Here is a 111,723-nt window from a genome sequence, read left to right on the forward strand (position 1 = left end):
CGCGATCACCTCACTGGGCAGGTTGTACCGGGCATTACCGATACCCGCCTTGTCCGCGATGCTCTGGATCTCGGACAGATCGTGCTCCGCGCACCAGGCTCCGACGGCCTCCTGCAGCACGTCCCGGTTGGCCACGCGGCCGCTGTTGTTCGCGAACCTGGAGTCGTCGGCGAGATCATCACGGCCGATGATCTCCCGCGCCAGACGCTGCCACTCGCTGTCGTTGGTCGTACCCAGGACCACCGTCTGCCCGTCGGCGGTGGCGTACGAACCGTACGGCGAGACCGCGGGCGAACTCATGCCCAGCGGCTGCTGGTCGACCCCGGAATGACGGGTGTAGTTCAGCTGGTAACCCATGACCTCGGCTGCGGTGTCGAAAAGACTCACCTTGACCTCGGCAGAACCCTTGCCCTCCGCAACGCGCCGGTCCCGCGAGTACAGCAGCGCGATGATCGACAGAGCGGCATAGAGACCGGTCGAGACATCCGCCACCGGCGGACCGGGTTTCGCCGGTTGACCGGGGAATCCGGTCACGGCGCAGACGCCGGCCTCGGCCTGGACCAGCAGATCGTAGGCCCGCTTGTGCGACAACGGACCACCACTGCCGTATCCGTCGATCTCGACCGCAACCAGATTCGGATGGCGCCGTGCCAGCTCGTCCCCCGACAAGCCGAGCCGTGCAGTCGCCCCTGGCGCGAGATTCGACACCAGCGCGTCGGCCCGGTCGAGCAACCGGTGCAGCAGATCGATCCCGGCCGCCGACTTCAGATCCAGGGTGACCGATTCCTTGCCACGGTTGGCCCAGACGAAGTGGGCGGCTTGGCCTTTCACCACATCGTCGTAGTGGCGGGCGAAGTCACCGCCCTTCGGATTCTCGACCTTGATCACCCGGGCCCCGAAATCTGCCAGGGTCCGGGTGCACATCGGGGCCGAGATGGCCTGCTCGAGCGTCACCACGGTGACACCGGCGAGCGGGCCCGCCGACTCACCGGCGTCCGGCCGGTCAGCGGCATCCGAAAGGTCAGCGGAGCTCATCACATCACCATGCCGCCATCGACCGGCAAGACCTGACCGGTGACAAACGACGAGGCATCAGAGGCGAGAAACAGGAACGCGCCGGCGATCTCTTCCGGTTCGGCCCAGCGCCGCAACGGAATCCGGTTGAGCATGTTCTCGGCGAACTTCTCGTTGGTGCGGATCGTCTTGGTCATCGGCGTCGCGGCCAGTGGGGCCAGCGCGTTGACGAGGATCTGCTTGCGCGCCAGCTCACGCGCCAGCGACTTCGTCAGACCGATGATGCCGGCCTTCGCCGCCGAGTAGTTGACCTGCCCCAGTGTCCCGGTGATACCGGCAGACGACGTCACGTTGATGATCCGGCCGGTGCCGTCGGTGGGGAGGTACCGCAACGCCGCCTGGGAGCAGTTGAAGGCGCCTTTGAGGTGGATGTCGAGCATCCGCTGGAACGACTCCCCGGTCGTGTCCTTGAACATCGCGGGCGCGGTGACCCCGGCATTGTTGACGACGATGTGCAGAACTCCGTCGGCGAGTGCGGCCGCCGCCGACGCAGCCGCGTCGGCACCTTCACGATCACTGACGTCGAGCTCGAATCCCTCTGCCTTGCCGCCGGCCTCGACGATGCGCTTGGCAACCAACGTGGCCGCCTCACCGTTGATATCGGTGACCAGAACGGCGGCACCGGCGGCGGCAAACGCTTCTGCCACAGCCGAACCGATGCCACCGGCTGCGCCGGTGACCAGGGCCGACCGTCCGGTCAGATCGAACATTCCAGTTTTGACGCTCATCAGTAGCTCCTCGGCATTCCCAAAGTATGTGAACCCAGATAGTTCAGGATCATCTCCTGGCTGATCGGGGCGATCTTCATCAGCCGGGCCTCGCGGAAGTACCGCGCGACGTGGTACTCCTCCGAGTAGCCCATACCGCCGTGCGTCTGCAGGGCCCGGTCGGCCGCATTGAAACCGGCTTCAGCACAAAGATACTTTGCGGTGTTTGCCTCACGGCCACAGGGCTTTCCATTGTCGTAGAGCCAGGTTGCCTTGCGCAGCACCAGTTCTGCGGCATCCAGATGGGCCAGCGCGTCGGCCAGCGGGAACTGGATTCCCTGATTCATGCCGATCGGCCGATTGAAGACGATACGTTCGCCGCCGTACTTGACGGCCTTGTCGAGGGCGACACGTCCGATACCGAGGGCTTCCGAGGCGATCAGCATGCGCTCCGGGTTGAGTCCGTCGAGCAGGTACTTGAAGCCCTGGCCCTCTTCTCCGACGCGATCCTCGATCGGGATCCGGAGATCATCGATGAACAACTCGTTGGAGGTCACCGCGTTTCGGCCCATCTTCGGGATCGGCCGGATCGTCACCTTGCTGCGGTCGAGATCGGTGAGGAACAGCGTCATGCCGTCGGTCTTCTTCTCGACATCTTCGTACTTCGTCGTCCGGGTCAGCAGCAGGATCTTCTCCGACTCCATCGCCTTGGAGATCCACACCTTGCGGCCGTTGACGACATAGCTGTCACCTTCGCGCTTGGCGAAGGTGGTGATCCGCGAAGTGTCCAGGCCGGCACCGGGTTCGGTGACGCCGAAGCAGACATGTAGGTCACCGTTGACGATGCGTGGCAGGGTACGGGCCTTCAGTTCATCGGATCCGTGCACAACGACCGGATGCATACCGAAGATCGACAGGTGGATCGAACTCGCGGCATTCATCGCGCCACCGGAACGGGACACCGCCTCGAGCAGCAGCGTCGCCTCGGTGATGCCCAGACCGTGACCGCCGTATTCCTCCGGCATGGTCATTCCCAGCCAACCACCGTCGGCGATAGCTTTGTAGAATTCTTTCGGAAACTCGTGCGCGAGATCCTTTTCCATCCAATACTGGTCATCAAAACGACTTGCCAGCTCGGATACCGACTTGCGGATCAGTTCCTGATCCTCGGTCAAATCAAAGTTCATTCCGGTGGACACAACGCATTCCTTCCGATCTTTTCCGTCTCGTGCCGATTTCCGCATCGAGTCACGCCTGCCGCTGCATGCAGGAGAATTCGCCGTTGCGGGAGGCCGGATTCCGACCCCCCGCGACGACGACATTCTGGCGCTCAGTTACCCGATCAGTCAGAAGCGGGCAGCGGCTTGGGGCTCTTGATACTCAGTTCGGCGCCATCGACGCTCAACGACCCGGTGCCCGCGGACGTGCAGAGCAACTCGATCGTGTCACCCGCGTCGACATAACGCTTTCCGAGAAGTGTTACCGGAGAGCTGCCGTCACCGGCGATCTTCGCCGCGGTGGCAGCGGGCACCATCGGTGCGCCGCCGCAGGCGACCACCACGTCCGAGGCCGGCGCCTTCACCACCACGACGCGGGTCGCGCAGCTGGTACTTGCCAGCTGATCACCGGGGCGCAACGGCGTGCTTTGCTGAGTCATCGTGTACATCCTTTTCGACGAGAACCTTATCGTTGGGAGAGAGCTGTTCGGAGAGGTTGCTGAAGTCGAACGCCTGCCGGGCCAGCCAGAACCGCAGGAACTCCGTGAGGGAGTAGCGCAAGAACACCGCCGACCCGACAACAGCCAGCGAGATACCGATCAGTGCGATGACGATCGCATCGCGCTGCTCGAGCGGACTCGCGGTGCCATGCGACATGAAGTAGGCGATGATCGCCAGCACCGGGCCGATCACCATCAGCGCGAGGCCGATGCGCAGCCAGAGCTGCGACCGGCCGGTGGCCGGATCGGCGATCTTCAGCTCGGACAACTCACGGGTGAAGCGATCGGCGCGGGATTCGGATGAGGTCATGAGGAACTTCCTAGGTAGAGGGCTGCCAGTTCTTTTCGGAATTCGTCGTCGGGACGACCCTGGTGTTCGACCCGTCCGCGGACTAGCACCGCGGCATGGTCTGCATAGTCGAGAACGGCCGCCGCGAACTGCTCGACAACCAGTACGGCGACACCCTGCCGGGCGATCTCCGCCACCTGCTCATAGAGCTCGGCGACGATCAGGGGCGCCAGCCCCATCGACAACTCGTCGAGCAACAGCACCGCGGGATCGGTTGCCAGACCCCGGGACAGGGCCAGCATCTGCTGCTCACCGCCGGACATCGTGCCGGCGGTCTGCGTTGCCCGCTTGCCCAGAATCGGGAAGCGACTGAACGCGATCTCTTCGATCTCCGCGCGCGAACGCCCGGTGAAGGTCATCATCTGCAGGTTCTCCCGGACCGTCAGGTTCGGGAACACGCCGCGACCCTCGGGGATCAGGCAGACACCGGCGCGGGCCACATCACCCAACGCCATTCCGGTGGCGTCTCGTCCGCCGAGAATCAGCTGACCCGATTTGACCGGGTGGTTGCCGGCCGCCACGTTCAGCGTCGTGGTCTTGCCGGCACCGTTCGGTCCGAGCAGGGCGACCACCTGTCCGGCGGAGACGCTCAGATTGATGCCGTGGAGGACCGAGATGGCGTCATAAGCCGCCCGGACGTCCCTCAGTTCCAACATTGGAGTCATGCTTCCGTCCCCAGGTATGCAGCCAGAACCTTTTCGTCTTTACGGATCACATCGGGCGGACCCGATGCGATGATCTTGCCGAGGTCGAGCACGAACACCTGGTCACAGACTTCCATCACCAGCTCCATGTCGTGTTCGACCAGCAGGATCGCCGCACCGCGGTCGGCGATCGTACGGAGTAGGAGCGCGAAGCGTTCCGTCTCCTCGGGATCCTGCCCGGCCGCGGGTTCGTCCAGCAGCAACAGACTCGGTTTGACGGCGAGGGCTCGCGCCACCTCCACCAAACGTCCCATACCCGTTGGCAACTCGTCCGAACTCACGTCGGCGATGTCCTGCAGACCGAGCCGTTCGACGATCTCGTCGACGACCTCCGTGGCGTTGCGACGATGGGGACCGAGCTCCGCAGCAACCAGCAGGTTGTCGCGAACGCTCAAGCGCCCGAACAGTTCCAGTCGCTGGAACGTCCTTGCCAGACCACGACGGGCCCTCTTCGAGGGACCTTCGCGCGTCACATCATGGCCATCCATCACCACCGTGCCGGTCACCGGCTTACGCAGCCCGGTGACCACGTCGAACAGTGTGCTCTTGCCGGCACCGTTCGGCCCGATCAAGCCGGTGATCTTGCCGGCCTCCGCCGACAGCGCAACGTCTTCCAGCGCCCGGTGGCCACCAAAGGCCACCGTCACGCCACTAACCTCGAGTTGCAATGGCATGGTCCAACACCTCCTCGTCCTCGGCGCGCCACGGGCGCTTGAGCCCCCACCACTCGACCGGGATGTCTTCATCCACAATCGACCCATCTGAGCCCAAAGTGTCCGAATTCGGGAATTCCGGATCGTCCGGATCGATGATCGGGGCGGGCTTGAGCGCCGCCCAGACCTGCAGGGCAATCACTCCGGCGACGATCCCGAAGAAGAAGATCCAGCCATCGAACACGTCGCCGAGTCGCAGTGCCCAGAGCAGCACGAACCAGCTCAGGAATGCCGACACCGCAATGCGATCGGCGAAGATCGGATCCCACTGCTTGCGCATCTGCGGGATCGCACCCGAACTCAGGATTCCGCCGGCGAAGGCGATACCCGCCAGACCCGGGATCACCTGGACGAGATCGGCGGAATCCGGCCAGATCATCACCACTGCGACAAACGGACCGGCCAGCATGAATCCGGTGAAGAACCCGGCGCCCACCGAGCCCAGACCCGCGATGGTCGCGATCAGGAACAGCGGCAGTCCGGCAACAAAGTTGAACTGATCTGCGGTGACCGACTGCAGTTGCATCCCGTACAGGGCGCCGCCGAGACCGGCGATGCCGGCACCGAGTGCGAAGACCGCAACCTTTGCGGTCAGCAGATTGCCGCCGAGCGTGGCGTAGGCCGCCTCGCTGTCACGTTGCGCGATGAGCCTGCGGCCGTAACGGCTCCGGCGAACCAGTGCCACGACGAGTGTCGCCAGGGCGAGGAAGATCGCCGAGAGGATCGTGATGCGGGCCGTGGTGTCGAAATGGAATCCGAACAGGTTGGGCCCCACCAACTCCACCGAACCCTGGTCGAAGATCGTGATCTCCGCACCGAAGACGTTGAACGCCGGGAGGGTGAAGATCCAGCGATCCATGATCACCGCGAACGCCGCTGTTCCCAGGGCCAGATACACCCCCGAGAGCCGGAGCGCCGGGATCGCGACGATCGCACCCGCGATCGCCGACACCAGCACCGTGGCGATGAGCGCCCACCACTGCCCGCTGCCACCGAAGTAGGCGCAGGCAGCCGCACCAATACCGGCCATCGTCAACTGGCACAACGAGATCTGGCCGGCAAAGCCTGCGAGCGGGACGAACGAGAGAGCGATGATACTCATCGGGAAGATCAAGCCGAAGCTGATCAGATCACCCTCACTGAGGACTGTCGTCAGGACCACCGCGAACACGACGATCGCCACACCGAAGATCACGGTGCCACGCACGGTCGGCAACGGGACCTTGGTCAGGCGCCGGTCGCGGCCACGGAGCCGGCCGTGCGGGAACAACAGCAGTGCCAACAGCAACAGGAGCGCAGGCGCTGCCAGACGCAGACCCGGGAGGTACTCGTTCTGTGGCAGGTAGCCGGCGAGATAGGCCTCCATGCAGCCGACCACGATCGCGCCGACGAAGGTCATCGGCAAGCTCTTGAGCCGCCCGAAAATCGCTGCGGCGTAGGCACTGATGATGAGCAACGAGAGCTGCATCGCATCGAGGGCCACCATCGAGGCGATCAGGATGCCACCGATCGCCGCCAGCTCGGTGCCCAGGATCCACGCCACCCGGTTGGCCCGCACCGGATTCGCTCCGGTGAGGCCGACCAGTCCCCTGTCGTCCACGGTTGCCCGCATCTCGGTGCCGATACGGGTGTTGAACATCAACACCCGCAGGCCGATCGCCACTGCAATCGCCACCAACATGGTCACCATCTGATGCCACGTGATGGTGGCCGAACCGATGTGTATCGGAGACTGGTCGGCGAAGAACCGGGGAATCGACTTGGCGTCGTTCGGATCCCACACCCACCGGGCCAGGGCGATCAGACCGCTCAACAGAGCGATCGTCATCACCATTTTCTCTGCCTCACCCAATCGTTGGACCGGGCGCATCGCCAGTTCGACAAGGATCGCAAACCCCGGTGCCAGGACACCGAGAATGATGATCAGCGAGAGCCATACCGGCACACCCCATCCGATGGAGAGTTGCCAGTACGTGAACGCGGCGAACATGCCTGCCGCGCCATGCGCGAAGTTGAAGACGCCGGTGGTCGTGTACGTGAGTACCAGACCGCTGCCGATCACTGCGTAGATCGCAGCGGTCGTCAGTCCAACGATCCCGAAGGTGAGGAATTGGTCCATTACTTCACATCACTCATGCTCTTACCAACATCGGCCAGGGTCATCGGGGCTCCGTAATCCTTGGTGTATTTGTAGGGCTCTTCGCAGCGGTAGAACTCGCCGTCGGCAGCACCGATGTCCACAGACTCCCAACCATCGGCAGTTGTCTTCTGTACGTTGAAGCAGCCGTTCGGCGGAGTGGGTGACGAGATGTTCACCGGAGCGTGCAATCCACCTCCGGTCCAGGCGGTTTCACTCTTGGCTGTATCCACCAGGCAGGTCCGGGTGAGATCTTCACCGCAGGCTGCAGCGGACTTGGCGAAGAGCAACCACGAGGAGATCGCGCGGATCGCCGGCAGGGTTATCTGGGTGTCCGAAGAGTACTTCGCCCACAGTTCGTTGAGCTTCTCCATCGCGGGAACATCGCTCTCGATCGGCGCATTGCCGGTGAGGTCGAGGTAGTTGTTCTGCTCGGTGGCAGAAGTGCCGGCGAGCTCGATGAACTGGTCGCCGTAGGCGTTGTTGTTGGTATCGATCCAGTCGAGCTTGTAGTCGATACTGGTGAGCACACTCTCGAGCTTGGCCAGCTGCTTGTAGTCACCGTAGAAGATGAGGCCCTTGACGCCCTTGCTCTTCATGGACTGCGCGTACGGAGTCCAGTCCGAAACACCCATTGCCGGGTACAGGTCGTTGTAGACCAGTGTGCCGCCTGCCGCGGTGGTGGCTTCTACGGCCTGTTCGCCGAGAACCTTCGTCACGGGCGAGTCGCCGTTGATGATGCCGACCGCACCCTTGGAATCGGGGTGGGCCTCGTTGATCAGCCAGCTCCGGAACGCGTAGTACGGGTCGTAGCCCGGTGTCAGGGCCGGATCGGCCGAGATCTCGAGTTCTGCACCCACCGACTGAGTCTGCGACGTCTGGGCCGGGAAGCTCGGAAGCGTGCAGTTCAGGCGTTCTTTGACGCCGAGCCCGTCGAGTGCGCTGCCGCCACCGACGAGGGCGAAGTCCTCACGGCATGCAGCGATCATCTGCTGGCGCACCTCCATGAGCTTGCTGTCCCGGGTGTTGGCGACGATCTTGCGGCCGTTGATACCGCCGAGGTCGTTGCACCACGAGGTGAACACCTTGGCCGCGTCGACGAACTCCGAGTTCTTGGTGAAGCCCACATCGGAGAACACCCCGACCTTGATCTCTGAGTCGGTGACCCCCTGCGCCGTGGAGCCCTTCGGCGACCCCGACGTGCAGACGTCGGACAGGTCACCGAATTCGCCCGATGCGGCGGCGGCCGCAGTCGTGCCACCGCCCCCACCTTCTTCGGCCCCGGTTTCACTGCTGTCTCGGCCACTACAGCCGGCAATGAGCACCGTGACCGCCATCAAGGCGATCAGCATGCGTTGTGGTTTCACATTGTTCCTCTCGACTACGTCCGTTCCGTCTTCGGATTAGGGAGATCCGAGACGGGTTGTGGACCCTGCCCACAGCGGATGGATTTGCACGCCGTGGGCTGTGACGCTTCCGCTAGTAGGAAACTAGCTTCTCCCATTTGAAGAATCAAGATTTTGTAGGATGCAGGTCACACCTTACTGAAACTGTGACCATCGGCAAACCGGACAAGATATGCACCCGGCGGACCGCCCTCCGCCCATTTATCCTGGTGAGCGGCCCAGGCGACCAGACGCTCACGGAAGTGGCCAAGTCAAGGACCCCGCAGACGGACCAAACCACCCATCACAGCCCCCAGGACCACCCGAGTCAGGGAATTCTTCGGCAGGATTGACTAACCGAGCGGTTCATGGAAATCTAGGTATTCGAAAGTGAGAACGTGATTCTCCGACTGAATGAGAGGAGGTGGTGGATGCGTCTGCCCCCGCTACCCGCGGACCAATGGGACGAGACCGTCGACACTGCCCTGAAAGGCATGTTGCCCAAGTGGCGCAGGAATCCGGAGAACGCCGGGACGATCCTCGCCACCCTGGTACGGCATCCAGCCCTGACACAGGCGTACCTCGGCTTCAATGTCTACATCTTGTTCAACTCGACCCTGCCGGCACGCCTCCGCGAACTGATGATCCTGCGGATCGCAACCGTCGCGAACTGCGACTACGAGGCGCACCACCACATCGAGCTCGGCAAGCAGGCGGGTTTGACCCCGGAAGAGATCTCCGCAGCAGCCCGCGGCGAGGGACTCAACGACTTCGACAGCGTGGCCCTGCGCTCAGTCGATGAACTGAATCAGCACTCTCGAATCTCTGACGAGACCTGGGCGGAACTGTCCGACCACCTCGACGAAAAGCAGCGGATGGATCTCGTCTTCACGGTCGGGTCCTATCGAATGCTCGCAATGGCTATCAACACTTTTGACGTACAGCTCGAACAGGAAAGGTAAATCATGGCCCACTTTGAAAAACCAGCTGCAGGCAGCTGGACCGAGCACTGGCCGGAACTCGGCACCGCACCGGTTGATTACTCGGATTCGACCGACCCCGAGTTCTACCAGGGCGAGATTGACGCCATCTTCAAGAAGAAGTGGGTCAACATCGGACGCGTGGAGCGCATCCCCCGCAAGGGCAACTACTTCACCCGCGAAATCGCGGCTCTGGGAACCTCGCTCATCATCGTGCGTGATTCCGAGGGCAAGGTCCGTGCCTTCCACAACGTCTGCCGTCACCGCGGCAACAAGCTGGTCTGGAACGACTTCCCGAACGAAGAGACCTCGGGTACCTGCCGCCAGTTCACCTGCAAGTACCACGCGTGGCGCTACAGCCTCGAAGGCGACCTGACCTTCGTCCAGCAGGAGGGCGAGTTCTTCGACCTGGACAAGAACGACTACGGCCTGGTCTCGGTCAACTGTGATGTCTGGGAAGGCTTCATCTGGGTCAACATGGACAACGACGCCAAGCCGTTGGATGAGTACCTCGGCCGGCTCGCCAAGGGCGTCGAGGGCTACCCGTTCCATGAGATGACCGAGGTCTACAGCTACAAGTCGACGATCAACAGCAACTGGAAGCTGTTCATCGACGCCTTCGCCGAGTTCTACCACGCTCCTGTGCTGCACCAGAAGCAGGCGACCAAGGAAGAAGCCGAGAAGTTGCTGCACCACGGCTTCGAGGCGCTGCACTACGACATCGACACTCCGCACTCGATGATCTCCACCTGGGGAGGCATGTCGCCGCCCAAGGACCTGAACATGGTCAAGCCGATCGAGCGCGCCCTGCGAAGCGGCCTGTTCGGACCGTGGGATCGTCCCGACATCGAGGGCCTCGATCCGCTCCCCGAGGGCATCAACCCCGGCAAGGCAAAGCCATGGGGCATCGACGAGTTCGAGTTCTTCCCGAACATGTCGCTGCTGTTCTGGGCGCCGGGCTGGTACCTGACGTACCACTACTGGCCCACCGCGGTGAACCAGCACGTCTTCGAGGCCAATCTCTACTTCGTGCCCGCCAAAACCCCGCGTGAGCGCCTGGCACAGGAACTCGCCGCGGTCACCTTCAAGGAGTATGCGTTCCAGGACGCCAACACCCTCGAAGCAACGCAGACGATGCTCGCCACCAAGACGGTCAGCGACTTCCCGCTCTGCGACCAGGAAATCCTCCTCCGCCACCTCCACAAAGTGGTCAAAGACGAAGTAAGGGAGCACAAAAATGCCACAGCTACCAAGTGATTTCGCTGATCTAGAGAAGTTCTCTGACTGGATCCTGGCCACCGAGCAGGAGCGTTACGCAAAGCGTCTCGACTCTTCGATGGACGAGATGCAGGAGTTCTACGACGCCGGCATGGAGCGCATCGAAGCCGCGCTCGACTACTGCGACAAGTTCGATCTGTACGAACTGCCGGACGACGTCCGCGCACTCATGTACCTGTTGCAGTCGCTCATCATGGTGTCGTTCCCGATCGAGGTCTGGAAGCAGCCCCGCGTGCTCGACAGCGGTGCGGCGTGGGTCGAGACCGTGAAGCAGCCGGTGTTCTGACATGCAAACACTCGTAGCGGCGGGCCTACTCGACATCGATTCCGGCGAAATCGTCCGACCCGGAGTAATCCGGATCGACGGAGAACGGATAGTTGGAATAGGAGGTACTCCAGAAGGCGAAATCACCGATCTCGGTGACCTGATCCTGGTCCCTGGCTTCATGGACATGGAAGTCAACCTGCTCATGGGAGGACGTGGCGAAAAGCCCGTCGCATCCATGGTCCAGGATGATCCGCCGCTACGAATGTTGCGTGCCGTGGGTAACTCCCGCCGCACGCTGCGGGCCGGTTTCACCACCGTCCGCAACCTCGGTCTCTTCGTCAAGACCGGTGGGTATCTCCTCGACGTCGCCCTCGGCAAGGCCATTGACGCCGGCTGGGTCGACGGTCCCCGGATCATTCCCGCCGGACACGCGATCACCCCCACCGGCGGGCACCTCGACCCGACGATGTTCGCGGCCTTCATGCCCGGCGTCCTCGAGTTGACCATCGAAGAGGGCATCGCCAACGGTGTCGACGAAGTCGTCAAGGCCGTTCGGTACCAGATCAAGCACGGCGCCCAGCTCATCAAGGTTTGTGTCTCCGGTGGCGTCATGTCGCACACCGGAACTGCAGGCGCCCAGCACTATTCATTCGATGAACTCTGCGCGATCGTCGACGAGGCACATCGCCGTGGACTGCGGGTTGCCTCGCACACCCACGGGGCCGAAGCCGTCAAGAACGCCATCAAGGCCGGAATCGACTGCATCGAGCACGGATTCCTCGTCGACGACGAAGCGATTCAGATGATGGTCGACAACGGGACGTTCCTTGTCCCCACGACCCGGTTGATCGACGGCATGGACATCTCCCATGCCCCCGATGAACTCAAAGACAAAGCGGCCATCATGTTCCCGCAGGCCCGCATCTCCGTGAAGAAGGCCTACGACGCCGGTGTGAAGATCGCCGTCGGAACCGATGCTCCCGCAATCCCTCACGGCAAGAACGCAGACGAGCTCGTCGCCCTGGTCGACCGGGGCATGAGCCCGCTGGCCGTCTTGCGCGCCGCCACCACCGTGGCCGCCGATCTGATCAACGTCACCGACCGCGGCCGGCTGGCCGAGGGCCTGCTGGCCGACATCGTCGGTCTGCCCGGAAACCCCTTGGACGACATCACCGTTACCCAGAATGTGAAGTTCGTGATGAAAGGCGGCAAGATCTATGTCAACAAATGATGACCTGCTCGAGCTTCAGCAACTGCTGGCCCGGTATGCGGTGCGGATGACACAGAACGACGTCGAAGGTGTCGTGAGCGTCTTCACCCCTGACGGCACCTACAGTGCGTTTGGTGACGCCTTTCCACTCGATCAGTTCCCCGATCTGGTCGCCGCCGCGCCCAAGGGCCTGTTCATGACCGGCATGCCGTTGATCGAGATCGACGGCGACACCGGAACCGGTACGCAGCCACTGTGTTTCGTCCACGACGCAACGCACGACATGCGGATCGGCTACTACAACGACACCTACGTCCGCACAGAAGCCGGCTGGCGGATCAAGACCCGCAAAATGACCTTCATCCGCCGCAGCGGCGAGCATGATTCGGGCATTCCGCACGCATTCGAACGTCCGGGTGCATGAACGGCGATCACGTGAACGGCGATCAATTGACCAATGCCGAGTTCCGCTCGGCTGTTCGAGAATGGCTCGACGCCAATGATCTGACTGGAGGCCCCGACCATTCTCTGGATGGTCAGGTCGAGCAGTTGAATCGGGTGCGTCGGGCCCTTTTCGATGCGGGGTGGATGCGCTACGGCTGGCCCGCCGAGGTCGGTGGTCTCGGAGGTCCCGCAGAATTGCGTGCGGTCCTCGGCGAAGAGGTCGCGATCCGCGATCTCGCCGAGCCGGGCCTGTATTCCATGATCGAGGTCCTCGTGCCGACGATGATGTCCTACGCGACACCGGAACTGGCCGCGGAGATGGTCCCGTTGATGCTCAGCGGCGCCGAGCAGTGGTGCCAGGGATTCTCCGAACCGGGTTCGGGCAGCGACCTCGCATCTTTGACGACCAAAGCGGTACAAGAGGGCGACAACTGGGTGATCTCCGGGCAGAAGGTCTGGACCAGCCTGGCCCAGTACGCCTCCCGTTGCGTCCTGCTGACGCGAACAGGTCCGGGCCACAACGGGATCACCGCATTCTTCGTCGACATGGACACTCCCGGTATCACCGTTCGGCCGTTGCGTACGATGCACGGGGTCGACGAGTTCGCAGAAGTCTACTTCGACAATGTGGTCGTCCCGGCCGACCGGATGCTCGGCAAGCCCGGTGACGGCTGGGGGGTCGCGATGGACCTTCTCCCCCACGAACGCTCGACCTGCTTCTGGCATCGCATCGCATATCTGTTCACCCGACTGGACCGCTTGCTCACCCAGTCCGCTCCGATCGCGACCGCGGCGGACGACGCCGAACTCGGCTCCGCCTATCTGGCACTGCACACCATTCGCTGCCGGTCCCGGATGACCCAGCAGCGTCTGGCCGACGGCGCCCAACTGGGACCCGAAACCTCTGTCGACAAGGTGCTGCTGGCCACTGCCGAACAGCAACTGTTCAACACCGCGCGTGACCTGCTCCCCGGCGCCATCGAGCTCTCGGAGTCGGAATGGCGGATCGAATACCTCTATTCGCGTGCCGCGACGATTTATGGCGGCACCGCGGAGATTCAGCGCAACATCATCGCGCGACGACTACTCGATCTCGGGAAGGAGTGAAATGGACAAGGACGAACTCCTTTTGCTCACAGAGACTTTCCGCAAGGCAATGACCGGCGCATCGGGCCCTGAGCTCGATGCCGCACTGGTCGCACTCGGCTGGAACGAGATGCTCGCCGAGATCCCGGACATCGCTGTGCCGATGGTGTTCCGGCTCCTCGGCGAGACCGGTGCGCACGCATCGGTCATCAACGATGTGATCGGCGAATACATCCCACTGCCGTTTGCCGGCGGTTCCTGGGTTGTTTGGCATCGCAAGAGCAGTGCCACCTCGAGCACCGTCGATCCGGAGTTGCCGCTGGAGGTGGTCGGATCGTGCAGCGGGACCCCGCTGCCCGTCGCCACGCTGGCCGCCGCCCAACGCGCGATCGGATGGTGGCTGGTCGGCACGAGCCGGACGATGCTGTCCCTGGCCCGCGAACACGCCCTCAGTCGCACCCAGTTCGGCAAGCCGGTTGCCGGGTTTCAGTCGATTCGCCACAAGCTCGCCGAAACCTATGTGGCAATCGAAGGCGCCGAGGCAACACTGCAGGCGGCAACGGGCGCGGCCGCGGCTGCGGGTCCGGAGACGCAGCGGGCCGACGAGCTGGGGTCGATCCTGGCGAAAGCCGCAGCGGGACAGGCTGCTCTCACCGCGAGCAAGCACTGCCAGCAGATCCTGGGCGGCATCGGATTCACCGAAGAACACGACCTGCAGCGCCACATCAAACGCGTGCTGGTCCTCGACGGTCTGTTCGGCAGTGCACGGGAACTCACCCGTGAGGCCGGCGCCATCATTCGCAAGCAGGGTCACGCACCCCGCCTCGTCGACCTGTAGAGGCAACACGCCGAACAAGAAGGGCCGGTATCTCGTAAGAGATACCGGCCCTTCTTGTTTCAGCTATCCGGTCTAGCAGCCCGGGATTGCTTCTCCGGAGCCCTGCACGGCCAGGACGGTGCAGAAGGTGACGCCTGCAACGACCCAGTTGCCGTCGACCAGCACGGCCTCGCCACTCTGGCCCGGCAGCACGGGGTTGCCGTCCATGGTCAGATCCCAGGTGACAAGCGCCTTGTCCTCACCATCGAGGGTGACTTCCTGGACGACAGCTCCGGTGTTGGCGGCCTGGGGGTTTGCGACCATGCCCTGCAGCACCGGCCCGAAGACCGCGGCATTCTCGACGTACTTGGTGCGCTCTTCGATCGGCGCCTGGCCGTCGAAGAAGGTCTCGTAAGCGACGGTGATCGCCTCGGTGGTCGCCGGGTCGGCGGCGGCTGCGGCACTCGAGGTGGCAGCGGCAGAGGACGTGGTTGCGCTGGACGTCGACGAGCTGTCGTCGCTGTCATCGCTACAGCCGGCAACGAGGCCGACCAGAACAGCAGCGCAAGCGCCCGCCGTGAGAGCCCTACGGACGATCGAGTTACGCATGGCGTGAGTCCTTTCTCGTGGACAGAGGTTCCGGCCACTGAAATCAAAGCTGAAGTCTCCGGCCGATCAATGGGCACTTGCGATTTCGCATGTGCGACCACTCACCCGCTACGACGACTGAGACTGATAATTGCATTCTCGGAAGGATCGTACGACATTCTCGCAGGGCCCTGAAGGGATTCGAGGAAATCCGCAGAACAGTATTCCCAAGATCCTTTGACCACCACACCTGTCGTGACCGTAACGCTCTTAAGTGATCTTCGCCTTCATTTCGTCGAGGCGCGCCAGGACCGGATATCCGTTGACACTCAGCGCATTTCCGTGACCGGTCTGATGAATGTCGAACACGGACTGGATCGCCGCGTAGAAGCCCTGGACGTCCAGGGTCTGGTTGACCGCCCGCTTGGCCTGACGCAGCCCGAACGGCGGCATCGACGCGATGTGCCGAGCCAGTTTCGTCGTCTCGTCGTCGAGATCGGCGCGCGGCACCACCTTGTTGACCATGCCGACCTGCTCGGCCTCCACCGCGGTGACCGGGCGGCCGGTGAACAGGATCTCCTTGGCCTTACGCGGACCGAGTTCCCATGTGTGACCGTGATATTCGACCCCACCGATACCCATCAACACCACCGGGTCAGAGAACTGCGCATCATCGGCCGCGACGATCAGATCGCAGGGCCAGCACAGCAGCAGGCCACCGGAGATGCAACGTCCCTGAACCGCCGCGATCGACGGCTTGGGGATGTTGCGCCACCGCAGCGAGTACTCGAGGTAGCGACGGCTCTCGTTCTGATAGATCAACTCCAGCGTGATCTTGTCCGGGACCGGGCCGCCGCCTTTGAGATCGTGGCCGGCCGAGAAATGCTTGCCCTCGGCACGCAATACGATGACAACGACCTCGGGGTCGTCGGCCGCGCGCATCCACGCCGCATCCAGTTCGTCGAGCAATGCGGCGTTCTGTGCGTTGGCTGCTTCCGGACGATTGAGCGTGATCGTTGCGATCTTGTCGGCAACCTCGTAGTCGATGTACGTCATGGTCTCATCCCCTCGGTAGTCCGAGCACACGCTCGGCAATGATGTTGCGTTGCACCTCAGATGTACCGCCGGCGATGGTCCCGGCAAAGCTCCGCGCGTACCGGTCGAACCAGCTTCCGCTGAAATCATCGTTGTTCAAGGGCATGTGGGGTGAGCTGACGGCCGGATGGATCAGGCCGTCGACCCCGGCGGCATTCAGCGCGACCTCGGAGGCCGACTGAACCGCCTCGGAACCAAGCACTTTCAGCACCGACAATGCGGCCACATCCTCTTCACCACGAGCCGTGCGGGCCAACGCTGCCGAACCGAGCAGACTCAGGGCCTTGGCGTCCATCAGAAGGGTGGCGTATCGGTCACGATCCAGGGCCGTGGCGGGCCGGAAGTCGCCGATGAGATCCTGTAGGCGATCGGCGAACCCCATCCAGAGCAGATTGCGCTCGTGGCCAAGCGATCCGGACGCCACACCCCAACCACCGTTGAGTGGCCCGATCAGGTTTTCCGCCGGCACCCGGACGTCATCGAAGAACACCTCGTTGAAGTCGGTGTCATCCGCCCGGCAGACCGACGCGAACGGACGTCGGGTGACCCCGGGCAGGTCGGTCGGTATCAGCAGAACACTGATCCCCTTGTGTTTCGGTACGTCCGGATCGGTCCGGACAAATGTCAGCAGCACGTCGGCATGGTGAGCGCCGGAGGTCCAGATCTTCTGTCCGTTGACGACGAAGTGGTCACCGTCGCGGACGGCGCGGGTGCGCAGCGACGCCAGGTCGGATCCCGCGCCCGGTTCGCTCATCCCGAGTGCGGCGGTGATCTCGGCGCGCAGAATCCTGGCGGCCCAGTGGTTTTTCTGTTCCTCGGTACCGAACGACAGGATCGATGCCGCGATGATCCCCAGACCCTGCGGATTGAAACTGTGGTAGATCCGGCGGCGCGACAACTCCCGCAGGTGAACGTACTGCTGCAGGATCGTTGCGTTCCGGCCACCGAATTCCGGCGGGTTTCCGGGCAGCAACCATCCGTGATCGAACTGCACCCGCTGCCAGCGTCTGGCCCATTGCGGCATGTCCGCACTCGAATGTGAACGCTCGGTGGTCTCGGCCTCCGCCGGCACATGCTCATCGAGGAAGGCGATGAACTCCTGCCGGAACGCCTCCAACTCTGGATCAAATGTCAACTGCATGTCGCTCCTCGAAGATGCGGGCACGGTGCTGCGCAGCGCCACCGAGCAACAGTTCGCCGGACTTCGCCCGTTTGAGCGCGAACTGTAGGTCGTTCTCCCATGTGAATCCCATCGCGCCGAACAACTGCAGGCCATGCCGGAAGACCAGGGACTGGCACTCACCGGCCGAGGCCTTCGCCATGGATGCCGCGACCACACAGGCCTTGTCGTCGCCGGCCGCGATGGTCTGTGCGGCGAAATAGGCAAGGGCGCGTGCTCGTTCGATGGCCACGTGCATGTCGGCGGCCTTGTGCTTGACCGCCTGGAACGAACCGATCGGGACACCGAACTGCTGTCGGGATGCGACGTGCTCGAGCACCATGTCCAGCACCCGCTGGCAGGCACCGACAGTCGTCAGCGCCAGGCCGGTCAACGCCACCGGCATCGCCAGGGACACATCGACATCGGCGCGATCCGCACCATCGGCCCGGACCCCGACGAACGAGACCTCGGCGATGTGCAGGACGGGGTCGAAGACCTCACTACGGGTGGCGAGAACCTGATCGCCCCGCACGACAAACGTTCCGGCCGGGGTGAGGACGGCGATCCGGTCGGCACGATCGCCGTCGAGGATGTGCTTGGCGGTGCCGTCGAGCACCCATCCGGCGCCCTCACGGCGAGCGTTGACCCCACCGAAGACGGCCGCACCCGACCCGCCGTCGAGTTTGTATCCCGGTGCCAGTGGAGCGAACTGCGTCATCGTGGCCAGGTACGGGGTCGGGTCGGTGGCCCGGCCTAGTTCCTCGAGCACGATCGCCAGTTCGACGGCGTCGGCGCGGTCGGACAATTCCGTCCACCCGAGTTTGTTGTAGAGCTTCCACAGCGGTGCGGGATCGACCCCGCCATCGACGACACTCCGGATGAACGCGGGGGAACACTCTTTCGCGACCACGCCGCGGATGGTGTCGCGCCATAGACGTTGGTCCGAGTCGAACTCCAACAGCATGCCGGCAGGCCTCCTTCTCCGTCGTGTTTCCACGACATGATGAGAATATCATTCTCACATAGGGTTAGTATCGATCTCGAAAGTGTTGGTGACTTGCATCCCGAACGGACTTTTCCGGGCTCAGGTCCGGTAGAGTGCCAGCCATGTTCTCCACACTTCGCCGCGGACCAGCGTCCGACAAAGGCCCAGGAGCGATCAGGTCGTGACCAGTCCCAGCGAAGAGCCGGCATGGAAGCAGCGCGCGGTCGAGCGTTCGATCAAGACCGCCAAGCTGCGCGCCGAGCAACGCGTCCAGAAGTTCCTCGATGCCGCGCAGGCGATCATCACCGAAAAAGGCACAACCGAGTTCACCGTCCAGGAAGTCGTCGACCGGTCGCGCCAGTCGCTGCGGAGTTTCTATCTCCAGTTCGACGGCAAACATGAACTCTTGCTCGCCCTGTTCGAAGATGCTCTGGGCCGGTCCGCCGATCAGATCCGGGCCGCCGCCGCCGGGCAGACCGATCCCCTGGCCCGCTTACAAGTCGCTGTTCAGCTGCTCTTTGAGCTCTGCAGGCCCGATCCCAACGCCAAGCGGCCGCTGTTCAACGACTTCGCGCCGCAACTGCTGCTGACGCACCCCGCCGAGGTCAAGATCGCCCACGCACCCCTGCTCGCCCTGTTCACCGAGTTGATGGAACTCGCTCACGAGGCCGGCGAGCTGCGTCCCGACGCCCATCCCAAGCGGACGGCCGCGATGACGATGCAAACCGTCATGTTCATCGCGCAGTCGAGCGGCGCCACCGACGACACCACGGTCCAGCCGATCACCTCTGACGAGGTCTGGCAGTTCTGCGCCAAGGGATTTTCCGCTTCCGAAAAGTGAGAATGCTGTTCTCCTGCTGAAGAATTCTGCTTACAATCGGTAAATGGCCGATATGTGGAGTGACCTTCTCAGCTGTCTCGAAGTACGGCAGTTGACCCCTGACAACAGTTCCGATACCCCGCAACCGGGCCCCGGGACGACTGCCGCGGTATTCGAGGGGCAGAACCAGAATCTCGAATATCACCGCCTTTTCGGCGGTCAGCTCCTCGGCCAGTTCATCGCGGCCGCACTGGCGACGTCGCCGGGCAAGACGATCAAATCGATCCACTCCGTCTTCAGCAAAGAGGGCCAGGCGGACGAGCCCGTCACCTACGACGTGGTGCGCCAGCAAGAGGGACGCACGTTCGCCAGCCTCCTGATCACCGCACATCAGTCGCGCGGCGTGATTGCGTCGGCCGCCGTGTCGATGCACGTGTCAGAAGACGGCCCGGAGCTCCAGGAGATCGGAGCACCCTCACCCCTGCTGTCCGCGGACCACGACGTCGACTTCAACCTCATCCCGTGGGAGACCCGGACCGCAGGTGACCTGAACTCCACCGGCGTCTCGGCGCCCGAGTTCGAGTTCTGGATGCGTACCCCCGCCGTGGACCCGGCGCTCGCACCCGCACTGGCCGCGTACGCCACCGACCTGACACTGATCGGCACCGCGCTGCTCCCCCTGGAGGGCTACAGCCAGATCGGCAACGGCACCGCGTTCCATTCCGCGGTCACCTCGCACACCATCTGGTTCCACCGGCCGTTCCGCACCGACGAGTGGCTGTTGCTGCGTCAGCACAGCCCGCTGGTCGCACATTCCCGTACGTTCGGTCGCGGTGACATCCTCACCGAAAGCGGAGCGCTCGTTGCCTCGTTTGCGCAAGAAGCCATGGTCCGCATCAAGTCCTGACCACTTCCGGTGGAAACACCTGGATTCACAACAGATCTGAGGGCACACATGGCGATCAATGCTGCACCGAACCGCGTTGTCCAGTGGGCAACCGGCAATATCGGCACCAAAGCACTACGAGGGATCATCGAACACCCGGCACTGTCCTTGGCCGGTGTCCATGTTCACAGCGACGACAAGGTCGGCCGGGACGCAGGCGAACTCGCAGGTCTGGACCCGACCGGGGTCACCGCGACCAATGACATCACCGACGTGATCGCGCTTGCACCGGACTGCGTGCTGTACATGCCGGCCGCACTCGACGCCGACGAGGTGTGCAAGCTACTTGCCGCAGGTATCAACATCGTCACCACCCGTGGCGAGTTCCACCATCCCGCGACCATGGATCCGCAACTGCGGGCAGCGGTGGAGGACGCCTGCCGCGCAGGCAACGCCTCCATCCACAGCACGGGTAGCAGTCCCGGATTCAGCACCGAGGCCATACCCCTGGCGGTGACGTCCATCCAGCGGCGTCTCGACAAACTCACCATCGACGAATACGCCGATCTGACGTCACGCAATTCGCCGGAGATGCTCTTCGGGATCATGGGCTTTGGACAAGAACCCGCTGAGTTCAACGACGCTCGACTCGAACACGCACGGACCAGCTTCGGGCCCTCGATGCGACAGACCGCCGAGGCGCTGGGTCTGACCCTCGACTCGATCGAGGCGGGCGGCGAAATCGGCTTGGCCACCAAGGACATCGAGATCGCTGCCGGCACGATCAAAAAGGGAACCGTGGCGGCTCAACGGATCAGCGCGGTCGGCCTGCGCGATGGTGAGCCCCTCATCGTGTTCCGGGCCAACTGGTACTGCTCGGTCGACTTCGACCAGGACTGGGATCTGTTGGCCACCGGCTGGCGGATAACCGTCGAGGGCGACGCACCGCTCGTGATGGACATCAAGTTCACCGTCGGGTCCGAAGACATGGCCGCAACCACTCCGGGATACACCGCCAACCGGGCGGTCAATGCGGTCCCCTACGTCTGCGCGGCCCCCGCCGGTATCCGTACCACCGCCGATCTACCCCAGATCATTGCGAGATTGGGCTGACCCCTGCGGGCGCGGCGATCAATTGTTCGGCCGCGCCGTAGGGGTCGGTTCGGCCCGCGGCCACCGCTTCGGCCAGCGGTCCCAGATCCGGATGCATCTGCAGCAGCGTTTGGGCCAGTGACAGGATCTGCACCCGGGCCCGTGCGGACTTCCGGTCGGCGTTGTCATCACGGTGATGTGCGTCGATGACGTCCACCAGCTCATCGATCCCCTCGCCACGCACGGCGATGAGTTTGAGGATCGGGACACCGGATTCGGCCCGCAGGTCACGGACGGTCTGGTCGGCACCGTCGCGGTCCGCCTTGTTCACCACCAGCACGTCGGCGACTTCCAGCAGACCTGCCTTGGCAGCCTGAATGGCATCTCCGGCACCGGGATTGAGAACCACGACGGTCGGGTCGGCGATGGCTGCCACCTCGACCTCGGACTGTCCGACCCCAACCGTCTCGAGGACGATCAGGTCGTAGGAGATCGCACCCAGGAGCCTGATCGCCGCCGGGACGGCAGCCGACAATCCGCCCAGATGGCCACGGGTGGCCATGGAACGGATCAGGACTCCGGTGTCGTTGATGTGCGCGGCCATCCGGATGCGATCACCGAGCAGCGCACCGCCGGAGTACGGCGACGACGGGTCGACCGCGAGCACCGCAACCTTCAGACCACGCTGCCGATAGGCGGTCACCAGGGCTGCCACGGTGGTCGACTTCCCGGCGCCGGGCGGGCCCGTCAGACCGACAACACGCGGCTTTGCCGACCCGATCACCGCCAGTACCTCATCGCGGCGCGGACCCTCGACCAGAGTGAGCAACTTGCCGGTCGCCCGCTCCGATCCGGCCCGCGCCGCGATGATCAGTTCATCAATTGTCATGCGTGACAGTGACTGTGAGCCCTCGAGCTCACGCGTGGACCTCGACCACGACAGCAGATCCCATACCGCCACCGGCACACATGGCCGCCACACCGATTCCGCCACCGCGGCGACGCAGGTCGTGGATGAGGGTGGTCAGCATGCGGGCACCACTGGCGGCCACGGGGTGACCCAACGAGCAACCACTGCCGCTGGTGTTGACCAGGTCGGGGTTGAGGTCGAGCAACTTGATGGTCGCGACACACATCGCCGCAAACGCCTCGTTGATCTCGAACAGATCGACGTCTCCGACCTTCAGTCCCGCTCGCGCAAGCGCTTTCGGGATCGCCTGGACGGGGGCCAGACCGGTGAACGCCGGATCGATACCCACCGAGGCCCAGGAACGGACCGTCGCCAGCGCCGGCAATCCGAGGTCACTGCTGGCGACCGTCAGGAGCGCAGCTGCGTCGTTGGCACCACTGGAGTTGCCCGCCGTGATCGAAAATCCCTCGATCTCGGGGTGCAGAACTTTCAGGGAGGCCAGCTTTTCCAGGCTGGTGGCGCGGCGCGGGTGCTCATCGACCGAGAAGAGTCCGTGGACCGTCTTGATCGGCACGACCTCGTCATCGAAACGGCCCTCGTCGATCGCGGCGATGGCATTCATGTGTGAACGGTATGCCCAGGCATCCATCTCTTCGCGGGTGACGCCGGCCTTCTGCGCAGCGTTCCAGCCGACGGTGATCGACATATCGCGGTTCGGGGCGTCGGGACGGTCGGGGTGGGTCGGCGACATCCACGGTTCGATCCAGTCCTCCCCCACCCGGAACTTCGATTTCGGTGAGGTCGAGGCGGAGTTCACGCCACCGGCCAGGATCAGCTGGTCCATACCGGACTTGATGCTTCCGGCTGCGGTGGTCACGGCCGACAGGCTGGCCGCGCAGTGCCGGTTGACCGCCAGGCCGGGAACCTCGGTCAGGCCGGCGGTGATCGCTGCGTGGCGGGCGATGACGCCACCGCCGTAGAGCCCCTCGGCCAGGACCACATCGTCGATCAGTTCCGGGTCCAGGGTGCTGACCGCAGCGTTGACCACGTGGTCGGCGAGATCGTAGGCGTCGGTATCGCGCAGACTTCCCTTGACAGCGGTGCCGATCGGGGTGCGCAACGCCGATACGATGACGGCTTCAGGCATTGTTGTTCTCCAGTTCTGCCACAAGGTTGCGGCGCAATAACTTTCCGGTCTCGGTACGTGGGAGCTCACTCTGGAACACGATCACGTCCGGGGTCTTGGACGAGCGGAGACGATCCCGGACGAACTGCCTGATCTCGTCGGCGTCACCGGTGCCGACGACAACGGCAACGAGGCGCTGCCCCCATTCGGGATCGGGCACACCGATGACTGCGGCCTCGCTGATGCCGGGGTGATCGTGCAGGACGTCCTCGATCTCGGCGGGGGCGATGTTCTCACCGCCCCGGATGATCGTGTCGTCCGAGCGTCCCTCGATGAACAGGTAGCCACCCGAATCGAGATGGCCGAGGTCGCGGGTGGCGAACCAGCCCTCGTCGTCGAGCACACTCTTGCCGCCGTACTCACCCGAGATCTGTTCACCGCGAACGAACACCAACCCGGTCTGACCGTCAGGTGTCGGGTTCCCCTCTTCGTCGCGGATCGCGATCTCGATTCCCGGCAATGGCTGCCCGACGGAGCCCAGACGATCCCGTACCTCGGGATCTGTTGAGGCGAAAGCGATTCGGTGGTCGTCCGGTCCGAGGACCGCGATCGACGAGGCGGTCTCGGTCAAGCCGTAGGCGTTGACGAAGTTGGTGTCCGGGAACAGCGCGAGCGCACGCTCGATCACCGGACGGGGCGTACGCGCACCCCCGTAGGCCAGGCTCTTCAGGAACGGTTGGCCCGCATCCGCCTCGGTGGTCGCATCGACGATGCGGGCCAGCATGGTGGGCACGACCATTGCGTGGGTGACCTTTTCGCGCCGCACCGTCTCGATCCACGCCCGCGGCTCGAAGGCGTCGATGTACACGATCCGCCGACCGCTGTAGAGATTCGACAGCAGATTGGTCAGACCCGCGATGTGGTACGGCGGCACCGCGACCACAGTCGCATCTTCCGGCGAGGCAGAAGAGAATTCGATCGTGTTGAGCACGTAGGCCAACAGGTGCCGGTGGCGCAGGATCGCCGCCTTCGGCGCGGCGGTGGTTCCACTGGTGTAGATGATCACCGCGACGGCATCTCCGTCGTAGTGCGCAGCAGGCCGGTCGGCATCGTCCATGGGCACGCTGCTCTCGAGGGAGTCGATCCAGGAATCGAGGTCGTCCTGGTCGAGCACCAGCGCACCCGGGTGTCGCTCGTGGAGAGCGGTCAACTGCGCCTGTCCGAGCCGGTAGTTGAGCGGCACGAACGGAACACCGGCCATCGCGGCGCCGAACAGGGCAACCGGATACGCCAAGTGGTTGATCCCGGAGTACAGAACCGCCGGGTACTCGGTGAATCTCGTCGCCGCCCGGCGTGCGAGGTCCAACATCTGTCCGGCGGTGCTGGTTCGGCCACCGGCTGTCACGACGGCTCGATCGTCCGCCGACGCTGCCATTTCCAAGATCATCGTGATATTCATGAGAACATGATTCTCTCAGACTGAGATCGTCAATTGCAAGAAGGGAAACCCCATGGAAATCAGTGGCAGTTCCGCCATCGTCGTCGGAGGCACCGGTGGACTCGGTGAGGCAACCGTGCGTCGTCTGCACGCCGCAGGCGCAAAGGTTGTGGTGGCCGACGTGGCCGACGAAAAAGGCAAAGCGCTCGAGAACGAGCTGGGTATCCGCTACGTCCACACGGACGCCAGCGATGAGGCCTCGGTCAATGCGGCGATCGCCGAAGCCGAAGCCCTGGGCCCGCTGCGCGTCTCCGTGGACTGCCACGGTGGTCCCGCCGGCGGCGGCCGACTGGTCGGCAAAGACGGCAGCCCGATGGAACTCGAGGCCTTCACCAAGACGATCAGCTCGTACCTGACCTGGACTTTCAACGTGACCCGCCTCGCCGCGGCCGCGATCGCCCGGCAGGAGCCGCTCGACGAGGGCACCCGTGGCGTCATCATCAACACCGCCTCGATCGCCGGTTACGAGGGTCAGATCGGCCAGCTCCCCTACGCAGCCGCCAAGGGTGGCGTGATCGGCATGACGCTGGTCGCCGCGCGCGACCTCTCGCCCCTCGGCATCCGCGTGATGGCCATCGCCCCCGGCACCATCAACACCCCCGCGTACGGCAAGGCCGCCGACCAGCTGGAGGCCTACTGGGGCCCGCAGGTTCCCCACCCCAAGCGCATGGGCCGTTCCACCGAGTACGCCGCACTCGTCGCCGCGATCGTCGAGAACGACTATCTCAACGGTGACGTCATCCGCCTCGACGGCGCACTGCGGTTCCCGCCGAAGTGACCGACGGAAGGCCGCTCGACGGAAAGGTCGCATTCGTCGCCGGCGCCAGCCGGGGCATCGGTGCGGCCATCGCGGTGGCGCTCGCGGATGCGGGCGCCTCCGTGGCCGTCGCGGCGCGATCCGAGGCAGAGGGTCGGGTCCCGGGCACCATCCACTCCGTCGCCGAGCGGATCACCGCCGGGGGTGGCTGGGCGATCCCGGTGCCCTGTGATGTCACCTCCGAGGCATCGATCGGAACAGCGGTCGAGAAGACCGTCGCCGAGTTCGGTGGCATCGACATCCTGGTCGCCAACGCGGGCGTACTCTGGCTCGGCCCGATAGAGAAGACACCGCTCAAACGGTGGCAGTTGTGTCTCGACGTCAACCTGACGGGTGTCTTCCTGATGACCCAGGCCGTCATCCCGCACCTGCGGGCGCGGGGCGGCGGATCACTGATCGCCGTCACGACGACCGGTGTCGACATGATCGATCGCGGCTCGAACGCGTATTGGGTGTCGAAGGCCGCGGTGGAACGGCTCTACCTCGGGCTCGCGTCCGACCTGAAGACCGACAACATCGCGGTCAACTGCCTGAGCCCGTCGCGGGTGGTGCTCACCGAAGGGTGGGCCGCCGCCGGTGGCGGACAGAAGATCCCACCGGAGGCGATCGAGCCCCCGGAGACCATGGGTCAGGCGGCACTGCTGCTCGCGCAGCAGGATTCGACCGGGATCACCGGGACGATCCAGCGCTCGGAAACGCTGATCCCCCGGTCCTGACACACAGAAATTCGCGCCACTTGCCGCGATTCGCGCCTGTTGCAACGGGCGCGAATAGCGGTAAGTGGCGCGAATTTTGCTTGCTACTCGGGGATGTCGGACGGGATCCAGCTCGGGGCGCGCTTCTCCATGAAGGCGCGCATACCTTCTCGGGGTTCCGGTGACGTTTCCAGCGCCCCGAACATCGTCTGGTAGTCGATGAGGCCGTAACGCTCGTTGAGCATGCGCTTGACCTGAGCCCGCGCCTCGGGAGCGGTCTGCAGGATCTCCCGCGCCGCGGTCAACGCCGCCGCCCGGAGGTCTTCGTGTGGCACGACCCGCGAGATCACGCCGAGGCGCAGGGCTTCCGCCGCGTCGAACTTGCGGGCGGAGAGGATGAGATCGCGCGCTGCCGCCAGGCCCACATGCGCGGGAAGTGCTGCGGCGTAAGTGGCATCGGGGATGCCGCGCAACAGCTCGGGCACCCGGAACGTCGCCCGCTCGCTGGCCACGGCGATGTCGGACATCATGGCCACCAGCAGTCCGCCGGCCTGGCAGATGCCGTTGACCGCGGAGATGACCGGCGCGCGGCTGTCCCGAATCGTCAAGAACGGCAGCACATCATGGCCGATGCCGTCGGGAAGGTTGTCGCCCGGTTCGGCCCGGCCGCCGAGATCACCACCGGGCGCGAACACATCACCGGTACCGGTGATGATGAGTGCAGCCAGGTCGGGATCCGAATTGACCAGACGTACAGCTCGTTTCAATCCGTAGTACATCGCAGGGGTGAATGCGTTGCGCGCCGCCGGACGGTCGATCGTGCACCACCCGATCGGTCCCTCGCGTTTGAATTTCAGGCCACCGGCTCCCAGATCATCAGTCATGGGTGCAGACTATCCGATTTAACACAATTGAGAATTCGATTGTGCGACATTGGGAATCATCCTCGCATAGCCTGTCAGCATGAAATTCTGGTGCGGCACTGCATTCATGAACACAATCGAAATGCCGTCGGTGGCAAAGATGATGGACGAGGCCGGATATCACGGCATGCTCGTCTCCGACCATCTGGTCTATCCACGGAATCCCAAGACCCCATATCCGGCCACGCCGGACGGCAAACCGTTCTGGCACCCGGAAACAGAATGGCCCGACCCCTGGGTCCTCACCGGCGCGATGGCTGCGGTGACCACCAATCTCCACTTCGGCAACAACGTCTACATCGCACCCGCGCGTCCCATCATCGATGTGGCCAAAGTTGTCGGGACCGCTGCCGCGATCGCCGGCGGACGCGTCTCGATCGGTCTTTCCGCCGGCTGGAATCGTGAGGAGTTCGAGCTCCTCGGACAGGATTTCGACAATCGCGGGCCGCGCCTGAACGAGATGATCGAAGCATTGCGCGTGCTGTGGAAGGGCGGTTGGGTCTCCTGGAAAGGTGAGTACTACGACATCCCGGAGATGATGATCGAGCCCCATCCCCCGGAGCCCGTCCCCATCCTGTGCGGTGGTGAGTCCGGCCCGGCCCTGCGTCGCGCCGCGCGGCACTGTGACGGGTGGGTGGGCACCGCGTACACACTCGAGGACGCCAAGCCGTGGATCGAACGCATCAACGGTTTGCGTCGTGAGTACGGTCGCGAGAACGAACCCTTCGAGATCATCATCGGGTTGCGCGAGGAGCCATCACTCGACATCTACAAACAGGCCGAAGATCTGGGGATCGGCGCAATCATGGTGAACCCCTGGGCCAATTGGGAGCGTACGCATTCCGGTGACCACGACGATCTGCGCGCACCTGCCGAGCAGTACCGCGCCCCGTTGGAAGCGTTCGCCGAGAAGTACGTCTCCAAACTCGCCTGATAACGCCGTCCCCAAACGAGCCACCTATACGAAGACGAGCCACAAATTTGTGGCTCGTCTTCGTATTTCCGGCTCGTTTGGGGTTGGGGCTAGCTCTTCTTGGCGGTCAGTCGGGCGATGTTCGCCTGGAAATCGTCGGTGGTGAACGACTGATGCTCGGCGCTCATCGCGAAGTCGAGGGTCGCCAGCACTGCCCGCTCGAGGTGCAGGTTGAGTAGCCGCTTGGTGGCTTCCACGGCCTGCTGCGGTTGCTCGGAGATCCGCTTCGCGCAGGCCAGGGCCTCGGTGAGCGGGTCGGCGACAACATGATTCGCCAATCCCATCTCACGGGCCCGTTCCGCGGTGATGCGGGCACCGGTGATCGCGTATTCCTTGGCCAGCAGAAGACTGGTGTGGAGCGGCCAGGTGACCGGTCCACCGTCGGCGGCAACCAGCCCGACCTGCACGTGCGGGTCCGCCAGGTATGCGTTCTCGCCGATGTAGACCATGTCGCTGAGCGAGACGAGGCTACAGCCCAGTCCGACCGCGGGACCGTTGACCGCCGAGACCACCGGCACCCGGCAGCGAGCCATGCCGAGCACGATCTCCCGTCCGTCGGCGATGGTCTGTGCACGCAGTTCGTCGTCCTTGGCCAGCTCGGCGAGATATGCGAAATCGCCGCCGGCGGAGAAAGCCTTGCCGGCTCCGGTCAGGACCGCGGCGCGGGCTCCGCGGTCGGCGCTCAGCTGCGGCCACAACCGCGCAAGGCCCACGTGCAGATCATGATTCACGGCATTGAGCGCGTCCGGCCGGTTCAGCGTGATGATGCGCAGGGACCCGTCGGCCTGGACGTCGATCTCGTCGGGCATGTCATACATGGTCAAACTCCCAATCCTAGGATTCGCGATGCGATGATGTTCTTCTGAATCTGTGACGTTCCACCCATGACGCTCTGCGCCCGGCTGTAGAGGTAGGCACCGAGCAGTTCCGGGTCCGAGGTCCCGACCACGTCGAGGGCGGCGTGGCCCACGGCCTGTTCGACCCACGTCATCAGCAACTTGTCGAGCGAGCCTTCAGAGCTGTGCTGGACGCCGTCGAGCTGTTCCGAGAGCCGGCGCCGCACGTGTAGGCGAAGCATCTCAGTTTCGATTGCCGCCCAGACGAGGTCGGCCGACGGCTTGCCTTCGGACTTCTTCGCGATCTGGTTGACCGTCTTGCTGTATCGGGCGGCGAAGCCCAGCGTCGACGGCTCCCGCTCGTGCCCGACCACGGTCATCGCCAGCTTCCAGCCGTCTCCGGGTGCGCCGACCATGTTCTCCGCCGGAACGCGGGCACCGTCGAAGAGGACCTGCCCGAATTCGGTGGTGACACCGCTGATCATCTTCAGCGGTCGCTGTTCGATGCCCGGCTGGTTCATCGGCACGATGAAACCCGAGATGCCCTTGTGCCGTGGCACATTCTTGTCGGTCCGGGCCAGGAGCAGGCACCAGTCAGCGTTGTCGGAGTAGCTGGTCCAGATCTTGTGACCGTGGATGACGTACTCGTCGCCGTCGAGGGTGGCCGTGGTGGTGAGCGACGCGAGGTCCGATCCGGCACCGGGCTCCGAGAAGCCCTGGCACCAGCGCTGCGTGCCGTTGATCATGCCGGGTACAAAGCGCTTTCGGATCTCTTCGCTGCCGTGGTGGCCCAGGCCGAAGACCAGGTAGCCCAGGCTCGGCCGGGCGGGGAACGCGGCGCGCGCCAGTTCTTCGTCGAGGATGACGTCGTAGACAGCGGGCAACCCCTGTCCGCCATACTCTTCCGGCCAGCTCAGCCCGAAGAACCCGGCCTCGTACAGAGCCCGGTGCCATTCGCCCATGCGCGAGAAGTACTCGTCACCGGAGGTCGCGAACGTACCCTTGCGCTCCTCCAGCCAGGCCCGCAGCCGCTGCCGGAACGCGGCTTCTTCTGTGGTGTCACGAAAGTCCAATTTGGATCTCCTCCAGGCTCACTGGGAACAATTCGGTGGATGTCAGGGCCCGGCGCAGATAGAGGTGCACCACGCACTCCCAGGTATTGCCGATGCCACCATGTACCTGTATCGAGGTCTCACAGACCGTCCGCGCCGTGCGCGCACAGTAGAGCTTCGCGATGCGCGCAGCCTGCAGCGCTTCGTCGGTCGGCAGTTCATCGACGGCCCAGGCCGCATGCCGCAGCACACTGATCGAGCCCTCGATCAATGCCAGACCTTCGGCCAGCAGGTGCGCAACCGCCTGGTACGAACCGATTGTCGCGCCATACTGCTCGCGCAGTTTGGCGTAGTCGACAGCGGTGGCGTGTGCTCCACGTGCCGTACCGACCAGGTCCGCGGTCGTGGCGACCAGGGCCAGCGCCAGGTTGCGCTCGGCCTGCTCCGATGTCAGGTCGCCGACCGCAGCCGGTTCACCTGCGACGTCAGCGCGGAGCCTGGTCAGGTCCACTGCCTCATGCGACGGTCCCAGATCGATTGTGCTGACCTGGTTCCCGCGCAGGACCGTCCCGCGGTCGAAGCCACGTGCATCGATCGCCTCATCACCGACAACAGCGGTGAACCGATGAGGTCCCTCCACCAGGTGACGCAGCACGTCGTCGGCGAGGACGGGACCCAGGAACGGGACGTCGACCAGACCGCGACCGAACTCCTCGGCGACGATTGCAACCTCTACCGCCGAGGCGCCGTCGGAGCGCAGATCACGCCACCCGGTACTGTCGACCACTTTCTCCAGCCGCGCGATGCGGCTCGCGTCATCGAGATCGGAGACCGCGGACGGTCCCAGATCATCGGCCAATTTCGAAGCGGCATCGCGCAATTGCCGCTGCTCACTCGTCAGACGAACGTCCATAGCGCTCCTTCAGCACTCTGCGCAGCACCTTGCCGGATGGCAGGCGCGGGATATCAGATACGGATACGACCTCGCGGGGTCGCTTGTAGGTCGCCAGCCGCTGACCGATCAGATCGATGAGTTCGCCGGCCAACTCGGAGAGTTCATCGGTGCCGACGGATTCATTGACGGCCACCGCCGCGACGATCGCCTCGCCGGTGACCGCATCGGGGACTCCGAAAACGGCACAATCCGCGACCGCCGGATGACCGTGCAGCACCGCCTCGACCTCGGCGGGAGCCACCTGGAAACCCTTGACCTTGATCATTTCTCTCGATCGATCGGTCAACCGCGTCCAGCCGTCGGCGTCGATGGTGCCGATGTCGCCGGTTCGATACCAGCCGTCGCAGAACGCCTCGGCGTTGGCATCGTCCGGAAGATATCCGGCCATCACCGATTCGGATCGAGCCTGGATCTCCCCGACCTCACCGGGACCGAGGATCTTTCCCGTCTCGATCGACATCACCCGGAGCGTGACACCGGCCGGCGCCCGGCCGACGCTGTCCAGGCGCGCACCGTCGATCGGATTGCAGGTGATGACCGGAAGTTCACTGGCCCCGTAGGCCGGGACCCACGGCACACCGGTTCGGTCCGTGACCTCCTGCGCGACGCTGGGGGTCACCGGGGTCGCGCCCCACATGATGTAGCGGAGCGACGACAGATCGTACTTCTCGAGATCCGGATTCGAGGCGAGCGCCAAGGCGATCGGCGCGACCGCCATCTCGATGGTGATCCGATCGCTCTCGATGTGACGCAGCATCAGACCCAGGTCGAAGCGGCGATGCAAGCGCACCCAGGCGCCGGTGTCGAGGGCGGTGAGGACGTTCAGGATGCCCAGGATGTGCGAGGGCGGGGTGAGTATCTGTAGGCGGTCCGTCGCGGTCAGCTCCAGCGAATCCCGCCAGTGCCGGACAGCGGCGCCGAAGGACGCGTGCGTGTGGCGGACGGCTTTGGGCATCCCGGTGGTCCCCGAACTGAACACCAGCACGGCGTCGGTGTCGGGATCCACCTCCGGCCGGACGCCCTCGCCGAAACCGGCTTCGGCGGGCTCGATCGGCTCATCGAGGTCCAGCATCGACATCAGGCCTGCCAGAACCGGGTTGTCACCGACCGCATGCGAGGCCCCGGTGATCGCCAGCGCATGCTCGACCTCGGCACGCTTGTAGGCCGGGCTGATCAGCACGACAGCGGCTCCGACCTGCCAGATCGCCCGCACCGCGCCCACGAACTCGGGTCGGTTCGACGACATGAGTGCAACACGCTGTCCGCGCTCCACACCGCGGTCGACGAGGGTGGCGGCCAGCCCAGCCGTCATCGCATCGAGCTGCGGCAGCGTGTAGCTGCGCCCCTCGAATGCAAGGGCGACGGCCCCGTCCATGTCCACGTCCTAACCGAGGATCGACCGGCAGGCATACGCCGGTCGACCTTCTTCGAATCAACTTGAGAGGATCCTAGCTCACTGGTGAGAATACTATTCTCATCTAGTAGAATCTACGTATCAATCTGGGTACGCTCGACACAACACGAAGGAGGTGGCTCATGGCGAGGCCCCCGTTATTCCAGCGCGCAACCGTGACGAGGATCGTCAAGGAGACCGCTGACGCCCGCACATACGTACTCGCACCACACGAGGCGCCGATCACGTACCGGGCCGGTCAGTTCATCACCTTCAAGATGCACCTCGATGGTGAAGAGGTGTTCCGTTCGTATTCGATGTCCAGCGCACCCGAGACCGATTCCGAGCTGATGACCACGATCAAGCGGGTCCCCGGTGGCAGGGTCTCGAATTGGATGCACGACAACATCAGCGAAGGCGACGAGGTCGAGATCACCAGGGCCGCCGGCCTGTTCTGCCTGAGTGACACAACCGCTCCCCTGCTCGGATTCGCCGGCGGTAGCGGCATCACGCCGATCCTGTCGCTGACCAAGAGCGCCCTGGCGACCACCAACCGCCGCGTTCGACTCCTCTGCGCCGACCGGGATCCCGAATCGGCGATCTTCCACGCCGCCATCGACGAACTGGTTGCCCAGTACCCCGACCGCCTGTCCGTGGTGCGCAGTTTCGATGTCGAACACGGATTTCTTGACGCTGCAAAGGTTCTCGAGTTCGTCGGCGAGGACACCGACGCGGACAGCTACCTGTGCGGCCCCGACCCCTTCATGGCGGTCGTCAAATCCGCACTGCCCGGGCCCGGCCGGATCATCGCCGAAGAATTCGGCGCGGCGGCCCAGACCGTCCCCGAAGCCGAGCCCGAAGTCGAAATGGCGACCGCCCCCGTCGAGCTCGGCACCGCGTTCATCCAGCTCGGCCGCAAGAAGGTCGAGATCGCCCGCAAGGCCGGCGAGACCATCCTCGAAAGCGCCCGCCGCGCCGGCCTTTCCCCGCCGTTCTCATGCGAGTCCGGGAACTGCGCCACCTGTATCGGCGAGGTCCTCGAAGGCAGCGCGACCATGCGCGCCAACAATGCACTCGACGACGACGAGGTCGCCGACGGATTTGTACTGACATGCCAGGCCGTGCCGGACACCCCCACGATCAAAGTGCGGTACGAGGACTAGGCCCTCCCACTCCCGATGCCGGTAGGGCTGACGCATCTGCGTCAGCCCTACCGGCATTGCTGTTGTCGCCGCTATTCGCGCTGGAATTGGTTGGTACAAGCAAGTTTTCGCCGCAACATTGCGTTCCGACCCACTCCGTGACAACACGGCCGACCCGGGCTTCGGCGCCCGGGCGGACTCGTCACCACCTCCACTGATCGTCAAGTGCATTTCAGCACAGCAAATGTACGGCCATACCTTGCCCTCACTGTCCGACTTCCACTAGGGTTTGGATCACAGTCGCTGGTTGATGCGGCACACCTCACAGCGCGAGCTGACGGCGAATACGTATCGCCGGCCGCGGGCACAGCCCGTTCCGCGGCAGTCGCGAAACCCGACCATGGCATCTCGACTCGGCCTCCGCCCTGTGCTGGACGAAAGTTGACACTCATGATCCAAACGATCGCCACGCGTCTTGCACGCAGCATCGCGGTGGTATTGCTGGTGACCATCGCGGTCGTGGGCCTGCTGAGCCTCGCGCCCGGCTCGGCATCCCAGGTCATCCTCGGCGAGAACGCGACACCGGAAGCCGTGGCCGAGCTCGATGCGGAGCTCGGACTCGACCAACCCGTGTGGTCCCAGTACCTCGACTGGCTCAAGAATGCGCTGCAGGGCGACCTCGGAACCTCGCCGCTGACAAATCAATCCGTCTCGGAGGCGATCTTCGAGCGCCTTCCGGTCACACTCGAACTCGCGGTACTGGGCCTGGCGTTGGCACTGTTCGTCGCCGTCATCATGGGCGTGCTGTCGGCCGCCCGTCCCGGTTCGGCCCTCGATCGTGGAATCAACGCACTGTCCGCGGTATTCCTTTCGGTGCCGGCATTCATCGCCGGACCGATCTTGATCTACTTCTTCGCCATCCAGCTCCAGATCTTCCCCGTGCTGGGATGGTCCGACATCAGTGACGGTCTCGGCGAAAACCTGCGCGGCGCAATACTTCCGGCCATCGCAATCGCCCTGACCGAGATCGCCTCCTTCCACCGCCTACTGCGCACCGACCTCATCTCCACCCTCGGTGAGGATTACATCGCCGCCGCGCGAGCGAAGGGGATGAGCCGCACCTACGTCATGTTCCGCCACGCGTTCCGGCCGTCGTCCTTCTCCCTGATCACCCTGGCCGGCATGAATCTCGGTCGGCTCATCGGCGGGACCGTGATCGTCGAAACACTGTTCGGCCTACCGGGACTCGGGCAGCTCATCGCCACCTCGATCACCACCCGAGATCTGATCATGGTCCAGGGCATCGTGGTGTTCATCGCCGTGGTCTATGTCGCCGTCAACACCCTCGTCGATCTGAGCTATGGACTGATCGATCCCCGGGTCAGAAAGGTTGCTGTAGCAGCATGACCAACATCGTTGCCAAACAGAGCGTTCCGCCCACCGCCGATGTTCCCGGTACGGAAATCGCCCTTGCCGTCCCCGTGGTCCGATCACACCGCTCGATGCTCGTGTACCTCTCGGTGCTCTGGCTCTGCGCCCTCATCCTCGCCGCCCTGTTCGCCGGACTGTTGCCCATCGCCTCCTACGAGACCCCCGTGGGCGCACCACGACTCGGCCCTTCTTGGGGGTCGCTCGACCTCCTCCTCGGGACCGACAACTACGGGCGATCCGAACTCTCGCGCATCATCTACGGTGCGCGGGTCTCCCTGGTGGTCGGCACCGTGGCCGGGATCATCGGATTCGCGATCGGCACCCTGACCGGACTCATCGGCGGGTATTTCGGACGCCACCTGGACAACGGCATTTCCCTGCTCACCGACGCAATGCTCGCGTTCCCGCCGCTGATCCTGCTCCTGGCGCTCGCATCGATCTTCAAGCCGAGTACCCAAACATTGCTCCTGGGCCTGTCACTGGTGGTGATCCCGGCCTTCATCCGGTTGTCCCGGGCCAACACGATGGCCTGGTCGTCACGCGAGTTCGTCCGTGCCGCACGCAATATGGGGGCCGGCCATTCCCAGATCCTGTTCAAGGAGATCCTGCCCAACGTCATCGCGCCGTTGGCCTCCTACCTCCCGATCGTGATGGCAGCGCTCATCGTCGCCGAGGGCTCTCTGAGCTTTCTCGGTCTCGGCATCCCGCCACCCACGCCCAGTTGGGGCGGCATGATCAGTGAGGGCAAGGACGCATTGTCCACCTCACCGCATCTGGTCTTCGTACCGTCGCTGGCGATCTTCTTCACCGTCTTCGCACTCAATCAACTCGGTGATCACCTACGCCAGAGGTTCGACAAGACGCTTCAGCACTGATCACTCGGCACCCGTCCACAGCCTCACCTTCACTGCCAATGCATCATCACGAGAGGTCACACATGTCCCCGAGCAGACGTTTACCCAGGCTCCTGGCCGCCCTGCTGTCCGTGTTCGTCTTCGCCTTCGTCGCCGCCTGCGGTGGCGGAAGCACCACCGGAGGTACCGGTGGCGCTTCGCAGGACGAGGGCGATCCGGTGGCCGGTGGCACTGCCGTCATCCTGCAGGCGGGCGAACCGCGATCACTTGATCCGGCCGCACTGTCGAACACCTACTCGCATCAGCCCGCCCTGGGCAACGCCATCTACGGGACGTTGATGACCAACAACGTCGACACCTATGCGCCCGAGTACAAGATGGCAACCGACTTCTCGACCACAGACGGCGGCACCACCTTCAACCTGATCCTGCGACCGGGCCTGTCGTTCACCGACGGAACCCCGCTGGATGCCGAGGCGGTCAAGTTCAACTGGGATCGGCTGAAGGATCCGGCCCTGGCCTCGACGACCATCCGCCAGGCGATGCAGATCGCCGGTACCGAGGTCGTGGACCCGACAACGCTCAAGGTCACTCTCGCCGCCCCGAATCCGCACTTTGCCCAGTCCGTCCTCTCCGGTGCGTTGAACTGGATCGCCTCGCCGACCGCTATCGCCAAGGGATCGCAGTCATTCGACGCGGCACCGGTGGGGGCCGGCCCGTTCACCGTCGTCAACTGGACCCGACAGGACTCGGTCGAACTCGTCAAGAACCCCGACTACTACGACGCCCCGAAGCCTTACCTTGACAAGCTGACGATCCGGACGGTGAGTGACTCCAACCAGCGCCTCAACGCCATCACGACGAACGCCGCCAACCTTTCGTCAGAGAACAACCTGTCCACCCTCAACAAGGCGGATCAGGCCGGCTTCCGGAGTGAAACCGTACCGACCGGTGGCGGGCAGTACATGGGCATGAACGAACGTCGCGCACCCTTCAACGACATCCGGGCACGCCGTGCGGTGGCGCTGGCAACAGACGTCGATGCGTTGAACACGGTGGTCTACAACGGCGAGAACGAGATCCCGGAAACCCTGTTCCCCGAGGGGTCCCCGTTCTTCGAGAACGTCAAGCTGCAGGAGACGAACAACAAGCAAGAAGCCCAGAAGCTCTTCGACGAGCTCGCAGCCGAAGGCAAGCCGGTCTCGTTCACGTTCCTGTCGTACCCCACCACGGAGAGCAAGATGGTGGCCGAGGGCCTGCAGACCCAGCTCAGCGGCTTCGACAACGTCGACATGAAAGTCGAGGTCCTCGATTTCGGCGCACTCACCGCCCGGGCCGGTCAACGCGACTTCGACATGATCATCTCGTCGGCCGTCATCCAGGATCCCGACTACCCTCTGTGGACGGCTTTCCATTCGAAGTCTCCGGGCGGGTTCGTGGGCACGAATGATCCCGAGCTCGACGCGGCCCTCGACGCCGGCCGGCTCGCCACCGACGAGGCCGATCGTAAAGTCGCCTACAAGACCGTGCAGGAACGTCTGGCGGCGATTGTCCCGGGCATCTGGTACACCAAGGCCGTGCCCTCGGTCATGTATGGAAAGAACGTCAACGGTGTTGAACTCTTCACTCTCGGTTCGGTTCTGCCCGAGAACATCTGGATGAACTGAGCCACCCGCAGCGAAAGGGCACAACCGGTATGCCAACTCACCGCGATCCCCAGGGCACCACGGCAGTGTTGCCGAAGAAGGGGCCACTGCTCGAGGTCAACAACCTGCGGGCCTACATCGGAACCACCCGGGGCACGGTCCGGGCGGTCGACGACGTCTCGCTGACCCTCGACACCGGTCAGGCCCTGGGGATCGTCGGTGAGTCCGGCTCGGGCAAATCCGTGATGGCCCGCGCCATCATGGGTTTGATGCCCGCGCGGTCCGCCCGCTCCGGCGAGGTGTACTTCCAGGGACGGGATCTGTTGTCCCTGAGCAAAAAAGAGACGCTCGAGACCTGGGGCAAACAGATCGCCATGGTCTTCCAGGATCCGGGCCGATCGCTCAATCCCGTTGTCCGCGTGGAGCGTCAATTGACCGAGGGTATGCGGCGACACCTGGGTATCGGCCGATCCGAGGCCCATGACCGCGCACTGAAGCTCCTACAGGAGGTCGGTGTCCCCGACCCGGAACGTCGGCTGAGCAACTATCCACACGAGATGTCCGGCGGGATGCGCCAGCGGGTCATGATCGCGATCGCCCTGTCATGCGAACCCGACCTGCTCATCGCCGACGAACCCACCACCGCGCTCGATGTGACCATCCAGCGTCAGATCCTCGACCTGCTGCGCGGTGTGCAGCGGGAACGCGACATGGCGATGATGCTCATCAGTCACGATCTCGCCGTCGTGGCCGGGCGGACCGACCGCGTATCGGTGATGTATGCCGGCCGCCTTGCCGAAGTCGGTTCCACCCGTGAAGTATTCGATGCACCACGGCACCGCTACACCCACGCCCTCCTCGGGGCGACACCAACCATCGATCATGCTCGGCACGCCCCACTGAACGTGATCTCCGGGTCGCTGCCCGACCCGACATCGCCCCCTGACGGCTGCCGGTTCGCACCGCGATGCACCCATGCTCAGGACGACTGTGTGACGCCGGGCCCTGATCTGGCATCGGTCGGCACCGACCATCACGTCGCCTGTCTGCACCCGGTCACACCCCAACCCGTGAAGACTCTTACGGCATCCGGAAGGTAAAACCCATGGCCGGCAGCGGAAACGCACACTTACGCGGCGACGACGCTCTGCTCAGCGTGCAGGACCTCGTGGTCGAATACCCCACCAAATCGGGAACTGTCCAGGCGGTGTCGAAGATCAGCTTCGATGTGCTCCCCGGCGAAACCCTCGGCATAGTCGGCGAATCCGGGTGTGGCAAGTCCACCACCGGACGTGCGGTTCTGCGCCTGGACCGGGTCACCGCAGGGCGGATCAGATTCGGCACCGACTGGATCGAGAAGGCGCCCGAAAAGCAGATGCGGGAATTGCGCCGCGACATGCAGATGATCTTTCAGGATCCGATCAGTTCGCTCAATCCCCGCCGGCCGGTGAAAGACATCGTCGTCGAGGGGATGACCGTGGCCGGCGCCTCGAAGGCCGAGCGCGCCACCACCTCGGCCACCGTCCTCGAGTCGGTCGGACTGCCACCCGAGCGATACTCGGACGTCTTGCCCCGCGCCCTCTCCGGCGGTCAGGCCCAGCGCGTGGCCATCGCCCGCGCGCTGGCGCTGAACCCCCGACTGCTGATCTGCGACGAACCCGTCTCCGCACTCGATGTGTCGGTCCAGGCCCAGATCCTCAATCTCATCGAAGAACTCAAGGCCGAGTTCGATCTCACCGTCGTCTTCATCGCCCACGACCTCGGTGTCGTGCGCACGGTCAGCGACAACGTCATGGTGATGTATCTCGGCAAGGTCTGTGAGTTCGGGGATTCGGCGGCGGTATACGACAACCCCACCCATCCGTACACCAGAGCCCTGCTCGACTCGGTGCCGTTGACCGACCCCGACAAGGCCTTTGCCGGGCCGGCCCTCCAAGGCGACGTCCCCTCGCCACTCGATCCGCCGACCGGTTGCCGGTTCCGCACCCGCTGCCCCGGCGTGCAAGACCGTTGCGTCACAGAAGAACCCGAGATCCGGCAGACGCGTCCCGGCCAGTATGCCGCCTGCCACTTTCCGCTGACAGTGTTGGAAAACAGCGGGCCTCCCGCCGTGGATACGACGAAGACGCCGGCATGAGTCGGGTGCACGAATAAGAAAAGGCCCCGCGAAAGCGGGGCCTTTTCTTATCTGAAAGTCGCTAACCGGCCGCAGCACCGTGCTCACCCAGGGCTGGGGGCGCACCGTACTCGGGCACAAAACCGTCGATACGAATCGGGCAACCGACCAAGCTGAATTGGCCCGCCTTGACCACCATGCCGGGATTTTCCGCCAGTGCCTCGGGCAGGGTGCGGATGGCAGCGGCCGGGACCTGCAACGGACGCAACCGCGCCTCCCAGGACTGCGCGGTGTCGGTGGCCAGCACCGCGGACACGACCGCAAGGACCTCGTCGCGGTTCGCGGCCCGCTCAGCCATTGTGGCGAACCCCTCGATACCGGCTTCCGCGGAGAACGTCCGCCAGAATCCGTCGTGGGTGATGAACAGCGCCAGGTAGCCGTCGGCAGTCGGAAACAGCTGCGCCGGAACATAGTACGAATGCGCACCATTGGGCATCCGGCGCGGCTCGGTGCCCTCGTTCAGGTACGCCGATGCCCGGTAGTTGAGCTGCGAGAGCATCACGTCGCGCAGCGACACGTCCACCTGTCCGCCCCGGCCGGAGATGATCTGCGCCAGCAGACCGAGAGCGGCGGTCAGTCCCGTCGAATTGTCGGCGGCAGAATAGCCCGGCAGGGTCGGCGGTCCGTCGGGGTCACCGGTCAGTGAAGCGACACCGGTGACCGCCTGGATGACGTAGTCGAACGCCGGGTCATCACCCTGATCGAGGCCGTATCCGGTGAGTGCGACGCAGACGATCTTGTCATTCCACTTCTGCAGCGCCTCATAGGTCAATCCGAACTTCCTGATCGCCGACGGTTTCAGGTTGACGATGAGCGCATGGGATCGACCGGCGAGTTCACCGAGCCGGGCCTGACCGGCCTCGGTGGTGAGATCGAGGCAGATGCTGCGCTTTCCGCGGTTCAGGCTCGCGAAATAGGCGTCGCTGACCTGACGGGACAGGTCTCCGGTCGCCGGTTCGATCTTGGTGACCTCGGCGCCGAGATCGGCGAGCATCATGGTCGCGTAGGGGCCGGCCAGGATGTGCCCGACCTCGAGGATGCGGATCCCCGCCAGGGGTCCAGAACTCATCGCAGATCCGCAACGAGCCCGGCGATCACGTCCCGGGTGCGGTACTTGGAAGCAATCAACTCGTCCCGGGTGTCACCGATGGGGAGTAGGCGCATGGACAGGTCGGTCACGCCGGCGTCCTCGAACTGCTTGAAGCGCTTCATGATCGCCTCTTCGTCGCCGACCGCACACAGGTCGCCGACGTCTTTCGCATTGCCCTGATCGAGCAGTCGCTGATAGTTCGGGGAGACCTCGGCCTCGGCCAGGATGCGGTTGGCCCGTTCCTTGGCCACGTCGACCTGCGACGGTGCACACAGGCAGACCGGGATGCCGGCCACGATGCGCGGGGCACCGCGTCCGGCCTTCTCGGCGGCAGCGGTGATCTTCGGAACCACGTGATCGGCCACGGCGCGCTCGTCGGCCATCCACAGGATGGTGCCGTCGGCGTGTTGGCCGGCGATGTCGAGCATGACCGGCCCGAGAGCGGCGATCAGGATAGGCAACGGCGCCACCGGTCCGAGGTCGAGCGGGTTGTGCACGTTGTACGTCGAGTTCACGACATTCACCTCACCGGGCGCCTTTTGCGCGGCGTTGAGCACCTCGAGATAGTCGCGGGTGAGCTTGGCCGGCTTGTCGTACGGCAGACCGAGCATGTCCTCGATGATCCAGTGGTGCGACGGCCCGACACCCAGCGCCAACCGGCCCCCGGTCGCCGCATGCGCCGACAGTGCCTGGCGGGCAAGAGCGATGGGATGCTGTGCCTGCAGCGGCACCACGGCCGTACCGATCTCGATGCGAGAGGTCTTGGTACCCATCAACGCCACGGTGATCAGGGCGTCGAAGTCGGTGGGGATCTGCGGCACCCAGGCCGTGTCCATCCCGGCCTCTTCGGCCCAGACGATGTCGGCCATCATCCGGTCGACCTTCTTGGTCGCGTCACCCCGCTCCGGACCGATCATCACCCCAACGCGCACGATACCTCCAAAGTTTACGAAATCAGTTCTCCCACATGGTTTGTAGAATCATGTGGCAGGTTGGTCCTGGTGCTTCCCCGGTCGGCCTAAGCCGGCGCGGTGGTACCCGTCAGTTCCCGCATCCCGCTCACGAGCTTGTCGAGCGGGGTCGCAGTGGGGAACACCGCCGCCGCGCCGATGTCCAGGAGTTTCTGCACATCGGACTGCGGGATGGTCCCGCCGACAATGACTTTGATGTCTCCGGCGCCGGCCTCACGCAGTGCGTCGACCACACGCTTGGTCAGTCCGATGTGGGCGCCCGAGAGAATACTCAGACCGACAACGGTGCAGTCTTCCTGCAGCGCGATCGACACGATGTCTTCGATCCGCTGCCGGATACCGGTGTAGATCACCTCGAATCCCGCATCACGCAGGGTGCGGGCAACGATCTTGGCGCCTTTGTCGTGGCCGTCGAGGCCGGGCTTCGCGACGAGAATACGGGCGGTCATCAGAACACCACCGGCTGCGAGAACTCGCCCCACACGTCTTTGAGTGCGGTGGTCATCTCTCCGACGGTGCAGTAGGCATTGGCACAATCGATCAAGGGTTGCATGAGATTCTCCGTTCCTTCCGCGGCTCGCGACAGCTTCGCCAGCGTGTTCTTCACGGCCTCGTCATCACGCTCGGCCTTGACCTTCGCCAGGCGCTTGAGCTGCAGCTCACGCCCTTCGGCGTCGAGTTCGTAGGTCGCGATGTCCGGGGCGGCCTCTTCGGATGCAAAGCGGTTGACACCCACGACCGGGCGCACCCCCTGCTCGATGTCCTGATGGATCTTGTACGCCTCATCGGCGATGAGACCCTGCAGGTAGCCGTCTTCGATCGCAGCGACCATGCCACCGTGGTTCTCGAGGTCACTCATGATCTCGATGATCTTCTTCTCGGTGGCGTCGGTGAGGGCCTCCACGAAGTACGAGCCGCCGAGCGGATCGGCAACCCGGGTGACACCGGTCTCGAGGGCCAGGATCTGCTGGGTACGCAGCGCCATCGTGGCCGATTCCTCACTGGGAAGTGCGAAGGGCTCGTCCCAGGCGGCGGTGAACATCGACTGCACACCACCGAGGACCGAGGCCATGGCCTCGTAAGCGACTCGTACCAGGTTGTTCTGGGCCTGCGGGGCGTACAGCGAGGCGCCGCCTGCCACACAGCCGAAACGGAACATCGCCGCCTTCTCCGTCTTGGCGCCGTACCGTTCGCGCACGATCGTCGCCCAACGGCGACGGCCGGCCCGGTACTTGGCGATCTCCTCGAAGAAGTCGCCATGGGTGTAGAAGAAGAAGGAGATCTGCGGAGCGAACTGATCGATGGTCATCCGACCGCGCTCGACCACCGTGTCGCAATAGGTGACACCGTCGGCGAGCGTGAAGGCCATCTCCTGCACGGCATTTGCGCCCGCGTCACGGAAGTGTGCACCGGCAACCGAGATCGCGTTGAAACGCGGGACCTCGGCGGCACAGAACTCGATGGTGTCGGCGATCAGTCGCAGCGACGGCTCCGGCGGCCAGATCCAGGTGCCACGCGAGGCGTATTCCTTGAGCACATCGTTCTGGATTGTGCCGGTGAGCTTTTCGCGGGGCACACCCTTCTTCTCCGCGGCAGCGACATAGAGCGCCAACAGAATGGCGGCGGTGCCGTTGATGGTGAAGCTGGTGCTGATCTTGTCCAACGGGATGTCGGCGAACAAGATCTCCGCATCGGCGAGGGTGTCGACGGCACAGCCGACCCGACCGACCTCGTCGGTGAACTCGGGGTCGTCGGAGTCGTAACCGCACTGGGTCGGAAGATCGAGTGCCACCGAGAGTCCGGTGCCACCCTGTCCGAGCAGGTACTTGTACCGCTCATTGGACTCTTCGGCGGTGCCGAATCCGGAGTACTGCCGGAAGGTCCAGAGTCGTCCCCGATAGCCCGACGGGAAGTTGCCGCGGGTGAAAGGGAACTCGCCTGGGGCGGGCGGGGTCGACCCCTCGGGATTCGGTCCATACACCGACTCAAGAGGGATGCCAGAGGAGGTTTCCACGTTCTCGTTCATTGTTGAATACCGTACTTGCAAAAAATGAGAATGCCAATACCATTTATGGGAATGGTCCTTGAGCTGTTGCTCAACGCAGCGGCAGGGCCAATCGGAGAGAGGACCGCACACCAGATGAGTACCGACGCCACCCGCCGCGAGACCTACGACGCAGGTATGAAGGTTCGCGAGGAGGTGGTCGGGGCCGAGTACGTCGCCCGAGCGGTCTCCGCCACCACCGACTTCACCCGCCCCATGCAGGAGCTGGTGACCGAGTACTGCTGGGGAGCGGTGTGGACCCGCCCCGGACTCGGCCGCCGCGAGCGCTCGATGATCAATCTGGCGATGCTCACCGCGCTCGGCAAGCCCACCGAACTCGCCGCCCACGTCCGCGGCGCACTGACCAATGGAGTGACCCCGGAAGAAATCCAGGAGGTCCTGTTGCAGACCGCGATCTATGTCGGCGTCCCCGCCGCGCTCGAATCCTTCCGGGTGGCAAACGAAATCGTTGCGGAGCACATCGCATGAGCGCGCCACAGAAAAATCAGGTCGCTTTTGTCGGACTGGGCAACATGGGTGCCCAGATGTCGATCCGTCTCCTCGACGCCGGTTACGACGTCGTCGGGTTCGACCCGGCCCCCGCCGCGCGCGACGCCCTCGTCGCCGCAGGTGGCAAGTCCGCCGCCGGCGCCGCCGAGGCCATCGCCGGTGCCGAGTTCGTCATCCTGATGCTGCCGAGTTCGCGGGTCGTCGAGGCGGTCCTCGGCGACGAGGCCGTGCTCAATGCACTGGGTCAGGGGACCACCGTCGTCGACATGAGCTCATCGGAACCGTTGTCGACGGTTGAACTCGCCAAGGCCGTGGAGAAGACCGGAGCGGTCCTGGTCGACGCGCCCGTCTCCGGCGGGGTTGCCGGTGCGCAGGGCGGCAAGCTGACCATCATGGCCGGGGGCACCGAAGAAGTCGTCACCGCGATCGCCGAGGTGATGGCCCCGATGGGAACGATGACGCGCGTCGGCGACACCGGCGCAGGTCACGCCCTCAAGTCGATCAACAACCTGATGGCAGCGGTCGGACTCCTCGTCACCTCCGAAGGCGTGGCCATCGGCCGGCGTTTCGGTCTCGACCAGGAGCTGATGGTGTCGATGCTGAACGCGTCGAGCGGTCAGAACGCGGCCACCGATGTGAAGTTCCCCCGGTTTGTCATCCCGGAGACCTACAACTCCGGGTTCCGGATGGAACTGATGCTCAAAGACATGCGGATCGCCACCGGCCTCGCATCCGCGATCGGTGTCCCCACCCCGCTCGGTGAACGAGCCGTCGAGGTCTGGGCCACCGCCGACAAAGACCTCGGCCCCGGCGCCGATCAGACCGAGATCGCCAAATGGACGGCGTCCCAAACCCGATAATGTGCCCTTTTGGCGAACGTTTTCCCAGGTGAGCGCCGCCAAAACCCCACACTATCGGGGGGCGGTGGGCGCCTGGGCGTAATGCGCCTCGATGATGGCCCGGACGGTGTGCCGGCAGCGACCACAGTCGCGGCCGGCACCACAGGCGTTCGCGACCTCTTTCGACGTGCGGGCCCCGTCGACGACGGCCTGCTCGACGACGTGGCTCGTGACCCCTTGGCACAAACAGACATACATGCGAATACCTGCGGCTAACTGATCGTCTGGAGTTCCATGACACGCTCCAGCCTTCCGACGAACAGCGGCGGATACACGCCGACTCCGGCACCTTGCATCCATTCGGCGGCGGCGTCCGGCCGCTCCACCCAGGCGATGGCATTTTCTTCGGTGTCGAGTTCCACCAGGATCATGACTTCCTGACCATCATCGAAAGCCTGATAGATCCAGACCCTACGCACGCCGGCGGCGATGAACCGACGTAAACTGACCCTTACCTTTTCGAGCAATGCCGTCACGTCCTCCACCGGCGCAATGGCGGCCACGATGACCCCGGATTCCTCCGAAACCGGCGATTCGAGTTCGATTTTCTCGACGACATCCCCGGCGAACATCGGTGGAATTTCTTCCACACCGGCCGCGTCGTACCACTCCATCACCGCGGGGCTACGCAAGAGTTTGTCGATGGATCCCCGATCATGCAGCCCCAGCGTGGCGAAAACCCGTTTGGGTTCATGTAGTGCCCGGTAGACGACGAGGTGATGGGCGCCCAGGCGGGCCAACGAATCATTGTTCACCGCAAGGCGATCCATGATTCCGGCTTCATCGGCCACGGAAAAGTCCGCGGCCAGGATTCGCGAATGCTGGGTCATCTGATCCGTTCCTGGTGTCAAAGGTCTGGCATTGTCGGTCAAAACGCCATGCTACCGGGTAAATTGATCTGAGCGCGTGGCTTCATACAGCCCCACCTGGACCAGCCCTCCCGGTGCTGAAATCACGCGCTTCTTTTGACGTGAGGAGAAACCATGCAAGGAGATCCCGAAGTTCTCAAACTGCTCAATGAGCAGTTGACCAGTGAACTGACGGCAATCAACCAGTATTTTCTGCATTCGAAAATGCAGGAACACTGGGGATTCACCGAGATAGCCGCCACCACCCGCGCCGAGTCCTTCGACGAGATGAATCATGCCGAAGCACTCACCAACCGGATCCTGCTGCTCGACGGACTACCCAACTACCAGCGGCTGTTCTCGCTGAAAGTCGGACAGACACTGCGCGAGCAATTCGTCAGCGACCGGGCCATCGAGGTCGACGTCATCAACCGACTGAAGCCGGGAATCGCGATGTGCCGGGAGAAGCACGACACCACGAGTGCGATTCTGCTGGAAGGGATATTGGCCGACGAGGAAGTACATTTGGACTACCTCGACACCCAGCTCGAGCTGATGGACACACTCGGCGAGGCACTCTACCTCGCACAGTGCGTGGCGCGCCCTCCGAAGTGATCCGGATCGGCCGTACATAGCTCGACGAGGCGACATCGACGTGCCTGCGTTCTGCGGCTACCCTCGGCTCCAAAGGCGATGACACGAGGGCCTGACAACCAGGCCCTCGTGTCTTTGCATGGTTCACGTGAGGAATTGATGTTCAAGAAGGTCGGCACGGTCATCGCAGCCCTGTGCGCACTGCTAGCACTCACCAGCCTGGGGGTGTCGACCGCCGCCGCCGCGCCACCGAAGACCAACCTCGGTGGCGGATCCGGCCTCCTGTTCCCCGAGGGCCGGGGCGGATTCAGCGCCTGCACGCTCACAGCCATCGGACACGATCAGAACAATGCCCTGGTCGGCTTGACCGCCGGGCATTGCGGAGATGCCGGCACACCGGTCCTGGCGGAATCGGCCAGATCAGCAGGCGCCCTCGGCCAGATCACCTACAGCGACGAAGTCCTCGACTACGCGATCATCCGGTTCGACGCCGGCAAGGTCAATCCGGTCCAGCGGGTCGGCGGCGTGACCATCCGCGGACTCCGCACACAGGCGCCGCAGTTCCTCGAACTCATGTGCAAGGAAGGCCGCACCACCGGCAATACCTGCGGGGTCACCTGGTTCTCCGACGGTTTTGCGCATTTCAGTCAGATCTGCGTCGTCGAGGGTGACAGCGGAAGCCCCGTGGTTGTCGGTGACCGCCTCGTCGGCATGGTGAACGCCTACTACTTCTTCGGGTGCGTGGGTCCCGAGACCGGCACGAACATCAAGCCGATCCTCGACGACATGAGCCGTCGGGGCATCACGGACTTCCGGGTCATCTAACCCTCGCCGTTCAGGCCGTCCGGATTTCGCATTGCGGTAGATCGCGATGAAGGCTGCGACCAACATTGGCCAATTTGACGGTCATCGAAAATTTTCCGCCATACTGGTCAAGTGTTGAAATCAGTCGCGATCATCCTGCAGGAACCGGTGGCGGCATTCGAGTATGGCGTCGTGTGCGAGGTCTTCGGCGTCGATCGCACCGACGAGGGCGTACCTCCCATGGATCTACGGGTGTGCGGGATCGAGCCGGGCACACCGCTGAACTTCACCACCGGAGCGCAGATCGTCCCGACCTATGGACTCGACGCCTGCGCGGACGCCGACCTGGTGGCGATCCCGGCCGGTCGGCTCACCGCGGACTACCCCGTCGAGGTACTCGAGGTACTCCGCGCAGCCCACAGGCGTGGCGCCTACATCCTTTCGGTCTGCACCGGGGCGTTTGTGCTCGCCGCCGCCGGCCTTCTCGACGGGAAGTCCGCCACCACCCACTGGAAGTACGGCGCCCAGATGGCCGAACTTTTCCCCGAGGTCCGCGTCAACACCGACGTCCTCTACGTCCAAGAGGGCAACATCATCACCAGTGCGGGCACGGCTGCCGGTATCGATGCCAGTCTGCACCTGATCCGGACCGAACACGGACCGGTCGCAGCCAACAAGATCGCCCGCCGGATGGTGGTCCCACCCCACCGCGACGGCGGGCAACGACAATTCGTGAAAGAGCCTGTGCCCGAATGTGACAGCGACGGATTCGGGCAGGTCCTCGGCTGGATGTTGAGCAACCTCGACTCCGACATAGCCATCTCCGACATGGCTGCGAAAGCACACATGTCCCCGCGCACGTTCGCGCGCAGATTCCGCGACGAGGTGGGAACCAGCCCGCTTCGGTGGCTCACGGAGCAACGGGTACTGGCCGCCCAGGGATTACTGGAATCGAGCGATCACGGCATCGAGGAAATCGCGAGACAGGTCGGCTTCGGTTCGGCAACGCTGCTGCGTCATCACTTCTCGACCGCTGTGGGCATCACACCGACCGCATTTCGGTCCCGCTTCGGCTGCGTCGGCTGACGCCGGTACCCCTCTACGATGGGTTCCGATCCCCCGACGGGAAGTAGCGGAGACGATGACCAGCAACTCAGACGATCCAGAGGACCAGCGGCCGGATCTGAACAAGCATCCGGACAACACCGAAGCGACGCAGTTTTTCACTCCTCCGGTCAACCCCTACCCGACGGAGCCGCCCTACCCGACCTCGTCACCCGATCAGTTCGCGCCGTATACCCCGCCGCAGTACGGGGAGCCGTGGCACAGCCAATACCCATCGCAGCAATATCCAACGCCCCAATACCCGACTCATCCCTCGGGACCGCAATACCCGGCACCGCGGTACCCCGAGTCCGGGTTTGCCGGTGGCCCTCCAGCGGTGCGCCTTCAACCAGCCGCGGTCCCGGCCACCCGCACGTTGGGGGCCATTGCATTGGTGGGCGCACTGTTGTTCATCCCGTACGGCTGGTTGACCTGGGCTTCGTTCGAACCGAAATACAGCGATGCAGCGAAGGTTTCGGTCAATGGCTGGGGTCAGGTGTTCCAGGATGGTTCACAGCTCATCATGGATCCGGGAACCACCGGGATGCCCTTCGCGGCATTCTTCATCCCGTTCCTGGTGTTACCGGTGGCAATTCTGGCGCTGCTCGTCATCTGCAACATCGGCCGCTTCGGCAACTCGATCGCGATCCTTGTCCTGTCCGTCCTGCACCTGTTCCTGGCGCTGGCATTTCTGGCCGTGCCCAGCACGTGCATCATCTTCGACAACGACGACGATTCGATCTTGTTCGAAGGACTGAACGACTTCTCGACAGGACCGGGCACCATCCTGGCCACCGCGACCCTGATGGTGATGACCGGGACGAGCATCGCGGGCGTCGTCCTGGGTCGCAAAAAGGTCAACCCCTCGCCGGTTGTCCCCGCCGGCCACGGCGGATATCTCGGCTTCTGAGCATCGCCCGCCAACGTCGCCTCAATCGGTGAGCATTCCGCCCGCAGCGCGCCATTGCACCAGCCCACCACTCATGTTGACCGCCTCGAAGCCGTTCTCCACCAGAAGGTTCGCCGCACCTGCCGACCGGATACCGCCGGTACAGAAGGCGATGAGCAGTCGGTCCTCGGGAAACTCCAGACAGCGCTCCAGCAATCCTTCGAGCGGCGCGTGGACCGCGCCGGGTATGTGCACCCGGTTCCACTCGAATTGTCGACGGACATCGATGATCAGCGCACCGTCTCCCACCAGACGAACAGCTTCGACGGCGGTCACCGACGGCGGGCGGCGTAGATAGTGCCGGATACTCATGAACGACTCGACTTCACCCCTTCAGCTTAACTGAAGGTTGCCGGCTTGGTCAGCCTTCCGACACCACACGCAACATTTGCGCGCGGAGCGCCTCGGCCAGTTCGGGATTCGCCGCCCCGAACTCCGCATCAAGGTCGGCCACCACCGTGGCCGCGCGGGCCAGCAGCGCTTCCCCATCGGCCGTCACCGCCAAGGTGGATGGAGTCCCGGCGTGTGCCGTCCCGTCGTCGACGAGACCGGCCGCCACCAGAGCCGCCACCGCGGTGTGGGTGCTCTGGACCGTGATCCGCGAGCGGCGGGCAAGTTCGCTGAACGAGATACCCGGCGTTCCCCGAATATGCCCGAGCAGCCCGAACTTCCGGGTGGTCAATCCGAGCGGCTTGAAGGCCTCGGCCAACTCCGCTTCCCACACCCGACTGACCGTGAGCAGCATGACAGTCGGACTGAACGGAGGTGGCTGCGGCATCTGCTCAGGCTACCCACCGACAAGGGGTCGCAACGGCCAGGGAAGTCCGTCAGCGCTCTGAGGGCTCCGCGTCATACGATTCGGCGAACGAGATCCGCGGCAGCGTGGTCGCCGCATAGACCGTCAGCGCCAGGAACACCACAAAGGTGAGCACGAAACCGGCTGCCACAACGGCAAATCCGTAGTGAACGACACGCTCGATGACACCGTCGCCCGACACCCATAACGAGGCAAACGCCGACAGCACCGTACCCAGCAGCGCCCACGCCGCTCCCCTGGCCCGCGGACCCACGGTCGACACGTAGAACAACCGCTCGTAGATGGCCGTCTCGAACTCGTCGACGGCAGCCGCCCGCACCGGATCATCCCCGGCAACCGAGCGCAGCTTCACCGCCAGATCGACGTCTTTGTCGAGGCGCTGCGCCTCGGTCTGGCGGTACCAGACGTACAGGCCCACCCCGACGACCACCGCGAGAACAAAGATCCCAACACCCACTGCCGCCCACGATGTGTCATTCACCTGACACACGTTACAGAAAGCGCCCTATCACGCCAGGGCACCGGTGGCCGTTGCGGACACCGGTGATCATTTGAACTATGGATGGGTCTGTTCACCAGGGTCCGCTGATGCCTACGATGACGCGGTATCAAAAGTGCAGGGTTTCGAACTCGTAGGGGAAATGGGTCAGATGGCCGAGTTGATCGGATTGACCAAGCGCGTTGTGGAAGCACGCCTGAACAACACGTCAGTCAAGGCAGTGAGTGGATCGATGATCTCTTATCAGGGGCAGGTCGAATTCAAATCGGCCGGATTCGGCGGCGGATCAGGGGTTCTCGCCGGGCTCAAACAGAAGGCGACCGGCGAGTCACTGAAGTTGATGGAGTGCACCGGCAACGGCATCGTGCACCTGGCGATCAACGCGCAGTACACCACGGTCCTGCAGCTGAACAACGAGACCATTCAGGTCGAGTCACGGCAACTCCTGGCCATGGCAGGTGATCTGCAGACCAACGTCCAATTCGCCGGCGTCGGCGGGATGTCCAGCGGTCAGGGACTTTTCACCACCACCGTGACCGGTAGCGGTCAGGTCGCCCTGTTGTCGGCCGGCGGTCCACTGATCCATCTCGAGGTCAATCCCAATCTGCCGGTGGTGGTCGATCCTGATGCGTTCGTCTCCGCCAAAGGCCAACTCCAGCAATCGTTTGTCACCGATGTCAGCTGGCGGTCGATGATCGGCCAAGATGGCGGTGAGGCGTTCTCGTTGCGCTGGCAGGGCCAGGGTGTTGTGTCCATCCAACCTGCGGAGCGGTGAGCGACATGGTTTTTGAGAAGATCAACTCGAAGGTTGTCAAGGTCGACGTCGGCCAGGCCGGTGGTGTGGTCGCCCGTAAAGGCGCGATGCTCTTCTACACCGGTCAGATTCAGTTTTCCCCGCACCAGATCCCCGGCGCCGGCGGGATGCCCGGCCTCGGCGGTATGGGTGCGGTCGCCGGGATGGCCGGCCGGATGATGCGCGGCGAGCACGAGGCCACCATGATGGCGCAGGGTCACGGGCAGGTCCACTACGGATTCGGTGGGCTCGCAGTGCATGTCATCGACATGCCGCAGGGCGGCACCGTCACCGCCGACGCATCCAGGACACTCGGCTACACCGCGGGCCTGCAGGCTTCTATCGTCTCGATGACGTCCCAGGGCAACGGTGGCGGCGGTGGACGCGGCGGTGGACTGATGGGTGCGCTGCGCGGAGCGGCGACCGGCGCGTTGACCGGCGACGGCATGTTCACGACCCAGCTGCAGGGCATGGGCTCGGTGGTGTTGCTGGCCCACGGTGAGGTGCTGGAGATCCCCGTCGGTGGCCAATACCCGGTCATCGTCGACCCGCAGGCGTTTGTCGGCACATTCGGCAATGTGCAGACCCAGTTGAAGTCGACGGCGGGCTGGCGCGATGCCGTCGGACGTGGGGCCGGTGAGGCGATGCAGTTGCAATGCCATGGTCAAGGAACTGTGTTCGTACAAGCGTCCGAAGAAAAGCTGTAGGGGAAAGCCATGAGCGACATACTCAATCCGTCGATGCTGCAGGGCGACGACAACATTCCCGGCAACAACTACGCGTACTACATGCAGATGACCAAGCCCTGGATCATGTCCAAGGGCGCGATGATCGCCTACTACGGACAGATGCAGTTCCAGGCCCTCGTCCAGGGCATGCAGACCACGATGATGCAGCAGCTCGCCGGAACCATCAGCGCGCCACTGTATATGGGCGATTTCATCATCGCCCAGGGACAGGGCACGCTCATCATCGGCGACCGCGGATACGACATCAACTCGTACGATCTCGAGGACGGCAACCTGACGGTCCGCGCGGCGAACCTGCTGGCGTTCGAGCCGGGACTGCAGCTCAACCAGTCGATCGTCCCCGGCTACCTCACACTCATCGGCAGCGGCAAGTTCCTGGCGTCATCCAACGGACCGGTCATGTTCGCCGAACCACCACTACGCGTTGATCCCGAAGCGCTTGTCGGGTGGGCTGATTGCCCGTCCCCCAGCCATCACTACGACCAGGGTTGGGTCACCGGATTCATGGCCGCCGGTGCGGCCATGATGGGTGCGGCCAGTGGAGAAGAGCAGCAGTTCGACTTCACCGGATCCGGCACGGTCCTGATCCAGTCCAGCGAGAAGGTCATCAACGACCACAATCTGGTGCGGAGCCTGGAAAGCCAGATTCCGGGTCTGTCCTCGGTCGGTCTCACCCGCCTGAACCAGACGATCCAGTCGCAGATGGCACAGCAACAACAGATCCGCTGAGCGGGGAAGAACACCGGGCGCACCCGACACACAAAAGCCCCCCACGGCCGCGGGGGGGGTGGCCGTGGGGGGCTTTTCGCCGGGTGATGCGGGCTGCACATCACCCGCGGTCTGGTGTCAGGCGACCTGCGCCTGCCACATCCAGTGCAGTTGTTCGAGCCGCGCCGCAAAGCCGATCAGCAGATCCTGGGTGACCGGATCGGCCTTCTCGGTCGTCTCGATACGGGCCCGCAGACCGTCGACAACAGTCTTGATATTGGCGACGATCGCGGTCACCACGTCGACGTCCTTGGTCCAGCCCTCGTCGATACCCTTGGTGCCGGCGGTCTTCGCCACGGTCTCGGCCCGACCATCCGGGCTGACCCCGATCGCGGTGGCGCGTTCTGCTGCCGCGTCGGTGAAGTCGCGGGCCGTGGTGACCAGTTCGTCGAGTTCGAGGTGAACCGAACGGAACTGCTGGCCGACGACGTTCCAGTGGGCCTGCTTGGCGATCAGGGAGAGGTCGATCATGTCGACCACTGTCTCCTGCAACGCCTTACCTGCCACGGCCTGCTGATCTTGGGTCAACGTGCTGGTGATGGGATTCGTCATTCCGCTACCTCCTGGTTCGCGCAATTGATGCCGATGGGTTGCTTCGAACTCCGACGATCCCATCGAACGGCGCGGGATCTGTGGTCTGAAGTTCTGCCACTCTGGATCGTTCAACCAGAGCGAGCAGACTCCTATTCCCCGTTTCGGACACCTTCTTCGACCCGTTTGCCGAGATCGGCGTCCACGTTCTTCCAGTACTCGAACACGCGGGAGAGAACCGGTTCCCGGACACCACCGCGTACGTGACCAACGATGTTGCCCACCAGTCGTTCCCGGGCGTCGTCGTCGAGCACCTCGCGGTAGAGGATCCCGGCCTGCGTGTAATCACCGTCTTCGGCGTGCTCGATGTAGCCGGCGCGAACTGCCCGCCCGTCGAACTCCCACAGTCCCTCGTCACCGGCCGCCTGCGGGTCTGCGTGTGCCCCGCCAAATGAATTGGGCGCGTACACAGGCGTGTTCGGGTCGTTGAAGGTGTAGGCCATCGCGCCTTCCTTCGAGTAGGAATTGACCGTGGTCGCCTTGGCCGAGTTGACCGGCAGCTGGGCGAAGTTGGCGCCGATGCGGTACCGATGCGCGTCGGCATAACTGAAGACCCGTCCGAGCAGCATCTTGTCAGGCGAGAAGCCGATTCCCGGAACCACATTCGACGGTCCGAACGACGCCAGCTCGATTTCGGAGAAGAAGTTCTCCGGATTCCGGTTCAGCGTCCACTTGCCGACCTCGATCAGGGGGTAGTCCTTCTGCGACCAGACCTTGGTCAGGTCAAACGGATTGAAGCGGTAACCTTCGGCTTCATCCACCGGCATGACCTGGACCTTCATGGTCCACGTCGGGAACTCGCCACGCTCGATGGCCTGGTACAGATCCTGACGATGGTAGTCGGGATCGGTGCCGGCAAGTGTGTCTGCTTCGGCCTGGGTCAGGAACTCGATGCCCTGATCGGTTTTGAAGTGGTACTTGACCCAGAAGCGTTCACCTGCGGCGTTCACCCACTGGTAGGTGTGCGAACCGAATCCGTCCATGTGCCGCCAGCTCTTCGGGATGCCTCGGTCACCCATCAACCAGGTCACCTGATGCGCACTCTCCGGACGTAGCGTCCAGAAATCCCACTGCATGTTGTGGTCGCGCAAACCCGAACCGGGCAAACGCTTTTGGCTGCGGATGAAGTCGGGGAACTTGATGGGATCCTTGATGAAGAAGACTGGCGTGTTGTTGCCGACGAGGTCGTAGTTGCCGTCTTCGGTGTAGAACTTCATCGCGAAGCCGCGCGGGTCGCGCCAGGTGTCGGGGCTACCCTGCTCGCCGGCGACCGTCGAGAAGCGGACCAGCGATTCGGTCGTCTTGCCCGGCTGCAGGAACTTGGCCTTGGTGTACTTCGACACGTCCCCGGTGATGGTCAGCTCGCCAAATGCGCCGCCGCCCTTGGCATGCACAACACGCTCCGGCACGCGCTCACGGTTGAACTGGGCCAACTTCTCGATCAGATAATGATCGTGGAGCAAGATCGGCCCCTGGGTTCCTGCGGTGAGTGACTCATTGTCACTCGACACCGGAATCCCAGCATTCGTGGTGGTCCGTGGGTTCATTACTTCCTCCTGTTTATTTCGCGCCGAGGGCGCTCATGCGTTTTGAAAGGTGTTGCACTACAGGAAATGTGCGGCTTCCGGCGCCGATACCGATGGTCGGCGACAGTGGCCGTCGAAGGGTCGACCCTTACTCGGCTTGTGCCTGGCATTGCGGGCAAAGACCCCAGAATGTCACTTCGGCCTCGTCGATCTTGAAGCCGTGACCGGTTTCCGGCTGCAGGCAGGGGGCCATCCCCACCACGCAGTCGACGTCGCGGACCTCGCCGCAACTCCGACACACCAGATGATGGTGATTGTCGCCGATCCGGCTCTCGTACCGGACCGCAGAACCGGCCGGCTCGATACGCCGCAACAGTCCCCGCTCCGAGCAGACCCGCAGTACGTCGTACACGGTCTGTGTGGACACGCCCCCGAGCTGTTCGCGGACGCGAGTAGCAACGAAGTCGGCGGTGGAATGCGGATGGGTCTCCAGCAACTCGAGTACAGCCACCCGTGGCGCTGTCACCCGAAGGCCCACCGCACGCAGCTGCTGCTGTGTGTCGAGGGAAGGCTGCTGGAAACTCATGACACTGACCATACCCCCTTTTCTGGAATGAGTCCAGATTATTTCTGGACTCATTCCAGTAACCGGAAAGGGCAGGTCGCGGGCCCTGATCTCGACCGTCCGAGTGATTGAAAGAACTCGACACGGGGAACCACTGCTGGGTGACCACCCCATCGAACGACCCCATCGAGAACCCCTCGAAAGAGACAGACGCCGCCGGGCAACCGGACACCGTCTCGCTGACCGCTCCTGGCCGGCCGGATGGATCGCGCCCGATCGCACGCGCACTGCTGGCAGCGGAGAGCGTAGAAGCGGTCGACGGCCCTGCGAACGCGCTCGCCGGAATTCTGAACACCAAGTTTCCGCCGGCAGCCCTGACATTCCTACGAGGCCAATGGCTGGGACATCCACTTCATCCCATCCTCGTGACCGTCCCCATCGGAGCCTGGATGGCCGTGCCGTTACTCGATGCGACCGGCCAACGCGCTGCCGCCCAGCGTCTGGTCGCATTCGGTCTCATGGCCGCCGTTCCCGCCGGCGTCACCGGCCTCGTCGAATACACCACACTCGACACACCCCAACGTCGGGTTGCGGTATTCCACATGGCGACGAACACGATCGGGCTCGCCTGCTTCGCTCGCTCGTGGCGAAAGCGTCGGCGTGGCAACGCAGTGCGGGGATCGATCTGGTCACTGGCAGGACTTGCCGTCTCCGGTGTCTCAGGTGCACTGGGTGGGCATCTTTCGTACGCCCAGAGCGCAGGGGTGTTGCGGGAACGGTGATTGCACGCTCACCGGAGATCCAGCTCAGGGCATCCGGACATTGATCCGAAGTCGGACATCACCACAAACGGTGTCGCCGAGCACCTAAGCTGGGAACATCCGACTGGGCTGGGAGGCCATGATGTCGAAATTCTCACTGCGTACTGCAGTACGTCTGATTGCGAGCGCCGCGCTGATCACGGCAACGATATCCGTGGTGGGAGCGCCGGCAGCACAAGCCGCGGCGACCTGTCCAGGCGCCGGGCAGGCGCCGGTTCTGGTCGCCCGGGTCCCCGGTGCCGCACTCGAAGGACTCACCGTCGATCCCGCCGGTCGTCTCTACACCACAGATCTGGTCAGCGGCCGCCTGTTCCGGATCGATCGTCCCGGGGCCGGGGCGGTACCGGTGGCGACCGTCCCCAATGGCGGCGGTGGAGCCCTGGCCTGGACCCCGGACGGCACGCTACTGGTTGGTTACGGTGCCGATGTCCGGGTTCTCGTCGGTGACGTGCTGCGCGCCGCCTCGATCGGGAAGTTCAACCCGGCCACCGGCAGCCTGACGCCGTTTGTCACGGGCCTGAGCGCCGCGAACGGTATGGACGTGGCAACAAACGGAACCATCTACGCCACCAACGATTTCGGCGCGCTGGTCGGCAGAGTGTTCCCCAACGGGGCGGTTCAGCCCGATTGGGCCAGTCTCCCGAGCGCCAACGGAGCGGTCCTGAACAGCGACGACACCTACCTCTATGTCTCACGCACCTTCGTGAATCCGGGGGTCAGCCGCATCCCGGTCAACAATCCCGGAGCCCCGCAGTCCCTCGTCACGTTCGCCGGTGGCGACGTGATCGCGGCCGCCGACGGGCTGACCCTGGATTCGCAGAACCGGCCGATCGTCCCCACCGACATCAGCGGTGAGATCCTGCGGGTCAACGGCCCCAACCAGTTCTGCGCCCTGGCTTCCGGCCTTCCGGCGTCGAGCGTGGTGTCCTACGGCCGCAGCGACTCCGGGTTCTCCAAAGGACGTCTGTTCCGAGCCGGTTTCGACGGCAACATCTACGAAATCCCCGGCGCTTTCGATCCGAACGCGACCACCGCAGCCCCCTGACCCCCCACCGTCGACCGTGCCGATAACACCGTCGACCGTGCCGTAATCGCAACTGAGCGTGCCGGAATCGTCACCGCGGGACCGCCAGGGAACCGAGTGGGGCACACTCGGTGGTCGGTTCGGCACGCTCGACGGTCGGTTCGGCACGGTCAACGGAGTTGGTCGGCGATGGCGGTGCGGGCCGACTCCAGCAGGGTGGTTCGGTCCGGCACAACCACATCCTGCGCATGCGGGGCCGGCGGACGGTCGATCACGGGCGCATCGGGCGCCTGGTCCGCCGCGGCGTGCAGCAGCCGCGCACAGGAGTGGTCGCCGAGTTCGTCGAGCAGATCGGCCAGATTGCGCAACGCCGCCCACAGGTGCGTCCAATTGCCGGTGCTCGCAAAGTAGTCGATCACCTCGCGGTATCCATCAAGCGCTTGCCGGATGCGGCCGCTGCGTGACCGCACGGTGAGCAATCCGACCGTGGCCACGCCGATCAGGAACGTCGCACCGGTGGTCCTGGCCAGTTCGATCGTACGGAGATAGTGCCTTTCGGCGATCAGTCCGTTGCCGGCGAAGTTCTCGATCTCGCCGCTCACGTACTCGTTCCACGCAACCATCGAGGGGAAGTTCGCACCGGTACTGCCTCGACTGTTGTATGTCCGCGCAGACTCGATATCTCCGGAATAGACGGCCGCGAGCGCCGCGACCCCCAGCGGCTCGGCCGGCCTCGGCGTCACTTCCTCAGCGGCCAGGCAGTATTCGCGAACTTCCGGATAGTCGCCGCGGGCCAGTGCCGTCACCGACAGGGTGGCCAGGCACGTCCAGGTCTGGGACGGATCGGTGGCACACCCCAGCCCGATCCGGGACAGTTCGTCGGCGCGGGTGTGATCCCCACCGTGATACGCCGCTTCGGCGGCCACACCAAAGGTGAACGCGGCCTGGGGGTGCGCGAGGAGGTGGGGGTCGGTCGCCAATTCCTGAGCCCACTCGCGCAATTCGATCAGGTCGCGGTACGAGATCGCGTCGAAGAGTGAGTTGATCATGGATACCGCCGCATCCGTCGATCCGCGGCTCCGGGCCAGTCGCCACGCGGCACGCAGATTACCCAGTTCGCGGCGCAGATCCGCATCCGCCTCGGGTTCGCGATCGGTCATCATGGCCGCACCGATTTCATGGGACCGTCGGATCGCCCAGTCCAGCAACAGTTCCTGCGCCGACTCTTTCTCCTCGGCAGCGGCCAGCCGGTCCATACCGAAGGTCCGTATCGTCTCCAGGATCCGGTATCGGGCGGTGCCGCCGGAGACGTCGACGACGATCATCGATGCATCAACCAGCCGGGCCAGAATCGCACCGGGGTCGCCGGGTATCCCCAGGTTCGCCGAGAGTTCCTCCGCTGCGGTCAGATCGATGCCGTCGGCGAACACGGTCAAGTGCCGGAACAAGCGGCATTCATCGGGCTCCAACAGGTCGTATGACCACTCGATCGTCGCTCGCAGGGTGCGATGCCGCAGGTCGCCGCTCGGTCGTCCGCCACCGAGCAGATCCAGCGACCGATCCAGGCGGTCGCGCAGGTCGGTAAGTGTGAGGGTCGACAGTCGTCCGGCGGCCAACTCGATGGCCAGCGGTATCCCGTCGAGACGGCTCACGATTTCCCCGACGATGGCCAGTCGTGGAGCCGTCGGTTCGAGATCTGGGCGGATGCGGCGACCACGTTCGATGAACAATTGCACCGACGGCGCCGTCGAACCATCATGATCATCGGCCGGCAAGGGCAGCGGCAACAGGCGCCACGCGAATTCTGTTGGAATCCCCAGTGATTCCCGCGAGGTTGCGATGACGGTCAACCGGGGGCAGGCATCGAGGAGGCTGACGATCACATCGCGAGCCGCGTCGAGCAGGTGCTCGCAGTTGTCCACCAGGATCATCAGCTCGCGGTCACCGAGCACCGCGACGCAAGCACTGACGACGTCACCCCGAACCACGTTGACGTTCAACGCCGCCGCGAGCGCATGCGGTACGGCCGCAGGGTCGGTCAACGGCGCGAGCAGAAGCACCGTCACGTCCGGTGCGTCGCGGGCGATCTCCAACGCGACACTCGTCTTGCCCACGCCCCCGGGTCCGACCAGCGTGACCAGCCTTTCCTTCACCAGCAGCTCGCGCAGCTCGGCCAGCTGCCGATCGCGACCGATCAGCCGGGTCCGTGGCAGCCGAGGCCTTGCCTCCGACGGCACCGCGGACGGTCCGGCGGCGCCGCCGGCTATCTGCCGCTCGAGTCTCGACAAGGCCGGGGAGGGATCCAGTCCCATCTCGTCGGCAAACCGTGCGCGGAATCGTCGTCCGACAGACAGTGCCTCCGACGACTCCCCGGTGGCCGCCAGAACACGCATCGCCAGCAACACCGCCGGTTCCCGCAACGGATCACCTGCCAGCCACGAGGTCGCCAGACCGACGACCTGACCTGCGACCCCGGCTTCGATCGCGCTGTGGATCAGAGCGTCGGTCACATCGCGGTGCAGCTGATGGCATTCGGCGACCGCGGTGGCGATATCCGTGACGTCCGTGAGGTCGGCGAGCAGCGGTCCTCGCCACAGTTGGTGCGCCTCCCGAAGCAGTTCCAGAGCCTCGGCCGGATCGTGCTCCAGTCGACTTCTGGCCTGCGCCAACAGATGTCGGGCCTGCGATACATCGAACTCCGCCGGTGCCAGCTCGAGCCGGTAGCCGGCGGCTACCGCCCGTAGTCGCCCCGACGCCGGACCGAGATGTCCACGCAGGCGCGAGATGTGCGCCTGGAGCGCGGCTCTGCCCGACGCCGGCGCCTCCGACACCCACAGCGCGTCCACCAACTGACCGGCCGGGACCGTCCGGCCCGCCGCCAACGCGAGCATCGCCAGAACCGCCCGGCGTTTCGGGCCTTTCACGTCGACCTGCATGCCGTCGACGACCAGACGGAGCGGACCGAGGACCTCCACCCGGATTGGCGGCGACGTCGCATCATCGACCATCGCCCACCTCCTGTCAGTGCCGTGCATGCCGGTGTCAGCGACGTGTCTGTCACTGCATCGACGCTGTTCAGTGTGACCGGTTGGACCGGTCCACCGCATCAGTTACTCACTCGAAGGAGCAGTTGAGATGGATGAGAACAAGATCATGGAGTTTCTCGGCCGGGTCGTGACCGACATGGGAGCGGCCGGCGCGGCCGGTTCGATCACCGTGGGCAACCGCCTCGGCCTCTACCGCGCACTCGCGCAGGGCCCGGCCACCGAAGAAGCATTCGCACGGCGAACCGGGTACGACGAGCGGTACCTCACCGAATGGCTGCGCGGTCAGGCCGCCGGCGGATACGTGGCGTACGAACCGTCCACCGGGGAGTTCTCATTGACCGACGAGCAGGCGTTCTGCCTCGCCGATCCGAACGGACCGAACGTGTCGGCCGCGTTTGTGGGTGTCCTGGGCTACCTGCGTGCCGAGCCTGCGATCACCGAGGCCTTTCGCACCGGCGCCGGTGTCGGCTGGCACGAGCACGATCACAGCGTGTTCACCGGTATCGACGCCTTCTACCGTCCGGGCTATGCCGCCGAGCTGATCCCGAATTGGATTCCCGCGCTCGACGGGGTGGAGGCGAAACTCACTGCGGGGGCCGCGATTGCCGATATCGGTTGCGGTCTGGGGTCGTCATCGGTCTTGTTGGCCCAGTCATTCCCCCGCAGCACGTTCGTGGGTGTGGACTACCACCACGAATCCATCGACCTCGCGCGCAAACACGCCGCCGAGGCCGGGGTCGGAGATCGCGCCACATTCGAAGTCGGGACGGCACAGGACTTTTCGGGCCACGACTACGACCTGATCACGATGTTCGACTGCCTGCACGACATGGGCGACCCGCTCGGCGCGGCCCGGCAGGTGCGCAAGGCCATCGCCGGCGACGGCACCTGGCTCCTGGTCGAACCGGCCACCGCCGAGAACGTCGAGGATACGTTCAATCCGGTTGGGCGCCTTTACTACAGCGGATCGACGTTCCTCTGCGTCCCCAATGCCCTGTCCCAGCCCGGTGGTTATGCCCTCGGCGCGCAGGCACCCGAATCGGCATTGCGCCAGATTGTCGACGAGGCCGGATTCACCAGGTTCCGGTTGGCCGCACAGACCGCGTTCAACAACGTCTATGAGATCCGCCCCTGAGGCGTCCCGCACCACCCAGAGAGGTCGACATGGACATCCCGGTTGTCGCCGGCGGCGTCGCCACCGCGGTGTTCGCGTTCAGCACACTGCCGATGTTGACCAAGGCATGGCGCACCAAGGACGTGAATTCCTACAGTCCCGGCAACATCGCCCTGGCCAACATCGGCAATCTGATCTATCTCGTCTACGTCCTGCATCTCCCGCTCGGACCCGTCCTGGTCCTGCACCTGTTCCACACGTTGAGCACCGGACTCATGCTGTTCTGGTACGTGCGCTACGTGGTGCTGGCCCGGGGCGGCGGCCGCGCTCGGCTAGATCACCAGGCCGAGCAGCAGGACCACGATCAGCCCGGCCACCGACAGAACGGTCTCCATGATCGACCAGGTCTTGACGGTCTGGCCGACCGACATTCCGAAGTACTCCTTGACCAGCCAGAACCCGGCGTCGTTGACGTGTGAGAAGAACACCGAACCCGCGCCGATGGCCAGCACCACCAACGAGAGTTCGCCGCTGCTGAGTCCGTCGAGGAGTCCGAGGATCAGCGACGACGCGGTGATGGTCGCGATGGTCGCCGAGCCGGTCGCCAGCCTGATCAGTGCGGCGAGAACCCAGGCCAACAGGATGACCGAGATGTTGGCTTCCTTGGCCCAGTCGGCGAGGAGGGTACCGATTCCGCTGTCGACGAGCACCTGTTTGAATCCGCCACCCGCCGACACGATCAGCAGGATGCCGGCGATGGCCGGAAGTGCTGCGCCCGTGCACTTTGCGATGGTGTCGCGGTCCATGCCGGAACCCCGCCCGAGGGTGAACATCGCGACGACGACGGCGATCAGCAGGGCGATGACCGGCGTGCCCATCACGTCGAGGATCTGCCGGACGATCTGATCGTCGTTCTCGATGAAGATCTCGGCGATCGCCTTGCCCAGCATCAGGACAACCGGGAGCAGCACGCTGAAGATGGTGATGCCGAAAGACGGCCGCTTGCTGGTCTCACCGTCGGACGGGTCCGCGTCGAACGTGGTCGGGACCGGCAGCACAACCCACCGGCCGGCGAGCTTTCCGAAGAGCGGGCCGGCGACGATGATCGTCGGGACCGCGACCGCAACACCGAGGGCAAGCGTCGTGCCCAGATCTGCACCGATGACGTCGATGGCGACGAGCGGACCCGGATGCGGCGGCACGAATCCGTGCATCGCCGACAGACCGGCCAACGCCGGGATACCGACGGTGATCAGCGACAGTCCCGAACGTCGCGCGACGAGGTAGATCACCGGCATCAGCAGCACCAGGCCGATCTCGAAGAACATCGGCAGGCCGATGATCGCGCCGACCAGCGCCATCGCCCACGGCAGCATGCGCGGGGAGGCGTGTCCGACGATCGTGTCCACGATCTCGTCCGCGCCGCCGGAATCGGCGAGCAACTTGGCGAACATCGCGCCCAGGGCGATCAGGATGCCGACGCCGGCGGCCGTGGATCCGAATCCGGTGGTGAATGAGTCGAGCACATCGGGGATCGCCTCGCCGGCAACAATTCCCACGGTGAGTCCACCGCCGACCAGTGCGAGGAAGGGATGGAACTTCGCGACGGTGATTAGGAGGACGATCACCGAGATGCCGGCCAGCGCCGCCAGGATCAGCTGCCATCCCGGCGCGACGGGTTCGGGCAACTCCGTATCGGCTGCCAGCACAGCCATCGATGCGGCGTTCATCAGTTCTCCTCGGTGATGTTGGGGTCGGCGCCGGCGGCGGCGACATAGGCCTCGACGATCTCGTCGATGGTTTGGTCGATGTCGATCTCGTAGCCCTGCTCATCGGCACCGAGGGGCTCGAGGGTCTCGAACTGTGAGGCGAGCAGCGAGGCCGGCATGAAATGTCCCGGCCGGCTCGCCTGTCGGCGTCCGATCAACTCCGCGGTACCGGACAGGTGCACGAATCGCACCGTCGGGCAGTGCGCGCGAAGCTGGTCGCGATACTTGCGCTTGAGTGCCGAACAGCTCATCACGCCGCCGTCGCCGTGTTCGGCGAGCCACTGGCCGAGCGTCTCGAGCCAGGGGTACCGATCATCGTCGTCGAGGGGATGGCCGGCCGACATCTTCGCGATGTTGGCCGCCGGGTGGAAGTCATCGGCATCGGCGAACGGGACCCGGAGACGTTGCGCGAGCGCGGCCCCGACAGTCGACTTGCCCGAACCCGACACCCCCATCACAACCAGAGCTGATCGCATACTTCTCCTCGCCACATCCTGCTCACCCACCGCAGTTCCCAGCTTCAATAGTCATACTTTTGTAAGGTTGTCCGTCATAAAACCAGTTCTTTGGTACACGAGCAAGCGAATGAGAAGATAATTGCGTGGCATCTGACACAACCGTGGGTGAATTGCATGGCAATGTTGTGACCGATCTCGGAACCCGGATCGTGTCCGACCACCATTCCGCCGGTGATGTGCTGACGCTCGACGGCGTCGGCAAGCACTACGGGGTGTCGCGGACGGTCGCGCGCGAAGCCATCCGGGTCCTGGAATCCATGGGCATGGTGGCCTCCCGCCGTCGGGTGGGAATCACCGTTCAGCCCAAAGCGATGTGGAACGTCTTCGACCCACGGCTGATCCGCTGGCGCCTCGACGCGGGCGAGCGAACCGAGTTCCTGTTGACGCTGTCAGAGTTGCGCCGCGGTTTCGAACCGGTCGCCGCAGCGCTCGCCGCCGAACGCGCCGACGAGCATCAGTGCCGCATCCTGGCCGCCGCCGTGTCGGACATGGTGGTACACGGCCGGTCCGGCGACCTCGACCAATACCTGCTCGCGGACATGATCTTTCACCGCACCCTGCTCGAGGCGAGCGGTAACGAGATGTTCCGGGCACTCAGCGATGTGGTCGGTGAGGTCCTCGCGGGACGGACCCATCACGGCATGATGCCGACCCGCCCCAACCCCGCCGCGATCGACCTCCACGATCAGGTGGCACGGGCCATCCGACTGCGGGATCCGGCCGACGCGGAGCGGGCCATGCGCGAGATCATCGTCGAGGCCGCGGCCGCCGTCTCGAACCCCGGCAGCGATCAGTAGCGACTACCGGGGCGGAAGATCTGCGTCGGCTTCATCCGCTGCGACGACGGCAACCACTGATTGACGCCGCGCCGCAGGGCGAACAGCGCGGAGAACAACAACAAGGTGAACTGCAGCCAGCCGATGATCCGAATCGCAGCAGGCACCGACGAGTAGTCGAAGAGCAGGTCGATGCCCATCGGGATGCACAGGAGCATCACCAATGCCATCGTCACGTAAATGTTGCGGGCGCCGCGACTACGGCGACGACCGACCGCGACCAGCAGCGGGTACTGGACCGCCAGCAGCACAAGGGTGGTGATCAGCATGGCCGGCGGGAAGAATCCGGCGATCGACTCGATCTGGTCGGCAGGTGCGGCGTTGCTCGGGTCGTCCCGGACGCCCTCCTGGAGACGTTCCTTCAGCAGGTCGGTGATCGAACCCAGATTCGCGAACCCGTAGATCACCCCGATCAGGGCGGCTCCCGCGGCACCGAGCCACAACAGCCAGGCGTGATACAACGACGCCGGCGGTGGGGTGTCGTCTTCGAGGTCGGCGTGGTCCTTGTCCTTGGAGGTCCGGCCCTGCGCGATCCTGGCCATGTCGGCCGCATCGAGTTCCGCCAGCGACGGCATACCGGCCAGATCAGGCGGCACGATCGCCGAGTCGCCCGGCGCCACCTCTGACTTCTCGAGGTTCGCTCGGTCGCGCTCCGGTTCAGTCGGCTGATCCCCTGGGTCCTGCGTCACACCGTCGATTGTTGCACCCGCCACCTGTTCGCCGACCGCACCCCGTCACCGGCAAAGTGAAGCGAGTTTGGTTTCACGGGAAACCCATGGCGGTGACGGTTCAGCCGATCTTCAACATCCGGCCGATAGTCGCCTGCCACAGCGCGCCGTCGGCGCTGATAGTTCCGGTGAGCTGCATCGGCTCGTCGACGGGCGCGATCCCCACCTGGGTGTGCGCCCGTCGCTCCCCGGTGTGGAAGTCGACGGCCGTGTAATAGACCGGTCCGATCTGCTGCACTCCCCCGCCGGGTGCCAGTGGTCCGTAACTCAGCGCATGAATCAGACCGTCGGCGCGGGAGAGCTTGGGCAGGGTGGCCATGCGGTCATCGCTTTCCCATATTCGATGACATCCGTTGCCGGACACATCGATACGAGTCATCCCACCCGTAAATGCCGCCGCCGGTGGATCACTCGGTCCCGACGTGGCGAAGGGCGGATACTGGAAGCCATAGGTGCTCGGTATGACGATGGAGTTGCCCCACGCCATCGGTGAGTTCTCGGTGCCCTGCCCGGACGTCCCGAACGCGTCGGTGCTGCAGACCGGTGAACCGTCGTCGGAGCGATAGACCAACAGCTTGGGTCGGGGCGCGTTGTCGACGATTGCCACCCATTCGTCGCCGTTCGGACCGAAATATGTTGGCGTGGTGCCCGATCCCGGCGCCAGCTGGCCCGGGCGTCGAAATTCTCCGGTCTCGTAGGTGACCCGCCAGACGATGAGCGGCGTTCCCTGCTGATCAGCCCGCATCTCGTACAGCGCCTTGCTGGTCAGGATCGACGCCCCGTCCCGGCGGATGGTGAGACCGTTGGTGAGCTTCTCGCCTTCCGGCAAGTGCGTGGACCCGACCCGGCCACCGGTGTCGACGGTGCCGATGACACCACCGGTGGTCGCAAACCAGATCCGCCCGTCGTAGTCCGGCGCGAGTCCGGTGATGGCGTCACCGACAGGGAGCTGGTCACTGACATCCAGGCGCTCATCGATGAACAGTTGCCGGCGTCCGTCGGGATTCGTGCGGTGGGCGATCTTGAGGATCGAACCCGACCCGTCCGCCACCACGACGCGGTCGCGGCCGTCGAGATAGCCGTACACCCCGCCGAGCAGTCCACCTTTGGTGAGTTGCAATGACGCGATCGGCTGCGCTGTCGTGGGGTCGAAAAGTGCCACAGTCGGGACGGCAAAACCTGGTGGGTTGATTCCGGCGTAGCCGGTGCAGAGGGCGACCGGCAGTCCGTCACTGCCGATGAACGTCGCCGCGCAGGCGCCACCGGGCAGCGACGAGGCGAGCAACGTCCCGTCGGCGCCGGGGCCGGCGTGGGGGGTCGAATCCGTGGAGGCCAGGTCTCCGTGGATGAGCGCGGTTCCGGCCGGGCCGACATCGGGCGCAATCGGATCAGCCTGCGCGACCGGTGCCGTCAGCACGAACGACAAGAGCACCGCGAGAAACAACACTGCCGGACCCCCAGAGCGCATCACCCGCATATCCAAGCACGACGCGGGCAACTCGCCCCGAAAACTGGCAAATATCGGGACGCCGAGGGCTGTATGCCCTCGGAGCACTGGTATTCCACAGTTTTCAGGGTGATCGAACCTGCACTCACCCGAATTCGTCTGATCACCATGGATTTCGGTGTCTATTCGGCAAAAGAACTGCACCGGCACGGGTTGAGCGCCTGGCAGATCCGGCGCGAGACCGAGACCGGCGCGCTGATCGGACTGCGGCAGGGCTGGTACGCGATGCCGACAGCGGATCCGGAGGTGGTCGAAGCGGTCCGGGCCGGCGGCGTCCTCGGCTCACTGACCGCTGTCGATCCGATCCCCACCGCAGTGCTCTCTGCGGCGCGATGTATGAGCCCCGAGCACTGGATCGCCACCTGCGATTCGGCGCTGAACACGGCCGAGCTGACAGTGGCTCAGATGGCCTCGGAGATGGGCGCATCGTCCCGGCGGGTCGCTCGGCTCCTGGAGAAATGCGATCCGGCATCCCAGTCGGGCACCGAATCAATCGTCCGCGTACGGCTTCGGGCGATCGGATTCACGGTGATCGTTCAGCCTCAGGTCTCGGGCGTCGGCGGGTGGACCTGGGAGTCGGTCGTCTTCTCCTCGAATGCGACAGCGTGCGGCATCACACCAGCCTAGAGAATTACCACAACGATCGTCGTCGCGACCGTCGCGCGTTGGTCGACGGCCGGCTGACGATGCGGCTCACCTACGACGACGTGCTCTACGGCTGGGACGGCGTGCTCGCCGAGATCCGGGCGATCGCCCGGTCTGATCGGCACCGTAGGCGGCCGCTGCCGGCGAATTCTGGCAAATACAGGAACTCCGAGGGCTATTTGCCCTCGGAGTCCTGCTATTTGACAGTTTCGCCGGTGTCAGGCCCGAACTAAACGAGAAGCTCAGCGATCTGAATGGTATTGAGCGCCGCACCTTTACGGAGGTTGTCACCCGAGACGAACAGTGCCAGCCCACGACCTTCCGGAGCACCCGGATCCTGACGGATCCGGCCCACCAGTGAGTTGTCCTTGCCGGCGGCCTCGAGCGGGGTCGGGACCTCGGTCACCGTCACACCGGGCGCACCCTCGAGGAGCTTGGTGGCCTCCTCGACAGAGAGCGGTCGTCCGAACTCGGCATTGATCGACAGCGAATGCCCGGTGAACACCGGAACCCGCACGCAGGTTCCGCTGACCAGCAGCTCGGGAAGTCCGAGGATCTTGCGCGATTCGTTGCGCAATTTCTGATCCTCGTCCGTCTCACCGGAACCGTCGTCTACCAGCGCACCGGCCAAGGGCAGCACGTTGAAAGCAATGGGCGCAACGTATTTCACCGGTTCGGGCAGCGAGACCGCGGATCCGTCGTGGACCAGCTTCTCGGCATCATCGATACCGGCGCGCAACTGCGACACCAGTTCTTCGACACCGGCCAGTCCGCTGCCGGACACCGCCTGGTACGACGAGATGATCAGTCGCTGCAGGCCGGCTGCGTCGTGCAGCGGCTTGAGGACCGGCATCGCGGCCATCGTGGTGCAGTTCGGGTTGGCGATGATCCCCTTCTTGGGGTTGCGCGCCTCCTCGCCGTTGACCTCTGAAACCACCAGCGGCACATCGGGATCCTTGCGCCACGCCGACGAGTTGTCGATCACCGTGACACCGGCGGCGGCAAAACGAGGTGCCTGCTCGCGGGACATGGTGGCACCGGCCGAGAACAGCGCGATGTCGAGTCCGGTGGGGTCTGCCGTTGCGGCATCTTCCACCACGATCTCGCCACCACGCCACGGCAGCTTCTTGCCCGCCGACCGCGGCGATGCAAAGAACCGGATCTCGTCGGCGGGAAAGTTACGCTCTTCCAGAAGTTTTCGCATGACGGCGCCGACCTGACCGGTGGCACCGACAACACCAACACGTACACCCATGGCTATCGCCCCGTTCCGCCGTAGACAGTGGCCTCTTCGTCGCCACCGAGATCGAAGGCGGCGTGCAGTACGCGAACAGCCTCGTCGAGTTCGGTGTCGCGGCACAATACCGAGATGCGGATCTCCGAAGTCGAGATGAGTTCGATGTTGATCCCGGCATCCGACAACGCTTCACAGAACGTCGCGGTGACTCCCGGGTGCGACTTCATTCCGGCACCGACCAGCGACACCTTGCCGATGAGATCGTCGTAAAGGATCGAGCTGAAGCCGATCTCGTCCTTGAGCTTCGACAGCTTCTCGACCGCGAGCGGCCCGACTTCCTTCGGACACGTAAAGGTGATGTCCGTCTTTCCGGTCGCGACCTCGGACACGTTCTGCAGAACCATGTCGATGTTGATCTCGGCATCGGCGACTGCGCGGAACACCTTGGCGGCGTAGCCGGGCTTGTCGTCGAGCCCGACGATGGTCACCTTGGCCTCGCTGCGGTCGTGGGCAACGCCGGTCAGGATGGCTTCTTCCACGGGAATGTCCTCCATCGATCCGGACACCATGGTGCCGGGCTTGTTTGAGTACGACGAGCGCACATGAACGGGAACGTTGTAACGACGGGCATATTCCACACAGCGCAGCATCAGAACCTTTGCGCCGCAGGCCGCCATCTCCAGCATCTCCTCAAAGGACACGGTGGCCAGATGCTTGGCGTTCGGAACGATTCGGGGATCGGCGGTGTAGATGCCGTCGACGTCGGTGTAGATCTCGCAGACGTCGGCGTTGAGCGCGGCGGCGAGAGCAACCGCGGTGGTGTCCGAACCCCCGCGTCCGAGCGTGGTGATGTCTTTGGTGTCTTGCGAGACACCCTGGAAACCGGCGACCAGGACGATCTTGCCGTCGTCGAGCGCCGACCGAACGCGACCGGGCGTGACGTCGATGATCTTCGCCTTGCCGTGGCTGCTCGTGGTGATCACACCGGCCTGAGACCCGGTGAACGACTGCGCCTCGGCGCCCAGGGAGCTGATCGCCATCGCCACCAGGGCATTGGAGATCCGCTCACCAGAGGTGAGCAGCATGTCCATTTCCCGCGGCGGCGGGGACGGGCACACCTGCTCCGCCAGATCGAGGAGTTCATCGGTGGTGTCACCCATCGCGGACACGACAACCACGACGTCATTGCCGGCCTTGCGCGTCGCGACAATGCGCTCCGCCACCCGACGAATGCGTTCGGCGTCGCCCACTGATGAGCCACCGTACTTCTGCACGACCAGAGCCACGCAGTTTCCCTTCTCTCGCTTGCATCGAGCTGCCAGAAATCAGACAGCCTGAAAAATAGGGACCGCTACAGCCCCGTGCAAGGATAGCCACCTGCATCTTCACGTGCGCCGACGCATCGGGCGCAACCACTTGGTCGATGCCGGCGGCCGGTCCACACTAGGATCCGTGAGGTGCTGAGCCGAGCGACAATCGAAACCGTCAGCGATCGGCTGTACAAGCACCGCAGCTGGATCGAACCGATAGCGGCTTTCCTGGTGATCCGCCTCATCGGACTGCTGACCCTGCAGCGGTTCGATCAGCTCCGAGGTAATGGTGGGCTCGGGTCGGTGCTGTCGGCCTGGGACGGCAAATGGATGTTGGCCATCGCAGAGCACGGCTATGGTGGCGTTCCTCTCACCCAGACCGACGCGCAGGGTATGCGCGACTCCGACACGCCTTACGCCTTCTTTCCCGGGTACCCGATGCTCGCCGGTGCGGTCGACAAGATCCCTGGCTTTAGCCCGCTCGGTGCCGCGCTCACCGTCAACGTGTTCCTCGGGGCGCTCGCTGCGGTGGGTGTGGCGCGGATCGGTGCCATCTGTTGCGAGCAGATGCAGAACCGGCCGAATCCACCCCGCTGGATCCCGGCCCGCATCACCAACTGGTTCACCGAGGAACGCGACGAGTCCGGTGAATCCCGCCTGTCCAAGGCCGATCCCGCTCGGGCCGGCCTGCTGCTCTCGGTGTTTTTTGCCGCGGCCCCGATGGGCATCGTGCTGTCGATGGCCTACACCGAAGCCCTGTTCTGCGCCCTGGCCGCCTGGACGCTGGTCGGCGTCTTACAACAGCGGTGGCTGCTGGCCGGGACCTGCGCGATGCTGGCCGGGCTCAGTCGGCCGACCGCGGTCGTGCTGATCGGCGTGGTCATCCTGGCCGCGGCACTGCGGCATCGCGACGGCTGGCGCGCCTGGGTTGCGATCATCATCAGCCCACTGGGCTATCTGGGTTATCTGGCGGTGGTGTGGCAGAAGACCGGCGAACCGCTGGGTTGGTTCCGGATCCAGACGCAGGGATGGAACACCGGGATCGACTACGGCAAAGCCGCCTTCGACTTCGTGAACTTCGCCCTGGTGAACTCGCCGGAAATCGCGCCGGTGGCGACGGCCTGGATCATCGTCATCACCATCGCGTTGGCCATCTACAGCTTTGTGGACCGGGTGCCCTGGCCGGTGTCGGTGTACGGCGCCCTCGTGGTTGTCTCGATCGTCGCCTCGAGCGGACTGATGATGAGCCGGCCGCGGCTCCTGCTACCGGCCTTTGTCCTGCTGATCCCGTTTGCCATCGGGCTCGCCAAACGCCGGACATCGACTCAGGTGATCGTCGCCATCATCGTGATCACCTTCAGTTCCTGGTTCGGTGCCCACATGCTGACGGTGTATCCACACGCCATGTGACCGGGCCACCGCGAAACCGGAAATTCGCGCCACCTGCCTGCGTTCGCGCCGGTTGCAACCGGCGCGACCGTAGGTAAGTGGCGCGAATTCAAGCAGGTGGGTGGAGTCAGCGGAGGCGGCGGGCCCTGGCCTCGAAGCCGTCGCACAGAGCGTCGATGCCTTGATCGAGGAGATAACGCGGATCGGTCAGTTGCAGGTTGCCGGTCCCGACGAGTTCTGCCAGATGCGGCGGAGGTGTGCCGTCGGGCCTACCGGCGAGCAGTCGCATGAATCCGCTTTGTCCTTCGCCGCCCTCGTCGGCCCGGTCGTGCAGCAGGCGTTCGGCGACAGTACTGAGGACCGTGCCCGCGATGTGATTCCACAGCGACAACGCCATCTCCGTGGCCTCCGCGGTGGTGATCTCCAACTCCAGGAATCCGTCCACCAGCCAGTCGAGACAGTTCAGGCTCTGCGGCCCCATGCTGCTGCGCGGTGAGGCAAACGCAAGCAGGACCCAGGGATGGCGCTGATAGAGATTCCAGTCGACGTCGGCCGCGATCAACGCCCGCTGCCGCCAGTTCGCATCACCGGCAGGCGGATAAGGAAAGCGGACGCCGATCTCGTCGGACATGGCCATGAGCAGGGCGTCCTTGTCGGAGACATGCCGGTAGAGCGACATCGTCCCGACGCCCAGCCGGTCGGCGATCTTGCGCATGGTGACCGCACCGAAGCCGTCGGCGTCTGCGAGCTCGATGGCAGCGTTGACCACCGCGACACGGGTCAGTTTGACCCCATCGGTCCCCTGTTCGGGATCAGCAACACTCATCTCCGCAGCCTCCTTCGCTTGATCATTCTCCCGGCAATCCCGAAACCGCGGAATAAACGCTTTGCGTACAACGTACTCATATGCGTACGTTGTACCCAAACCCTATCGACCAGGAGTACTGCAGTGAGCATCACGGACCGACCGGCCAACAGCGGAGCCGAGGCGAAAGACCATCGCCCCGACCGCCGCGCATGGCTCGGGCTCGCAGTCCTCACGTTGCCCGTGTTCCTGGTCTCGATGGACTTCTCGGTCCTCTACCTCGCCATCCCCACACTGAGCGAAGCACTGGCGCCCTCGGCGACCCAGCAACTCTGGATCGTCGACATCTACGGCTTCCTGATCGCGGGCCTGCTCATCACGATGGGCAACCTCGGTGACCGTTTCGGCCGGCGACGGTTACTGCTGATCGGTGCCACCCTCTTCGGCATCGCATCCGCGGTTGCCGCCTTCGCCCCGGACGCCTCCTCATTGATCGCCGCCCGCGCCATCATGGGCATCGGCGGGGCAACGCTGCTCCCGTCGAGCCTGTCGCTGATCGGCAACATGTTCCCGAATGCCGTGACCCGCGCCAAGGCGATCGGGGTGTGGACCGCAGCCTTCGCGGGCGGATCAGCGCTCGGCCCGGTCATCGGCGGCGTCCTGTTGCACCATTTCTGGTGGGGCTCGGTGTTCCTCATCAACGTGCCGGTCTTGCTGATTCTCCTCACTCTGGCTCCGCGACTGGTCCCGGAATACCGCTCGGGCACCACCGATCCGTTCGACGTGCTCGGCATCGTGTTGTCGATGCTCGGCATCCTGCCACTGGTCTACGCGGTCAAACATGGTGCGGCAGAAGGCCTCGACAACACCACGCTGGTCTTTGCGGCGATCGGAATCGTCGGCATGTGGCTGTTCATCCGTCACGAACGCCGTACCCCGTTCCCGCTGCTGGAGCTGAAACTGTTCCGCAACGCCCGGTTCTCGGCCGCGATCGGCAGTGCGCTGACCGGCATGATGACGCTCGGCGCACTGAGCTACCTCACCGGCATCTACCTGCAATCGGTGCTCGGACGAGACGTGATGGCCGCGGCCCTGCTCGGGCTTCCGATGGCCATCGCCGTCGCGGCCTTCTCGATGAGCGCCTCCCGGATCGCGGCGTTTGTCTCGGTCCGCTGGGCGTTCGTGATCGGCATCGTGTTCGCCGCCATCGGCAACGCGGGGATGATCTGGCTCGGTGTCTCCGAAGGTGTCGGGGTGTATCTGGTCAGTTCGGCGGTCGCGGGTATCGGCTACGGCATGATCTTCTCGCTGGTCTCCAACGTCGCGGTGTCCTCGGTTCCCACCGAACGCAGCGGTGCGGCCGTGGGCATCTCCGAGACCAGCTTCGAGTTGGGTACCGCGTTCGGCCTGGCCATCCTGGGTTCGGTGGCGACCATGGTGTTCCGCAGCAACACCGAGAACACCGGCGCCAAGGACACCCTGTCGGAAACCCTCACGCATGCGCAAGACCTGGACCCCGCTGCCCAGGCCACCCTCGCCGACGCCGCACGCAGCGCTTTTGTCGATGGCCTGCACGTCACCGCGGTCGTGAACGTGGCACTCTTGGCTGCGATGGCCGTCATCGTCGCGGTCTTGCTGCGCACTCGGACACCGGTCGCGCAACCGGCAAAGTAGGAGCCAAAGCGGCTCCACCACAAGGAGTTACAACTGTGCCCCTACATCCGATCCTGGCCGGACGGTGGAGCGCCCGCGGCTATGACAGCGCCGCGGTGATCTCCGCCGAACATCTCGAAGAAATCCTCGAGGCCGGTCGGTGGGCGCCCACCGGTGGCGGTGAACAACCCGTTCGTTTCATCGTCGGCGTCCGCGGCGAGCCCACGTTCGCCGGACTTGTCGAGGGCCTCAAGCGCGGCAACCAGTCCTGGGCACCGGCCGCGGCCGCGTTGATCCTGTTGTGCACGAACGACGTTCCGAACGAACCGAAGATGCAGGACTACGCGACCATGGACGTCGGCCTGGCGGCGGCGCAGATGATCACGCAGGCGCAGTCAAACGAATGGAATGCTCACCCGATGGGCGGGTTCCGGCCCGAGGCGATGATCGAACGGTTTGCGATACCGCCCGGCCACCGACCGCTCCTCATCGTGGCCATCGGCAAGCTTGCCGACCCGGACACCCTGGCACCCGAGGTGGTCGAACGTGACCGGCGCGAGCGCACGAGATTGCCCCTACCGGACGTCGCCTTCAGTGACTCCTGGGGCCATCCGTACACGTCAGGGCACTGACGGGACCCCCTTTGGAGTTCGGGAACGACGAGAGTAGAGTGCCAAACATGCAGCGCGTGCTCCTTCTCCTCTGCCGCGGCGGGGTCTGATCCAGACCGGCTTCCCGTCGCGGGATTTGTGACGCGCCGGTCTTGCCCCCACCACCTTCGGAGATTGACCCAATGCCTGCCGCAGATGCTTTCACTTCCAACGCCAGCCGAATCGTCGAACCGGCCGGCCCCATTCCCGCCGATCAGCCCGCCTGGAATCCCCAGCGCAATTCGGCGATGCCCGCCCACCGATACCGTCCGTTCGCCGACGAGGTCGAGTCGGTGGCACTGCCCGACCGCACCTGGCCCGACAAGGTCATCGACCGCGCACCGATGTGGTGTGCGGTGGACCTGCGCGACGGCAACCAGGCGCTGATCGACCCGATGAGCCCGGCCCGCAAGCGTCGCATGTTCGACCTGCTGGTGCGGATGGGCTACAAGGAGATCGAGGTCGGCTTCCCGTCGGCCAGCCAGACCGACTACGACTTCGTCCGCGAGATCATTGAGGACGGCGCCATCCCGGACGACGTCACGATCCAGGTGCTGACGCAGAGCCGCGGCGAACTGATCGAGCGCACCTTCGAAGCCTGCCGTGGCGCCGCGAATGTGATTGTGCACTTCTACAATTCGACGTCGATCCTGCAGCGTCGGGTGGTCTTCCGCGCAGACAAGGAAGCGATCAAGAAGATCGCCACCGACGCCGCCCACAAGGCCAAGGCCGAAGAGCAGAAGTACCCGGACACCAACTGGCGCTACGAATACTCCCCGGAGTCGTACACCGGCACCGAACTCTCGTTCGCCAAAGAGGTCTGCGACGCGGTCACCGAGGTCATCGACCCCACCCCGCAGAACCCGATCATCCTGAACCTGCCGGCCACCGTCGAGATGGCAACACCCAACGTCTACGCCGACTCGATCGAGTGGATGCACCGCAACCTGGCCCGCCGCGACTCGGTGATCCTGAGCCTGCACCCGCACAACGACCGCGGAACCGGTGTCGCCGCAGCAGAATTGGGCTACCAGGCCGGCGCCGACCGGATCGAGGGCTGCCTGTTCGGTAACGGCGAGCGCACCGGCAACGTCTGCCTGGTGACCCTGGGCATGAACCTGTTCAGCCGGGGCGTCGACCCGCAGATCAACTTCTCCGACATCGATGAGATCCGCCGGACGGTCGAGTACTGCAACCAGCTCGGCGTGCACGAGCGTCACCCCTACGGTGGCGACCTGGTCTACACAGCTTTCTCCGGAAGCCACCAGGACGCGATCAACAAGGGCCTGGATCAGATGAAGATCGATGCGGACGCAGCAGGTTCCGACATCGACGACATCACCTGGGCGGTCCCGTACCTGCCCATCGACCCGAAGGACGTCGGCCGCAACTACGAGGCGGTCATCCGGGTCAACAGCCAGTCGGGCAAGGGCGGCGTCGCCTACATCATGAAGGCCGATCACGGCCTGCAGCTGCCCCGGCGTCTGCAGATCGAGTTCAGCCGCGAGATCCAGAAGATCACCGACGGCGAGGGTGGCGAGGTGTCGCCCAAGGAGATGTGGGACGTCTTCGCCGAGGAATACCTGCAGCCGATCCGTCCGCTCGAGCGCGTCAAGCAGCGGGTCGACGCAGCCGAAGTCGACGGCGGCGAAGATCAGATCACCGCGACGGTCAAGATCGACGGCAAAGAGAAGGAGATCTCCGGTGCCGGCAACGGCCCGCTGGCCGCCTTCGTCGATGCCCTCTCGACCGTCGGCTATCAGATCCAGGTCCTGGACTACTCGGAGCACGCGCTGACCTCCGGTGACGATTCGAACGCGGCCGCCTATGTCGAGGTCGAGATCAATGGTGAGACGGTGTGGGGTTGTGGCATCGCGCCGTCGATCACCACCGCCTCGCTGCGGGCCGTGGTGTCCGCCGTGAACCGGTCGGTGCGCGCTGCCGGCGGCGCCGTCCCCGAGGACAGTGAGCAGGCACCTCGGACCTGGGCCCCGTAGCCGGCCCGGCCACCACCCACTCGATTTTGCACCGTCCACCCGCAATCGCTGGTGGACGGTGCAAATTCAGGTGGCTGGGCACTAATCGAGTTCGCGCGCCTCGGTGACCAAGGCGCTGATCAGTTGACGCACGGCGCCGCGGTCCTGGGCACCCGGGCGACAGAGCGCCTCATACACCCGGGCCGCCCGGACCCCGGTGAGCACCAGCCGGACAACATTGGGGTCGCAGACCGAGTACCGGGGCATCAGAGCGATCCCATGACCTCGCGCCACCAACGCCTCGATTGCCCGAAAGTCGTTGATACGATGCATCACCCGGGGCTGGACCCCGGTGATCGCGGCCAGCGACAACAGCGCGTCGTCGACGGGGAAACCGTCGCGCACACTGATCCAGTCCTCGTCGGCGAGTTCAGCAAGCGTGACCTCCGTGCGACCGGCATGGCGATGTTCCGGACCGACCACCAGATCGATGGGTTCCCGCATCACGAAAGTTGTTGCCACGCGGGCCGAGACGACCTGCGGGGCTCGCTCGTCGCGGTGGGTGAGAACCACATCCGAATCAGACAGCAACGCCGGCGCTTCCTGGTATCGCACGTCCTCGTCCCGGGCGATCAACGCGATGCCGGCCCCGCCCATCCGCTCCATGACTCCCGGCAGGAGCAGTGCGGCACCCGAGGGGAACATCGCTATCCGCACGGAACCGACCGCATCATCGCGATACGACGCCATTTCTTCGGCCGCACGATCAACCGCGGAGACGACCTCATCCGCCCGCAGGACCAGCGCCCGACCGGCATCGGTCAGGCGTACTCGCCGTCCGTCTTGTTCGAGCAGGGCGATGCCTGCCTCCCGGCCGAGCACCTTGAGCTGCTGCGACACCGCCGACGGCGTCATGTTCAGTGCCTGTGCGACGCCGCCGATCGTGCCGCGGTCGGCGAACTCTCGCAGTATGCGTAACCGCTGCAGGTCCATACCCGCAACGCTAGTCGCGGACTAGCGGCGCCGGACCGTCATCCGCCCACCCCGTCGCGGTGCGTAGGCCACTCCGCGTCCGTGCCACCGCTCCGGGCGGGCATCGGTGTCGGCGATCGCAAAATTGCGCAGCACATCCCGCAGCACGACGTCCATCTCCATGTTCGCAAACGCCGCTCCGATGCAGCGCCGGGTACCGCCACCGAACGGTATCCACGCTGCCGATGGCCGGTTACCGACAAATCGTTGCGGATCGAAGATCTCCGGGTTCCGGAACTGTTCGCTGTCGTCGTGCAACAGCGAGATCGCCACGAGAATGGTGGTGCCCTTGGGGATTCGCCATTGCCCCAGTTCATAATCGGCAGCCAGGACGTGTCGGCCGGCGAAGTCGATCACCGGACGGCTGCGTTGTACTTCCAGGATGGTGGCCTGCCGCAGTTCGGATCCACCATCCGCGGCCTCGGCGGTCAGGCGCGCCACCAATTCCGGGTGCCGGGTCAGCCGTTCAAACGCCCAGGCGAGGGTGTTGGCGGTGGTCTCGTGTCCGGCGGCCAGTAGTGTCGCCAATTCGTCGGCCATCTCTTTGGTGGTCATCGCCGAACCGTCGTCATACGAACTCCGGAGCATCAACGCCATTATGTCGGTGCGGTTTTCGAGATCCGGGTCCTGCCGGGCAACGGCAACCATCTGCTCGATGATCGCGTCGTACTCGCCCCGCAATTTCCGAAATCGTGCCCAGGGACCGATCGGACCTCTTTGCACATGATCGGGAATCGTCGCGCACCGCGACCCCGATTCGACCATCGGCGGGATGACCTCACGCAGCGCGTCGAAATGCTCCCCCTGTGCACCGAACACCGCCCGCAGGATCGCATCCAGCGTCACCCGCATCATCGGGCCGACGGTTGCGAACTCCTCACCCTCCGGCCAGGTGTCGGTCTCCTTGGTCAGCTCCTCCGCCACGATCTGCTCATAGACCTTGATGGCCTTGCCGTGCAGCGGCGGGGTGAGCAGTTTGCGCCGATTGCGATGCGCAGCGCCCTCCAGGGCGAACATCGATCCCTCGCCCAGGATCCGGCTGAGGTTGGGCTGGACGTTGCACAGCACGTCCGACGGTGTGGTGAACACCTGCTTGGCCAGGTGCGCGTCGGCAACCACCACCGATTTGCCGAAAACCGGGATATCGATGGTGAACACCGGACCAAAACGCTTGGCGGCCAACGCCATCGTCTGACGCCTCGAGATCACAAAGGGCACGGCCTGGAGCGCTCGTGGTGACCGGAGTCCGGGCGGGAGATGCCCGGCCCCGGGACGGCCCTGGTCGGAGGTCGTCTCGTGTCGAACTGCACTCATGCCGAACCACTCCCCGCCAGTGTTCTGCGTCACTTGGTTTCACCAGACGGTACGCCGACGTACCGCACGTTACAAGGGTGGGCGCGCCGTATCGTGGCAATGTGCCGAATCCCGCCGCAACCCCGGCTCCGTCGAGCCCTGCGGGCAACAACGAATACCGCCTGCGGCTACTCGAAGCGCTCGGCGAGTCCATCACCGAACGCGGCTACCGCGCGACCACGGTCTCCGACATCGTCAAACACGCCCGGACCTCGCGGCGCACCTTCTATCAGGAGTTCACGTCCAAAGAGAATTGCCTCATCGAACTCCTGCGGGTGACCAACACCCAGATCATCGACGCCATCGTCGCCGCGGTGGACCCCGATGCCGATTGGGCCGACCAGATCCGCCAGGCCATCGGCTCCTACATCCGATCGATGGATTCACATCCGGCGATGACGTTGTGCTGGATCCGCGAGCTACCGGCACTCGGCGAGGATGCCCGCCCGATCCAACGTCAGGCCATCGATGACTTCATCCGCGCGGTCGTCGAGCTGACGGGCACCCGGCAGATGCGGTCGGCCGGCGTCAAACCGGTCACCACCGAGATGGCCATCCTGCTACTCGGCGGACTCCGCGAGTTGACGGCGAGCACCGTGGAGAACGGCCGCCCCGTCGCAGACATCGAAGACACCGCACTACAGGCCTGTTTCGCACTGTTGGGGCCGGCCGGCCGGTAGACCGACGTCCGCGTCAGCCCGTGACGCGCCGTGGGCGCGCAGAGAGTTCACCGGCACAGTTGGGGCAGCTCTCGAGACCGGCGCGGCATTCCGGGCAGTACGTGCATTCGAACGAACAGATCCACGCCGCTGCATCCAAACCCAATGGCGCCGAGCAGAGTTCGCATCGATCCTTCATCTCGAGCATGCCTCAGGCTACCCCGCTCCGGGCGAACACGGGAGGTCTGGACTTGCTGAACCGGCAAGGATCGTTGCCGCGTCGCGCATCATCAGGAACACTGAGAACCATGGATGAAGCCTATTGGGACGCCAAGTACACCACCACCGACCGCGTCTGGAGCAACAACCCGAACCAAGCGCTCGAAGGCGAGATCGTCGACCTCACGCCGGGTCGGGCCCTCGACGTCGGGTGCGGTGAAGGCGCTGATGCCCATTGGTTGGCCGAGCACGGCTGGACGGTGACCGCCGTCGACATCTCGTCCGCCGCACTGGCACGGGCAAAAGAACTGAACGATCACCCCTCCATCACCTGGACGCATGCCGATCCGGTGCGCAACCCGCCGGAAGCATCGGCCTTCGATCTGGTGTCGTTGCACTACTTCCCGCTCCTGCGGACGCCCGGCGATGTCGCCGCCCGTCGATTCGTCGATGCGGTCGCACTCGGCGGAACGCTGTTCGTCGTCAGCCACGATTTCTCCGGGGAGCACGTCCGGAAGCACATCGAATCACATTCGGGCGAAGGCGATTTCAACCCGCTCGACTACTACACCTCCCACGAGTTCGCGGCCTTCCTCGACGACAACTGGAAGATCCTGGTCGACCGGACACAACCGCGTCATGTCGACTCGTCGTCCGGCGGAGCCGGCCACATCAGCGACACGGTACTCAGGGCGGTACGCACCGCCTGAGAAGGTGAAGTTTCCCTACAACGTTCATCCACATTAATTAGATTGAACTGAACTGTCCGGGCCACTACACATGGATGGGTGACCACTCGCGACCGCATCCTGGGCCTGACCGTCGTGCTGCTGTGGGGACTGAACTTCCTGGCGATCCACGTCGGGCTCGAACATTTCCCGCCGTTGTTTTTCGCAGCCCTGCGGTTCGCCGTCATGGCGGTGCCGGTGATTCTGTTCGTACCTCGGCCCAACGTGCCGTTGCGGTGGCTCCTGCTCTACGGAATCGGTTTCGGCACAGTTCAGTTCGCGTTCCTGTTTCTCGCAATGGACGAGGGCATGCCCACCGGACTCGCGTCGCTGGTCCTGCAATCGTCGGCGCCGTTCACCGTGTTGCTCTGCGTCCTGCTGCTCGGTGAACGAATGAGCCGGCGCCAGGTGATCGGCATCAGTGTTGCGATCGCGGGAATGGTGATCATCGGCGTCGACCGGACCACCCATGGCGCCACCGCGGCCTTGCTACCGGTACTCCTGACACTGGTCGCCGGCCTCGGGTGGGCGTTCGGCAATATCGGGTCGCGACTGGCCCGTCCGGACAACGCGCTGCATCTGACGCTGTGGATGTGTGTCATCCCGCCGATTCCGCTGTATGCGCTCAGTCTGGCGGTCGAGGGACCGCAGGCCGGCTTCGACGCGATCACCACGACGGGTTCGCACACCGGGCTCGTCGCCCTCGCCGGCCTCGCCTATGTGGTGGTGTTCGGAACAGCGGTCGGCTCCGGTCTGTGGACCTACCTGATGTCGCGATACCCGGCGTCGCGGGTTGCACCGTTTTCGCTACTCGTGCCGGTGGTCGGCATCACGGCCGCCTGGATCTTCCTCGACGAGACACCGAGGCCATGGGAGATCATCGGCGCCGCCATCGTGATCATCGGATGTTTTGCCGGACTGAGTGCCCGGCGCGCACCCGAGCCGGCCGTCGAGGGACAACCGCCGACGAACACCCCGATCCCGGCGTAGCCGGACACTCACCCGAAGCGGCTTTCCGGCACCGACGACAGTCGGCCCTGGTTGAATCTGAGGTATGACCGGGGCTGGAGAACACGACGGCCAGCAGGTGGGACGCCCGCGCGACGACTCGATCGATCAGCGGGTGTTCTCCGCCTGCCTCGAGCTCCTCCTCGAGTCCGGTTGGGACGGAATGAGTTTGCGGCAGGTCGCCGTTCGTGCCGGCGTGAGTCGCACCAGTGTGCAGTTGCGCTGGTCGTCGAAGGCCGAATTGGTGTTGCATGCGATCCTCGGGCAGGCACCCGATCTGGCGCCGTTCACCGGCACCGATCAGAGGGGCTGGATCGCGTGGGTGGTGGAGGGCAGTCACCTCTTGTTCGCACGGGACGAGGTTCAGGCAGCCTTGCCGGGATTGCTCGTGGCGCTGCAGAACGACCCCGACCTGCGCGCGTCGCTCTGGCGCCATTTCAGCGATCCGGCGATCGACCTGTTCACCGAAGGTGACGAATCCGCCCGCGACGACGCCCGCGCCATTTTGGTCATGGCCGCCGGCGCCGCACTCTTCTCGGCAACCATTGCCGCCCAGGATGACACCCCGGCCCTGCGTTCGAGGATGACCACGCTGCTCACCCTGGCCGCAGGCTTGCCCACCGAACCCGCGGGGTAGTTCGCCACGCCAATTTTCGGCACGCTCGGCGGTGATTTCGGCACGGTCAACGGACCCGTCCCCCGTCGAGCGGGCCTTAGTTGCCGTCGAGCGTGCCAAAGATGTTTGTTACCGGCATTTTCGGCACGCTCGACGGTGATTTCGGCACGGTCAACGGAAGGTGGCGACGATGGCCTCGGCCGGGGATCGCCACTGCAACTCCAGGTCGGCGAGCGTTCTGGTGTCATCGGTCGGGACCGCCGCGGTCAGGAACTCCGCGGCCTCCCCACTGAATCCTCCGCTGACCGGAATCCATCGACCGATGACGTCGACAACCTTGCCCAGTCGACGAAAAGCGTTCGGCTGCAGAGGTATCCGGCGAACCTTGCGGCCCATACCCGTTTCGACCGCGTCCACCATACCGTCGAATGTCAACATCTGACCGCCACAGAGGTAGCGTCGTGGACCCTTGCCCGGTCCGGCGTTGATGATGCCGGCGTGGACATCTGCCACGTCCCGGACATCGATCATCTGCATGCCACCGCGCACCCGCGGCGCCCACCGCGAGCGGACGATGGTGCCCCAGCCCTGCTCGGTGACCCCCGGAGCGGTGTGCAGCGCCGGACCGACCACACTGCTCGGATAGGTGACCACGACCGGCGCACCGCTTTCCTGCAGCACCCGGGCCGCCCGTTCGGCATACCCCTTGCTCTTGCCGTAGGCACTGCGCGCCTGCGCGGTCGGGGTGTCGAGGGTGACGATCGGATCAGTGGTCGGAGTCAGCACCGCATAGCTGCTCACCAGCACCACCGGATCGAGTCCCCGTTCCACGGCCGATCGCATCACGGCCTCGGCGGCATAGGCGTTGACCTCCCACATCAGCTCCGCACGGCGATCGTCCGTGCCGACCACACCCGCGGCGTGGATGACTGCGTCGGCCCCCGACAGCAGTGCGTCCACCGTGTCGGCGCTGCGCACGTCACCGATCAGGGTCTCGACGGTTCCCGACGCGGACAGCACCGGGAGGAGCTCGTTGATCTTCTCGTCCGGCGTGACCAGCAGGCGGACCTGATGCCCGGCCTCGAGGACCGCTCGGACCAGATGGGCCCCGAGGTAGCCGGTTCCCCCGGTGACAGCGACCAGCATGTACCCACTCCTTTCGCGCCGAACAGCCTCCCCGACGGCGTACACCGCGTACATTACTGTTCCGCTGGACCACTAATACGGGAATCCGAAAGACCCCCGACCTTCGAGGAAGTAGTGCCATGGGCGTGTACGCCGTAACCGGAGCCGCGTCGGGAATGGGCCGCGAGGTGGCCACCAAGCTTGTCGCGGCCGGTCACACCGTCATCGGTGTCGACATCAAGGATTCGGACGTCGTCGCCGATCTGTCGACGACGGCGGGTCGCCGCAGCGCCATCGAGGAGGTCCTGGCCAGAGCCGAGGGCGAACTCGACGGTGCGGTGCTCGCCGCCGGGCTCGGACCCGGCCCGGGCAGAGATCGCCCGCGATTGATCGCCGAGGTCAACTACTTCGGTGTCGTCGACTTGTTGCAGGGCTGGCAGGAGGCGTTGGCGGCCACCGACGCCGCGAAAGTGGTTGTCTTCTCCAGCAATTCCACAACCACGGTGCCGGCGGTACCACGTCGTGCCATCCGGGCCTTCCTGGCGGGCGACAGCGACAAGGCCGTGCGATCAGTTCGGATGTTCGGCAGGGCCGCATCGGTGATGGCCTATGCCGCATCGAAGATCGCGGTGAGTCGCTGGGTGCGACAACAGGCGGTCTCCCCCCAATGGGCAGGCGCGGGCATCCGGCTCAATGCGCTGGCGCCAGGCGCGATCATGACGCCCCTGCTCGAGGCCCAGCTCGCCTCGCCCACGGAATCCAAAGCCGTCAAGAAGTTCCCGGTCCCCGTCGGCGGATTCGGCGATCCCGACAAGCTCGCCGACTGGGTGATCTTCATGCTGTCCGACGCCGCCGACTTCCTGTGCGGCAGCGTCATATTCGTCGACGGCGGCACCGACGCATACTTCCGGACCAACGAATGGCCACGCGCGGTCCCCCTCTACCGGATCGCGCCCTACCTCTACCGCTTCGGCACCTTCGGGCGCCGCAAGAAGTAGCCCGAGGCCGCTCAGGCGCCGGCGAGATCCACGACGCGTTGCAGGTCGAGCCGGATCTGCCGGGCGACGGCGGCGGGACGCGCCCTCGGTTGCAACTCTGTGGGAGTTCCCATGATCACCACGGCATTTCGGTGGTTGTCGTGCGGGTACGACAGTCCCATGTTGACCAGCGCAACTCGGCAGCCGGCGTTTTGTGCCCGCACGGCGATGTGCGCGACCCCGCTGCCGATCGGTGCGACCGTGGCCGGGTCCTCGAGATTGCATGTGCCTTCCGGGAACACTGCAATGCTGTCCCCGCGTGACATCCGCTCGGCACAGGTGTCGATCATCTTCAGTCCGGCCTCCGCCGCGACCCGGGTTCCGTGGCTCTTGGCCCGGAACACCGGAATGCCCCCCATGGAATCGATCTTCCGGCGGAGGCCTTCGTCGAGGAACAAATCATCTTTCGCCAGAATCCGCGTGCGTCCGATCAGAGACCGCAGTGGGGACCGAAACGCCGCCGCGGCAACCACATACGGATCCACTTCGCTGATGTGATTGATCGAGATCACCAGTCGTACGCCGGACGCGATCAGCGCAGTCAGTGCTTTTTTCCCCGCGGGTTCGGCGAATCGAACCCGCGGCCGGTACCTCATTGCCAGGTAGCCGTATTTGACCAGCGCGTCACGACGATCCTGTTGATGCTCCAGGTAGTGGGCGTACACCTGGTCGGCCTCGGAAATATCGATGTTCACCAAACCTACGCTACCGTAAGTTACGGAACCGTAGGTTGATGGTCGGCCGACCGCTGCTCACCCGGTTTGTGGATGCGCCACCTTCAACGCCAGCCCGCGCAGGGCCTCGGTCACCGCGTCGGGACATTCCAGCGGTCCACAGTGCCCGCTGTCGAGTTCGACGAGTTCGATCAGCTGGGGGAGCTTGGACGCGATCAGCCGCGACCGCTCTATCGGCGTGATCCTGTCGCTGCGCCCGGCGATCACCATCGTCGGGACGTCGATTGCCCCCGCGTCGACATGTTCGACCATGCCCACCAACAACGCACCGTAACCACCGCGTCCACGCGCGGATGTGGAGCCGACCATCCGGTCGACCTCGAAAGCGACCTCTGCAGCGGCAGACGTTCCGACCGCGACATGCGCCAACACCCTGCGCCGCAACGGCATCCGACGCGGCAGCGGCAATCGAGCCAACGGCACCACCGCGATCGCCAGGCGACGACGCAGGCCGATCAGACGCTCAGGACCCCGCAGGAAACGGACGTTGTCCAAGATCTGCCCCGACGTGGTGTTGACCAGGGCAACTGCCCGGACCCGGGTCGGCACGTCGTCGGGATAACGCTGCGCCCATGCCATCACCGCGATCCCACCCATCGAATGCCCGGCGACCACCGCTTTCCGTCCGGCCGGGACGGTCGCGGTGAGCACCGCATGCAGATCGTCGGCGAGATGGTCGAGGCTGTAACTGCCCGACCGGGCGGCCTCACTCTTACCGTGACCGCGGTGGTCGAAGGCGACCACCCGGAAATCTGCACTGAGTTGTTCTATCTGGTTGCGCCAAAAGCTGATCGAACACGTGATCCCGTGCGAGAGCACAATGATCGGGGCATCCGGGCGGCCGCGGATCTCGGTGTGCAACCGGGTGCCGTCCGCACTGCGGACATCGATCACCGAGGGTGTCATGCTCAGCCCACCCGAGCCAGCTTGTGTCTGGCTCCCCGATTCGGACATGAGTCCATTACTAACAGATAAGTCTCAAGTGCGATACTGCTTCGATGCCACGTCCCGGCGCACCACTGCCCCGTCTGTTCGAGCGCGCTGCCGTCGCGGCCGTCTCCGACAAACACGCCGATTCCGCAGATGACGACGTGTTCGACGCGGCCCTGAGTGTGCTTGCCGAGCTCGGTACCCGGGCCGCGACGATGGATGACGTGGCATCGCGGTCGGGGGTCAGCCGGGCCACCCTGTTCCGCCGGTTCGGCAGTAAGGATGCGGTGTTCGAGGCAGCCATCGCAGCGCTGCTCCGGAACTTTCTCACCGAGATCACCGCCACGTTCCTGCGGGTCACCGATCCCACCGACCGCATCGTGGAAGCCTTCGTGGCCTGCCTGCAGCTGCGCAAGCGGTTCCTCGGCGACAACCCGAAACCAGAACACAGCAGGGACGTCCTGGCGATCTTGTCCAGCGGCGACCCGTCCCCGATCGAATACGGTCGGCAGTTCATCGCTGCGCGCATCGCGATGGCTCAGGCCGACTGCCTGCTTCCCCCGTCGGATCCCGCCATCCAGGCCGACGCGATCGTCCGGTTGACCCTGGGGTACCTGATCGTCCCCGACGGCTTGTTCGACCTCAACGACAAGGCCGTGGCACGGGATATCGCCCGTCGCACGATCGCGCCGTTGGTGACCGGCACCCTGCACTAGCTGTTCGTCTCCCCGCCTTCTGCGACCACCTGCCACCACCGGATCCGGCTGCGCGGAATGACTCGTGCAATGAGCTGCGCCACAAGCCGACCCAGCATGGATTCGGTCACAAACGTGGCACACGCTGGGAATTCGTCGACGTTTGAGGTATACCCGTGGGGGGTAAGCCTTTGCGGAGGCCGGGGAACGGAGGTGCATGTCAGTGGTCGTGGATTCAGACGCGCGACCTCTCGTCGTCGCACCTACCTGGCGGCAATCTCGCCCCTCCGCACTGCTGATGACGGGCGCGGCGCTCGCCGTCTTGGCCGGTGTGCTGCTGATCCACTCGGTACCGATGGCGCATACCCCTGGTGGACGCATGGTGTCGACCGGATCGATCACCGAAACCTCGACGTCAGCAGCCTCGGGTATATCGCAGATCGTGGAGAGCTGCGCCGCCAATTGCTCCGGTCGTGCCGGGATGGCGATGTGCATGGCCGTCATCACGATCGCCTCGGCCCTGATGTTCGTTCGGCGACTGCTGAAACACCACGCCGCAGGCCCCGCCCACCGATCCGGTATCGGCCTGCTGGGCAGGCATGCTTCCCGGGCACCACCTTGGGCGACACCAACTTTGGAGAAATTGTCGATCTTGCGGATCTGATGGGCACCCCGTCCAGCCGTGACAACTTGCCGTTGCCGGCCGGGCCGAAATCGACACCATGAAGGCCATGCAGACGCAGCCCTGAACCCCAATAGCCCTTTCCGACCCCCCACCCCGCCGCCGTTCCCTGACCGTCGGCGTGCCGTCCCACTTGTTTCTGGAGATCACATGCATATCCGCTCGCTTCTGCGGGTGTTGCTGCTGCCGCTCATCGTCGTGATGCTCGCGGCCTGCAGCTCATCCACCTCGCCCTCGGAGTCGCCCGGCGAGCCGTCCTCGGCCCCGGCCGTTGCCGCCCCCGACATCACCTTCACCCCCGGCGACGGCGCGGACTCGTTCAACCCGACCGACCCCGTCATCGTGGAGTCATCGCTCGGCACCTTGGAGTCCGTGGTGATGACCAACGAGGAGGGTTCGGTCATCGACGGGATCTTCACTCCTGACCGGGTTGCCTGGAAACCCGCTGTGCCACTGGGATACAGCCGCGAATACACCATTGTGGCCAACGCGGTCAACGATGGTCAGCGCACCGAGGAGACCGCCTCGTTCGCGACGATCATCCCCGGCAACCAGACCAAACCGACGTTCGTCACCACCGGCGGCAATCTGCTCGCCGACGGCGGCACCTACGGTGTCGGCATCGTGATCGTCGCGCACTTCGACGAGCCCATCCCCGACCTCGCGACCGCGGAACGCACGTTGTCGGTGCGCACCGACCCGCCCGTCACCGGCGCCTGGCACTGGGTCGACGACCAGAACGCACACTGGCGACCCCAGGAGTACTACACCCCGGGCACCACCGTCACCGCGAGCGCCGATGTCTACGGAATCCAGCTCGGGGACAACCTGTTCGGTCAGGAAGACGTGAGTACCTCGTTCACCATCGGTGACGCACACGTGTCGATCGCCGACGACACCACCAAGCAGGTCAGCGTCTACAACAACGGTGAGCTCGTGCGCACCATGCCGACCTCGATGGGCCGTGGCGGCACCGAAACGGTGAACGGACGCAGCATCCATTTCTGGACACAGTCGGGCATCTACACGGTGCTGGACAAGGCCAGCCCGGTCATCATGGACTCGTCGACCTACGGTCTGCCGGTCAACTCCCGGCTGGGCTATCGCGAGACCATCTACAACGCCACCCGGATCAGCAACGACGGCATCTACCTGCACGAGCTCGAGGACACCGTCCCCCAGCAGGGCAATACCAACATGTCCGCCGGTTGCCTCAACCTCAATGCCGAGAATGCCAAGTGGTTCTACGACTTCTCGGTACCCGGCGACATCGTCGAGGTGCGCAACACCGGAGGACCACCGCTGGAACTCTGGCAGAACGGCGACTGGAGCGTGCCCTGGGATCAATGGGTCGCGGGTAGCGCACTGGCCTGACCACGGGATCAACCCTCGACACATACCCCACGGGGGTATACATTTGGCATCATGAGCGCACCACATGACGGGGACGGGTCCATGCCGACCATGCGCATGCCACCCGGTGCGGCCCCCTCCGGTCACACCGGTCCTGCTGCGACGGCAAGCTCCGGGCACGACCACCACGGCGGGCACGGAGATCACGTAGGGCAGTTCCGGAGACTGTTCTGGATCATGCTGGTACTCGCCGTGCCCGTGGTCGGGTTCTCGGGCATGTTCGCTTCGCTGATCGGCTACGACCTCCCCGACGCCGAGTGGGTCTCGTGGATCTCCCCGGGCCTGGGCACGGTCATGTTCGTCTGGGGCGGGAAGCCCTTCCTCACCGGCGCGGTCGGTGAACTGCGAGCCCGCACACCCGGGATGATGCTGCTCATCGCACTGGCGATCTCGGTGGCGTTCGTCGCGTCGTGGGGTGCGAGCCTGGACCTGCTGCACCATGACCTCGACTTCTGGTGGGAACTCGCCCTGCTGATCGTCATCATGTTGCTCGGGCATTGGATCGAGATGCGGTCGCTCGCCCAGACCACCTCGGCCCTCGATTCGCTGGCGGCCCTGCTGCCCGACGAAGCCGAACGGGTCGACGGCGACACCATCACCGTCGTGCCCCCGGCCGGGCTACGGCTCGGTGACGTCGTCATCGTCCGCCCGGGTGCGGCCGTACCCGCCGACGGCACCATCGTCGACGGTGGCGCCGACATGGACGAGTCGATGGTCACCGGTGAGTCGAAGACGGTACGGCGTTCCGTCGGAGACGCCGTGGTGGCCGGCACCGTCGCCACGGATTCCGGGCTGCGCGTCGAGGTCACCGCAGTCGGGGACGACACCACCCTGGCCGGGATCGCACGGTTGGTCTCCCAGGCCCAGAACTCCTCGTCCCGCGCCCAGCGTCTGGCCGACACCGCGGCCGGCTGGCTGTTCTGGTTCGCCCTGGGCGCCGCGGTCCTGACCGCGATCGTGTGGTCGGCCCTCGGCTACCCCGACGACTCGGTCGTCCGCACCATCACCGTCCTCGTCATCGCCTGCCCCCATGCACTCGGACTGGCGATCCCGCTGGTCGTGGCGATCGCCACCGAACGCGCCGCCCGCGGAGGCGTACTGATCAAGGATCGTCTGGCGCTGGAGAGCATGCGCACGGTCGATACCGTCCTGTTCGACAAGACCGGCACCCTGACCCGCGGGGAACCTGCCGTGACCGCCGTACACGCCATCGCCGGACACACCGACGACGACGTGCTGGCCGCAGCAGCAGCCGCCGAACGCGACAGCGAGCATCCGCTCGGCAAGGCGATCGTCAACGCCGCCACCGGCAGCGGCCTGACGATTCCACGGGCGTCGGACTTCACGTCCGCGCCCGCCGTGGGAGTGTCGGCGATGGTCGAGCACCGCCAGGTCGAGGTGGGTGGACCGCACCTGCTCGCCCGGTACCGGCACCGCGAACTCGAGGTCGCCGACAGCTGGCGCGCCGACGGGGCGATCATCCTTCACGTGGTCTCCGACGGTGAGGTGATCGGCGCCCTCGCCCTGGCCGATGAGATCCGCGACGAGTCCCGAGAGGCCGTCGCCGCGCTGCAACAACTCGGCATCACGGTGGTCATGATCACCGGCGATGCCGAAGCCGTGGCCCACTCCGTGGCCGCCGAACTCGCCATCGACCGGGTGTTCGCGGGCGTCCGCCCCGAGGACAAGGCATCCAAAGTCGCCGAGTTGCAGCACGAGGGACGCAAGACCGCGATGGTCGGTGACGGCGTCAACGACGCTCCCGCACTGGCGCAGGCCGACGTCGGTATCGCGATCGGCGCCGGCACCGACGTGGCGATCGCGTCCGCCGGTGTCATCCTCGCCAGTGACGACCCGCGCTCGGTCCTGTCGGTCATCGAACTGTCGAAGGCCACCTACCGCAAGATGAAGCAGAACCTGTGGTGGGCAGCCGGTTACAACCTCATCTCCGTACCCTTGGCCGCCGGAGTCCTGGCCGGTATCGGGTTCGTGCTGCCGATGTCCGTCGGAGCGATCCTGATGTCCGCTTCCACGGTTGTGGTCGCACTCAACGCCCAGCTCCTCCGGCGCCTCGACCTGCGGCCCGAGGCCGGCACCGAGAAGGTGCTGCGGCGATGAGCATCTACCCGTCCAACTCACGAGAACCCTAGGATCGTCACCATGACTGCCACCCCGACCGCTGACGCCGACCACTCGGCCCCACACGGGTACATCGACGACAAGAAGAAGTACCTCGCCCGACTCAAGCGCATCGAGGGCCAGGCCCGAGGGATCCATCGGATGGTCGACGAAGAGCAATACTGCATCGACATCCTCACCCAGATCTCCGCGCTGACGAAGGCGGTCGAAAGCGTCGCGCTGGGCTTGCTCGACGACCACCTGCGGCACTGTGTGCTCGACGCCGCACAGACCGGCGGCGAAGAAGCCGAACTCAAACTCGCCGAGGCGTCGGCAGCCATCGCCCGGCTGGTCCGATCCTGACTCCTCACCGGTGGCTGCCAGGGCCCGACCGGTCTCGACACGGGTCACACCGGGACCTGTGACAAACTCGCTGCCATGCTCGACGATGACCGACCGCGCCCATCCGCCCGGCTCCGACCACGCGCCAAGCTGGCCCTGCGCGCCGCCGCTGCCGCCCGCTGGGCCTCTCAGAAAACCGGCCGCGGCAAAGGCTCCATGATCGGCGGCCTGGTCGCGCTGAAGATCGATCCGAACCTTCTCGGTGAGCTCGGCCGCGGCAAGCGGACCGTCATCATCACCGGGACCAACGGCAAGTCCACGACCACCCGGATGACCGCTGCGGCGCTCGCCTCACTCGGCGAGGTGGCCTCGCAGGCCGACGGCGCCAACATGGACGCCGGCATCGTGGCGGCGCTCTCACTGCACCCGAACGCAAAGCTCGCCGCACTCGAGGTCGACGAACTGCACGTCCCCCACGTCAGCGACGCCGTCGAACCCGAGGCGATCGTGCTGCTGAACCTGTCCCGGGATCAGCTCGATCGGGTCGGTGAGATCAACATGATCGAACGCCGCCTGCGCGAGGGCATCGCCCGGCATCCGCAAGCCACCATCATCGCCAACTGCGACGATGTACTCGTCTCGTCCGCCGCCTACGACGCCCCGAACGTGGTGTGGGTGGCCGCGGGTGCGGGCTGGGCCAACGACTCGGTCAGTTGCCCACGCTCCGGGGAGCCGATCGTGCGCGAAGGCGATCACTGGTACTCCCCCGCCATCGATTTCAAACGGCCCCAACCTGATTGGTGGTTCGACGAGACGCACGTGTACGGACCCAACGGCTTTTCCCACCCGATGGAACTCGCCGTGCCGGGCAAGGCGAACCGCGGGAACGCCACACAGGCGATCGCCGCCGCGGTGACCATGGGCGCCGACCCCGCATCGGCCGCCGCAGCGGCGGGCACGGTCGGCGAGGTGGCCGGCCGGTACGGCGTCCACCAGATCGGACCACATCGCGTCCGCGTGCTGCTGGCCAAGAACCCCGCCGGCTGGCAAGAAGCCATGTCGATGATCGACCAGGACGCCGAAGGGCTGGTCATCGCGGTCAACGGTCAGGTGCCCGACGGTGAGGACCTGAGCTGGCTCTGGGATGTGCGTTTCGAGGAGTTCGAGAACATCCAGGTCGTCGCCGCCGGGGAACGGGCCACCGACCTCGGGGTACGCCTTCTCTACGCCGGCGCCGAACACACCACGATCGCCGACCCGATGGCAGCGATCGCCTCCTGCCCACCGGGCCGGGTCGAAGTACTCGCGAACTACACCGCATTCCGCGACCTGGGAATCGCAATGGCCCGCGCGGAGAAGGGAATCCGCTGACATGAGCGAATCGACATTGCGCATCGGTCTGGTCCTGCCCGATGTGATGGGCACCTACGGCGACGGCGGCAACGCCCTGATCCTGCGGCAGCGCGCCCGCATGCGCGGCATCGACGCCGAGGTCGTCCAGATCACGCTCGCCGACCCGGTCCCCGAATCCCTCGACGTGTACACCCTCGGCGGCGCCGAGGACTACGCGCAGCGCCTGGCGACCCGGCATCTGACGAAATACCCGGGGCTGCAACGGGCCGCCGAAGCCGGACGACCGGTCCTGGCGATCTGCGCGGCCATCCAGGTGCTCGGGCACTGGTACGAGACCTCGGCCGGCGAACGGGTCGACGGCATCTCGATGCTCGACCTCACCACCACACCCCAAAAGACCCGCAGCATCGGCGAACTCATCACCGAGCCGACGCCCGAGTCCGGCCTGACCGCGCCGCTGACCGGCTTCGAGAATCACCGCGGCGGAACCACTCTCGGCCCGGACGCGCGACCTCTGGCCCGCGTCAAGCACGGTGTCGGCAACGGCGTCGGCGAGAGAATCGAAGGCGCTGTACAGGGTTCGGTGATCAGTACCTACATGCACGGCCCGGCGCTGGCCCGTAACCCGGAACTCGCCGATCTGCTGCTGTCCCGGGCGCTGGGCGTGGACAACCTGGAGCCGCTGGACCTCCCCGAGGTCGAGCGCCTGCGCCGCGAGCGCCTGGCGGCCGGCCGCCGCGGCTGAGACCCATGGCGAACTCACCGGTGCCACCACGCGGTGGCCCTCCACCACAGAACCGTGTCCCCACCAAGGCACCATTGGTCTTCGCGCTCGGACTCATCGCGCTGGCCGTGATCGTGACCGCCGCCTGGGCGATCACCTGGTCGGTGACCGGCAACGACGATTCTGCGGCGCCACCCGCCACGGTCGTGACGGCCCCCGACACCTCGGCGGTCGACACCGTCCGGGCGACCACCGAATCGCTCTACAACTTCACGCCGGACACCATCGACGCGACGGTGAAATCAGCACAGGCATCGCTGTGTGGAGATGCCCTCGAGCAGTGGAACGAGACCGCAAAAACGTTCACCGGCATCGTCGCGGACACCAATCGCAGTGTGGCGACCGCCAACGCCCACTACGGCATCGTGGCGCAGGATGAGGCCACCGCAACGGTGCTCGCCTTCTTCGTCCTCAACACCACCGAGAACAACGCACCGGCCCCGCCCGCCACCACGGCCATCGAGTTCACGGTGGACCGCACCGCCGTCCCGATGTGCATCAACGCGATGGAGGTGTTGTGATGACCGACGGAACACCCGAACCCAGGCGCCCCGCGGGCTCAGCCCGACGCCTGCGCACGGCGATCATCCTGGCAGTGGTCCTTGTCGCCGTCATCGCCCTGACCATCGTGCTGGCCACCCTGACCGCCCCGGACGACGACTCCGACGCCGCACCACCGGCCACCCCCACCCCGGTGATCGATGATCAGCAGGCCCGCGACATCGCCGAGCAGGTCACGCGCAGCATGTTCGAGATCAGCCCGGCCACCGCCGACACCCAGATCGCAACATTCAAGGACCGCACCTGCGGCGAGTTCGCAGAAAAAGCGCTCCCCAACCTGATCTCGTTCACCGACCAGCTCAAGGCCCAGAACCGCTCCAGCACAGTCACATTCGACGCCATCGCGGTCACACCCCACGATCTGGCCGCACCTACCGCCGAGGTCCTGGTCGCGTCGTCCTGGCAGTCGGGTGAGGCGGTCAACCAATCCCGCATCGTGTACGAGGTGATCGTGCAGAATGGAAAGAGCTGCATCACAAAGGCACAGTTCCTGTAACTGCTCGCATCTGTGCCGCCTGCGGAGGTGACCAGTCACGCGACAATCATGGGGCAACCGGGGTCACGCCTTGCGAGATCGCAAGGAGGCCGGCAAGCTGCTGGCCGACGCACTGATCTCCCGCGATGCCGGTCTCGTCGACAATCCGGACGTCACCGTCTTCGGCCTCGCCCGCGGCGGGGTTCCGGTGGCCTGGGAGGTCGCGGCGGCGTTGCACGCACCGCTCGATGCCTGCATCATCCGCAAACTCGGGGTACCCAGTAGTCCGGAACTGGCGCTCGGTGCGGTGGCCTTCGGCGGTTCCCCGACGATCAATCGGCGGGTGGTTTCCGAATACGGGGTCACCGACGCACAGCTGCGCAGCGTCGTCGAGACCGAGACCCGCGAACTCGCCCGCCGCGAACAGGCGTACCGCGCCGGCCGGCCGCCGCCCGATATCGCCTGCCGGATCCCCATCCTGGTCGACGACGGGCTCGCCACCGGGGCGACCATGCGGGCCGCGATCGAGGCCGCCCGGCCGCTGAAGCCCAAACGACTGATCGTCGCCGTGGGCGTCGCACCACACTCGGCCATCTCCGAGATCGCGCCACTGGTCGACGATGTCGTCTGCGTGAGCACGCCGGACGATTTCCGGGCGGTGGGCCAGTGGTACCAACGATTCGAGCAGGTTTCCGACGCCACGGTGTGCAAGTTGCTCGCGCATTCGCCCAGTTGACCGGGCAGTTCGCATGCCCCGGCGGGCTGCGACACCCATTCGCTACCAGCAATCTAACGTTCGCCAGCTAGAAGTTGCGCATCGTGGATATCACGATGTTGCCGGCGCAATGTCCGCTTTGCTGCGATTCTTAGTCCGGGTTTCCACATAAACCGTGAGAACCTACTCTCGTGGCGCTGTCCGTTCGGGGGCAGTCAAAAGATCGGGGATCGTCTTGTCAGCTCGGCCGCATCAGTCGTTACGGCACCTGCTCCACGTCGGCATCGCGGCAATCGTCATGAGCCTGACACTCGTGACCTTCGTCGGCAGCGGTGTGGTGGGCACCGCAGGTTCGGCTTCCGCCGCCCCGCCGCCGCCCTCGACGTCCTCACCGAGCGCCGGTCCACCGAAAGAATGCGTCGGGTCGAACTTCGCGACCCTTGGCGGTATCTACGATGCGGTTTTCGACTCGCTGCTACCCCAGATGCCCGAGCAGGTCCAGCGGGACGCCGCCTCCATCAAGGCCGGCGCCCATCGCGACATGGACGGCCTGAGGGTGTCGTCGCTGGCGATCTCGAACCACCCGAGGGGCCTCGGTGCGTCCGAGGACTCCCCGAGTCTGCAATACCGGGACCCACTGTCGCAGTACATCCTGACGCAGCTGATGAACATCCGGAACGGCACCGAGTACGAGGCGATCACCCTCGAGAACATGACCCTGTCGCAGGCCGTCGAGACCGTGTATCTCTACCTCTACATCACCGTCATCATCCCGATGACACTGGTGGCGGGAACAATTCCGCCGATCATGCCGATCGGCCCCGTCAGCCTCGGACTGCTGATCTCGCTGCCGCTGAGCCTTGGCTCGATGGCGATCAACATGGTCAAAGAAGCACTGAGCGCCGCGCTCCTCGATGCCTGCATCGTTTCGGTCACCCAGGAGCAGAAGGACAAGGCCGGTCAGCCCGTCAAAGACCTGCGCTTCCCGAACCGGGTACCGCAGATACTCACCGATATCGCCGGACAGGTGATGATCGCCGAAGAAAAGACCTGCCCCTCGGTGGGATCGCTGCCGCTGTCCCGGATCGTCGACCGCACCTCGCAGTATCTGCAGGACACCACGGATGCCTCGACGAGCGCGCAGGTCGCCGACCAGACCGCGCGGCTGCAGGACTTCATGAGCCGGGCGCAGGTGCCGCACAACCTCATCCCGGAAGATCCTGCGGACTTCGGGACCATCGAGACACTGATGGCCCTCGGCCTCGGGTTTGTTCCCTACGTGGGCGGTGCCCCGACACAGGCCATCACCGGTCTGGTGGGCAATCACCTCAAGGGTGCGGACATGTCCGAGACCGTCCCGCTCTCAGACCTGACGGTCACCAAATCCATGACTGCGGGCTATTACGCCTACGCCCTGAGCACCCACGTGTTCAGCCTGGCCTACACCCAGAGCAAGCCGGCTACGGCCTCGGTGTTGCAGCTACTGCTTCCCACGCTGACCCCGGAGCAGTTGACGCAACTGGTGCCGAACCCGGGCAGTCTGATCAATGCACCGAACACCTACGGACTCATCGTCTACCACAACGTACTTCGATCCGTCTGTCTGGCCGAGGACAACACCGGAGCGTCGACGCGCTGACGATCAGGTCGTCGCGGACCCCAGCACGTATTCGGGAACGATCTCGCAGTAGTCGCGGGTTCGGTCGACGGCGAACCAACCGCGCTCGAAATCCTGCCAGCGGCGCAGGTTTTCACGTTGCGACTCACCGTCACGGGCGACCCCGCGCTCCAGTCGCTGCTCCTCGGTGCCGCCGTCGAGCCAGAGCGCACGTTTGAGATGACGGCGTACCGGCATGCGGGCGCTCGAGACACCTTCGATGATCAGCAGCGGTTCCCAGCGCAGCCACACCCGCGGACCGAGTTCGGGTTTGCCGTCCCGCCAGATCCGAGGATGGAAGCGAAAGTCGTGTCCGCGCCAATACGACCGCAGCACTTCTTCTTCCAGCTCCGGCCACCATCCCACCGGGTCGTCCCAGGTGGCGAAGTCGTCGGTGCGGATGAGGACCACCCGGGTCCGCAACTCTTCGAGCCGTGCGACCAGGGCGTCGGCAAACGTCGATTTCCCCGCACCCGACGGCCCGTCGATCGCCACGATGCCCGATTTCAGTTGCCGGGCAAGGCTGTCCGTCCAGGATTGGTCCACCATCTCGAACCTAGGTCAGCACACGACGGCCGGACAGCGCCCGGCCCAGTGTCAGTTCGTCGGCGAACTCGAGGTCGCCGCCCATCGGCAGGCCGGAGGCGAGTCGGGTCACCGACAGCCCGGGGAAATCACGGAGCATGCGTTGCAAGTAGGTGGCGGTGGCCTCGCCCTCGGTGTTCGGATCCGTGGCCACGATCACCTCGCTGACATCGACACCGTCTTCCTGGTTTCCCAAGCGGCGCAACAGTTCCCGAATGCGAAGTTGATCCGGCCCGATGCCGCCCAACGGGTCGAGGGCGCCGCCGAGCACGTGATAGCGGCCGGAGAACTCCTTCGTCCGCTCGATCGCCTGCACGTCTTTGGGTTCTTCCACCACGCAGATCTTGCTCGCATCCCGCCGCGCATCACGGCAGATGCGGCAGCGTGCCTGCGCGGACACGTTGCCGCAGACCTCGCAGAACACCACATCGTCACGGACGTGGACCAGCGACGCGGTCAGCCGATCGATGTCGCCGGCCGGGACAGCCATCAGGTGGAAGGCGATGCGTTGCGCACCCTTCGGACCGAGACCCGGCAGTTTGGCCAGTTCGTCGATCAAGTCCTGGATCGGGCCTTCATACACCGGTGGTTACCCGCCCAGGCCGGGGAAACCGCCGCCGAGACCGCCGAGGCCTCCGGCCAGCGGGCCCATCTTCTGCTGCGTCAGCGCATCACGCTTGTCGGCGAGATCGGCGAGCGCGCCCACGATGAGGTCCTGCAGGGTCTCCACGTCGTCGGCGTCGACAACCTTGGGATCGATCGTCACCGAGGTCACCTCACCGGTGCCGGATCCGGTGATGGTCACGAGCCCGCCACCGGCGGTTCCGGTCACCTGGGCCGCCGAGATCTCGGCCTGAGCTGCCAGCAGTTGCTGCTGCATCTCCTGGGCCTGTTGGAGGAGTCCGGCCATCGGGTTGTCTGGTTGCACTTGATCTTGTCCTTGCGTTGAATCGTCTGTTGTCGAACCTGCTGCGTCAGCGCCGGCGGGCGCTCACCGGCGCGTCATGCGTTCCAGCGCAGCGGCGATGTCATCGATGGTATCGCCGTCGGCGGGTTGCGCCTCGAATCGCAGTCGCGCGTTGCCCCCGAACATCCGCGACGCGGGGGGCGAGAGGGCGAACTCGAACTCGTCGCCGTTGCGCTGCCAGGCCACGATCCCCTGCTCCACCGCGGGCCCGGTACCGGTGCTGATCTGGTAGACCCCGGCCGCCGAGGTCGTCGACGGCGGCGGCGTCAGGTCCCGCTGCACCTGGAAGCAGTCCCCGGACTCGTCGTCGAGAAAGACGACAACCTCACAGTCGAGGTCCTCGTAGCGGTCATGGGAAACGATGATGGCCATGGGGTCCTCCTTCAGTGCAGATCGCGGACGCTCTCGAATCGGCGGCGCCGGCCGGTCAGCGGGTCGTCGAACTCCACAGCGTAGGCGAGCAGTTGCAGCGGGCTGGAGAAGTCGCCGTGGTCAGGTGCGGCGGCGACATCCGGCCGGACCTGCGGATACAGCGGATCGCCCTCGATCGGGATCCCGAGACCGGACATGTGCAACCGGAGCTGATGGGTGCGGCCGGTCTGCGGGAGCAACCGGTAGACGCCGTGGTCGCCGGCGGTGACGGTGAGTTCGATGCGGGAGATCGCGTTCACCTCACCGGGAACCACCCGCGCCCGCAGGTCACCGGAGTCCTTCAGGATGCGATTGCGGATGGTCACCGGTAGCTCGACGTCGCCGAGCGGGGCCCGTGCCCGGTACTCCTTGTCGACCCGCCGATCGGCGAACAACAGCTGATATGGCGCCCGGGCCTGCGGTCGCACACTGAACATCAGGACACCCGCGGTCAGTCGATCCAGCCGGTGTACCGGGCTGATCTGCGGATTGTCGAGCTCGCGCCGCAACCGCACCAGCGCCGTCTGCACCACATGGGCCCCCCGCGGCATCGTCGCCAAAAAGTGCGGCTTGTCGACCACCACGAGGTCGTCGTCGAGATGGATGATCGGCATGTCGAACGGGATCTGCGTCTCGTCTGGCAGGTCGCGATAGAAGTAGATCGGCCGGCCCACCTCCGCGGGCGCGCTCAGGTCGACCCGGTCGCCGGCGATATCGAGCACTTCGCCCTCGGCGGCCCGGGCCGACAGGTCGACCACGGTGAGCCCGGCACAGGCCGGTGCCGCCAGCATGGCCTCGGCGACGGTGACGTCCGAGCGGCGCAACACCACGCGGGTCGGGTCGACACCGTCCCGCAGGGGCAGCGGCGACGGTCTACGGTTCCTCAACAGGACTCTTCCGGGCCGGGACGTCGCAGATCAGCCGCGTTCGACGTGCGACTTCAGGTTTCCGAGCACCTCGGCCTGGATCCGGCCCAGACCCTTCGGTGCGAAGGTCTTCTCGAAGAAGCCGCCGATACCGCCGGCACCCTGCCAGGTGGTGACGGTGGTGACCTTCGAGCCCGTGCCCAGCGGCTGTACCTGGTAGGTGGTGATCATCGAGGAGTTGGTGTCGGTCTCGGTGATCGTCGAACCCACCTGATCGACGGAGGCCTGCACGTTGCGCGAGCGCTTCGACGTCGCCTGCAGGGTCCACTTGGCGACGGTGCCGGCGCCGACCCCACCGGCGAGAACGGCGTAGTCCCGGTACTGCGAAGGAAGGATGGCCGGCCGAACGGTCTGGTAGTCGGACAGCGCCGCCAGAACCTGCTCGGGCGCGGCATTGATCTCAATCGATTGTGATGCGGTTACCTGTGCCACGAAAAATCACCTTCCGGTTTGTGATGCTGTAGACCCCGAGCCTGCCAGAACAACAGATGGGCACTCCGAGGTGGCATGTCCTGGACGGTGGTCCTAGGCTCTTATGCGTGCCGAGGGTTATGGGTTCCGTGTCCGGTCGCGCCGCCTTCGATGAGGGAGTCGCGACACTGTTGGCGAGTTACCGGGCAATTCCCGCTTCCGGCAGGGTCCGGCTGGCCAAGAAGACATCCAACCTCTTCCGCAAACGAGCCAAGAATCCGTACCCCGGACTCGACGTCTCCGGACTCGGCCGGGTGATCTCCGTCGACGTTGCCGCGCGCACCGCGGACGTGGCCGGAATGTGCACGTACGAGGAACTTGTCGCCACCACACTCAAGTATGGCCTTGCCCCGAAGGTTGTTCCGCAGCTCAAGACGATCACTCTCGGTGGCGCGGTGACCGGCCTCGGTATCGAGTCGACGTCGTTTCGCAACGGGCTGCCGCACGAGTCGGTCCTCGAGATCGACATCCTCACCGGTGCAGGTGAGATCGTCACCACCTCACCGACCAGCGAGAACTCGGATCTGTTCTTCGGATTCCCCAATTCCTACGGCACGCTTGGATATTCGACGCGATTGCGGATCGAACTCGAAGAGGTCGCACCGTTCGTCGACCTGAGACATGTCCGGTTCACCACGGTCGAGGCACTCCAATCGGCGATGGCACAGATCGTCGACGACGGCGAGTTCGATGGCGAACGCGTGGACTATCTCGACGGTGTGGTCTTCTCGGCCGCCGAGAGCTACCTGATCCTCGGTCGGCAGACCACCGCGGGCGGCCCGGTGAGCGACTACACCGGCGATCAGATCTTCTACCGCTCCATCCAGCACTCGGCCGACTCGACACCGATCCGCGACCGCCTCACCATCTCGGACTACCTCTGGCGCTGGGATACCGACTGGTTCTGGTGTTCCCGCGCCTTCGGTGCGCAGAACCCCCGTATCCGGCGGCTGTGGCCCAAGAAACTCCTTCGCAGCAGCTTCTACTGGAAGCTGATCGGGCTCGATCATCGATTCAACGTCGGTGACAAGCTCAATGCCCGCAAGGGCGAGCCCCCGAACGAACGCGTCGTCCAGGACATCGAGGTGCCGATCGAGCGCACCGCCGAGTTCATCGCATGGTTCCTCGAGAACATTCCCATCGAACCGATCTGGCTCTGCCCATTGCGGCTTCGCGAACCGGCACTGCCCGGCGCCGACGCGCTGCGGCCGTGGCCGCTGTACCCCCTCGAACCGGCGCGGACCTACGTCAACGTGGGCTTCTGGTCGGCGGTACCCAAGCGCGACGACCAACCCGAGGGCTACGCAAATCGCCTGATCGAGATCAAGGTGTCCGAGCTCGGCGGTCACAAGTCGCTGTATTCCGAGTCTTTTTACGGCAAAGAAGAGTTCGATGAGCTGTACGGCGGGGAGTCCTACCGCCTGTTGAAGAAACACTACGACCCAGGGTCGCGGCTTCTCGACCTATACGCGAAGGCGGTGCAACGTCAGTGACGACATTCAAAGAAAATGACCTCACTTCCGGTTCGGTGGTAGGTCCCAAGCTCAGCTTGGCAGAGGTCGTCGAAGCGTTTGCCGGTGGAGATCTGAACGTACGGGTGACCGCGTATGACGGCAGTTCGGCCGGCCCTGAGGATGCCGAGTACGGCGTGGAGTTGGTGACGCCCCGGGGAACCACCTATCTGGCAACAGCTCCCGGAGACCTCGGACTGGCCCGCGCCTACATCGCCGGCGACCTCAAGCTGCACGGTGCGCCCGGCGGCGACCCGTACGACGCGCTGCGGGCCCTCGCCGAGGACATCCACTTCGAGCGGCCCTCCGCCCGCACGATGGCTCAGATCACGCGCTCGATCGGTCTGGAACACTTCAAGCTGATCGCCCCGCCACCACAGGAACAGCTGCCGCGGTGGCGCCGGATCGCAGAGGGTCTGCGGCACAGCCGGACCCGTGACGCCGAGGCCATCCACTACCACTACGACGTCTCCAACGCCTTCTACGAACTGGTCCTCGGACCCTCGATGACCTACACCTGCGCCTGCTATCCGAACCGGGAAGCGAGCCTGGAAGAGGCACAGGACAACAAATACCGTCTGGTATTCGAGAAGTTGAAACTCAAGGCCGGTGACCGACTGCTCGACATCGGTTGCGGCTGGGGCTCGATGGTCCGATATGCCGCCCGTCGCGGGGTTCACGTCATCGGCGTGACCCTGTCCGCAGAGCAGGCGCAGTTCGCGCAGCAGGCCATCATCGACGAAGGTCTCGGCGAGTTCGCCGAGGTACGGCACAGCGATTACCGCGACATCACCGAGGACGGTTTCGACGCCGTGTCGTCGATCGGCCTGACCGAACACATCGGGATCGCGAACTATCCGTCGTACTTCAAGTTCATCCGGACCAAGTTGCGTGACGGCGGAATCCTGTTGAACCACTGCATCACCCGCCCCAACAACAGATCAAAGAGCAAGGCGGGCGCCTTCATCGACCGCTACGTCTTCCCCGACGGCGAACTCACCGGTTCGGGCACGATCATCTCCGCAATCCAGGACATCGGCTCGATGGAGGTCCTCCACGAGGAGAACCTACGCGAGCACTACGCGATGACCCTGCGCGACTGGAACAAGAACCTCGTCGAGAACTGGGATGCCGCCGTCGAGGAAGTCGGCGAAAGCACCGCCCGGCTCTGGGGCCTCTACATGGCCGGTTGCCGACTCGGCTTCGACCGCAACATCATTCAGCTCCACCAGGTACTGGCGGTCAAACTCGACGACAACGGCGGCAACGGCGGACTCCCACTGCGCCCGTGGTGGCAGGCCTAGTTGATCCGCGTCGCCCCGAGTTCACTCGTCAGCAGCGCGATCGCGATCTGTTCGGGGTCCTGACGCGGGTCCGGCGTTGAATTGCGGGCGGTGGCAACCATTTCGTTGCGCTCGTCGTCGGTGAGGTCTTCATCTTTGACCGGTTCCGGAGCAGGTTCCGGTTCAGGCTCCGGTTCGGGTGCCTCGTCGTCGCTGGGGCTCGCCGCAACGGCGCCGCGACTGGGCCGGGTGTAGGTGGCCTGCTTCGCCTCGGGCTTGCGGGTATCGGCTTGGGTGGCCTTGGGTTTCGGCATGGCCGGCATCGCGGACGCCGCATGCACCTGCACCTGCCAGTCGCCGCCGAAAACATGTGACATCGCCGCGTTGATCACGTCGACCGCATGCTGCGAACTCAACCGCTGAACCAGCGGCTGCGAGTCGTGGCTCAAGATCAGTGTGCTGCCGTCGATCCCCCGGACCGAGGCTCCCGAGAGCATCACCTCGGTCACCTTGTTGGCAGCGCGGACCGCGGCCCGGACCTCTGGCCACTTCGCCTGCACCTCAGCCAGATCGATCCCGGCAGCGGCCACCTCGGGCTCCGGTTCGGCCTGTGGTTCGGGCTCACCTTGATGCTCGAGTTCGGGCTCGAAGTCGGGCTCGGGCGGCGGCGGGACGTCATCGAACGGCGATGCCGGTTCGGGCTCCCGTTCGGGCTCCGACGCCGGGTCGGGCACTACCGCTGCCTCAGGCGTCACCTCAGGTTCAGGCGTGACCGAAACCGGTTGCGGCGCAGGGATGAGCGCGGGTTCGGGCTCCGACTCGGCCTCCTGGACAAGCTCGAGCGCGGGCTCGGTTTCCGGAACCGGCGCCGCTTCTGGGACCGGCTCTGGCTCCGCGACGGGTTCCGGTTCCGGTTCGGGTTGCGGCGCCGGTGTCGGTGCGGGCGGCGGGGTCGAGGCCGGAACCGGTTCGGGGGTGGGAACCGGTTCCGGTGCAGACGCCTCGATGACCTCGGGTTCCGATTCGGCCACGCCGTCCTGCTGTTTACGCTGCGACGGTCGGACGAATTTCGAGGGCGCCGCGTCGACGGGTGCCGCAACCGGAGCCGCCGACGATCCGGACGGCGCAGGCGCACCACCGGCCGGGGCGGCGATCACGCCACTGGCGAGCTGTGATTCGATGCGCTCGATCCGTTGCAGGACACCCGATTCGGAGTCCGACGAGGCCGGCAGCAGCATCCGGGCGCACATCACTTCCAGGAGCAGCCGCGGGGAAGTGGTCCCGCGCATCTCCCCCAGTGCGTCGTGGACGGTCTCGGCGAATCGGGTCAGTGTGCCCGCTTCGAGCCGGGCGACCTGGGCGACCATCTGCTCGACCTGATCGTCCGGGGCTTCGACGAGGCCTCGGGCCGCGGCATCGGGGACGGCGTTCAGCAGGATCAGATCTCGCAGTCGTTCGAGCAGATCGACCGCGAACCGCCGGGGGTCGTGGCCGGCGTCCACCACGGCCTCGACCGTCCCGAACAGCGCGGCGCCGTCGTGGTCGGCCAACGCGTTGATGGCGTCGTCGATCAAGGCCACGTCGGTGACACCCAGCAATGCCAGCGCCCGCTGGTAGGTCACGCCTTCTGGACCAGCACCGGCGAGCAGCTGGTCGAGAACGCTGAGCGAGTCACGAGGAGAACCACCGCCGGCCCGGATCACCAGCGGGAACACCGTCGGCTCGACGGTGACCTGCTCACTGGCGCAGATGCGTTCGAGCAGGCCGCGCATCGTCGCCGGGGCCAGCAGACGGAACGGGTAGTGATGGGTTCGCGACCGGATGGTCGGCAAGACCTTCTCGGGTTCGGTGGTCGCGAAGATGAAGATCAGATGCTCTGGCGGCTCTTCGACGATCTTGAGCAGCGCGTTGAAGCCCGCGTTGCTGACCATGTGGGCCTCGTCGATGATGAACACCCGGTAGCGCGACTCGGCAGGTGCGTAGAACGCCTGATCGCGCAGTTCGCGGGTGTCGTCGACACCACCGTGACTGGCGGCGTCGAGTTCGATCACATCCATGTTGCCCGGGCCACCCGGCCCCAGCGCCACACAGGACGAACAGACCCCACACGGGGAGGCGGTGGGCCCCTGCTCACAGTTCAGGGAACGCGCCAGGATTCGGGCCGACGACGTCTTACCGCAACCACGCGGCCCGGAGAACAGGTACGCATGGTTGATCCGGCCGGAGTTCAGGGCCACACCCAAAGGCTCGGTGACATGCTCCTGCCCGACAACTTCGGCGAAGGTCGCGGGGCGATAAGTCCGGTAAAGAGCCACGGTGCGAGAGTACCGGCGAGGTCCGACGGCCGCGGGGTCGGCCAGTTGTTGCCCACCACGCAATCGTGTGCTGATCGATCCACCGATCACACCCGCCGCGATCGAAAGCCGGTGCTAGTCCAGCAAACTGTCCCGGACCGCGACCTCGGCCGGCTCCGGAGCGGGTTTCGGAGTCCGCGACCTCCGGAACTCCGCCGGTCCCCACACCACCAGCGTCGCCACCGCCGTGACCCCGAAAATCCAGAGATACGGTTCGGCGGAGAACCATCGCAGCCAGTCCGGGAACCGGGTCATGAACATGCCCGTCCCGTAGAACGGCGTGAATCCCAGTGCGCCACCGGGCAGGTAGTTGCGCCAGATGAAGGCCGTGGTGAACAGCGCGGCCGGGAGCAACAGCGTCACCGACAGCAGTCCGATCCGCCCGGCGCGCCAGGCCGCGATGGGCAGATGGATCAAGTAGACGAGCAGCGGCACGAACCACACCCAGTGATGTCCCCAGCTGAACGGGGACACCGCGGTCGCCGTCATCCCGGTCAGGCACAGCGCCAGGAGCTCCTGTCCACGCCGGTGTGCGACGTACGCCGCGCCCATCCCGAGCACAACCGCGACGACGACCAGCACCGCCCACAACACCTGATTGGGGTTGACCGTTGCGAACGTCGTGGCGATCGCGCCTTTGATCGACTGATTGCTCGGCGCATCGATCGGGCCGACGCGTTCGGAGTTGACCACCCGATCCGTCCAGTACTTCCACGATTGCCGGGGCGTGGCCAGGAAGCCGATCACGATCGTGCAGACGATGGTGGTGACCACGACAACGATCGCGCGCCACCGCCGGGTGATCGCAAGGTACAGAACAAAGAAGCCCGGCGTGAGTTTGATGCCCGCTGCCAGACCGACACCGATCCCCTTGAGCCGACTGCCATCCGGCCGCAGCAGATCCCACAGCACGATCGCCATCAAGAAGATGTTGATCTGTCCGTACCAGATGGTGGTCCGGACCGGCTCGAGCAACGTCGAGCAGCACACCAGCGCCGCGGAAACCACCAGCAACCGCCAGTCGGCCCGGTACCCGAGGCTCCGAAACGACGCCACGATCACGTAGAACAGCGCCGCGAATGTCAGTACGGTCCACACCACGTCGGCCGAGCCGACCGCGAGCCAGCCAAACGGCTGGAAGACGATCGTGGAGAACGGGGTGTAGGTGTAGAGCAACCCGTTCGGCAGCATCGGGGCCTCGTACAGCGGTTGCCCGTGCATCAGGTGCAGCGCGCCCTGACGATAGACGTGCAGGTCGACCTGGTTCTCGAAGAGACCGAAGACCTTGGCGTCGAGCGGGATGAAGGTGACCTGGACGTAGATCGCACACAGTGCAGCGACCACGAACCCGGCCAGCAGCCAGGGACTCGTCGGGAATCGTGAGCGCGCCGAAGACGTGGTGGCCTCGTCAGTGGACACTCTTCCGCCTTCCCCCAGCAGTGACTCCGCCAGAAATGTTAGCCCGGTAACACCTTTTCGGGCCTGCGGCGTGCCGTGAGACAGATGATGCTGACGATCGCGGTCACCAGGAACATCCAGTTGTAGGGGTCGTAGGTGAACCACCGGAGCCAGCTGATCCCGAACTTGTGGAACAGTCCGGTGAAGTACCCGTCGGGTAGTACGCGTTCGATCTGGAGCACCGGATGGTCTCGGTAGCTGCGCCAGATGAAGGTGGTCAGCAGCATCGCGAGCGCCCCCACCGCGGCGAGGATCCGGAGCGCAGGCGTCCGCGCCGACAGCATCAGGTGCACCGCGATGACCAGCATCGGAACCACCCACACCCAGTGGTGACCCCACGACATCGGCGACACCACCGTGCCTGTCATCCCGACGAGTGTGATCGCCAGCAACTCCTGGCCGGCGCGATGGGCCAGGGAGGCCGCGACCATGCCCAACGCCAACGCCAACAGCGCCAGCGTGCCCCACACGAGGATGTTCGGGTTGTCCGTCTGCCCCAGGTTCGCCAGGGCGCCGCGAATGGACTGGTTGCCAACGGTGTTCGGCGCCCCCACCCGTTCTGAGTCGATGAACGTCCCGCTCCAGTACTTCCACGAGTCGCGCGGCATCACCAGGAACCCGAGGACCACGGTTCCGACGAGCCCGGCACAGGCAACGATCACCGATCGCCAGTTGCGGTTGATCGCGAGATAGAAGACGAAGATCAGCGGCGTCAGTTTGATGCCTGCCGCGATCCCGACCCCCAGGCCCCGGAGCCGACTGTCCTTTGCCCGCAGCAGGTCCCACAGGATCAACAACATCAGGAAGACGTTGATCTGGCCGTACCACATGGTCGTTCGCACCGGCTCCATCAACGTGGAGATCAGCACCAGCGACATGGCCATGCTCCGCACGGGCCAGGTGATCCGATAGCCGAGATTCTTGAAGCTCAGCGTCATGACGAAGTACAGCGCGATGAAGATGCCCGCCATCCACACGACCCGGGCCATCTCGACGGTCATCAGCGCGAACGGCACGAAGACGAACACCGACGCCGGGGCGTAGGTGTAATCCATGACGCCGACCAGTTTGGCCTCGTACAGGCGATGACCATCGATGACGGCCTGGGCACCCTGCCGGTACACCTCGAGGTCGAGCTGGTTACCGAACAGACCCCAGTAGGGCTCGTCCAGCGGCACCGAGAGGTGCTGGAGCCAGATCGCGAGCAGGCCGAGGATCACCGAGACCACCACGACCGCGGCAGGCCACGGCACGGTCCGCTCGGGTCGGGATTCTGCGGTGTTCTCTGTGTGCGACTCCGGGGTGACGGACTCGGTGCCCATCGAATTGCGCTCTCTCAACGACCTGTCCGGTCACCACACGCGTGCATGTTCAGCCCTGCTGTTCGAGCAACTGTTCCGCCGACGCGAGCAGCACACAGGTCGCCACGCCGTCCATCGCCACACGAAGCTCGTCGAGGCCGGGGAACGTCGGGGCCAATCGGATGTTGCGATTGTTCGGGTCTTTTTTGTACGGGAACGCCGAGCCGGCACCGGTCAGCGAGATACCGGCTTCCTTCGCCAGCGTGATGACACGGGCAGCGGTGCCGTCGATGACGTCGAGGCTGATGAAGTAGCCGCCCTCGGGTTCGGTCCAGGATGCGACCTCGGCGCCACCGAGCCGCTCTTCGAGAATCTGCAGCACCATCGTGAACTTCGGCACCAGCAACTCACGGTGCTTGGCCATATGGGCCCGCACACCATCGGCGTCCTTGAAGAACCGGAGGTGACGCAACTGGTTGAGCTTGTCCGGACCGATCGTCTTGATCGAGACGTGGCGCTGGTACCAGGCCAGGTTCTCCGCCGATGATCCGAAGAACGAGACACCGGCTCCGGCGAAGGTGATCTTGGAGGTCGAGGCCAGGATCAACGGCCGGTTCGGCTGACCGGCAGCGGCGGCGAGTCCGAGGACATCGATCGGGGTCGGCGGCTCGTCGACGAGGGTGTGCACGACGTACGCGTTGTCCCAGATGATGCGGAAGTCGGGCGCCGCGGTCTTCATCGACATCAGGCCGCGGGCGACCTCGGGGCTGTATGTGACGCCGGTCGGGTTCGAGTACGTCGGGACGCACCACATGCCCTTGATCTGCGGATCCGCGGCGACCAGATCTGCACAGAACGCCACATCGGGACCGTCGTCGTTCATCGGCACGGTGATCATCTCGATCCCGTATGACTCGGTGATCGCGAAATGACGGTCGTAGCCGGGCGACGGGCACAGGAACTTGATCGGGCCCCGTCCCCAAGGCTCCGGGGAATCGGGGGTGCCGTGCAGAAGGGCGAATACGACCAGGTCATGCATGATCTCGAGGCTGGCGTTGCCGCCGGCCAGCAGATTGTCGGTCGGGATGCCGAGCAGTTCACCGAAGATCGCACGCAGCTCGGGCAGACCGGTGACGCCACCGTAGTTGCGGACGTCGGTGCCGTTGCCGTCGCGGTAGTCGTCGGCGCCGGGCAGGGACAGCAGTTCCGCCGAGAGGTCGAGTTGCGCGGGGGCGGGCTTGCCTCGGGTGAGGTCCAACTTGAGGCCGGCATCGACGAGCGCCTGATACTTCGCACGTAGCTCGGAGTGGGTGGCGGTCAGCTGGTCAGCACTCATCGAGTGGAAATTCACTACGGCCTTTCCCGGAACGGCCCGCTCCGGAACTGTGGTTGCGCGGCGGTTCGCGCGAAACAGCGGATAGCTCGAAACAAAGTAGGGGACCCCGCGCACCCGGCAGAGCCCGCTGACCCTTGCTGCCTTCCGGCCCTGGGGGAGTTCACAGGATGCTCGCCGCGCGGGATCCAGAAACGAGTGTAGCGGGCCGACCGCCGAGTGCGAAAACTTGCCCGATCACCAGCCCGTTTTTGGTGAGTACGCAGATACCCGGTAGGCTGCCGGACGGAGGATTCGCCTAGTGGCCTATGGCGCTCGCCTGGAACGCGGGTTGGGTTAATAGCCCTCAGGGGTTCGAATCCCCTATCCTCCGCCAAGTGATCGTTATTCGAACACGGCGCGCACGCAAGTGCGCGCCGTGTTCTTTTTGGTCCCGTGAAGCTGAGTAGCGCGCCACTCCAGGCCTCCGGCTCGGTATCGCCTACAGATCCGGCATCCCGGGCCTCATTCAAGAGCCTGTCCACGACGGCCTTCGCCCGACCCGCCACCGTCGTCACCGTGGTGTCCGGGTCGATTGCCATGATGCTTGCGAACGGCTCATGCACGTCGGCGTACTCAACGCTTCCATCCTCGTCGAGGAAGAGCTTCGCGAATATGCCCTGGTTCAGCATGCGACGCTCTTTGCCCTCCGCATGCGCATACAAGCGATCACAGTACTGAACCAGACCCAAAGCGTTGTCGAGCCGCTTGAGAAGCTCCGCAAGCGAGCGTTCCGCTTGTTCGACCTGCTTCTCCGCGTCATTCATCTCGCGCGTGAGCCGCGACGTCTCGGTCTTGAGGATGTCCAGAGGAACCGCGCCCGCGTAGTGCGCCTCCATGAGCTTCTCGCGTTCCCGCCGCACTCTGTCTAGCGCGACTGCCGCGACCGATGCCAGTCGGGACGCTTCGGCCTGTCGGCTCTCAGTTTCATCTCGAACCACTCGCCGAATCTGATCGACCTTGTCCGCTGACATTCGCATCGATCGATAAAAGTCAACAACCGCGGGCTCGACCTTGTCGACCCGGACATGCGGCCTTACGCAGCGCGCGTGGAGCCCCTTCGTCCCAAGACAGAAGAAATAGTCGTATCACGGCCCGACTTACCCTTATTTCGGGAGAAAATCATCCGACTGCCACATGCCCCACACCGCAGTATCGTTGGTTTACGAAGGGACTCGTGCGCTGCACCCGCATCATGAAGTTAGCTAATGAAACAACACAATCCCCTTGACGAAGCCAGAGATCCAGCCAACGACCAGCAACCGGCCGCTTCCCCGAAGACGACCTCAACAACCCCGCCCTCCGGTCCGTCGCCCGCGCCATCATCAGCATCGCGACCGGCTTCGAGCAGCAAACGAGATTCTTCAGAGACATCCTTGCCCACGATGACTACATCACAGGACTCACCTTCGAAGGTCGCTGGTTCTTCTACTCGCACGGCACCGCCTTCGCCGTCGTCACCTTCGAGAAACGCCGACTCGCCACGCGCATCCCCAGATCAGCAAACAACCTCCCCATCCCCCCTCATCTCACCTAGTGGGAACCCCGTGGAACACCCATCGACAACTGGCGCACCCACCGCGACGGCACACCAAGTCACTGGCTCCCACTCGCCCTCCACGGCCTCGAAGTCATCCAAGCCGAACTTGCCGACGATCCCTTCCGACTCCGCTACAAACCCTGATCCTTACGTTTCCGCAGGTCAGCGAAGTACTCCAGCACACGCTCGACCTCAGGTAGAGGGTTCGAAAGCCGTCCCGGTAGCTCCGCCAAA

113 protein-coding genes, 1 tRNA gene and 1 other RNA gene (1 of these 115 cut by a window edge) are annotated in these 111,723 nt (G+C 64.7%); 57 read left to right on the forward strand and 58 right to left on the reverse strand.

Features of this window, described 5'->3' with window-relative positions; all coding sequences use genetic code 11:
• The 9 genes from AC51GT_RS23195 to AC51GT_RS23235 all read right to left on the reverse strand — a co-directional run.
• Positions 1-1,035, reverse strand: the 5' portion of a protein-coding gene (locus tag AC51GT_RS23195; protein ID WP_496326470.1) for a CaiB/BaiF CoA transferase family protein. It extends 228 nt beyond the left edge of the window; the window shows 1,035 of its 1,263 coding nt (coding positions 1-1,035); its start codon is at positions 1,033-1,035; its stop codon lies beyond the left edge, outside the window.
• Positions 1,035-1,802 carry an SDR family NAD(P)-dependent oxidoreductase gene (locus AC51GT_RS23200; RefSeq protein ID WP_496326469.1) on the reverse strand — a complete coding sequence of 256 codons (768 nt, stop codon included), beginning with the start codon at positions 1,800-1,802 and terminating at the stop codon, positions 1,035-1,037. Before AC51GT_RS23200 ends, AC51GT_RS23195 begins: the two co-directional genes overlap by 1 nt.
• A complete protein-coding gene (locus AC51GT_RS23205) occupies positions 1,802-2,968 on the reverse strand; it encodes an acyl-CoA dehydrogenase family protein (RefSeq protein ID WP_496326468.1) in 1,167 nt (388 codons plus the stop codon). The genes AC51GT_RS23200 and AC51GT_RS23205 overlap by 1 nt, the downstream gene beginning before the upstream one ends.
• Positions 2,969-3,123: 155 nt before the next feature.
• A complete protein-coding gene (locus AC51GT_RS23210; protein ID WP_496330314.1) occupies positions 3,124-3,438 on the reverse strand; it encodes a hypothetical protein in 315 nt (104 codons plus the stop codon).
• Positions 3,404-3,808: a hypothetical protein gene (locus AC51GT_RS23215; protein WP_496326466.1), complete on the reverse strand. Its 405-nt coding sequence runs from the start codon at positions 3,806-3,808 to the stop codon at positions 3,404-3,406. Before AC51GT_RS23215 ends, AC51GT_RS23210 begins: the two co-directional genes overlap by 35 nt.
• Positions 3,805-4,512 (reverse strand): ABC transporter ATP-binding protein, encoded by a 708-nt coding sequence (locus AC51GT_RS23220; RefSeq protein ID WP_496326465.1) that lies wholly within the window; start codon positions 4,510-4,512, stop codon positions 3,805-3,807. The genes AC51GT_RS23215 and AC51GT_RS23220 overlap by 4 nt, the downstream gene beginning before the upstream one ends.
• Positions 4,509-5,225 carry an ABC transporter ATP-binding protein gene (locus tag AC51GT_RS23225; RefSeq protein WP_496326464.1) on the reverse strand — a complete coding sequence of 239 codons (717 nt, stop codon included), beginning with the start codon at positions 5,223-5,225 and terminating at the stop codon, positions 4,509-4,511. The genes AC51GT_RS23220 and AC51GT_RS23225 overlap by 4 nt, the downstream gene beginning before the upstream one ends.
• On the reverse strand, positions 5,203-7,383 hold the full coding sequence (locus tag AC51GT_RS23230; protein WP_496326463.1) for a branched-chain amino acid ABC transporter permease: 2,181 nt from the start codon (positions 7,381-7,383) through the stop codon (positions 5,203-5,205). Before AC51GT_RS23230 ends, AC51GT_RS23225 begins: the two co-directional genes overlap by 23 nt.
• The gene (locus AC51GT_RS23235) at positions 7,383-8,753 is read right to left on the reverse strand and encodes an ABC transporter substrate-binding protein (RefSeq protein WP_496330365.1); all 1,371 of its coding nucleotides are present in this window, start codon (positions 8,751-8,753) and stop codon (positions 7,383-7,385) included. Before AC51GT_RS23235 ends, AC51GT_RS23230 begins: the two co-directional genes overlap by 1 nt.
• 464 nt (positions 8,754-9,217) lie before the next feature.
• Between AC51GT_RS23235 and AC51GT_RS23240 the strand changes: the two genes are divergently transcribed.
• From AC51GT_RS23240 to AC51GT_RS23270, 7 genes are read left to right on the forward strand one after another with little or no spacing between them, the layout of a single operon-like run.
• The gene (locus AC51GT_RS23240; RefSeq protein ID WP_496326462.1) at positions 9,218-9,748 is read left to right on the forward strand and encodes a carboxymuconolactone decarboxylase family protein; all 531 of its coding nucleotides are present in this window, start codon (positions 9,218-9,220) and stop codon (positions 9,746-9,748) included.
• A gap of 3 nt (positions 9,749-9,751) precedes the next feature.
• Positions 9,752-11,023 (forward strand): aromatic ring-hydroxylating oxygenase subunit alpha, encoded by a 1,272-nt coding sequence (locus tag AC51GT_RS23245; protein ID WP_496326461.1) that lies wholly within the window; start codon positions 9,752-9,754, stop codon positions 11,021-11,023.
• On the forward strand, positions 11,004-11,330 hold the full coding sequence (locus tag AC51GT_RS23250; RefSeq protein ID WP_496326460.1) for a hypothetical protein: 327 nt from the start codon (positions 11,004-11,006) through the stop codon (positions 11,328-11,330). The genes AC51GT_RS23245 and AC51GT_RS23250 overlap by 20 nt, the downstream gene beginning before the upstream one ends.
• A gap of 1 nt (position 11,331) precedes the next feature.
• The gene (locus AC51GT_RS23255) at positions 11,332-12,543 is read left to right on the forward strand and encodes a metal-dependent hydrolase family protein (protein WP_496330315.1); all 1,212 of its coding nucleotides are present in this window, start codon (positions 11,332-11,334) and stop codon (positions 12,541-12,543) included.
• Positions 12,530-12,946, forward strand: coding sequence for a nuclear transport factor 2 family protein (locus tag AC51GT_RS23260; protein ID WP_496330316.1), 417 nt, complete (start codon positions 12,530-12,532; stop codon positions 12,944-12,946). Before AC51GT_RS23255 ends, AC51GT_RS23260 begins: the two co-directional genes overlap by 14 nt.
• Positions 12,943-14,073, forward strand: coding sequence for an acyl-CoA dehydrogenase family protein (locus AC51GT_RS23265; RefSeq protein WP_496330317.1), 1,131 nt, complete (start codon positions 12,943-12,945; stop codon positions 14,071-14,073). The genes AC51GT_RS23260 and AC51GT_RS23265 overlap by 4 nt, the downstream gene beginning before the upstream one ends.
• A 1-nt stretch (position 14,074) precedes the next feature.
• Positions 14,075-14,890: an acyl-CoA dehydrogenase family protein gene (locus AC51GT_RS23270; RefSeq protein ID WP_496330318.1), complete on the forward strand. Its 816-nt coding sequence runs from the start codon at positions 14,075-14,077 to the stop codon at positions 14,888-14,890.
• Between the two features lie 72 nt (positions 14,891-14,962).
• On the opposite strand, the gene AC51GT_RS23275 is transcribed toward AC51GT_RS23270, so the two are convergent.
• From AC51GT_RS23275 to AC51GT_RS23290, 4 genes are all read right to left on the reverse strand, one after another.
• Positions 14,963-15,478 (reverse strand): MTB12 C-terminal domain-containing protein, encoded by a 516-nt coding sequence (locus AC51GT_RS23275; protein ID WP_496326455.1) that lies wholly within the window; start codon positions 15,476-15,478, stop codon positions 14,963-14,965.
• A 249-nt stretch (positions 15,479-15,727) separates the two neighbouring features.
• Complete coding sequence (locus tag AC51GT_RS23280; RefSeq protein WP_496326454.1) at positions 15,728-16,513, reverse strand: enoyl-CoA hydratase; 786 nt, start codon at positions 16,511-16,513, stop codon at positions 15,728-15,730.
• A 4-nt stretch (positions 16,514-16,517) separates the two neighbouring features.
• Positions 16,518-17,693, reverse strand: a complete 1,176-nt coding sequence (locus AC51GT_RS23285) for an acyl-CoA dehydrogenase family protein (RefSeq protein ID WP_496326453.1) — start codon at positions 17,691-17,693, stop codon at positions 16,518-16,520.
• Positions 17,677-18,678 (reverse strand): acyl-CoA dehydrogenase family protein, encoded by a 1,002-nt coding sequence (locus tag AC51GT_RS23290; protein ID WP_496330319.1) that lies wholly within the window; start codon positions 18,676-18,678, stop codon positions 17,677-17,679. The genes AC51GT_RS23285 and AC51GT_RS23290 overlap by 17 nt, the downstream gene beginning before the upstream one ends.
• Before the next feature lie 202 nt (positions 18,679-18,880).
• On the opposite strand from AC51GT_RS23290, the gene AC51GT_RS23295 reads away from it, so the two are divergent.
• Genes AC51GT_RS23295 through AC51GT_RS23305 form a run of 3 tightly spaced genes read left to right on the forward strand, consistent with a single transcriptional unit; the run spans position 18,881 to position 21,518 of the window.
• Positions 18,881-19,540 (forward strand): TetR/AcrR family transcriptional regulator, encoded by a 660-nt coding sequence (locus tag AC51GT_RS23295; RefSeq protein WP_496326451.1) that lies wholly within the window; start codon positions 18,881-18,883, stop codon positions 19,538-19,540.
• A gap of 43 nt (positions 19,541-19,583) precedes the next feature.
• Positions 19,584-20,426, forward strand: a complete 843-nt coding sequence (locus AC51GT_RS23300) for an acyl-CoA thioesterase (protein WP_496326450.1) — start codon at positions 19,584-19,586, stop codon at positions 20,424-20,426.
• Between the two features lie 48 nt (positions 20,427-20,474).
• Positions 20,475-21,518 carry an NAD(P)H-dependent amine dehydrogenase family protein gene (locus AC51GT_RS23305; RefSeq protein WP_496330320.1) on the forward strand — a complete coding sequence of 348 codons (1,044 nt, stop codon included), beginning with the start codon at positions 20,475-20,477 and terminating at the stop codon, positions 21,516-21,518.
• Here AC51GT_RS23305 and meaB read toward each other — a convergent pair.
• From meaB to AC51GT_RS23320, 3 genes are read right to left on the reverse strand one after another with little or no spacing between them, the layout of a single operon-like run.
• Positions 21,499-22,386 carry a methylmalonyl Co-A mutase-associated GTPase MeaB gene (gene meaB / locus AC51GT_RS23310; protein WP_496330321.1) on the reverse strand — a complete coding sequence of 296 codons (888 nt, stop codon included), beginning with the start codon at positions 22,384-22,386 and terminating at the stop codon, positions 21,499-21,501. The two genes, AC51GT_RS23305 and meaB, sit on opposite strands and share 20 nt — an antisense overlap.
• A gap of 28 nt (positions 22,387-22,414) precedes the next feature.
• Positions 22,415-23,554, reverse strand: coding sequence for a thiolase family protein (locus AC51GT_RS23315; RefSeq protein ID WP_496326447.1), 1,140 nt, complete (start codon positions 23,552-23,554; stop codon positions 22,415-22,417).
• On the reverse strand, positions 23,547-24,992 hold the full coding sequence (locus AC51GT_RS23320; protein ID WP_496326446.1) for a class I adenylate-forming enzyme family protein: 1,446 nt from the start codon (positions 24,990-24,992) through the stop codon (positions 23,547-23,549). The genes AC51GT_RS23315 and AC51GT_RS23320 overlap by 8 nt, the downstream gene beginning before the upstream one ends.
• A 52-nt stretch (positions 24,993-25,044) precedes the next feature.
• Between AC51GT_RS23320 and AC51GT_RS23325 the strand changes: the two genes are divergently transcribed.
• Together AC51GT_RS23325 and AC51GT_RS23330 are read left to right on the forward strand one after the other, a co-directional pair.
• Positions 25,045-25,809 carry an SDR family NAD(P)-dependent oxidoreductase gene (locus AC51GT_RS23325; protein ID WP_496330322.1) on the forward strand — a complete coding sequence of 255 codons (765 nt, stop codon included), beginning with the start codon at positions 25,045-25,047 and terminating at the stop codon, positions 25,807-25,809.
• A complete protein-coding gene (locus AC51GT_RS23330; protein ID WP_496330323.1) occupies positions 25,806-26,564 on the forward strand; it encodes an SDR family NAD(P)-dependent oxidoreductase in 759 nt (252 codons plus the stop codon). The genes AC51GT_RS23325 and AC51GT_RS23330 overlap by 4 nt, the downstream gene beginning before the upstream one ends.
• Before the next feature lie 83 nt (positions 26,565-26,647).
• Here the strand turns inward: AC51GT_RS23330 and AC51GT_RS23335 are convergent, their stop codons facing one another.
• Positions 26,648-27,427: an enoyl-CoA hydratase/isomerase family protein gene (locus tag AC51GT_RS23335; protein ID WP_496326443.1), complete on the reverse strand. Its 780-nt coding sequence runs from the start codon at positions 27,425-27,427 to the stop codon at positions 26,648-26,650.
• A 79-nt stretch (positions 27,428-27,506) separates the two neighbouring features.
• Between AC51GT_RS23335 and AC51GT_RS23340 the strand changes: the two genes are divergently transcribed.
• Positions 27,507-28,400: a TIGR03619 family F420-dependent LLM class oxidoreductase gene (locus AC51GT_RS23340; protein WP_496326442.1), complete on the forward strand. Its 894-nt coding sequence runs from the start codon at positions 27,507-27,509 to the stop codon at positions 28,398-28,400.
• 89 nt (positions 28,401-28,489) lie between these two features.
• Here AC51GT_RS23340 and AC51GT_RS23345 read toward each other — a convergent pair whose 3' ends face one another.
• Genes AC51GT_RS23345 through AC51GT_RS23360 form a run of 4 tightly spaced genes read right to left on the reverse strand, consistent with a single transcriptional unit; the run spans position 28,490 to position 32,657 of the window.
• Positions 28,490-29,257 (reverse strand): enoyl-CoA hydratase/isomerase family protein, encoded by a 768-nt coding sequence (locus AC51GT_RS23345; protein ID WP_496330366.1) that lies wholly within the window; start codon positions 29,255-29,257, stop codon positions 28,490-28,492.
• Positions 29,258-29,259: 2 nt separating this feature from the next.
• Positions 29,260-30,348 (reverse strand): acyl-CoA dehydrogenase family protein, encoded by a 1,089-nt coding sequence (locus AC51GT_RS23350; protein ID WP_496326440.1) that lies wholly within the window; start codon positions 30,346-30,348, stop codon positions 29,260-29,262.
• Positions 30,335-31,240: an acyl-CoA dehydrogenase family protein gene (locus AC51GT_RS23355; RefSeq protein WP_496326439.1), complete on the reverse strand. Its 906-nt coding sequence runs from the start codon at positions 31,238-31,240 to the stop codon at positions 30,335-30,337. The genes AC51GT_RS23350 and AC51GT_RS23355 overlap by 14 nt, the downstream gene beginning before the upstream one ends.
• Entirely contained in the window at positions 31,218-32,657 is a 1,440-nt protein-coding gene (locus tag AC51GT_RS23360; protein WP_496330324.1) for a class I adenylate-forming enzyme family protein, read from the reverse strand. The genes AC51GT_RS23355 and AC51GT_RS23360 overlap by 23 nt, the downstream gene beginning before the upstream one ends.
• Before the next feature lie 161 nt (positions 32,658-32,818).
• Here AC51GT_RS23360 and AC51GT_RS23365 point away from each other — a divergent pair, with 161 nt between their 5' ends.
• The 6 genes from AC51GT_RS23365 to AC51GT_RS23390 all read left to right on the forward strand — a co-directional run bounded on the left by AC51GT_RS23365 (position 32,819) and on the right by AC51GT_RS23390 (position 39,885).
• A complete protein-coding gene (locus AC51GT_RS23365) occupies positions 32,819-33,838 on the forward strand; it encodes a 2Fe-2S iron-sulfur cluster-binding protein (RefSeq protein WP_496326437.1) in 1,020 nt (339 codons plus the stop codon).
• Between the two features lie 429 nt (positions 33,839-34,267).
• The gene (locus AC51GT_RS23370) at positions 34,268-35,224 is read left to right on the forward strand and encodes an ABC transporter permease (protein WP_496330325.1); all 957 of its coding nucleotides are present in this window, start codon (positions 34,268-34,270) and stop codon (positions 35,222-35,224) included.
• On the forward strand, positions 35,221-36,123 hold the full coding sequence (locus AC51GT_RS23375; RefSeq protein WP_496330326.1) for an ABC transporter permease: 903 nt from the start codon (positions 35,221-35,223) through the stop codon (positions 36,121-36,123). The genes AC51GT_RS23370 and AC51GT_RS23375 overlap by 4 nt, the downstream gene beginning before the upstream one ends.
• A 62-nt stretch (positions 36,124-36,185) precedes the next feature.
• Positions 36,186-37,769, forward strand: coding sequence for an ABC transporter substrate-binding protein (locus AC51GT_RS23380; RefSeq protein WP_496330327.1), 1,584 nt, complete (start codon positions 36,186-36,188; stop codon positions 37,767-37,769).
• Positions 37,770-37,798: 29 nt separating this feature from the next.
• Positions 37,799-38,848, forward strand: coding sequence for an ABC transporter ATP-binding protein (locus AC51GT_RS23385; RefSeq protein WP_496330328.1), 1,050 nt, complete (start codon positions 37,799-37,801; stop codon positions 38,846-38,848).
• 5 nt (positions 38,849-38,853) lie between these two features.
• Positions 38,854-39,885, forward strand: coding sequence for an ABC transporter ATP-binding protein (locus tag AC51GT_RS23390; protein WP_496330329.1), 1,032 nt, complete (start codon positions 38,854-38,856; stop codon positions 39,883-39,885).
• A 61-nt stretch (positions 39,886-39,946) separates the two neighbouring features.
• Here the strand turns inward: AC51GT_RS23390 and AC51GT_RS23395 are convergent, their stop codons facing one another.
• From AC51GT_RS23395 to AC51GT_RS23410, 4 genes are all read right to left on the reverse strand, one after another.
• Positions 39,947-40,993, reverse strand: a complete 1,047-nt coding sequence (locus AC51GT_RS23395; protein ID WP_496326431.1) for a CaiB/BaiF CoA transferase family protein — start codon at positions 40,991-40,993, stop codon at positions 39,947-39,949.
• Positions 40,990-41,946, reverse strand: coding sequence for a TIGR03564 family F420-dependent LLM class oxidoreductase (locus tag AC51GT_RS23400; protein ID WP_496330330.1), 957 nt, complete (start codon positions 41,944-41,946; stop codon positions 40,990-40,992). Before AC51GT_RS23400 ends, AC51GT_RS23395 begins: the two co-directional genes overlap by 4 nt.
• An 86-nt stretch (positions 41,947-42,032) precedes the next feature.
• A complete protein-coding gene (locus tag AC51GT_RS23405) occupies positions 42,033-42,434 on the reverse strand; it encodes a cobalamin B12-binding domain-containing protein (RefSeq protein ID WP_496326429.1) in 402 nt (133 codons plus the stop codon).
• Positions 42,434-44,011: a methylmalonyl-CoA mutase family protein gene (locus AC51GT_RS23410; RefSeq protein ID WP_496326428.1), complete on the reverse strand. Its 1,578-nt coding sequence runs from the start codon at positions 44,009-44,011 to the stop codon at positions 42,434-42,436. The genes AC51GT_RS23405 and AC51GT_RS23410 overlap by 1 nt, the downstream gene beginning before the upstream one ends.
• A gap of 114 nt (positions 44,012-44,125) precedes the next feature.
• On the opposite strand from AC51GT_RS23410, the gene pcaC reads away from it, so the two are divergent.
• Complete coding sequence (gene pcaC / locus AC51GT_RS23415) at positions 44,126-44,518, forward strand: 4-carboxymuconolactone decarboxylase (RefSeq protein WP_496326427.1); 393 nt, start codon at positions 44,126-44,128, stop codon at positions 44,516-44,518.
• Positions 44,515-45,399 (forward strand): NAD(P)-dependent oxidoreductase, encoded by an 885-nt coding sequence (locus AC51GT_RS23420; RefSeq protein WP_496330331.1) that lies wholly within the window; start codon positions 44,515-44,517, stop codon positions 45,397-45,399. Before pcaC ends, AC51GT_RS23420 begins: the two co-directional genes overlap by 4 nt.
• Before the next feature lie 51 nt (positions 45,400-45,450).
• Here the strand turns inward: AC51GT_RS23420 and AC51GT_RS23425 are convergent, their stop codons facing one another.
• Positions 45,451-45,636 (reverse strand): (2Fe-2S)-binding protein, encoded by a 186-nt coding sequence (locus AC51GT_RS23425; protein WP_496326425.1) that lies wholly within the window; start codon positions 45,634-45,636, stop codon positions 45,451-45,453.
• Positions 45,637-45,650: 14 nt separating this feature from the next.
• A complete protein-coding gene (locus tag AC51GT_RS23430; RefSeq protein WP_496326424.1) occupies positions 45,651-46,268 on the reverse strand; it encodes a fatty-acid--CoA ligase in 618 nt (205 codons plus the stop codon).
• Positions 46,269-46,421: 153 nt separating this feature from the next.
• On the opposite strand from AC51GT_RS23430, the gene bfr reads away from it, so the two are divergent.
• The 4 genes from bfr to AC51GT_RS23450 all read left to right on the forward strand — a co-directional run bounded on the left by bfr (position 46,422) and on the right by AC51GT_RS23450 (position 49,698).
• Positions 46,422-46,901, forward strand: coding sequence for a bacterioferritin (bfr, locus tag AC51GT_RS23435; protein WP_496326423.1), 480 nt, complete (start codon positions 46,422-46,424; stop codon positions 46,899-46,901).
• 138 nt (positions 46,902-47,039) lie between these two features.
• The gene (locus tag AC51GT_RS23440; protein ID WP_496326422.1) at positions 47,040-47,705 is read left to right on the forward strand and encodes a chymotrypsin family serine protease; all 666 of its coding nucleotides are present in this window, start codon (positions 47,040-47,042) and stop codon (positions 47,703-47,705) included.
• A gap of 111 nt (positions 47,706-47,816) precedes the next feature.
• Positions 47,817-48,770, forward strand: a complete 954-nt coding sequence (locus AC51GT_RS23445; protein ID WP_496326421.1) for a GlxA family transcriptional regulator — start codon at positions 47,817-47,819, stop codon at positions 48,768-48,770.
• A 55-nt stretch (positions 48,771-48,825) separates the two neighbouring features.
• A complete protein-coding gene (locus tag AC51GT_RS23450; RefSeq protein WP_496330332.1) occupies positions 48,826-49,698 on the forward strand; it encodes a hypothetical protein in 873 nt (290 codons plus the stop codon).
• A 21-nt stretch (positions 49,699-49,719) separates the two neighbouring features.
• On the opposite strand, the gene AC51GT_RS23455 is transcribed toward AC51GT_RS23450, so the two are convergent.
• The 3 genes from AC51GT_RS23455 to AC51GT_RS23465 are packed head-to-tail and all read right to left on the reverse strand — an operon-like array spanning position 49,720 to position 51,035.
• Positions 49,720-50,049, reverse strand: a complete 330-nt coding sequence (locus tag AC51GT_RS23455; RefSeq protein WP_496326419.1) for a rhodanese-like domain-containing protein — start codon at positions 50,047-50,049, stop codon at positions 49,720-49,722.
• 49 nt (positions 50,050-50,098) lie between these two features.
• Complete coding sequence (locus AC51GT_RS23460) at positions 50,099-50,515, reverse strand: MarR family transcriptional regulator (RefSeq protein WP_496330333.1); 417 nt, start codon at positions 50,513-50,515, stop codon at positions 50,099-50,101.
• A 49-nt stretch (positions 50,516-50,564) separates the two neighbouring features.
• Complete coding sequence (locus AC51GT_RS23465) at positions 50,565-51,035, reverse strand: hypothetical protein (protein WP_496326417.1); 471 nt, start codon at positions 51,033-51,035, stop codon at positions 50,565-50,567.
• A gap of 169 nt (positions 51,036-51,204) precedes the next feature.
• Between AC51GT_RS23465 and AC51GT_RS23470 the strand changes: the two genes are divergently transcribed.
• From AC51GT_RS23470 to AC51GT_RS23480, 3 genes are read left to right on the forward strand one after another with little or no spacing between them, the layout of a single operon-like run.
• Positions 51,205-51,828: an AIM24 family protein gene (locus tag AC51GT_RS23470; RefSeq protein ID WP_496326416.1), complete on the forward strand. Its 624-nt coding sequence runs from the start codon at positions 51,205-51,207 to the stop codon at positions 51,826-51,828.
• Between the two features lie 5 nt (positions 51,829-51,833).
• Complete coding sequence (locus AC51GT_RS23475) at positions 51,834-52,553, forward strand: AIM24 family protein (protein WP_496326415.1); 720 nt, start codon at positions 51,834-51,836, stop codon at positions 52,551-52,553.
• Between the two features lie 9 nt (positions 52,554-52,562).
• Positions 52,563-53,324, forward strand: a complete 762-nt coding sequence (locus AC51GT_RS23480) for an AIM24 family protein (protein WP_496326414.1) — start codon at positions 52,563-52,565, stop codon at positions 53,322-53,324.
• A 117-nt stretch (positions 53,325-53,441) separates the two neighbouring features.
• Here AC51GT_RS23480 and AC51GT_RS23485 read toward each other — a convergent pair whose 3' ends face one another.
• The 3 genes from AC51GT_RS23485 to AC51GT_RS23495 form a co-directional block, all read right to left on the reverse strand.
• On the reverse strand, positions 53,442-53,915 hold the full coding sequence (locus AC51GT_RS23485; protein WP_496326413.1) for a Dps family protein: 474 nt from the start codon (positions 53,913-53,915) through the stop codon (positions 53,442-53,444).
• 131 nt (positions 53,916-54,046) lie between these two features.
• A complete protein-coding gene (locus tag AC51GT_RS23490; protein WP_496326412.1) occupies positions 54,047-55,501 on the reverse strand; it encodes a catalase in 1,455 nt (484 codons plus the stop codon).
• A gap of 127 nt (positions 55,502-55,628) precedes the next feature.
• Positions 55,629-56,066 carry a Fur family transcriptional regulator gene (locus AC51GT_RS23495; RefSeq protein ID WP_496326411.1) on the reverse strand — a complete coding sequence of 146 codons (438 nt, stop codon included), beginning with the start codon at positions 56,064-56,066 and terminating at the stop codon, positions 55,629-55,631.
• Positions 56,067-56,206: 140 nt separating this feature from the next.
• Here AC51GT_RS23495 and AC51GT_RS23500 point away from each other — a divergent pair, with 140 nt between their 5' ends.
• Both AC51GT_RS23500 and AC51GT_RS23505 read left to right on the forward strand, forming a co-directional pair.
• A complete protein-coding gene (locus AC51GT_RS23500) occupies positions 56,207-56,827 on the forward strand; it encodes a DUF2231 domain-containing protein (protein ID WP_496330334.1) in 621 nt (206 codons plus the stop codon).
• A gap of 121 nt (positions 56,828-56,948) precedes the next feature.
• A complete protein-coding gene (locus tag AC51GT_RS23505) occupies positions 56,949-57,911 on the forward strand; it encodes an SMP-30/gluconolactonase/LRE family protein (protein WP_496326403.1) in 963 nt (320 codons plus the stop codon).
• A 149-nt stretch (positions 57,912-58,060) separates the two neighbouring features.
• Here AC51GT_RS23505 and AC51GT_RS23510 read toward each other — a convergent pair whose 3' ends face one another.
• Positions 58,061-60,898, reverse strand: a complete 2,838-nt coding sequence (locus AC51GT_RS23510; RefSeq protein WP_496330335.1) for an ATP-binding protein — start codon at positions 60,896-60,898, stop codon at positions 58,061-58,063.
• A 127-nt stretch (positions 60,899-61,025) separates the two neighbouring features.
• Here AC51GT_RS23510 and AC51GT_RS23515 point away from each other — a divergent pair, with 127 nt between their 5' ends.
• Positions 61,026-62,072: a class I SAM-dependent methyltransferase gene (locus AC51GT_RS23515; protein WP_496326401.1), complete on the forward strand. Its 1,047-nt coding sequence runs from the start codon at positions 61,026-61,028 to the stop codon at positions 62,070-62,072.
• Between the two features lie 311 nt (positions 62,073-62,383).
• Here AC51GT_RS23515 and AC51GT_RS23520 read toward each other — a convergent pair whose 3' ends face one another.
• Together AC51GT_RS23520 and AC51GT_RS23525 are read right to left on the reverse strand one after the other, a co-directional pair.
• Positions 62,384-63,781 (reverse strand): GntT/GntP/DsdX family permease, encoded by a 1,398-nt coding sequence (locus AC51GT_RS23520; protein ID WP_496326400.1) that lies wholly within the window; start codon positions 63,779-63,781, stop codon positions 62,384-62,386.
• The gene (locus AC51GT_RS23525) at positions 63,781-64,296 is read right to left on the reverse strand and encodes a gluconokinase (protein ID WP_496326399.1); all 516 of its coding nucleotides are present in this window, start codon (positions 64,294-64,296) and stop codon (positions 63,781-63,783) included. Before AC51GT_RS23525 ends, AC51GT_RS23520 begins: the two co-directional genes overlap by 1 nt.
• A 125-nt stretch (positions 64,297-64,421) precedes the next feature.
• On the opposite strand from AC51GT_RS23525, the gene AC51GT_RS23530 reads away from it, so the two are divergent.
• Positions 64,422-65,135, forward strand: coding sequence for a FadR/GntR family transcriptional regulator (locus tag AC51GT_RS23530; protein WP_496326398.1), 714 nt, complete (start codon positions 64,422-64,424; stop codon positions 65,133-65,135).
• Here the strand turns inward: AC51GT_RS23530 and AC51GT_RS23535 are convergent.
• Together AC51GT_RS23535 and AC51GT_RS23540 are read right to left on the reverse strand one after the other, a co-directional pair.
• Positions 65,129-65,863, reverse strand: a complete 735-nt coding sequence (locus AC51GT_RS23535; RefSeq protein WP_496330336.1) for a hypothetical protein — start codon at positions 65,861-65,863, stop codon at positions 65,129-65,131. The genes AC51GT_RS23530 and AC51GT_RS23535 overlap by 7 nt on opposite strands.
• Positions 65,864-65,963: 100 nt before the next feature.
• Positions 65,964-67,379, reverse strand: coding sequence for an NHL repeat-containing protein (locus tag AC51GT_RS23540; RefSeq protein ID WP_496330337.1), 1,416 nt, complete (start codon positions 67,377-67,379; stop codon positions 65,964-65,966).
• Positions 67,380-67,478: 99 nt separating this feature from the next.
• Here AC51GT_RS23540 and AC51GT_RS23545 point away from each other — a divergent pair, with 99 nt between their 5' ends.
• Positions 67,479-68,036: a hypothetical protein gene (locus tag AC51GT_RS23545; RefSeq protein ID WP_496330338.1), complete on the forward strand. Its 558-nt coding sequence runs from the start codon at positions 67,479-67,481 to the stop codon at positions 68,034-68,036.
• 247 nt (positions 68,037-68,283) lie between these two features.
• Here the strand turns inward: AC51GT_RS23545 and AC51GT_RS23550 are convergent, their stop codons facing one another.
• The gene (locus AC51GT_RS23550) at positions 68,284-69,309 is read right to left on the reverse strand and encodes an aspartate-semialdehyde dehydrogenase (protein WP_496326394.1); all 1,026 of its coding nucleotides are present in this window, start codon (positions 69,307-69,309) and stop codon (positions 68,284-68,286) included.
• Positions 69,310-69,311: 2 nt separating this feature from the next.
• Complete coding sequence (locus AC51GT_RS23555; protein ID WP_496326393.1) at positions 69,312-70,577, reverse strand: aspartate kinase; 1,266 nt, start codon at positions 70,575-70,577, stop codon at positions 69,312-69,314.
• 171 nt (positions 70,578-70,748) lie between these two features.
• Here AC51GT_RS23555 and AC51GT_RS23560 point away from each other — a divergent pair, with 171 nt between their 5' ends.
• Entirely contained in the window at positions 70,749-72,011 is a 1,263-nt protein-coding gene (locus AC51GT_RS23560; RefSeq protein WP_496326392.1) for a putative hexosyltransferase, read from the forward strand.
• Between the two features lie 106 nt (positions 72,012-72,117).
• Here AC51GT_RS23560 and AC51GT_RS23565 read toward each other — a convergent pair whose 3' ends face one another.
• Entirely contained in the window at positions 72,118-72,816 is a 699-nt protein-coding gene (locus AC51GT_RS23565) for a TetR/AcrR family transcriptional regulator (RefSeq protein ID WP_496326391.1), read from the reverse strand.
• Between the two features lie 123 nt (positions 72,817-72,939).
• Between AC51GT_RS23565 and AC51GT_RS23570 the strand changes: the two genes are divergently transcribed.
• From AC51GT_RS23570 to leuA, 3 genes are all read left to right on the forward strand, one after another.
• Entirely contained in the window at positions 72,940-74,469 is a 1,530-nt protein-coding gene (locus tag AC51GT_RS23570) for an MFS transporter (protein WP_496330339.1), read from the forward strand.
• A 35-nt stretch (positions 74,470-74,504) separates the two neighbouring features.
• Positions 74,505-75,080: a nitroreductase family protein gene (locus AC51GT_RS23575; protein WP_496330340.1), complete on the forward strand. Its 576-nt coding sequence runs from the start codon at positions 74,505-74,507 to the stop codon at positions 75,078-75,080.
• Positions 75,081-75,241: 161 nt separating this feature from the next.
• Positions 75,242-77,095, forward strand: coding sequence for a 2-isopropylmalate synthase (gene leuA / locus AC51GT_RS23580; RefSeq protein WP_496326388.1), 1,854 nt, complete (start codon positions 75,242-75,244; stop codon positions 77,093-77,095).
• Between the two features lie 81 nt (positions 77,096-77,176).
• On the opposite strand, the gene AC51GT_RS23585 is transcribed toward leuA, so the two are convergent.
• Together AC51GT_RS23585 and AC51GT_RS23590 are read right to left on the reverse strand one after the other, a co-directional pair.
• Positions 77,177-78,067 (reverse strand): LysR family transcriptional regulator, encoded by an 891-nt coding sequence (locus AC51GT_RS23585; RefSeq protein ID WP_496330341.1) that lies wholly within the window; start codon positions 78,065-78,067, stop codon positions 77,177-77,179.
• Between the two features lie 21 nt (positions 78,068-78,088).
• A complete protein-coding gene (locus tag AC51GT_RS23590) occupies positions 78,089-79,420 on the reverse strand; it encodes a cytochrome P450 (RefSeq protein WP_496330342.1) in 1,332 nt (443 codons plus the stop codon).
• Positions 79,421-79,521: 101 nt separating this feature from the next.
• On the opposite strand from AC51GT_RS23590, the gene AC51GT_RS23595 reads away from it, so the two are divergent.
• Complete coding sequence (locus AC51GT_RS23595) at positions 79,522-80,139, forward strand: TetR/AcrR family transcriptional regulator (RefSeq protein WP_496330343.1); 618 nt, start codon at positions 79,522-79,524, stop codon at positions 80,137-80,139.
• Between the two features lie 13 nt (positions 80,140-80,152).
• Here AC51GT_RS23595 and AC51GT_RS23600 read toward each other — a convergent pair whose 3' ends face one another.
• Positions 80,153-80,326, reverse strand: coding sequence for a DUF1272 domain-containing protein (locus tag AC51GT_RS23600; RefSeq protein WP_496330344.1), 174 nt, complete (start codon positions 80,324-80,326; stop codon positions 80,153-80,155).
• Positions 80,327-80,426: 100 nt separating this feature from the next.
• Here AC51GT_RS23600 and AC51GT_RS23605 point away from each other — a divergent pair, with 100 nt between their 5' ends.
• From AC51GT_RS23605 to AC51GT_RS23615, 3 genes are all read left to right on the forward strand, one after another.
• Positions 80,427-81,047: a class I SAM-dependent methyltransferase gene (locus tag AC51GT_RS23605; protein WP_496330345.1), complete on the forward strand. Its 621-nt coding sequence runs from the start codon at positions 80,427-80,429 to the stop codon at positions 81,045-81,047.
• Between the two features lie 78 nt (positions 81,048-81,125).
• The gene (locus AC51GT_RS23610) at positions 81,126-82,055 is read left to right on the forward strand and encodes an EamA family transporter (protein ID WP_496330346.1); all 930 of its coding nucleotides are present in this window, start codon (positions 81,126-81,128) and stop codon (positions 82,053-82,055) included.
• Positions 82,056-82,119: 64 nt separating this feature from the next.
• A complete protein-coding gene (locus AC51GT_RS23615) occupies positions 82,120-82,710 on the forward strand; it encodes a TetR/AcrR family transcriptional regulator (protein WP_496330347.1) in 591 nt (196 codons plus the stop codon).
• 150 nt (positions 82,711-82,860) lie between these two features.
• Here AC51GT_RS23615 and AC51GT_RS23620 read toward each other — a convergent pair whose 3' ends face one another.
• Entirely contained in the window at positions 82,861-83,835 is a 975-nt protein-coding gene (locus AC51GT_RS23620; RefSeq protein ID WP_496330348.1) for an NAD-dependent epimerase/dehydratase family protein, read from the reverse strand.
• A 119-nt stretch (positions 83,836-83,954) separates the two neighbouring features.
• Here AC51GT_RS23620 and AC51GT_RS23625 point away from each other — a divergent pair, with 119 nt between their 5' ends.
• Entirely contained in the window at positions 83,955-84,812 is an 858-nt protein-coding gene (locus AC51GT_RS23625; protein WP_496330349.1) for an SDR family oxidoreductase, read from the forward strand.
• Positions 84,813-84,823: 11 nt separating this feature from the next.
• Here AC51GT_RS23625 and AC51GT_RS23630 read toward each other — a convergent pair whose 3' ends face one another.
• Positions 84,824-85,546, reverse strand: a complete 723-nt coding sequence (locus AC51GT_RS23630) for a lysophospholipid acyltransferase family protein (RefSeq protein ID WP_496330350.1) — start codon at positions 85,544-85,546, stop codon at positions 84,824-84,826.
• Between the two features lie 57 nt (positions 85,547-85,603).
• Positions 85,604-86,491: an alpha/beta fold hydrolase gene (locus tag AC51GT_RS23635; RefSeq protein WP_496330351.1), complete on the reverse strand. Its 888-nt coding sequence runs from the start codon at positions 86,489-86,491 to the stop codon at positions 85,604-85,606.
• 92 nt (positions 86,492-86,583) lie between these two features.
• Here AC51GT_RS23635 and AC51GT_RS23640 point away from each other — a divergent pair, with 92 nt between their 5' ends.
• The 11 genes from AC51GT_RS23640 (at position 86,584) to AC51GT_RS23690 (ending at position 97,292) form a co-directional block, all read left to right on the forward strand.
• Positions 86,584-87,231 (forward strand): TetR/AcrR family transcriptional regulator, encoded by a 648-nt coding sequence (locus AC51GT_RS23640; RefSeq protein ID WP_496330352.1) that lies wholly within the window; start codon positions 86,584-86,586, stop codon positions 87,229-87,231.
• A 196-nt stretch (positions 87,232-87,427) separates the two neighbouring features.
• Positions 87,428-87,874, forward strand: coding sequence for a DUF6153 family protein (locus AC51GT_RS23645; protein WP_496330353.1), 447 nt, complete (start codon positions 87,428-87,430; stop codon positions 87,872-87,874).
• A 168-nt stretch (positions 87,875-88,042) separates the two neighbouring features.
• Positions 88,043-89,266 carry a L,D-transpeptidase gene (locus AC51GT_RS23650; protein ID WP_496326376.1) on the forward strand — a complete coding sequence of 408 codons (1,224 nt, stop codon included), beginning with the start codon at positions 88,043-88,045 and terminating at the stop codon, positions 89,264-89,266.
• 96 nt (positions 89,267-89,362) lie between these two features.
• Positions 89,363-91,423: a heavy metal translocating P-type ATPase gene (locus AC51GT_RS23655; protein WP_496330367.1), complete on the forward strand. Its 2,061-nt coding sequence runs from the start codon at positions 89,363-89,365 to the stop codon at positions 91,421-91,423.
• 42 nt (positions 91,424-91,465) lie between these two features.
• Positions 91,466-91,786, forward strand: coding sequence for a metal-sensitive transcriptional regulator (locus tag AC51GT_RS23660; protein WP_496326375.1), 321 nt, complete (start codon positions 91,466-91,468; stop codon positions 91,784-91,786).
• Positions 91,787-91,861: 75 nt separating this feature from the next.
• Positions 91,862-93,136: a Mur ligase family protein gene (locus AC51GT_RS23665; RefSeq protein ID WP_496330354.1), complete on the forward strand. Its 1,275-nt coding sequence runs from the start codon at positions 91,862-91,864 to the stop codon at positions 93,134-93,136.
• Position 93,137: 1 nt separating this feature from the next.
• On the forward strand, positions 93,138-93,863 hold the full coding sequence (locus AC51GT_RS23670) for a type 1 glutamine amidotransferase (RefSeq protein ID WP_496326373.1): 726 nt from the start codon (positions 93,138-93,140) through the stop codon (positions 93,861-93,863).
• Positions 93,864-93,868: 5 nt separating this feature from the next.
• Entirely contained in the window at positions 93,869-94,423 is a 555-nt protein-coding gene (locus AC51GT_RS23675) for a hypothetical protein (RefSeq protein ID WP_496330355.1), read from the forward strand.
• Positions 94,423-94,959 carry a hypothetical protein gene (locus tag AC51GT_RS23680; protein WP_496330356.1) on the forward strand — a complete coding sequence of 179 codons (537 nt, stop codon included), beginning with the start codon at positions 94,423-94,425 and terminating at the stop codon, positions 94,957-94,959. The genes AC51GT_RS23675 and AC51GT_RS23680 overlap by 1 nt, the downstream gene beginning before the upstream one ends.
• A 70-nt stretch (positions 94,960-95,029) precedes the next feature.
• The gene (locus tag AC51GT_RS23685) at positions 95,030-95,674 is read left to right on the forward strand and encodes a phosphoribosyltransferase (RefSeq protein WP_496330357.1); all 645 of its coding nucleotides are present in this window, start codon (positions 95,030-95,032) and stop codon (positions 95,672-95,674) included.
• A 277-nt stretch (positions 95,675-95,951) separates the two neighbouring features.
• Entirely contained in the window at positions 95,952-97,292 is a 1,341-nt protein-coding gene (locus AC51GT_RS23690; protein ID WP_496326369.1) for a hypothetical protein, read from the forward strand.
• A gap of 3 nt (positions 97,293-97,295) precedes the next feature.
• On the opposite strand, the gene AC51GT_RS23695 is transcribed toward AC51GT_RS23690, so the two are convergent.
• The 6 genes from AC51GT_RS23695 to AC51GT_RS23720 all read right to left on the reverse strand — a co-directional run bounded on the left by AC51GT_RS23695 (position 97,296) and on the right by AC51GT_RS23720 (position 100,631).
• Positions 97,296-97,859 (reverse strand): uridine kinase family protein, encoded by a 564-nt coding sequence (locus AC51GT_RS23695; protein WP_496326368.1) that lies wholly within the window; start codon positions 97,857-97,859, stop codon positions 97,296-97,298.
• Between the two features lie 7 nt (positions 97,860-97,866).
• Entirely contained in the window at positions 97,867-98,478 is a 612-nt protein-coding gene (recR, locus tag AC51GT_RS23700) for a recombination mediator RecR (protein WP_482137001.1), read from the reverse strand.
• A gap of 6 nt (positions 98,479-98,484) precedes the next feature.
• Positions 98,485-98,805, reverse strand: a complete 321-nt coding sequence (locus tag AC51GT_RS23705; protein WP_496326533.1) for a YbaB/EbfC family nucleoid-associated protein — start codon at positions 98,803-98,805, stop codon at positions 98,485-98,487.
• Between the two features lie 81 nt (positions 98,806-98,886).
• Entirely contained in the window at positions 98,887-99,234 is a 348-nt protein-coding gene (locus tag AC51GT_RS23710; RefSeq protein WP_496330358.1) for a hypothetical protein, read from the reverse strand.
• 11 nt (positions 99,235-99,245) lie between these two features.
• Positions 99,246-100,103 (reverse strand): pseudouridine synthase, encoded by an 858-nt coding sequence (locus AC51GT_RS23715; protein ID WP_496326532.1) that lies wholly within the window; start codon positions 100,101-100,103, stop codon positions 99,246-99,248.
• A gap of 87 nt (positions 100,104-100,190) precedes the next feature.
• Positions 100,191-100,631, reverse strand: a complete 441-nt coding sequence (locus tag AC51GT_RS23720; RefSeq protein ID WP_496326366.1) for an SRPBCC family protein — start codon at positions 100,629-100,631, stop codon at positions 100,191-100,193.
• A gap of 119 nt (positions 100,632-100,750) precedes the next feature.
• Here AC51GT_RS23720 and AC51GT_RS23725 point away from each other — a divergent pair, with 119 nt between their 5' ends.
• Positions 100,751-102,163 (forward strand): FAD-binding oxidoreductase, encoded by a 1,413-nt coding sequence (locus AC51GT_RS23725; RefSeq protein ID WP_496330368.1) that lies wholly within the window; start codon positions 100,751-100,753, stop codon positions 102,161-102,163.
• On the forward strand, positions 102,160-103,485 hold the full coding sequence (locus tag AC51GT_RS23730; RefSeq protein ID WP_496326365.1) for a class I SAM-dependent methyltransferase: 1,326 nt from the start codon (positions 102,160-102,162) through the stop codon (positions 103,483-103,485). Before AC51GT_RS23725 ends, AC51GT_RS23730 begins: the two co-directional genes overlap by 4 nt.
• Here the strand turns inward: AC51GT_RS23730 and AC51GT_RS23735 are convergent.
• The 5 genes from AC51GT_RS23735 to ffs form a co-directional block, all read right to left on the reverse strand.
• Positions 103,482-105,779: a DNA polymerase III subunit gamma and tau gene (locus AC51GT_RS23735; protein ID WP_496330359.1), complete on the reverse strand. Its 2,298-nt coding sequence runs from the start codon at positions 105,777-105,779 to the stop codon at positions 103,482-103,484. The genes AC51GT_RS23730 and AC51GT_RS23735 overlap by 4 nt on opposite strands.
• A gap of 114 nt (positions 105,780-105,893) precedes the next feature.
• Positions 105,894-107,237 (reverse strand): glycosyltransferase 87 family protein, encoded by a 1,344-nt coding sequence (locus AC51GT_RS23740; protein ID WP_496330360.1) that lies wholly within the window; start codon positions 107,235-107,237, stop codon positions 105,894-105,896.
• Positions 107,238-107,275: 38 nt separating this feature from the next.
• Positions 107,276-108,598, reverse strand: coding sequence for a glycosyltransferase 87 family protein (locus AC51GT_RS23745; RefSeq protein WP_496330361.1), 1,323 nt, complete (start codon positions 108,596-108,598; stop codon positions 107,276-107,278).
• Positions 108,599-108,647: 49 nt separating this feature from the next.
• A complete protein-coding gene (locus tag AC51GT_RS23750; RefSeq protein ID WP_496330362.1) occupies positions 108,648-109,928 on the reverse strand; it encodes an aspartate aminotransferase type Ic in 1,281 nt (426 codons plus the stop codon).
• Positions 109,929-110,007: 79 nt separating this feature from the next.
• Positions 110,008-110,104, reverse strand: an RNA gene (ffs, locus tag AC51GT_RS23755) — signal recognition particle sRNA small type.
• 93 nt (positions 110,105-110,197) lie between these two features.
• Here ffs and AC51GT_RS23760 point away from each other — a divergent pair.
• Both AC51GT_RS23760 and AC51GT_RS23765 read left to right on the forward strand, forming a co-directional pair.
• Positions 110,198-110,286: transfer RNA gene (locus tag AC51GT_RS23760), tRNA-Ser, on the forward strand.
• 223 nt (positions 110,287-110,509) lie between these two features.
• A complete protein-coding gene (locus tag AC51GT_RS23765; protein WP_496330363.1) occupies positions 110,510-110,821 on the forward strand; it encodes a hypothetical protein in 312 nt (103 codons plus the stop codon).
• The last annotated feature ends 902 nt before the right edge of the window (positions 110,822-111,723 follow it).

Source organism: Williamsia sp. z34, assembly GCF_059553395.1.

Excerpts from the sequence above, each read along its gene's own strand:
- AC51GT_RS23505 (WP_496326403.1), top strand. The coding sequence starts at position 56,949 with ATGTCGAAATTCTCACTGCGTACTGCAGTACGTCTGATTGCGAGCGCC.
- AC51GT_RS23765 (WP_496330363.1), top strand. The coding sequence starts at position 110,510 with ATGCACGTCGGCGTACTCAACGCTTCCATCCTCGTCGAGGAAGAGCTT.
- AC51GT_RS23245 (WP_496326461.1), top strand. The coding sequence starts at position 9,752 with ATGGCCCACTTTGAAAAACCAGCTGCAGGCAGCTGGACCGAGCACTGG.
- AC51GT_RS23645 (WP_496330353.1), top strand. The coding sequence starts at position 87,428 with ATGTCAGTGGTCGTGGATTCAGACGCGCGACCTCTCGTCGTCGCACCT.
- AC51GT_RS23290 (WP_496330319.1), bottom strand. The coding sequence starts at position 18,678 with ATGCTGTTGGAGTTCGACTCGGACCAACGTCTATGGCGCGACACCATC.
- AC51GT_RS23235 (WP_496330365.1), bottom strand. The coding sequence starts at position 8,753 with ATGCTGATCGCCTTGATGGCGGTCACGGTGCTCATTGCCGGCTGTAGT.
- AC51GT_RS23490 (WP_496326412.1), bottom strand. The coding sequence starts at position 55,501 with ATGAACCCACGGACCACCACGAATGCTGGGATTCCGGTGTCGAGTGAC.
- AC51GT_RS23390 (WP_496330329.1), top strand. The coding sequence starts at position 38,854 with ATGGCCGGCAGCGGAAACGCACACTTACGCGGCGACGACGCTCTGCTC.
- AC51GT_RS23225 (WP_496326464.1), bottom strand. The coding sequence starts at position 5,225 with ATGCCATTGCAACTCGAGGTTAGTGGCGTGACGGTGGCCTTTGGTGGC.
- AC51GT_RS23705 (WP_496326533.1), bottom strand. The coding sequence starts at position 98,805 with ATGGCCGGACTCCTCCAACAGGCCCAGGAGATGCAGCAGCAACTGCTG.
- AC51GT_RS23540 (WP_496330337.1), bottom strand. The coding sequence starts at position 67,379 with ATGCGGGTGATGCGCTCTGGGGGTCCGGCAGTGTTGTTTCTCGCGGTG.
- AC51GT_RS23365 (WP_496326437.1), top strand. The coding sequence starts at position 32,819 with ATGGCGAGGCCCCCGTTATTCCAGCGCGCAACCGTGACGAGGATCGTC.
- AC51GT_RS23640 (WP_496330352.1), top strand. The coding sequence starts at position 86,584 with ATGCCACGTCCCGGCGCACCACTGCCCCGTCTGTTCGAGCGCGCTGCC.
- AC51GT_RS23600 (WP_496330344.1), bottom strand. The coding sequence starts at position 80,326 with ATGCTCGAGATGAAGGATCGATGCGAACTCTGCTCGGCGCCATTGGGT.
- AC51GT_RS23690 (WP_496326369.1), top strand. The coding sequence starts at position 95,952 with ATGAGCCTGACACTCGTGACCTTCGTCGGCAGCGGTGTGGTGGGCACC.
- AC51GT_RS23410 (WP_496326428.1), bottom strand. The coding sequence starts at position 44,011 with ATGAACGAGAACGTGGAAACCTCCTCTGGCATCCCTCTTGAGTCGGTG.
- AC51GT_RS23250 (WP_496326460.1), top strand. The coding sequence starts at position 11,004 with ATGCCACAGCTACCAAGTGATTTCGCTGATCTAGAGAAGTTCTCTGAC.
- AC51GT_RS23665 (WP_496330354.1), top strand. The coding sequence starts at position 91,862 with ATGCTCGACGATGACCGACCGCGCCCATCCGCCCGGCTCCGACCACGC.
- AC51GT_RS23285 (WP_496326453.1), bottom strand. The coding sequence starts at position 17,693 with ATGCAGTTGACATTTGATCCAGAGTTGGAGGCGTTCCGGCAGGAGTTC.
- AC51GT_RS23525 (WP_496326399.1), bottom strand. The coding sequence starts at position 64,296 with ATGCGATCAGCTCTGGTTGTGATGGGGGTGTCGGGTTCGGGCAAGTCG.
- AC51GT_RS23515 (WP_496326401.1), top strand. The coding sequence starts at position 61,026 with ATGGATGAGAACAAGATCATGGAGTTTCTCGGCCGGGTCGTGACCGAC.
- AC51GT_RS23460 (WP_496330333.1), bottom strand. The coding sequence starts at position 50,515 with ATGCCGCAGCCACCTCCGTTCAGTCCGACTGTCATGCTGCTCACGGTC.
- AC51GT_RS23265 (WP_496330317.1), top strand. The coding sequence starts at position 12,943 with ATGAACGGCGATCACGTGAACGGCGATCAATTGACCAATGCCGAGTTC.
- AC51GT_RS23520 (WP_496326400.1), bottom strand. The coding sequence starts at position 63,781 with ATGAACGCCGCATCGATGGCTGTGCTGGCAGCCGATACGGAGTTGCCC.
- AC51GT_RS23425 (WP_496326425.1), bottom strand. The coding sequence starts at position 45,636 with ATGTATGTCTGTTTGTGCCAAGGGGTCACGAGCCACGTCGTCGAGCAG.
- AC51GT_RS23565 (WP_496326391.1), bottom strand. The coding sequence starts at position 72,816 with ATGAGTGTTGCTGATCCCGAACAGGGGACCGATGGGGTCAAACTGACC.
- AC51GT_RS23660 (WP_496326375.1), top strand. The coding sequence starts at position 91,466 with ATGACTGCCACCCCGACCGCTGACGCCGACCACTCGGCCCCACACGGG.
- pcaC (WP_496326427.1), top strand. The coding sequence starts at position 44,126 with ATGAGTACCGACGCCACCCGCCGCGAGACCTACGACGCAGGTATGAAG.
- AC51GT_RS23710 (WP_496330358.1), bottom strand. The coding sequence starts at position 99,234 with ATGGCCATCATCGTTTCCCATGACCGCTACGAGGACCTCGACTGTGAG.
- AC51GT_RS23475 (WP_496326415.1), top strand. The coding sequence starts at position 51,834 with ATGGTTTTTGAGAAGATCAACTCGAAGGTTGTCAAGGTCGACGTCGGC.
- meaB (WP_496330321.1), bottom strand. The coding sequence starts at position 22,386 with ATGACAATTGATGAACTGATCATCGCGGCGCGGGCCGGATCGGAGCGG.
- AC51GT_RS23675 (WP_496330355.1), top strand. The coding sequence starts at position 93,869 with ATGGCGAACTCACCGGTGCCACCACGCGGTGGCCCTCCACCACAGAAC.
- AC51GT_RS23215 (WP_496326466.1), bottom strand. The coding sequence starts at position 3,808 with ATGACCTCATCCGAATCCCGCGCCGATCGCTTCACCCGTGAGTTGTCC.
- AC51GT_RS23305 (WP_496330320.1), top strand. The coding sequence starts at position 20,475 with ATGGCGATCAATGCTGCACCGAACCGCGTTGTCCAGTGGGCAACCGGC.
- AC51GT_RS23270 (WP_496330318.1), top strand. The coding sequence starts at position 14,075 with ATGGACAAGGACGAACTCCTTTTGCTCACAGAGACTTTCCGCAAGGCA.
- AC51GT_RS23470 (WP_496326416.1), top strand. The coding sequence starts at position 51,205 with ATGGCCGAGTTGATCGGATTGACCAAGCGCGTTGTGGAAGCACGCCTG.
- AC51GT_RS23680 (WP_496330356.1), top strand. The coding sequence starts at position 94,423 with ATGACCGACGGAACACCCGAACCCAGGCGCCCCGCGGGCTCAGCCCGA.
- AC51GT_RS23420 (WP_496330331.1), top strand. The coding sequence starts at position 44,515 with ATGAGCGCGCCACAGAAAAATCAGGTCGCTTTTGTCGGACTGGGCAAC.
- AC51GT_RS23205 (WP_496326468.1), bottom strand. The coding sequence starts at position 2,968 with ATGAACTTTGATTTGACCGAGGATCAGGAACTGATCCGCAAGTCGGTA.
- AC51GT_RS23345 (WP_496330366.1), bottom strand. The coding sequence starts at position 29,257 with ATGTATGACATGCCCGACGAGATCGACGTCCAGGCCGACGGGTCCCTG.
- AC51GT_RS23230 (WP_496326463.1), bottom strand. The coding sequence starts at position 7,383 with ATGGACCAATTCCTCACCTTCGGGATCGTTGGACTGACGACCGCTGCG.
- AC51GT_RS23670 (WP_496326373.1), top strand. The coding sequence starts at position 93,138 with ATGAGCGAATCGACATTGCGCATCGGTCTGGTCCTGCCCGATGTGATG.
- AC51GT_RS23275 (WP_496326455.1), bottom strand. The coding sequence starts at position 15,478 with ATGCGTAACTCGATCGTCCGTAGGGCTCTCACGGCGGGCGCTTGCGCT.
- AC51GT_RS23480 (WP_496326414.1), top strand. The coding sequence starts at position 52,563 with ATGAGCGACATACTCAATCCGTCGATGCTGCAGGGCGACGACAACATT.
- AC51GT_RS23745 (WP_496330361.1), bottom strand. The coding sequence starts at position 108,598 with ATGGGCACCGAGTCCGTCACCCCGGAGTCGCACACAGAGAACACCGCA.
- AC51GT_RS23255 (WP_496330315.1), top strand. The coding sequence starts at position 11,332 with ATGCAAACACTCGTAGCGGCGGGCCTACTCGACATCGATTCCGGCGAA.
- AC51GT_RS23695 (WP_496326368.1), bottom strand. The coding sequence starts at position 97,859 with ATGGTGGACCAATCCTGGACGGACAGCCTTGCCCGGCAACTGAAATCG.
- AC51GT_RS23280 (WP_496326454.1), bottom strand. The coding sequence starts at position 16,513 with ATGACGTACATCGACTACGAGGTTGCCGACAAGATCGCAACGATCACG.
- AC51GT_RS23625 (WP_496330349.1), top strand. The coding sequence starts at position 83,955 with ATGGGCGTGTACGCCGTAACCGGAGCCGCGTCGGGAATGGGCCGCGAG.
- AC51GT_RS23210 (WP_496330314.1), bottom strand. The coding sequence starts at position 3,438 with ATGACTCAGCAAAGCACGCCGTTGCGCCCCGGTGATCAGCTGGCAAGT.
- AC51GT_RS23510 (WP_496330335.1), bottom strand. The coding sequence starts at position 60,898 with ATGGTCGATGATGCGACGTCGCCGCCAATCCGGGTGGAGGTCCTCGGT.
- AC51GT_RS23370 (WP_496330325.1), top strand. The coding sequence starts at position 34,268 with ATGATCCAAACGATCGCCACGCGTCTTGCACGCAGCATCGCGGTGGTA.
- AC51GT_RS23385 (WP_496330328.1), top strand. The coding sequence starts at position 37,799 with ATGCCAACTCACCGCGATCCCCAGGGCACCACGGCAGTGTTGCCGAAG.
- AC51GT_RS23335 (WP_496326443.1), bottom strand. The coding sequence starts at position 27,427 with ATGACTGATGATCTGGGAGCCGGTGGCCTGAAATTCAAACGCGAGGGA.
- AC51GT_RS23655 (WP_496330367.1), top strand. The coding sequence starts at position 89,363 with ATGCCACCCGGTGCGGCCCCCTCCGGTCACACCGGTCCTGCTGCGACG.
- AC51GT_RS23320 (WP_496326446.1), bottom strand. The coding sequence starts at position 24,992 with ATGAATATCACGATGATCTTGGAAATGGCAGCGTCGGCGGACGATCGA.
- AC51GT_RS23450 (WP_496330332.1), top strand. The coding sequence starts at position 48,826 with ATGACCAGCAACTCAGACGATCCAGAGGACCAGCGGCCGGATCTGAAC.
- AC51GT_RS23615 (WP_496330347.1), top strand. The coding sequence starts at position 82,120 with ATGACCGGGGCTGGAGAACACGACGGCCAGCAGGTGGGACGCCCGCGC.
- leuA (WP_496326388.1), top strand. The coding sequence starts at position 75,242 with ATGCCTGCCGCAGATGCTTTCACTTCCAACGCCAGCCGAATCGTCGAA.
- AC51GT_RS23405 (WP_496326429.1), bottom strand. The coding sequence starts at position 42,434 with ATGACCGCCCGTATTCTCGTCGCGAAGCCCGGCCTCGACGGCCACGAC.
- AC51GT_RS23495 (WP_496326411.1), bottom strand. The coding sequence starts at position 56,066 with ATGAGTTTCCAGCAGCCTTCCCTCGACACACAGCAGCAGCTGCGTGCG.
- AC51GT_RS23620 (WP_496330348.1), bottom strand. The coding sequence starts at position 83,835 with ATGCTGGTCGCTGTCACCGGGGGAACCGGCTACCTCGGGGCCCATCTG.
- AC51GT_RS23380 (WP_496330327.1), top strand. The coding sequence starts at position 36,186 with ATGTCCCCGAGCAGACGTTTACCCAGGCTCCTGGCCGCCCTGCTGTCC.
- AC51GT_RS23455 (WP_496326419.1), bottom strand. The coding sequence starts at position 50,049 with ATGAGTATCCGGCACTATCTACGCCGCCCGCCGTCGGTGACCGCCGTC.
- AC51GT_RS23300 (WP_496326450.1), top strand. The coding sequence starts at position 19,584 with ATGGCCGATATGTGGAGTGACCTTCTCAGCTGTCTCGAAGTACGGCAG.
- AC51GT_RS23550 (WP_496326394.1), bottom strand. The coding sequence starts at position 69,309 with ATGGGTGTACGTGTTGGTGTTGTCGGTGCCACCGGTCAGGTCGGCGCC.
- AC51GT_RS23430 (WP_496326424.1), bottom strand. The coding sequence starts at position 46,268 with ATGACCCAGCATTCGCGAATCCTGGCCGCGGACTTTTCCGTGGCCGAT.
- AC51GT_RS23635 (WP_496330351.1), bottom strand. The coding sequence starts at position 86,491 with ATGACACCCTCGGTGATCGATGTCCGCAGTGCGGACGGCACCCGGTTG.
- bfr (WP_496326423.1), top strand. The coding sequence starts at position 46,422 with ATGCAAGGAGATCCCGAAGTTCTCAAACTGCTCAATGAGCAGTTGACC.
- AC51GT_RS23240 (WP_496326462.1), top strand. The coding sequence starts at position 9,218 with ATGCGTCTGCCCCCGCTACCCGCGGACCAATGGGACGAGACCGTCGAC.
- AC51GT_RS23605 (WP_496330345.1), top strand. The coding sequence starts at position 80,427 with ATGGATGAAGCCTATTGGGACGCCAAGTACACCACCACCGACCGCGTC.
- AC51GT_RS23650 (WP_496326376.1), top strand. The coding sequence starts at position 88,043 with ATGCATATCCGCTCGCTTCTGCGGGTGTTGCTGCTGCCGCTCATCGTC.
- AC51GT_RS23585 (WP_496330341.1), bottom strand. The coding sequence starts at position 78,067 with ATGGACCTGCAGCGGTTACGCATACTGCGAGAGTTCGCCGACCGCGGC.
- AC51GT_RS23375 (WP_496330326.1), top strand. The coding sequence starts at position 35,221 with ATGACCAACATCGTTGCCAAACAGAGCGTTCCGCCCACCGCCGATGTT.
- AC51GT_RS23590 (WP_496330342.1), bottom strand. The coding sequence starts at position 79,420 with ATGAGTGCAGTTCGACACGAGACGACCTCCGACCAGGGCCGTCCCGGG.
- AC51GT_RS23200 (WP_496326469.1), bottom strand. The coding sequence starts at position 1,802 with ATGAGCGTCAAAACTGGAATGTTCGATCTGACCGGACGGTCGGCCCTG.
- AC51GT_RS23725 (WP_496330368.1), top strand. The coding sequence starts at position 100,751 with ATGGGTTCCGTGTCCGGTCGCGCCGCCTTCGATGAGGGAGTCGCGACA.
- AC51GT_RS23325 (WP_496330322.1), top strand. The coding sequence starts at position 25,045 with ATGGAAATCAGTGGCAGTTCCGCCATCGTCGTCGGAGGCACCGGTGGA.
- AC51GT_RS23315 (WP_496326447.1), bottom strand. The coding sequence starts at position 23,554 with ATGCCTGAAGCCGTCATCGTATCGGCGTTGCGCACCCCGATCGGCACC.
- AC51GT_RS23395 (WP_496326431.1), bottom strand. The coding sequence starts at position 40,993 with ATGAGTTCTGGACCCCTGGCGGGGATCCGCATCCTCGAGGTCGGGCAC.
- AC51GT_RS23360 (WP_496330324.1), bottom strand. The coding sequence starts at position 32,657 with ATGGACGGGGCCGTCGCCCTTGCATTCGAGGGGCGCAGCTACACGCTG.
- AC51GT_RS23340 (WP_496326442.1), top strand. The coding sequence starts at position 27,507 with ATGAAATTCTGGTGCGGCACTGCATTCATGAACACAATCGAAATGCCG.
- AC51GT_RS23355 (WP_496326439.1), bottom strand. The coding sequence starts at position 31,240 with ATGGACGTTCGTCTGACGAGTGAGCAGCGGCAATTGCGCGATGCCGCT.
- AC51GT_RS23220 (WP_496326465.1), bottom strand. The coding sequence starts at position 4,512 with ATGACTCCAATGTTGGAACTGAGGGACGTCCGGGCGGCTTATGACGCC.
- AC51GT_RS23440 (WP_496326422.1), top strand. The coding sequence starts at position 47,040 with ATGTTCAAGAAGGTCGGCACGGTCATCGCAGCCCTGTGCGCACTGCTA.
- AC51GT_RS23260 (WP_496330316.1), top strand. The coding sequence starts at position 12,530 with ATGTCAACAAATGATGACCTGCTCGAGCTTCAGCAACTGCTGGCCCGG.
- AC51GT_RS23485 (WP_496326413.1), bottom strand. The coding sequence starts at position 53,915 with ATGACGAATCCCATCACCAGCACGTTGACCCAAGATCAGCAGGCCGTG.